Here is a 115343-nt window from a genome sequence, read left to right on the forward strand (position 1 = left end):
GTTAGCGACAGTCATCCACAGCTTGTCCACAACGCGCCGAAGAGACGGGAGGACAACTGGCTGTCAAGTGAATTATTTCAGAAAATTTCGCGCCGGCCCGGCTTTTTCATATTCGTCGGAAAAGGGTTTGAATCCCAATGGCTTTGTCAAAATATGCCGCTGCGGCATGGCGCTCCAACCTGCCCGAGGTAACCAGATTCCTTAAAAATCCGTTAGACGTGGCCTTGCCCTATCCACAGCGATTTCGGTAATGTCGATCTATCGAACGGGACGGGCCTCTGGCCCTAACCCAGCCTTACGCGGCCAGCTTAAATTGGCGGGATTTGCGACGTGGATCAAGTCCGCGAACGGGTATGGTTTGCTCTTTTTCGATACGGTAGGGGACTGGCGTAACTAGACATGGCAGGTAGGACGGCGCGCCGGCGCTCTTTCGCCGGACGGTGTTGTATTGCCCTGACATACCCAACGCGGACTGGCTTCCATGGGCCGGCACCGGTTCCCGTCGGATAGTGGGCGACGTTCATTGCCGGCGGCGGCAATGGGCATCGTAGCGAAGACACGGTCGCCGGAAAAGGATGCAGGAGGCGCATCCCCAGCGAAAAACAGGTACAGAAAGGCAAGGAACTCGATCATGCAGAGCGGCATCGAAAGGGAGCTTACGGGCGACCTCCCATTTCCTGGAACTTTGATCGGAGCAAACGAGATGGCGGTCTCCAGCGACGCGGAACAGAAGTTCGACCGGGTCAAGGCCCAGTTGAAGGCGCGCCTGGGAACCGAAGTCTATTCCAGCTGGTTTGGGCGCATGAAGGTCGCGGAAGCGTCCAAGGGCATTGTCCGCATCTCCGTGCCCACCGCATTCCTGCGCTCGTGGATCAACGGCCACTATCATGATCTCATTTCAGAGCTGTGGAAGCACGAGGATCCCGAGCTTCTCAAGATCGAAATCGTCGTGCGCACCGCAACCCGTCAGGGGCGCGGCCAGCCCGAACCGGAATTGGCGCCGGCCCGCAAGATGACGCGGCAGACGCAGACGGCGCTGGCCGCCGGCACCGTCAGTCCAAGTAGGGTGGAGCGGTCTCCGATGCCGCGTCCGGGCGTGCCGGTCGAGAGCGAGTTCCGCCACAATGTCCTGGGATCACCGCTTGATCCGCGTTACACGTTCGGCTCCTTCATCGAGGGACCGTCGAACCGCGTTGCCTTCGCCGCCGCCAAGGCCGTGGCGGAATCGCAGTCGAGCGCGGTACGCTTCAACCCGCTTTTCCTGCATGCCACCGTCGGGCTCGGCAAGACGCACCTGCTGCAGGCCATCGCGGCGGAATCGCTGAAGCAGAACCCGAAGTCACGCGTCGTCTACCTCACCGCGGAGTATTTCATGTGGCGCTTCGCCACGGCGATCCGCGACAACAACGCACTGACGCTCAAGGAGCAGTTGCGCGACATCGATCTCTTAATCATCGATGACATGCAATTCCTGCAGGGCAAATCGATCCAGCATGAATTCTGTCATCTGATCAACATGCTGCTCGACAGCGCCAAGCAGGTCGTCGTTGCCGCCGACCGGCCACCGTCGGAGCTGGAATCGCTCGAACCGCGGGTCCGTTCGCGTCTCAATGGCGGCGTCGCGCTCGAAATGTCGGCGCCCGATTTCGCCATGCGGCTCGGCATGCTCAAACTGCGTCTGGCCACGGCCAGGATCGACGATGCATCGCTGGGCATTTCCGAAGAGATCCTCAACCACGTTGCCCGCACCGTGACCGGCAGCGGACGTGAACTGGAGGGCGCCTTCAACCAGCTCCTGTTTCGCCAGTCGTTCGAGCCGCAGATCACCATCGACCGCATCGACGAGATCCTCGGCCACATCTATCGCACGGGCGAGCCGAAGCGGGTCCGCATCGAGGACATTCAGCGCATCGTGGCGCGTCACTACAACGTCTCGAAGACGGAATTGCTGTCCAATCGGCGCACGCGCACCATCGTCAAGCCGCGACAGGTCGCCATGTATCTGTCGAAGGTGATGACGCCGCGCTCGCTGCCGGAAATCGGACGGCGCTTCGGTGGTCGCGATCACACGACGGTGCTGCACGCCGTGCGCAAGATCGAGGACCTTTCCGGCAATGACAACACGCTGGCGCAGGAACTGGAATTGCTGAGAAGGCTGATCAACGACCAGGCCTGACCGGCCAGAAGCGCCCGCTTGCGGGGTTGGCCAGCTTTATCCCCAGAAAGCCCGCGCAACCGGCCCGAACCGGTGGCGCGGGCTTGCGTTCACTGGTTTTTTCCTGTCAGTTTGCGTAGATTCTGAAGCCTGTTCAGAGCTTTCGCGGGGCGCCGGCAGCCGGAGACCCGTTCATTCATTCAAGCGAGCCTGTTTCGTCATGCGTGTTATCCTGGAACGGTCAAATCTCCTGAAGTCGCTCAACCACGTGCACCGCGTGGTCGAACGGCGCAACACCATACCGATCCTGTCGAACGTGCTTCTCAGCGCGGACGGCGCCAGCCTCGAAATGAAGGCCACCGACCTCGACCTAGAGGTGACGGAAGCGACGCCCGCCAAGGTCGAGCGCGGCGGCGCGACGACGGTCCCCGCGCACCTGCTCTATGACATCGTGCGCAAGCTCTCCGACGGCGCCGAGGTAATGCTGAAGACGGATGAGGACGGCAACGCCATGACGGTGACGTCGGGCCGCTCGAGCTTCCGCCTGCAGTGCCTGCCGCAATCCGATTTTCCCGAGCTTTCGGCCGGATCCTTCTCGCACATCTTCCGCCTCGATGCGGTGGCGCTGAAGGGCCTGATCGAGAAGACGCAGTTCGCCATCTCCACCGAGGAGACACGCTACTATCTCAACGGCATCTACCTGCACACGCATGAAGTCGGCGGCAAGCTGAAGCTGCGCTCGGTGGCAACCGACGGCCATCGGCTGGCGCGCGCCGAGATTGACGCGCCGGCCGGCTCCGAGGGCATGCCGGGCATCATCATTCCGCGCAAAACAGTGAGCGAGTTGCAGAAACTGGTCGACGATCCGGATGTCGCCGTGACCACCGAACTGTCCGACACCAAAATCCGCTTCACCATCGGCAGCGTCGTCCTCACCTCGAAGCTGATCGACGGCACCTTCCCGGACTATCAGCGGGTCATTCCGACCGGCAACGACAAGAAGCTGATCCTCGACCGCCAAAGCTTCGCCGCAGCGGTCGACCGGGTCTCGACCATCTCTTCCGAACGCGGCCGCGCGGTGAAGCTCTCGATCAGCGAAGGCCAGGTGACGCTTGCGGTCAACAATCCGGATTCAGGCAGCGCCACGGAAGAACTGGCGGCCGACTATTCGGCCGACCCGATCGAGATCGGCTTCAACGCCAAATACCTGCTCGATGTCGCCGCGCAATTGACCGGCACGGAGGCCAAATTCATGTTGGCCGATGCCGGTTCGCCGACGCTGATCCACGACATGGCCGATGAGACCGCGCTTTACGTGCTGATGCCGATGCGGGTATAGCCGGCGCGGCGTCGCTGGCGATACGACTAGGCCTTGGTTGCGGCGACTTCTACAGGCGGATAGCGGTTGCCGGCACAAACCCACATAAGTAAGCTCACGCTTACCAATTTTCGCAACTATGCGACCCTTGCGATAGATGTCGCGCCGGGCGCCGTGGTCTTTTCCGGCGACAATGGTGCCGGTAAGACCAATCTCCTCGAAGCGATCTCCTTTTTGACACCGGGACGCGGCTTGCGCCGCGCAGCCTACGGGGATGTGGCCCGTGAGGGTGGCGATGGCGGTTTTGCCCTGCATGCACGGCTCGACGGACCTGAAGGCGAGGTCGAGATCGGTACAGGCATTTCCGGGGGCGACACCGCGGAAAGCGGCAGGCGGGTGCGTATAAATGGAGCCGCGGCGCGGGCCGAGGACATGCTGGAATGGCTGCGGGTCGTGTGGCTGACGCCGGCGATGGATTCTCTGTTCACCGGGCCGGCCGCGGATCGCCGGCGCTTTCTCGACCGGCTGGTGCTAGCGATCGATCCCGGCCATGGCCAGCGCGCACTCGATTACGAGAAGGCGATGCGAGGCCGTAACCGCTTGCTGACGGAAGGCTCGCGGGATGCCAGCTGGTTCGAGGCGATAGAGACGCAGATGGCCGAGACCGGCGTGGCGATAGCGGCCGCGCGCGCCGAGTTGGTGCGCCTGCTGGTGGCCATGATCGACAGGCTGCCCGACACCGGACCGTTTCCGCGGGCCGATATCGGCCTTTCGGGTGAATTGGAGGCCGAGATTGCCGGTGCGCCGGCGGTCGATGTCGAGGAGCGGTTCCGACGGGCGCTTGCCGATGGCCGCGACCGCGACCGCGCCGCCGGACGTACCCTCGAGGGCCCGCACCGCTCGGACCTCATGGTCCGGCACCGGCCCAAGGCAATGCCGGCCGAACTCTGCTCGACCGGCGAACAGAAGGCGTTGCTGGTCGGCATCGTGCTGTCGCATGCCCGGCTGACCGGCGAAATGTCCGGCCTGACGCCGATCCTGCTGCTCGACGAGATCGCGGCGCACCTCGATGGCGGCCGGCGCGCGGCACTGTTCTCGATCCTGGAAGACCTGAACTGCCAGGCTTTCATGACGGGTACCGATGCGGCGCTGTTTTCCAGCCTGCATGGCCGCGCTCAGTTCCTGACGGTCGACCATGGCACGGTTGGGCCAACCGAAGACCCCTGACAATATTTTTCGGCCGCTATATGGTCCTGACATGACTACCGCCCTCACCGCCGACGAGATCGAACGCTATGCCCGCCACATCGTGCTGCCCGAGGTCGGCGGCGCTGGCCAGCAGAAGCTCAAGCAGGCGCGGGTGCTGGTGATCGGCGCTGGCGGGCTCGGGGCGCCGGTGCTTGAATATCTCGCCGCGGCCGGTGTCGGCACGCTCGGCATTGTCGACGACGACACTGTTTCGCTCTCCAACCTACAACGGCAGGTCATTCACGGCACCGATACGGTCGGCATGCTGAAAACCCAGAGCGCCGGCGCTGCGATCGCCCGCATCAATCCCAACATATCGGTCGAAACGCACACATTCCGGCTCACCGCGGAAAACGCCCCTGCCCTCGTCGCCAAGTACGATATCGTCGTCGACGGGTCCGACAATTTCGAGACGCGTTATGTGGTTGCCGATGCCTGCGCCAGCGAAGGGAAGCCGCTGGTGCATGCGGCCGTCGGACGTTTCGATGGCTCGGTCACCGTGTTGAAGCCTTTCGAGGACGGCAGGGACGGCAAGCCGAACCCGAGCTATCGGGATCTGTTTCCCGAAGCCCCGCCGCCGGGCCTGGTGCCGTCCTGTGCGGAGGCCGGAGTGCTCGGCGCGCTGACCGGCGTCGTCGGCACCCTGCAGGCAATGGAGGCGATCAAACTGGTCACCGGCATAGGCGAGCCGCTGATCGGCCGGCTGCTGCTTTACGATGCGCTCGCCGCCCGCTTCGAGACCATCCGCTACAAAAGACGCTGATCTTGGAACAACCCCCTGTTTCGATCACGCAAATCCCCGCCGATTTCGGCCGCTGGGGTGATGTGCTTGCCCTGATCATGCATGCCTTCGCCTTCATGGACGGCATCATCGACCCGCCGTCGTCGGCTCACCTGCTCACAGTCGAAGCACTGCGCGCCAAAGCCTTGCGGGAGACAGGCTTTCTGGCGCTCGACGGCGACAGGATCGTGGGCTGCGTTTTTGCTCTCGAAAAGGCCGAGGGTCTTTATGTCGGCAAGCTCGCCGTCGCCCCGGACCGGCAGGGGCAAGGCATTGGCCGGCGGCTGATGCAAGCGGCCGAAGATCTGGCCCGCAGCCGCGGCAAGGCCGACATCGAACTGGAGACGAGGATCGAACTGGCCGCAAATCATGCCGCCTTTGCCCGGCTCGGCTTTCGCGAAACCGAACGGACGGTGCATGAGGGCTATGACAGGCCGACGTCCATCACCATGCGCAAGACCATTTCGTAAGCTTCGGTTTATGAGAGCCGGCGCCTGGAAGGTTTTCAGGTCCTGAGCGGCAGCACGCGGTCCGGCGGGCGATGGCCATCGACGAAGGCGCGGATATTGATGATGACCTTCTCGCCCATGTCGATGCGGCCCTCGAGCGTGGCCGAGCCCATATGCGGCAGAAGCACGACCTTGTTCCTGGCGGCCAGCTTCAAGAGCTTGCTGTTCAGGGCCGGTTCGTGCTCGTAAACGTCCAGGCCGGCGCCGGCGATCTTGCCGTCCTGGATCAGCTTGACCAGCGCTTCTTCGTCGATGATGTCGCCGCGGGCAGTGTTGACGATATAGGCGGTGGGCTGCAGCAACGCGAGCCGCCGCGCCGACAGAAGATGAAAGGTAGCGGGTGTCGAGGGACAATTCACCGAGATGATGTCCATGCGGGCCAGCATCTGGTCGAGACTTTCCCAATAGGTCGCCTCCAGCCCATCCTCGACCGCCGGCAGCACACGATGCCGGTTGTGATAGTGAATGGACAGGCCGAAAGCCTTGGCTCGCCTGGCAACGGCGGTGCCGATGCGGCCCATGCCGACAATGCCGAGCCGCTTGCCCCAGATGCGCCGGCCAAGCATCCAGGTCGGCGACCAGCCGGCCCATTTCTTGTCGCCCGTGAGCACACTGGCGCCTTCCGCTAGCCGGCGCGGCACCGCCAGCATCAACGCCATGGTCATATCGGCGGTATCTTCGGTGAGCACGTTGGGCGTGTTGGTGACGGTGATGCCCCTCTTGGCCGCCGCCGCCACGTCGATCTTGTCGACGCCGTTGCCGAAATTGGCGATCAGCTTGAGATTGTCGCCGGCCTGGGCAATCAGTGCGGCGTCGATCTGGTCGGTCACGGTCGGCACCAGCACGTCGGCTTCCTTGACCGCGGCGACCAGTTCCGGCTGCGTCATCGGCCTGTCCTCGACGTTCAGCCTTGCGTCGAACAGCTCGCGCATGCGGGTCTCGACCGGGTCGGGCAGCTTTCGCGTGATGACCACGAGAGGCTTCTTTTTGCCTACCATTGTTTCCCTCGTTGAGACCTCTTTAACCAAGACAGGCGAAACTGAAAGCCGGTCGCGGTAGCCGATTTACCCATGTAACAAGCGGTGCCGCCGAAGACAAAGAAAAAGGGGTGCCGCAGCCATCGGGCCGGTGCCGAAAGGAACGAAAGTGTCTGGTTTCGCGTCGCTTCGCCTGGCCCTCAGCGCAGCATTTCTCGGCGCTCTTCTCTATTCTCCGCTTGCCGGCGCGCAAAGCGCGGCCGCTCCCGCCCAGAGCGCCATCACGCTCGGACCGAGCGGCCTGCCGCTGCCGCGATTCGTCAGCCTGAAATCCGGCCGCGTCAACTCGCGTGTCGGCCCCGGCGCCAACTATTCGGTCGACTGGATGTACATGAAGGCTGGCCTGCCCATGGAAATCATCCAGGAATTCGATACGTGGCGGCGCGTGCGCGACGCCGACGGCTCGGAAGGATGGATCAACCAGTCGCTGCTTTCGGGCCGACGTACCGCAATCGTCGCTCCCTGGCAGCGCGGCAAGGGCGGCCAGATCAACCTTCTCAAGAGCCCCGAAAAGGATGCCAGAGTGGTGGCGATCGTAGAACCCGGCGTCATGGGCACGATCAAAGCCTGCGACGGCCAGTGGTGCGAGATGACGTTCGACGGCCACACCGGCTGGCTTGCCCAGTCGGTCGTCTGGGGCGCTTATCCGGGCGAGCGGGTCAAGGACTGAACGTCTCGCTCGCTTTTGCGCCCGATACGGCCGAGATGGGTATCCTGAAATCCTGTTGACAGCTTGAAGCCGTAGCCCAGCGCGCGGTCGATCGCGATATGCGCGATCCAGATCAGTGCGACGGCGTTGCCGACCGCACTGCCGGCGAGGTGCCCGGCAAGCAACACAAGCACCGGTACGATCAGAATGTGCAAGGCGTTGTAGGCAATGGCGCCGACGCGTGGGCCGCCGAGATAACCCAGCATCGACAGGTCCGGCGCCAGGATGAGCAACGCGAAGAGCCACCAGGAAACGCCTGTCGCGCCATAGAAGACGATCGCGGCAGCCGCCGCGACGGCCCATTCGAGCCGGACTATCCAATCGAGGAATTTCATCCCAGACCGCTTATTCCGGCCTTGCCGATCATTCCGGACGCTTGGGACGCAGCCTCACCACGATATCGACATTGGCGATCTCCATGCCTTCGGGCGGCTCCGGCAGATTGGTGACGGTTACCGGGCCGTTGGCGATGTCGAAAATCCTGTTTTCGCCTTCGATGTAGAAATGGTGGTGGTCGGAGGTGTTGGTGTCGAAGTAGGTCTTGGAACCTTCGACGGCGAGAATGCGCAGCAGCCCCGCCTGGGTAAACTGGTGAAGCGCGTTGTAGACGGTGGCCAGCGATACCGGCACGCCGGCGGCCTGCGCCTCCTCATGCAGTTCCTCAGCCGACAAATGGCGGTCGCCCTTGGCGAAAAGCAGGTCGGCCAGCGCAATGCGCTGACGGGTCGGCCTCAGGCCGGCTTCACGTACCCGCTTGTCCACAGCGACATTTTCCTTCCGGCAGCCCCGGTCCATCTGGTCTTCCAAGCTCGCAGTCCCGCTTCAAGACACGCCCAGAATGGCAAAAAAATGAATGTCTGCCGGAACCGGACCCCTGTTGACATATATTCTGTCGCCCGAATGCGATCAATAGCGCGCATTGACCCGGGCAGACTGGCGGGTTAAGCGCAAACGCCGGTTTCCGGCCTGAAACAGATTGTGTTAGGACACCAACGACAAGGGCGCGCTACCGCCCGGACGATATGGGGACGAAATTGATGGCGGGTTCGAAATCCAGCTACGACTACGAAGAATTGCTGGCCTGCGCTCGTGGCGAGCTGTTCGGAGAGGGCAATGCCCAGTTGCCCTACCCGCCGATGCTGATGTTCGACCGTATCACCGAGGTCAGCGAGACCGGCGGCGCCTTCGACAAGGGTTTCATTCGCGCGGAATTCGATATCAATCCCGACCTGTGGTTCTTTGCCTGCCATTTCATCGGCAATCCGATCATGCCGGGCTGTCTGGGCCTTGACGCCCTGTGGCAATTGACCGGCTTCTATCTCGGCTGGCTTGGCGAACCCGGCAAGGGAATGGCGCTGTCGACCGGAGAGGTCAAGTTCAAGGGCATGGTCACGCCATCGGTCAAGAAGGTCGAGTACGGCGTTGATTTCAAGCGTGTGATGCGCGGCCGGCTGGTGCTCGGCATCGCCGATGGCTGGATGAAGGCGGATGGCGAGCCCATATATGCGGCGACGGACCTGAAGGTCGGTCTGTCCAAGCAGTCGGCGGTCGCTTGACCGCAGCCCTGGCCCGCGCATTGGCCAGCATCCCTGGAAGGAGTTGCGAATGAGACGTGTCGTAGTCACAGGCCTCGGCATCGTGTCGTCGATCGGCAACAATGCCAACGAGGTGCAGACCTCGCTGCATGACGCCAGATCCGGCATCAGCTTTTCCGATTCCTTTGCCGAACATGGCTTCCGGTGCCAGGTCTGGGGCGCGCCGACGCTCGATCCTTCGGCGATGATCGACCGCCGCGCGATGCGATTCCTAAGCCAGGGCGCGGCGTGGAATCACGTCGCCATGGACCAGGCGATCGCGGATGCCGGCCTCGACGAGAGCGACATCACCAACGAGCGCACCGGCATCGTCATGGGTTCGGGCGGCCCCTCCACGCGCACCATCGTCGAGGCGGCCGAAACCACGCTCAAGAACGGCAGCCCCAAGCGCATCGGTCCCTTCGCGGTGCCGAAGGCGATGTCGTCGACGGCCTCGGCAACCTTGGCAACATGGTTCAAGATCCATGGCGTCAACTATTCGATCTCCTCGGCCTGCTCGACCTCGGCGCATTGCATCGGCAATGGCTACGAGCTGATCCAGTGGGGCAAGCAGGACATGGTCTTTGCCGGCGGCCACGAGGATCTTGACTGGACGATGTCGGACTTGTTCGACGCCATGGGCGCCATGTCGTCGAAGTTCAACGACAGGGCCTCGACCGCATCGCGCGCCTACGACGCCAATCGCGACGGCTTCGTCATAGCCGGCGGCGCCGGCGTGCTGGTGCTGGAAGAGCTGGAGCACGCCAAGGCGCGCGGCGCCAAGATCTACGCGGAGATCGTCGGCTACGGCGCCACTTCGGACGGTTTCGACATGGTTGCGCCCTCGGGCGAAGGCGCGGTCCGCTGCATGCGCCAGGCGCTGGCGACGGTTTCCACGCCGGTCGACTACATCAACACGCACGGCACCTCGACGCCGGTCGGCGATTCCAAGGAAATGGGCGCCATCCGTGAAGTGTTCGGCGAGAAGATGCCGTTCATCACGTCGACGAAGTCGCTGACCGGCCATTCTCTGGGCGCGGCGGGCGTGCAGGAATCCATCTATTCGATCCTGATGATGCAAGGCGGCTTCATCGGCGAAAGCGCCCATATCGAGACGCTAGATCCGGAATTCGAGGGCATGCCGATCGTACGCAAGCGCATCGACAACGCAGGGATCGACACCGTTCTGTCGAACTCCTTCGGTTTCGGCGGCACCAACGCGACGCTCGTTTTCCAGCGCTACTCCGCATAAGGCCAAGTTTTTCATATAAGGATTGCCGGCCATGGACGGATTGATGAAGGGCAAGCGCGGGCTTGTCATGGGTGTTGCCAACGATCATTCGATCGCCTGGGGCATTGCCCGGAAATTGTCCGAACAGGGGGCGGAACTGGCCTTCACCTACCAGGGCGAGGCTTTTGGCCGCCGGGTCAAGCCGCTCGCCGACAAGCTCGGCGCTTCGCTGGTCGTTCCCTGCGACGTCGAGGACAGCGCTTCGGTCGCCGCCACGTTCGAGACGCTTGGCAAGGCGTGGGGCGGACTGGACTTCGTCGTCCATGCCATCGGCTTTTCCAACAAGAACGAGTTGAAGGGCCTCTATGCCGATACCAGCCGGGACAATTTCGTCCGCACCATGGTGATCTCCTGCTATTCCTTCACCGAGGTGGCGCGCAATGCCGCGCCCCTGATGACCGCCGGCGGCTCGATGATCACGCTGACCTATGCCGGCTCGGTCCGCGTCATGCCGAACTATAATGTCATGGGCGTCGCCAAGGCTGGCCTGGAGGCCAGCGTGCGCTACCTCGCCAACGACTACGGTCCGCGCGGCATCCGGGTCAACGGCATCTCGGCCGGTCCGGTGCGTACACTGGCCGGCGCCGGCATTTCGGACGCCCGCCACATGTTCTCCTACCAGCAGCGGAACTCGCCGCTGCGCCGGACGGTGACGATCGACGAGGTCGGCGGCTCCGCGCTGTATCTCCTGTCCGACCTTGCTTCCGGCGTCACAGGCGAAATCCACTATGTCGATTCCGGCTACCATATCGTGTCGATGCCGACCCTCGACGAGTTGAAGCAGACGGATGGCGGCCGCGACTGACGGCGGCCCCGGTCACGCGGGTCTTTTGCCAGTAAAGAAAATAATCCTCTCCAGTAAAATTGGATTCATTCGCGGAAACTCATTTTAAGAAGGTTTCCGCTATAAAGCTTCCCATCTGGGGACCTTTTCATGCCTGCCGCCATCAACCCGAAGCGAACACCCGTGTTCCGACTGCTCACGATAGCAAGTTCGGGCATAGGCAGTTTCGTCATCGGAATCTGGGGGCTGAAGCACGGTCTCGGCGACGGATTTGCCGGCATTTCGGCTGATATGATGGTGTCGATCATGGCCGCGCTTTGTGCGCTGGCCGCATCGGTGGCGGCAATGTCCTTCTTTGCTGGTGTCGATGAATCAGCGGATTTCGTCTTCAACGAAACCCATTTCGACAAGCTGACCGGACTGCTGGCCCGCCCGGCGATGGTCGGCAAGATCGCCGAGGCGGCATGCGCGACAAGCCGCACCGGGGAACCGATGTTCCTGATCGACATCGACATCGACCGGTTCAAGCAGATCAACGATGCAATCGGCTACACTCACGGTGACGAACTGATCCGCGCCTTCACCAAGCGGCTGCGCGACTGCGTGCCGGCGCGCGCACTGATCGGGCGGATCGGGGCCGGCGAGTTCGCGGTGCTGCTTCCCGATCACCAGATCCAGGGGACCCTGGAAAGCATGGTCGAGAGGCTCATCGACGAGATGATGGAGCCGTATGAACTCAGCACCCACCAGCAATCGGTGAGCCTGTCGGTGGGCATCGTGGCGATGCCCAAGGATGGGATCGATCCGGTCCTCATCCTGCGCCGTTCCAACCTGGCGCTGCAGAATGCGCGTGCCAGCGGGGTTGGCAACTGGTCGGTCTTCAACAGCGATATGGGGCGGGTGGCCGACCATCGCCAATGGGTCGAGTCCGAACTGCACAATGCGTTCGAGCGCGGCGATTTCGACCTGCATTATCAGCCGCAGCTCGACCTTCCGACCGGCCGCATCGTCGGCTACGAGGCGTTGATCCGGTGGCAGCATCCCGAACGCGGCATGATCCCTCCGATGGAGTTTATCCAGATCGCCGAGGAGACCGGCATGATCAATCCGATCGGCGAATGGGTGCTGCGCAAGGCCTGCAGCGATGCCCGCCATCTGCCGGACGACTGTTTCGTCGCCGTCAACATCTCGCCGGTCCAGTTCATGACCAAGGATTTCGTCGGCCTTGTGCGCGACACGATGCGGAGCACCGGCATCAAGCCGTCACGGCTGGAACTGGAAGTCACCGAGACGGCGATGATGCAGGACCGCGACCGCGCGGCCGCCATCCTGAAAGAACTCGCCGAGATGGGGATCTCGGTCGCTGTCGATGATTTCGGCACCGGCTATTCCAACCTCAGCTATCTGATCGACTTCTCATTCGGCAAGCTGAAGATCGACCGCTCCTTCGTCAGCCGCATCGATACCGATGCGAGCTCCGGCGCGGTCGTATCGACCATTGTCGGGCTTTCACGGGCGCTTGGCGTCAGCATCATTGCCGAGGGCGTCGAGACCGAGAACCAAGCGACACTGCTGCGGGCAGCTGGTTGCGAAGTGGTGCAGGGCTATCTGTTCGGCCGGCCGGCGCCGCTCAAATTCAGCGCTGGTGACAGGCACGCCACCGACGAAGTCCGGCGCGTCGCCAATCTACACTGACCTACAACATGTCGCGGCAATAGGATTCGCCCGACCTGCTGTAAGCTTCCGATTTATGGATGGCGTTGTCCCCGAACCGATGACACTTCCGGGCGACACGCATTAAATGCATCGCGTCAGCGCCGTGCGACAAACACCTTGAACATGCCGTCGCGGGCAAGCTCGGCGTGGCTGGCAAAGGCGGCCGACAGCACCGGCTCGTAGGGAAGCTGGCGGTTGGCGACCACGAACAGGCGCCCACCGGGCTTCAAGGCCTTGGCCGCGGCGCGGATCATGCCGACGCCGATCTCGGGCTCGGCCGCACGGCTGCGGTGGAAGGGTGGGTTCATTGCGATGACGTCGTAGCGGCGCTCGACAGGCTCGGCCAGCAGATCCGTCCAGAAGAAGCCCTGCGCCACGGTGTTGGCAAGGTTGCCCCTGGCGGCCTCCAGCGCATCGAAATCGGCCTCGTGAAGATCGAGCGCCGACAAGCCCGGACAGCGGGCAGCCATCTCGGCCGCCACATAGCCCCAGCCGGCGCAGAAATCGGCCGCGGTGCCACGCAAATCAGCGGGCAGATTGTCGACCAGCAGTTTCGAACCGGCATCGACGCGGTCGAAGGAGAACATGCCGGGTGCGGTGCGGAACCGGTCCTCAACAAGCAAGGCGGGATTGGCGGCGCGAAGCGCGGCGGCGGCTTGCACATCAACCGGACGACGCAGCCAGAAGGCAGTGCCGTGATATTTTGGCATGTGGCCATCAAGCAGCACAAGATCGCCGACGCGCTTGCGCAGGCTTGCGATGCCATCCTCCTTACCACCTGCAATGACGATCAATCCGCCCTCCGCCACCCGCTCGAGAGCCTCGGCGATGCGCAGTTCGTTCTCGCCGCGATGGCGGCCGGCGAGCACAAGCACTGCATCGAAATCCTCACCAGCCGATCGCGGCGTGACCGTGAAGCCAGCTGCCTGCAACGCGCGAAAATACGGCCGAAAGCCCTGTACGAGATGCAGCGTAGCCTCGAAGCCCTGTGGCAAGCGCAGGCCGGGTTCGGCGCCAAGGAAGAGAATGCGCTCGTCCCTGCCCGGCGGGGAAAGAGCCCCGGCCTCGAATGGATGAAAAAGCGTCTTCAACGCTTCAGCGGACATGGCCGTGCTCCATAAACAAAAGCGGGCGCGACATAAGCCGCGCCCGCTTCGATTTTTCCGTCAGAGGCCTCAGGCGGCGTTTTCTTCGCCTTCGGTCTTCTTGTCGCGGGCGATTTCCTTGCCGGTGGCCTGGTCGACGACCTTCATCGACAGGCGGACCTTGCCGCGCTCGTCGAAGCCCATCAGCTTGACCCAGACCTTGTCGCCTTCCTTGACGACGTCCGAGGTCTTGGCGACCCGGTCGTTGGCAAGCTGCGAGATGTGGACGAGGCCGTCACGCGGACCGAAGAAGTTGACGAAGGCGCCGAAGTCGGCGGTCTTGACGACCGTGCCTTCGTAGATCTCGCCGACTTCCGGCTCGGCGACGATGGTGTGGATCCACTTCTTCGCCGCCTCGATCTCCTTGGCGTTCGACGAAGCGATCTTGACCGTGCCGTCGTCCTCGATGTTGATCTTGGCGCCGGTCTTCTCGACGATCTCGCGGATGACCTTGCCGCCCGAACCGATGACGTCGCGGATCTTGTCGGTCGGGATGTGCATGACCTCGATGCGCGGCGCGAACTCGCCGAGTTCGGGGCGGGCGCCGGTCAGAGCATGGGACATCTCGCCGAGGATATGCAGGCGACCGTCCTTGGCCTGGCCAAGGGCGATCTTCATGATCTCCTCGGTGATGCCGTCGATCTTGATGTCCATCTGCAGCGAGGTGATGCCGCCTTCGGTGCCGGCAACCTTGAAGTCCATGTCGCCGAGGTGATCCTCGTCGCCCAAGATGTCGGAGAGCACGGCGAAGCGCTCGCCTTCCTTGATCAGGCCCATGGCGATACCGGCCACCGGCTTGGCCAGCGGCACGCCGGCATCCATCAGCGCCAGCGAGGTGCCGCAGACGGTAGCCATCGAGGACGAGCCGTTGGACTCGGTGATCTCCGAGACCACGCGCAGCGTGTAGGGGAACTGGTCGGCGGAGGGCAGCATCGGACGGATGGCGCGCCAGGCGAGCTTGCCATGGCCGATTTCGCGGCGGCCCGGCGAACCCATGCGGCCGGTCTCACCGACGGAGTAGGGAGGGAAGTTGTAGTGAAGGAGGAATTTCTCCTTGTACATGCCGGTCAGGGAATCGACGTACTGCTCATCCTCGCCGGTGCCGAGCGTGGCAACCACGAGCGCCTGGGTCTCGCCGCGGGTGAACAGCGCCGAACCATGGGTGCGCGGCAGGACGCCGACTTCGGAGACGATCTTGCGAACCGTGCTCAAGTCGCGGCCATCGATGCGCGCGCCGGTGTCGAGGATGTTCCAGCGAACGACCTTCGCCTGCAATTCCTTGAATACCGAGCCGATCTGTTCGGAGGTGTACTTTGCGTCCTCGCCTTCAGCCGGGGCAAACGCGGCCTTGACCTTCGCCTTGACAGCGTCGACGGCGGCGTAGCGCTTCTGCTTGTCGACGTTCTTGTAGGCATTGCTGAGCTCGTCGCCGACGATCTTCAGCATCTCGGCCTCAAGCGCCGAATAATCCGGCGCGGTGAAGTCGCGCGGCTCCTTGGCGGCAACTTCCGCCAGCTTGATGATGGCGTCGATGACCGGCTGGAAACCCTTGTGGCCGAACATGACAGCGCCGAGCATCAGCTCTTCGCCGAGTTCCTTGGCTTCCGACTCGACCATCAGCACGGCATCGGTGGTGCCGGCAACGATGAGGTCGAGCTTAGATTCCTGCATCTCGTCGACATGCGGGTTCAGCACATATTCGCCATTGATGTAGCCGACGCGCGCGCCGCCGATCGGGCCCATGAAGGGAACGCCCGACAGGGTCAGGGCCGCCGAGGTGGCGACGATCGACAGGATGTCCGGGTCATTTTCGAGATCGTGCTGGACGACGGTGACGACGATCTGCGTGTCGTTCTTGTAGCCGGCGGCGAAGAGCGGGCGGATCGGGCGGTCGATGAGACGGGAAACCAGCGTTTCCTTCTCGCTCGGACGGCCTTCGCGCTTGAAATAGCCGCCCGGGATCTTGCCGGCGGCATAGGTCTTTTCCTGGTAATTGACGGTCAGCGGAAAGAAGTCGAGACCGGGCTTGGGCTCCTTCATCGAAACGACGGTGGCGAGAACCTTGGTCTCGCCGTAGGTGGCGAGCACCGCGCCGTCGGCCTGGCGCGCGATCTTGCCGGTCTCCAGGATGAGCGGACGACCGCCCCATTCGATTTCCACTTTGTGGTGATTGAACATGTCTTGTCCTTAATAAGCGGAAAGGGCCGCGCCGTTTCACGGTGCGCGGATGCCCTTTGCCTGGCTTCCTTTCTCGGGCAGCCACGGGCAAGACAACGGGAAGCTCGGGTGATTTAGGCGCGACAAGCGCGCGCGAGCGTCCTGCAATCCTGCCCCATGACCGTCCATGGGCGGTTTCGAACGGCCCTTTGCACGCTCGAAACCGGGTCTGGCCAGCCTGTGCGACTGGCAGAATGCGCGACCGGCGGGCTCTCCGAAGAAAGCCCGCCGGTCAATTCGTCAACGGCGCAGACCGAGCTTCTCGATCAGTGTCTGATAGCGCGAGTCGTCCTTGCGCTTGAGATAATCAAGCAGGCTGCGGCGCTGGGACACGAGAGCGAGCAGACCACGGCGGGAATGGTTATCCTTCTTGTGGTCCTTGAAATGGTCGGTCAGGTTCTTGATGCGCTCGGAAAGGATGGCCACCTGGACTTCCGGAGACCCGGTATCGCCCTTGGCGGTTGCGAATTCACCCATCAATTCCTGTTTGCGCTCGGCAGTAATCGACATCGTGTTTTTCCTTATCTGTTTGAGGAAACGGGTCGCCCACAGCCGGGATGTCGTCCAGCAGGGGCCGTGCATGCAAAGCGTCAAGGCGCTATGCTGCGGCGCATATAGTGCAATTCCCAGAAAAACACCAGCCCAATTCACAAGCCGGCTTTTGAGGCTCAAATGACAGGTTTAAACCCGGTCAAAGCCATTTCTTCCATTTGAAGAATGCAATCAGCCCGACAGCGACGGCAGCCATGAACAGCAGAGACAAGGGATAGCCGTAGTACGCCTTCAGCTCCGGCATATTCCATGGCGAGCTGGCGGGGTCGAAGTTCATGCCCCAGATGCCGACCAGGAAGGTGAGCGGCATGAAGATGACCGAAACGATGGTGAGATAGGAGATGACGTCGTTGGTGCGGGCCTGGCTCAGCGACAGATGCATTTCGATCAGGCCGGTCAGCATGTCGCGCTGGGTCTCGACCAGCTCGATCAGCCTGAGCGAATGGTCGAGCGTATCGTTGAGGAAGACCTTGGTCTCGGCTGTGACATAGGCCACGTCGTTGCGGATCAGCGTTGCCAGCGCATCGCGCATGGGCCACAGCACGCCTTTCAAAATATTGGCATCGCGCCGCAATTCGTGCAGCTGCCGCATCTGGTGCTTGTGCGTCGAATGCAGCATCTGGTCCTCAATGCTGTCGACCAGGTCGCCGGCAGCCTCGATCGGCGGAAAATAGCTGTCGACGATGGCGTCGATCAGCGCATAGGCGAGATAGTCGGCGCCGCGCGTGCGCAACCGGTTCGGGGCCGAACTCTCAATGCGCTTGCGCACCGGATCGAACGGATCGCCCTCGCGCTCCTGGAAGGTGACGACGAAGTTCTCGCCGAGGAAGAGAGCGATCTGCTCGTAGCGATGCGACGTGACATCGTCGATCATGCGCATGACGACGAAGGCGTGGTCCTCGAAGAAGTCGACTTTCGGCCGCTGGCCGGTGTTGACGACGTCCTCCAGCGCCAGCGGATGCAGGCTGAAGATGCGGCCGATCTCCTCGATCAATTGGATGTTGGCAAGGCCGGTGCAGTCGAGCCAGATGACGGACCATTTCCGGCAACTGACCTCGACATCGTCGATGCTGGCGTTCTCGATGGTCTTGAACTTCTGCGGCGAGATCAAGGTCAGCCGCAGTTCGGAGCGCCGCGCCGCCGGATCGGCGATCAGCGTGCCGGGCGAGGCGCCAACCGGAGGCCGCCTCGTCTTCACCGGCGCCCGTTTTTTCACCACCTCGGCCTTTGCCATGCCCCCACCCGTCGAACCTGCTTGTCCTATACCGCCATGGCGATCAGACCGATCACCCGGCAAAGACCCGCTTGGGCTTGAACATGCCTTGCTCGATAGCCCCGATGGCGACGAGCTTGCCGCGCGCCGTCGCACAGGCTTCTTCCGCCTCCACCGGCGCGTCACGGCCACGAATGATGACCGGATTGCCGAGGCGGATCTTGGTCGCGGCATCGTCGCTGATCGCGATCTGCGGCAGGCAGTCGAGCGCCGCCGAGGTGTCGACGAGAAGCCCGTCGATGGCGCCGAAATCGATAGGCATCTCCACTGCGTCCGCAGCATCTGCCTCCGGATCCGGTTTATCGTCACCTTGCGCGCCGAAGCGCGCGGCCTCGAGTTCGGCGATGGTGACGAAGTCCTCTGGCGTAAACGGCTCGACCTCGACCCGGCGCAGTTCGCTGATATGGCCGAAGCAGCCGAGGTCGCGGCCCATGTCGCGGGCCAGCGAACGCACATAAGTGCCCTTGCCGCATTCGACCTCGAAAATCGTCTGGTCCGGCTTGTGCTCGACAATGTCGAGCCGGCCGATCTCGATCTCGCGCGGCGGTATGTCGACCGTCTCGCCTTCGCGGGCGAGGTCGTAGGCGCGTTCACCCGCAATCTTGATCGCGGAAAATTGCGGTGGCGTCTGCATAATGACGCCGGTGTATTTCGGCAGCAACACCCGGATATCGGCTTCCGATGGACGCTGATCGGCCTCTTTCGTCACCGGACCTTCGAGGTCATCGGTCGACCGCTCCTGTCCCCAGGCAACGGTGAAACGATAGATCTTGGCGCCGTCCTGCACGTAGGGCACGGTCTTGGTGGCCTCGCCGAGCGCGATCGGCAGCATGCCGGAGGCAAGAGGGTCGAGCGTGCCGGCATGGCCGGCCTTTTCGGCCTGGAACAGCCATTTGATCTTGGAGACGGCCTCGGTCGAGCCCATACCGACCGGCTTGTCCAGCACCACCCAGCCGGAGACCGGCCGGCCCTTCTTCTTGCCGCGACGCCCCATTATTCTTCTTCCTTGTTGTCGTCGCTATCCAGGTCGCGTGCCACTTCGGGTGACTTCAGCAGGTCGTTGATCCTAGCGAAATTGTCGAAGGACGTATCCAGCCGGAAACGGAACTCCGGCATGTACTTCATCTGCCGGAGCGCGCCGGAGACGCGGCCGCGCACGAACTTGGCATGCTTGTTCAGCGCTTCGATCACCGCGTCGGTATCCTTTGCGCCGAGCGGAGAAACGAAGGCTGTGGCGATCTTGAGATCCGGCGACATCCGCACTTCCGACACCGAAACGACGGTATTTTCAATCAACGGGTCGATGATGTCCCCGCGCTGCAGGGTTTCCGAGAGCGCATGGCGCACCTGTTCACCGACGCGCAACATGCGCTGGGATGGGCTTGATGTGGTGGAACGGGGCATTTTTCTCGATCCTGAAAGCGTGAGGCGCGGGATGGGACCGTGCCGCATGTCTCAAATGATTATTCTCAACAGGCTTGTGGTCAACAGGCTTGGGGCGGCGGTCTTTCGACCACCGCCCGATATCGACAAGTCACTCGACCTCAGAGTGTGCGGGTCACCATCTCGACGCGGAAGCACTCGATGACGTCGCCGACGCGCATGTCCTCGTAGTTCTGGAAGGCCATGCCGCACTCCTGGCCGCCCGGGACTTCCGAAACTTCGTCCTTGAAGCGCTTCAGGGTCTTCAGCGTGCCTTCGTGGATGACGACGTTGTCGCGGATCAAGCGTACGCCCGCACCACGCTCGACCTTGCCTTCGGTGACACGGCAGCCGGCGATCTTGCCGACCTTGGTGATGTCGAAGATCTCGAGGATCTCGGCATTGCCGATGAAGGTCTCGCGACGCTCCGGCGAGAGCAGGCCCGACAGAGCCGCCTTCACGTCATCCACGAGGTTGTAGATGATCGAATAATAGCGGATCTCGATGCCCGCGGCCGCGGCCGCGGCACGTGCCTGCACATTGGCGCGAACGTTGAAGCCGATGATCGCCGCGCCAGACGTTTCCGCCAGCGAGACGTCGCTTTCGGTGATGGCGCCGGCGCCGGAATGAACGATGCGCGCACGAACCTCGTCGGTCCCAAGCTTGTCGAGCGCGGCATTGATCGCCTCGATCGAACCCTGCACGTCGCCCTTGATGACCAGCGGGAATTCCTTCAGCCCGCTCGTCTGCAACTGCGACATCATCTGTTCGAGCGAGCCGCGCTGGCCGGCATGCCTGGCCACCGCCTTCTCGCGCGCCAGACGCTGGCGATATTCGGTGATCTCGCGGGCACGGGCCTCGTTGTTGACCACGGCGAAGCGGTCGCCGGCCTGCGGCGTTCCCTGAAGGCCGAGCACCTCGACCGGCATCGCCGGCGGTGCTTCCTTGATCTGCTCGCCGCGATCGTTGACCAGAGCGCGCACGCGGCCCCATTCATTGCCGGCGACGAGGATGTCGCCCGGCATCAGGGTGCCGGTCTGCACCAGAACGGTGGCGACGGGACCACGGCCCTTGTCGAGCTGCGCCTCGATGACGACGCCCTCGGCGGTACGGTCGGGGTTGGCCTTGAGGTCGAGGATTTCGGCCTGCAGCAGGATCGCCTCGAGCAACTTGTCGAGATTGGTGCCCTTGGTCGCCGAAACTTCGACGTCCAGCACTTCACCGCCCATGGATTCGACGAAGACCTCATGGCGCAACAGCTCGGAACGCACCTTCTGCGGATCGGCGTCGTGCTTGTCGATCTTGTTGATCGCCACGATGATCGGGACGCCGGCCGCCTTGGCATGGCTGATCGATTCGATGGTCTGCGGCATGACGCTGTCGTCGGCCGCGACCACCAGGATGGCGATGTCGGTCGCCTGGGCGCCACGGGCGCGCATCGCCGTGAAGGCGGCGTGGCCGGGCGTGTCGATGAAGGTGATCTTCTGACCGTTCTTCTCGACCTGATAGGCGCCGATATGCTGGGTGATGCCGCCGGCCTCGCCGGAAACGACATTGGCATTGCGGATCGCATCGAGCAGCGAGGTCTTGCCGTGGTCGACGTGGCCCATGATGGTCACGACCGGCGGACGCGACACCAGGTCCTCGGCATTGTCGGCGATGTTGAACAGGCCTTCCTCGATGTCGGACTCGGCAACGCGGCGGACCGTATGACCGAATTCGGTGGCGACCAGTTCGGCCGTGTCGGCGTCGATGACGTCGCCTGGCTTCAGGATCTGGCCCTGCTTCATGAAATACTTGACCAGGTCGACAGCACGCTCCGACATGCGCTGCGCCAGTTCCTGGATGGTGATGGTCTCGGGCAGGATCACTTCGCGCATGACCTTCTCGCGCGGCTCGTTGTGCATCGCGCGCTTGAATTTTTCCTGGCGGCGACGCATCGACGACAGCGAACGAGCCCGGGCATCCTCGTCGGACAGCGCGGAGTTCAGTGTCAGCTTGCCACGGCGGCGGTCTTCCTCGCTCTTGGTGGGCTTTGCCGGGCGCGCCACTTCGGGCGTGACCAGGCGGCGCACCGGCGCGCCGGCGGTCGCCCGCTTCGGCTTGACCTCTTCCTCCTCGTCGGCGGTCGCCAACTCGGCGGCTTGCGGTGCGCGGCGGCGCGCCTCTTCCTCGGCGCGGCGGCGCGATTCGGCCTCGGTCTGCAACCGTGCCTCTTCCTCGGCCTGGCGGCGCGCGGAGTCCTCGCGTTCGCGCTTGCGGCGCTCTTCGTCCTCGGCGCGGCGCTTGGCGTCCTCGGCGGCCCGCTGACGGTCTTCGACCTCGCGGACCTTCGAGCCCTCGAGCGCCCTGCGGCGCGCTTCCATCTCGCTGCGCGACAATTCGTTCAGCACCATGCCGCTGCGCTCGACCGGAGCCGGCGGCGGAGGTGGCGCCTTGGGCGCTTCCTGGACGACAGGCGCCGCCACGACCGCCGGCTTCGGCGTGAAGACGGGCGCAGGCGGAGCCGCGGCCGGCTCCGGCTTGTCGCCGGGCAGCGAGAACTTGCGCTTCTTAGTCTCGACCACGACCGACTTGGTACGGCCGTGCGAGAAGTTCTGGCGCACGGTGCCCTGTTCCATGCCGGGGCGCTTCAGCGTCAAGGTCTTCTTCGGTGTAACACTCAACGTCTTGTCGTCGCCCGATTTCGTATCGCTCATTCCATATCCTCTGCGGCATCATCTTCGTCAGCAACGGCCGCAAGCATTGCAAGATCGTCCGGGGTACCGCCCCGATATCGGTCGAGCGCAACCATGCGCTTCTGGACCGCCTTACCCGCGTCTCCCGCGAGGACGGCAGCATGTATCACATTTGTACCCCCCAATGCCAAGCTCAACTCGGCCTCGGAGAAAAGTTTGTAGGCAAGGATGGAGGGGCCGCCGATATGGACGGTCGCCCGCCGCGCCTGGCTGATCTTGCGCACGCCATCCTCGGACGCTTCGGTCGCGTGGAGCACGAAAAGCGCCAGTCCGCCGCGCACCGCGCTCTCGACCTTGGTAGCGCCTAGCGAAATCGCGCCTGCCTTGCGGGCAAGACCCAGCATACCGAGGGCGGATCTGGAAAGCAGCCCGTCGACCATGCCGCCGAGATCGGGCGGCACGACCACCTGTGCCTTGAAGGCGCGGGCAAAAAGGTTCTTGGCCGCCGCCTTCTCGATATGTAGGCGGTCCGCACTCACCCAGCAACCACGGCCGGGCAGATTTCTCTTGAGATCGGGAACGACGGCCGAATCCGGGCCGACGACGAACCGGATCAGTTTATCCGGTTCGGCCTGTTTGCGGGTGACGATGCAGGTGCGATCGTTCATCTCGTCCAAGGGCGGGTTGTGTGCGATGCGGTTTCACCTCACGCACCAACGGCTTCGTCGGCCGTTTCTTCTTCGGCCGCAAGCTCGTCTTCGGTGATCCAGCCGGCCTTGAGGCGAGCGGCCAGAACCATCTGCTCGGCATCGGCGCGCGAAACGCCGTGATTGGCCAGCACGCCGGGATAGACCTTGGTCTCGCCGTCCTTGCGTTCCTTCCAGCCGGTGAGGTCGTCGGCGGCATAGCCGGCGAAATCCTCGATCGTCTTCACGCCATCCTCGCCGAGCGTCACCATCATGGCGGTGGTGACGCCGGGGAGTTCGCGCAGATCATCCGAAACGCCCAGCGCCTTGCGCTTCTCGTCGTGCTCGGCCTCGATCTTCTCCAGATATTCGCGGGCGCGGGTCTGGATTTCCGAGGCTGTATCCTCATCGAAGCCGTCGATCGAGGCGATCTCGCCGGCATCGACATAGGCGACTTCCTCGACGCTGGTGAAGCCTTCCGAGGCCAGCACCTGGCCGACCATCTCGTCGACATCGAGGGCTTCCATGAACAGCGCCGAGCGCTCGACGAATTCCTTCTGGCGGCGCTCGGATTCCTCGGCCTCGGTCAGGATGTCGATGTCCCAGCCGGTGAGCTGCGAGGCAAGGCGCACATTCTGGCCGCGGCGGCCGATGGCCAGCGACAGCTGATCGTCGGGAACCACCACTTCGATACGCTCCGCATCCTCGTCGAGCACGACCTTGGCGACTTCCGCCGGCTGCAGCGCATTGACGATGAAGGAGGCCGCCGAAGGCGACCACGGAATGATGTCGATCTTCTCGCCCTGCAATTCGCCGACGACGGCCTGGACGCGGCTGCCGCGCATACCGACGCAGGCGCCGACCGGATCGATCGAGCTGTCACGCGAAATGACGGCGATCTTGGCGCGCGAGCCCGGGTCGCGGGCGACCGACTTGATCTCGATGATGCCGTCATAGATCTCCGGCACTTCCATGGTGAAGAGTTTGGCCATGAACTGCGGATGGGTGCGCGACAGGAATATCTGCGGGCCGCGCTGCTCGCGCCGCACGTCGTAGACATAGGCACGCACGCGATCGCCATATTTGTAGTTTTCGCGCGGGATCAGCTCGTCGCGGCGGATGATCGCCTCGCCACGGCCGAGATCGACGATGACGTTCCCATATTCGACGCGCTTGACCGTGCCGTTGACGATCTCGCCGATGCGGTCTTTGTATTCGTCATACTGGCGGTCACGCTCGGCCTCGCGCACCTTCTGCACGATGACCTGCTTGGCAGACTGGGCGGCGATGCGGCCGAAATCCATCGGCGGCAGCAGTTCGGCGATGAAATCGCCAAGCTGGGCGTCAGGATTGCGCTCACGCGCCGAGGAAATGGCGATCTGGGTCGCGTAATCGTCGACCTTCTCGACCACTTCCATCAGCCGCTGCAGCTTCATCTCGCCGGTGTTCGGGTTGATGTCGGCGCGAATGTTGGTCTCCTGGCCATAACGCGAACGCGCCGCCTTCTGGATCGCATCGGCCATGGCGGCGATGACGATCGACTTGTCGATCGACTTCTCACGCGCGACCGCATCGGCGATCTGCAGCAGTTCAAGTCTGTTGGCGCTTACAACCATGTTCTTTCTCCCGAGCCTGTTCGCCGGACCTTTGCGCCCGGCAGCTCAATCAAATTTCCTGTTCGTGTTCTTCCGTGGCGTCCGGTTCCGTACCCTCGGACACATCGTCGTCCGGTTCACCGCGGCGTCTCTTGGCTTCCTTGCGCTCCCTGTTGTCCCTGGACAACGCTTCGCGAATGAGGTCGTCGGTCAGGATCAGCCTGACATCGGCAATGGCATCGTAGGGCACGCGCACCGTCGGCTCCTCGCCATACGCCGCCTTGTCGCGCTCGATCAGCACGTCGTTCTCACCGGCTTCGGCGATCTTGCCCTTGAAGCGCTTGCGGTCGGCGACGACGACCGATGTTTCCATCTTCACCAGATGACCGGTCCAGGTCACGAAATCCGATTTACGCACCAGAGGCCGATCGATGCCGGGCGAAGAGACTTCGAGGTGATAGGCCTTTTCGATCGGATCATCGACGTCGAGCGCCGGCGACACCGCGCGGCTGACCTCTTCGCAATCCTCGACGGTCATGGTGCCGTCCTCACGCTCGGCCATGATCTGCAGCGTCAGCCCGTTCTGGCCGGACAGATGCACGCGCACGAGGCGAAAGCCGATGCCGCGCAGCACCGGCTGGACGATCAGCGCAATGCGCGCATCGATGCCGCTTTCGCGGATGATGCGATCGTCACCTTCGTTTGCCGTTCCAGTCATCGTTGCCTATCGTTGGTCTCGAACCTATCGGCAGGTAATAAAAAAGAGCGGGACCGGGTGGACCCACTCTTCGTCATACCGACCAAGAATTTGAGGCTGATATAAACGAACACGGTTCGTGTTTCAAGTCCGCAGTCCCGGCCGGACGAAAGCCTGTGGGTTCAGGGTTGTTCCAGGCGCATGGCCGCCATGCGGCAATCCGCCTGTGAGAGCCGGCGGCGCGCTCTTATTTATTAGCCATCAAACGAATTGAATTGGCGCGCTGGCGCGCGAAAGGACAAGACCATGAGCAACCGCAGGATATTCTCCGCCTTGGGCGATCTGTTCACCACATTCGGCAGCGCCGTTGCCGCGTCTCGCGCCGTGGAAGCCGGGCGCAAGCCCAGAGCCGACGACCTGCGCAATCTCGGCATGGATCCGGCCGTATTCAACAGGATCGGTCGTTTCTGACTCCAACAGGCATTCGACCCCGTCCTCCCGGCAGGTTGCCGGTTGGGCGGACCTAGGTCCTGACGAAAGTCAGATAGGCCGGCCGGCGCCCCTCGCGAATGGCCTTTGCCTCATAGCGCGTGCCGGGCCAGCCCTCATAGGAGCGATGCCAGTCCGCCGCTTCCGCAGCCTGCCATGCGAAAGCGCCATGCGCCCGGCAATGCAGCAAGGTCCAGTTCACATAAGTGTCGATGTCGGACGCAAAGCGGAATTTCGAGCCGGGTTTCAGGACGCGTGCGAAACGATCGAGATTGACCGGACTGACGAAACGCCGCTTCCAGTGTTTTTTCTTTGGCCAGGGATCGGGATAGAGAAGATCGATGCCGTCGAGCGAGGCCGGCGGCAACCAGTCAAGCAACTGGGTGGCGTCGTCGTCGTAGACCCTGAGATTGGCCAGCGGCGCTGCCCGCACCGCCATCATCATCTTGGCCATGCCGTTGACGAAGGGCTCGACGCCTATGAAGCCTGTCGCGGGCGCCTCGATGGCGCGATGCAGGAGATGTTCACCGCCGCCAAAGCCGATCTCGAGCCGAACCGCCGAAACCTCTGCTGCAAACAGGACGCGCAGGTCTGGCGGTGCCTCGGCCGTCAGATCGAGCCGGTATTTGCCAAGCCCGCTTTCCAGCGCCGCGGCCTGCTGCGGGCGCACGGGCTTGCCGCGCCGGCGACCGAAGAAGGCTTCGGTCATGCGGCTTGGCCTGTCCGCGTCACTCATCGACTGGCGCCAGTCCTGCCGCCGCCCTCAGGCCGCGACAGCATCCTTGAGCGCCTTGGCCAGATCGGTCCTTTCCCAGGAGAAAGACCCGTCACGGCCAGCCTTGCGGCCGAAATGGCCGTAAGACGACGTCTTGGCGTAGATCGGCTTGTTGAGGTCGAGATGACGGCGGATGCCTGACGGCGACAGGTCCATCACGCTGCGCAGCGCGTCCTCGAGCTTTGCCTCGTCGACCTTGCCGGTGCCGTGCAGGTCGACATAGACCGATAGCGGCTGGGCGACACCGATGGCGTAGGAAAGCTGGATGGTGCAGCGATCGGCGAGCTTCGCCGCCACGACATTCTTGGCCAGGTAGCGCGCCGCATAGGCAGCCGACCGGTCGACCTTGGTGGTATCCTTGCCGGAAAAGGCGCCGCCGCCATGGGGGGCTGCGCCACCATAGGTGTCGACGATGATCTTGCGGCCGGTCAGGCCGGCATCACCATCCGGACCGCCGATGACGAACTTGCCGGTCGGGTTGATGTACCACATGCAATCGTCAGCGATCTTGAGGTCGCCCAATGCCTCGCGGATATAAGGTTCCACCACCTTGCGGACCTTCTTGGAATCCCAGCTTGAATCCAGATGCTGGGTCGACAGGACGATCTGCGTCGCCTCGGCGGCCTTGCCGTCGACATAGCGGACTGTGACCTGGCTTTTCGCGTCCGGCCCGAGCTTGCCGGCCTCGCCGTTGTTTTCGTGGCGGGCCGCTGCCAGAAGTTCGAGAATCTTGTGGCTGTAGTAGATCGGCGCTGGCATCAGGTCCGGCGTCTCGCGGCAGGCATAGCCGAACATGATGCCCTGGTCGCCGGCACCTTCCTCGCCCTGACGGTCGGCGGCATTGTCGACGCCCTGGCCGATATCAGGCGACTGGCCATGCAGCAGGACCTCGATCTTGGCCGTCTTCCAGTGAAAGCCAGCCTGCTCGTAGCCGATCTCACGGATCGCCTTGCGGGCGACGGATTTGAACTTCGCCGGGTTGACGACGGGGTGGCCCGCGGCATCCTTGAGGATGTTGCCGGCCTTGTCCTTCTTCAACAACGTCTCGGGAACGCGCACTTCACCGGCGATGACGACCCGGTTGGTGGTCGCGAGCGTCTCGCAGGCGACACGGACTTTCCATGGGTCCATGCCGGTCTTCTTGGCTTCACGATAGACCAGATCGACGATTTCGTCGGAGATGCGGTCACAGACTTTGTCGGGATGGCCCTCGGCTACGGATTCCGAGGTAAAGAAGTAGTTCTGCCGCGTCACGGGTGTCCCCTCTTGAAAAACGATCGGCAGGCTGCCGATTTTGGCGCGCCACGTGTTAGCGGGGCAAAGCGCTGCTCGTCAAGCGCTGCCGCGGCTCTGGCCTGAATGTCGGAGGCGATATCTTGTGCCACCGGCGGCGCATGCCGCCGGCGCAAAGCGCATTGCGGATCAGTCGGGATCGTCCTCGGCGAGCGATTTCACCAGGTCAATGATCCTGCGGCGTACCTTGACGTCGGCGATCTTGACAAAGGCCCGGTTGAGCTGAAGTCCTTCGGGACTGCCGCAGAACTCGACAGCGAAAGCCATCGAACTATCCTCGGCAAAGCCGCGGTTGGCGGTCAATTCCTGGCCTGGCGCATCCTCGAAAAAGAAGGCGACGGGGACGCCGAGTATGGAGGCAATCGCCTGCAGGCGGCTGGCACCGACGCGATTGGTGCCCTTTTCATATTTCTGGATTTGTTGGAACGTGATGCCGAGATTCTCGCCCAGCTTTTCCTGGCTCATTCCGAGCATATTGCGGCGAAGCCGGACCCGGCTTCCCACGTGAATATCGATGGGATTGGGTTTCTTCTTGTTTTCTTCTGTCATTTTTTCCTCGCCGAATTTTTTCGGCTTTGTGATTTTTTCCTGCCCAAAGAAAGCCGGAGGCGACTGCCCCAACAGAACGATCCACCAGCTTCGAGAAATTTTCAGGCGGTACAGTATGAGTTTCTAATGTGCCAGCTGTCAATTCACCCGTAGCTTTTGCCTTACGTTCAACAGCCCCCCTACAAGCGCAAACAGCAACATGATCAGCATTCCGTTAATGCGCCGCTGGCTGGACGAAATGACCGTCTGTGCGGAAACAGGCACCTTCACATCGATGGCTCCGCGCGCGTCGATCGCAAGGGCGTCGACGACGCGGCCACGGGCGTCGACCACGGCCGAGATGCCGTTGTTGGCAGCACGCAACAAGGGCAATCCATTCTCCACCGCGCGAATCTGGGCCTGCCTGAAATGCTGATACGGTCCCGGCGTGTCGCCGAACCATGCATCGTTGGTAACGTTCACAATAAGCTGCGCTGACGTAGCGTCAACTGCCACCAGATCGGGAAAGATCACCTCATAACAGATAAATGGCAGGGCACGAATGCCGCCCGGAAGCGTGATGGCATGACGCTCGTTGCCGGCCGTGAACGTCAGCGGCCCGGCGACGAGCTGTTCGATGCCGAAACGAGCGAGCAGGTCGGCGAAAGGCAGGTACTCGCCGAACGGCACCAGATGAACCTTGTCCACGGCGTCGGCGATCTCGCCCTTGTCGTTGATCGCCACCACGGAGTTGTAGTAGCGGCTGTCGGCGCTGGCCGCCGAGCCGCCCTCCTCACGCACGACGCCGGCGATCAGCATCTGGCCGTCGCCCAGCATGTCGCCCAGCGCCGTCAAGGCGTCAGGGCGCTCCGTGAAAAGGAACGGTACCGAGGTTTCCGGCCAGAGAATCAATTGCGGTTTTTCGTGACCTGGGTCCGGTGCCTTTGCGGAGAGGCCCAGCAAGGTGGCGAAGATGCGGTCGCGCACCGAGGCATCCCATTTTTCCGACAGATCCACGGCCGGCTGGACGATGCGGACATCGAGACTGCGCGTCGCCGGCTTTTCGGGGGCGTTGAGCCTGACATAGCCAAAGCCGACATGGGCGGCGGCGAGCACGACAAACAGCGCGGCGCCCAGCCGAAGATGCCGACGCGCCGCCAGCAGCGCCGGCAGCGCGAAAAGGAAAACCGCGAGCGCGTTCATGCCGATCATGCCGGTCACCGAGACGCTCTGCATCAAAAGCGGCACTGGCATCGCCGCGTAGCCGATGGCGTTCCAGGGGAAACCGGTGAACAGGAAGCCGCGCAGCCACTCCGCCAGCGCAAAACCGAAGGCAAGGGCAGCGATACGGCCGATATCGCTGCTCCACAGGAGCCGCGCGACCACCGTTGCGAAGCCGTAGAAAAATGCGAGCGCGAAGGGAATGCCGACCACCGCGAACGGCAGCGCCCAGGCAAAGTCGTCGGCCTCGACCAGCAGCGCCGAGCCGATCCACCAAAGGCCGGCGAGGAAATAACCGAAGCCGAACCACCAGCCGACGGCGAAAGCCGGCCGCAGGCGCCGCAACAGGCTGCCCGAGGCTTCGCCGGTCGCGCCATCGAGCAGCCAGACCAGCAGCGGAAACGAAATGAAACAGGCGGCAAAGAAATCGTAAGGCGCCTGGCCCAGAACCGTCAGCGCCCCAGCGAAAAACGCCACAAGCGAACGCCGCCAACCCCAAAGCAGAATTATCCGGCCGGCAAGGCGCTCCATGCGTATTTCCGTCGCGCGAATCAGGAGCTAAGATTTATCAGGCCGCGCCGCGCGCTCCAAACGCCGGCGTGATTACCCGGCCGCTCTCTACCGGTGCCAGCCTTCGATGCGCAGGCCCCCCAACCGCTCGGCCTCTTCACGAGAAACAGAACCCATCGGTTGCGTGAACGTCCAGACATGGCCCTCGGGATCGCGCGCCCGATACTGGCGTTCGCCGTAGAACTGGTCGGCCGGCTCCTGGATTATTGCAGCACCGGCCGCGCGGGCCTGCTCGCAATGCGCATCCAGGCCGTCTTTCAACCTGACATAGACCGATTGCGTGTTCTTGCCCTGGACCGACGCGGGGCTCGCGACATGATCGGCCCATTCAGAATCGACAATGAGGTAGCAATCGCCGAACCGCATTTCGGCGTGGACCAGCTTTCCCTCGGCATTGCTGACCACCATGCTGCGCTCGAAGCCAAAGGCTGCTTCAAGCCAATCCAGGGCAGAGCGTGGATCTTTGTAAAACACGCGGGAGCCGAGGACCGAGTGCTTGAACGGATCCTCGATCGTCATGCAACAGCAGGCTTTCAGGCCTGTTCGGTGCGCGCCGTGACCCGCCGGCGGCGTTCGCCCTTCTGGCTCTGCACGATGCGCACGCGCTTGACGCGGCGCGGATCGGCGTCCAGCACATGGAATTCGAAGCCGGGAATGGCCTGCACCACCTCGCCGCGCGCCGGCACGCGGCCGAGCGTGTTGAAGATCATGCCGCCAATGGTGTCGACATACTCGCCGTGTTCACCGGCGGCGAAATCCTCGCCGATCATCTTGGCGACCTCGTCGATCTCGGCCTTGCCATCGACGATAAACACGCCGTCGCCGGTCTGGGTGATCATCGGCTCGTCGTCGTCGTGCTCGTCCTCGATGTCGCCAACCACCATCTCGACGATGTCCTCGAGCGAGACGAGGCCGTCCGTGCCGCCATATTCATCGATGACCAGGGCCATCTGCGTGCGCGTCGTCTGCATGCGGCCCATCAAGTCGGACGCAAGCATCGACGGTGGCACGAACAGGACCTGCCGGATCAGGTTGAGCTCTCCGATGGTGCGCGCGAGGTCGACCTGGGCAAGATCGAGAACCGTGGCGACAGGCGTTTTGCGGGTTGCACGGCCCTTCCTGACGCGCGCCAGCTTGGTGATATGGGCCAGCACGTCGCGGATATGGACCATGCCGCGCGGGTCGTCGAGCGTCTCGGAATAGACCGGCATGCGGGAATGGCCGGATTGTTCGAACATGCCAAGCAAGTCACCGAGCGACGTGGCGATCTCGACCGCCTCGATATCGGCGCGCGGCACCATGACGTCCTCGACGCGCACCTCGCGCAGGCGCAGGATGTTGTTGAGCATGGCGCGCTCGCCAGGCGAGAAGGATTCGACATCGCTCGTCGTCTCGGCGAGCGCGCCGGCGATCTCTTCGCGCAGGCTGGTGCCGTTGCGTTGCCGGAACAGGCCCAGCACGCGGTTGAACAGGGAGGGGCCGGCAGGCGACGGCTCGATGGCCGCGCTGCCAGTGTTGGCAACACCAGGGGTGACGGTACTCGGACCTGATCCCTCTTCCGACGTATCGGAAGCCTTGATCGCACTGCCGACATCGGGGCGGGCGGCAGTCTCTGGTTTGTCGTTCATCGTCGTCCGGTCAATTGGTCGTTTTTAGTTACGCGTAGGGATCGGGAATGGCAAGCCTTGCCAGCGCGGCGCGCTCGATGGCTTCCATCTCCTCGGCCTCCGCGTCGGTCTCGTGATCATGGCCCATGAGATGCAGCAGGCCATGGATGACGAGATGGCAGATATGGTTCTCCAGCGGCTTGTCTTCCAGTGCCGCCTCGCGCGCCACCGTCTCGGCGGCAAGCACGATGTCGCCGAGCATCGGCGGCAGCGGGCCGCCTTTTGCCGGCGGAAAAGCCGGGAAAGACAAGACGTTGGTGGGCTTGTCCTTGCCGCGCCAGCCGGCATTCAACGTACGGACATGGGCGTCGTCGGAAAAAACAATGCTGAGTTCGGAATGACCCGCCGCACCGGTCTCGGCAAAGGCGGCGTCAACCGCGCGATCGACCAGCCGCGTCAGGCTTGCTTCATCGGGCCAGTCGCCCGCTTCAACCGATATATCGATCTCGACGGGAACCGGGAGGCTCCCGCCGCCGGATGTGTTGTCATCAGGCATGAGGCCGCATCGTCAAGATCAATTCTCGGCACCGAGGCCACGAGCCAGCTTGGCGTCCCGGTCATAGGCCCTGACGATTTCCGCCACCAGCGGATGGCGAACGACGTCGACATCGTTGAAGCGTACGGTTACCGCGCCTGCCACACCGTCGAGGACACGCAAGGCTTCGACCAGGCCCGACTTGGTGCTCGGAGGAAGGTCGATCTGTGTCGGATCGCCAGTGACGATCATGCGCGAGTTCTCGCCGAGACGGGTGAGAAACATCTTCATCTGCATCGGCGTGGTGTTCTGAGCCTCGTCGAGAATGACGGCGGCGTGCGCCAGCGTGCGGCCGCGCATGAAGGCGAGCGGCGCGATTTCGATTACTTCGGCGGCAATGGCGCGCTCGACCTTGTCGGCCGGCATCATGTCGTAGAGCGCGTCATAGAGCGGCCGCAGATAGGGATCGACCTTCTCCTTCATGTCGCCCGGCAGGAAGCCCAGCCGTTCGCCCGCCTCGACAGCCGGTCGCGATAAAATGATGCGCTCGACCATGCCGCGTTCCAGCAGCATCGCCGCATGCGCCACCGCCAGATAGGTCTTGCCGGTGCCGGCCGGACCGATGCCAAACACCAGTTCCGACCGCTCCAGCGCCCGCATGTAAGCGTCCTGGTTCAGGGAGCGGGCATAGATGGTCTTCTTGCGGGTGGCGATCTGGGCGGCGGAGACCTTGCCCTTGCGCTCCAATGTCGGCAGCGTGAGCTGGTCGTCGGCGGCGATAGCCATGCGCACGGCCCCGTCGACATCGGACTGGCTGATATCGACGCCCTTCTGCAGGATGCCGTAGAGATTGTCCAAGGCGCGGCGCGCCTGTTCGGCGGCCGAAGCGGATCCCTTGATGGTCAGCTGGTTGCCGCGCGAGCGTATGTCGACGCCGAGCTTCTGCTCAAGCCGGGCCAGGTTTTCGTCGAACTGGCCGTAAAGGGCGCTGGCAAGCTTGTTGTTGTCGAAAGTCAAAACGATGTGCGCCATGTCAGAAGCCCCGGATGCCGGTACCGGGGGCAGATTCTTCAGCTCCGCTGCGCTCAACCGTCTCTCCTCATCTGCCGAGACCATCAGGCCAATTCGGCGAACAGGCTGTTGTAGCCCGTCTTCGTGATTCGCACCTTGATAATGTCACCGATTTCGCCGGCGTTTTCATCAACAATAACTGGCTGCAGCCAAGGCGAGCGGCCGACCTTCTGGCCAGCCTGACGACCGGGCTTCTCGATCAGCGTATCTATGGTGCTGCCGATCAAACTCAAGCCGAAATCCTGCTGTTGCTTCAACAGCAATGCCTGCAGGCGCTGCAAGCGGTCGTCCTTGACCGCTTCCGGCACGTGGTCGGACATCTCGGCGCCGGGCGTACCGGGACGCGGCGAATATTTGAACGAGAAGGCCGAGGCATAATTCACCTGGCGCACCAGATCCATGGTCGCCTCGAAATCGGCCTCCGTCTCGCCGGGGAAACCAACGATGAAATCGCCCGACAGCGCGATATCGGGGCGGGCGGCGCGGATGCGGTCGAGCAGCGCCAGATAGTCCTTGGCCGTATGCCTGCGGTTCATCGCCTTCAAAATGCGATCCGACCCGGATTGCACCGGCAGGTGCAGATAGGGCATCAGTGCGGCCAAGTCGCGGTGCGCGGCGATCAATTCGTCGTCCATGTCGCGCGGATGGCTGGTGGTGTAGCGCAGCCGCGCCAGGCCGGGGATTTCGGCCAGCCGGAACAGCAGACGGCCAAGACCCCATTCCGCGGTCTTGCCCCCTTTGGTCTCGCCCTGGCCATGCCACGCGTTGACGTTCTGGCCGAGCAGCGTCACCTCGCGCACCCCGGCCTCGGCCAAGCGCTCGGCCTCGGCGACGATCTGCGCCACCGGCCGCGACACTTCCGAGCCTCTCGTATAGGGCACGACGCAGAAGGTGCAGAACTTGTCGCAGCCTTCCTGGACGGTGAGGAAGGCGGTGACGCCGCGCTTGATCACCTCGGCACGCTTGGGCTGCGGCAGATGCTCGAACTTGTCCTCGATGGCGTACTCGGTTTCGACGATCTTTTCGCCGCCGCGAACCCGTGCCAGCACGTCGGGGAGACGGTGATAGGTCTGCGGACCGATGACCAGGTCGACGGCCGGCGAACGCCGGATGATCTCGGCGCCCTCGGCCTGCGCCACGCAGCCGGCGACGCCGATCAGCATCTCGCGGCCGGCACTTGCGCGTTCCGCCTTCATGTCGCGGATGCGGCCAAGTTCGGAATAGACCTTTTCGGCGGCTTTTTCCCTGATATGGCAGGTGTTGAGCAGCACCAGATCGGCCTCGCCGATGGCATCGGTCGCCGTATAACCGTCAGCGACCAGCGCATCGGTCATGCGCTGTGAATCATAGACGTTCATCTGGCAGCCATAGGTCTTGACGAAGACCTTCTTGGCTGCCGTGGCGTTCGCCGCCGGCTGTCCGGCCGCAGTGCCGATGTCGTCGCTTTCAATCGTGTTCAAGTCCATCCGGCGGCTTCTAACGCCTTTCCGTGACAAAAAACAGACGATTCTGCCTTGGGGCCGCTGGGTTCAGCGGCTCGGGAGCGGATCGGTAAGGGCCGCCTGCATCATCTCGCGCACCCGGCCTTCCATCAGCTTGGCCGTTTCCTTGCGGTTGGAACCCTTGGCAAAGGCGATCGGTTCGCCGAAATGCACCTCGACGTCGAGCGCGCCCTCGGCCATCAGCACCTTGAGATGCGGCATCAGGTCCTCATCGCCGATCCAGGCTGCGATCGGGCGGTGGCGGCGGCCGAGCGGTACGCCGTGCAGGCGCGTATAGGCGATCGCAACGGGCTGGATGAAGACCTGCTCGGCCGCGCCTTCGGAAATGGCCATCGAGGCGGCGCCGAACAGGGTGCTTTTGAAGGGCAGGACGACATTGCCGTCACCGGTCGAGCCCTCGGCGAACAGCACCATGGCATCGCCCTTGGCCATGCGTCTGGCGATCTCGCTGGCCTGATCGCCAGACGAACGCTTGCGTTCGCGCTCGATGAAAACAGTGCGCTGCAGTTTCGACAGCATGCCGATCAGCGGCCAGCCTTCCATGTCGGCTCGGGCGATGAATTTCACATCGGCAAAGGAGCCCAGCACCATGATGTCGGTCCAGGAGATGTGGTTCGAGGCAACCAGCAAGGGGCGTTTGTCGGACAGTGCCCCCCTGACATGGATACGCATGCCGAGCGCCCGGATGATCAGCCGGTGCCAGATTTTGAGGATGAAAGTTTCCGGCCACCAACCGGTCTTCATCGACAGGATCTGCAGCGGCACGAAAACCAGCGACCCAGCGACGACGAGGCCCAGCGCCAGGAAAATCCTGATTTTCTTGATCATCGCCCTACCATTACAGCGCCGCGCGTCCTCTTGGACGCGCAAAGGACGCTGTAACACCTTAATTCTGGCGCATGATCCTCTCCGAAATCGGATTCGATTTTCGGGATCATGCGGTCCCTGGCTAGCGAAGATCGCGGCGCATGACAAGCGCCCCAGTCGGCCCGCGATCGGGCGACTTGTAGTAATCCGGACGCTTGCCGACTTCCCGAAAACCCAACCGACGATAGAGAGCGATCGCCGCGGCATTGGTCTCATCGACCTCGAGGAACAAGGCTTCGGCGCGCTGCGAATGCAATTCGCGCAGCACTGCGTCCATCAACTGCCAGCCCAGGCCCTGGCGACGATGCGACCGTGCCACCGCGACGGTCAGGATTTCACCCTCGCCCGCGGCCAGCCGGGCGAGGACGAAGCCGACAGGCGGCTTGGCGCCCTGCCCGGTTTCGCGCGCGGCATAACCGAACACGGTGTCCTGTTCGAGCAAGGCGGCGAACTCACCATCGGTCCAGGGGCGGACAAAATCCTCGCGGTGCAGCAGCGAGACCGCGGCGCTGTCGGTGATCCTGAGCGGCTCGAGCGCGTAGTCGCGGCGACGTGGTTGAAGAAAAGGTATGCGCATCAATTCTCGTTTTCTCGTCTGACCATGGTCTCTGGGCGAACGGGACCGTTTGTCCGCGAAAGCCGGCTTCCACTTTTCGGGATCATGGTCTTTGCCTCGATAGTATAAACCCGGCCTGCGGCTTGGCATCGGCACCGCGCAGATAAAGCGGCTTCGGCCTTTCGCCCTGCCCCTTTGCGGCAGCCAGCCGGGCGTAGGTGAGAATGTCGGCGGTGGCCGCCCGAGGCCCGATGTCGAAGGTACGGCCGGCCGCGTCAGCGATCAGCGTCGCTGCCGTGCCGGCGAGCACCGCGGAACGTTCCGACGCCATCGTCACCGCATCCGCAAGCGTGGCCACGGCCGGACCGTAAGTCAACACTGACATTTCATCGTACAGTGCGGCATGGATTTCCTCGCGGCCGGCATCAAGCGCCGCCAGCACGGCGCGGCCAGGAAAGGCACTGGCCGCCTCGGCGGCCAGTGCCTCGAGGGTCGTCACCCCGATTGCCGGCAGCTTGAGCGCCAGCGCCAGGCCACGCGCCGTCGACACGCCGACGCGCAGGCCGGTGAAGGAACCCGGACCGACAGAGACGGCAATGGCGCCAAGTCCGGCGTAGTCGGTCGCGGCGGTCTTCAACGCGTCAGCGATGACGGCCATCAGGTGCTCGGCATGACCCTTGCCCAGATCAAGCACCGAGCGGCCAAGCTCCAGCCCAGCCGCCGCGTCGTAGACGCAGGCGGCGCAGAGGCTGGCGGCACAGTCGATGGCGAGAACTTTCATGAAACGACCGGTTCGAGAAACAATTCCCTGTGCCCGCCATGGCGCGCAACCGCAAGTGTGTAGTGCATAATTTGTTAAGCGGCTTCGGTTTGGCCCGGCAGAAGAGGTTATGCCGCCGGCCCTATGCGCAGCATGTGATTGTCCCAGACATAGTCCGGTTCCGTCCGCGTGGCACCACCGCCCTCGATGATCTCGCCGGCGCCCGTGGTGGCCATGAAACCTGCCCCGTCGGGCGCCACGCCGCAGACCTCGACCAGCGCGCTGGAGGAGACGATCCGGCCGCTGCCCGCATCGATCACGACAAGCGAATTGCCTTCCGGCGAGGAGACGGCGACGGTGCCGGCACCAGGATTGGCGGCGACCGAGCCGATATAGTTGCGGAAACCGGACAGCACATCCCGCGGCATGTCGAGCAATGCCAACTCCTTACCCCGCGCGGCGCGACCGACCAGAAGCGGACGATCGGTGCCGGAGCCCCTGTATTGGCAGCCGAACCAGACGGTGCCGGTCTGGTCGATATCCATGTGGCGAATCGACAATTGGTGGAGAGCGGCCGGCAGTTCATGCTTTTCGATCAGGTCGCCGGTGACGCGGTCGACCAGCACATAGGAAGGTTTCATGGTGGCAATGTTGAGCTCGGCGCGTCCATAGTCTGGGTGGGTCTCGATGCCGCCATTGGCGACCGCGATCGTCTTGCCATCGCCCAGCAGAAGAAGTTCGTGCGGGCCCATGCCGTAGGTCGGGAATTCGCCGACGCGATTGAATTTCGCCCGCGCGTCATAGACCCCGACCACGCCAGCGGCGTTGTCGAAGTCGTTCTCGGTGGCGTAGAGCAGAGCGCCGTCGGGCGAGAAGACACCATGGCCGAAGAAGTGCCGGCCCGCGATGCTGGCGATGGTCTGCGAGGCGTCGCGCCCGGCGTGATCGAAAACGACGGCGAAGGTGCCGGGCTGGCGGGCGAAAACCACCGAACGCTTCGATATCGGATCGAAGGTGACGTCATGACCGCGATCGGGCAGGTCGATCGCATGCAGCACCTTGCCGGCCTCGGACAGGACGGCGGCACCAAAACTGCCGTCGCGCTTGACGAAGGCGGTGGCGAACACGGCATCCGCCGCGAGCGTATTTGCCCAGGCCGAGGGCGTCACGGCGGCGGCAAAGCCAATGCCGGCGGCCCTCAAGAAATCGCGGCGGTCGATGAGACGCGTTTTCAAGACATGGCCCTCCCCTGCACTGGCCGGCTCCAAGACATGGTAGTTTTTAGGGATCGGAGCTGACGCTTGGCACCTGCCGATTCTTCGAATGACTCATCGCAGACGTTGGAAGTTGGCCGAAGCCTCCGGAACTTCGTCATCCTTGGGCGGAGCAGGAGCGTAGCTCCGTCGCGGAGACCCAAGGATCCATGCCGTGACTTTCGCCGAGGAATGCAGCAGAGCAGAATTCTGAACCGTTGCAAGGCCTTGCGGTCACGGCATGGATCCTGGGGTCTACGCCGCGTCGCTTCGCTCCTTGCTTCGCCCCAGGATGACGAAGCTATGGGCGTTTCGGCCAATCTCAAGGTCACGCTCAGTCTCCATCCAGCGACGAGAAGCCGGCGGTCAGGCCGAATTCGGCGGTCAGCCTGGCGCCGATCAGGGTCGACAGGCTGGAGGTGATCAGGGCGAGATGCTCGAGTTTTTCGCGCAGCGCCGGATCGGCGAGCGCCTTGTCGATCGGACCCTGGACGGCCTTGGCGGTCGCAACGCCGTTGAGCAGCTGGATGTGGATCGACTCTGCCATCCAGCGCGCATCCGGCGGCAGCGCGTTGCCGAGCTTCGACACCTGGAACAGCGCATCGATGCCGGCCAGATTTCCGGCCAGCGCGTTGGCGGTGTTCTGCGAACGCCAGTAGATCGCCTGTTTTGGCTTGTCGGCCTCGGGCTTGGCGCCCAGAAAACCCTTCAGGCGCACATCGCGGACCATTTCCAGTTCGTTGATCAAGACGCCGACCAGTTCGGTCACCGCCTCGTTACCATCGCGATAGAGCGTGTTTTGCGGCCCCGGATTGGCCCACAGTGCCGCGAATCCATCTGGTTTGTCCCAGGCCGCGCTGACGTCCGCGGCGATGGTTTCGATGTTGCCGGCGACAGCCGCCCCGTAAGCGCAGCGATAGGATTCAGCCTTGCCCGTCAAGGCGTCGGCGCCGTCGCCGTAGAGCACGAATTCCAGCGCCCCGAGCCCCTGCATGGCAACGCTCTTGCCGGCAAGCTGGACAGGATCGGTGGCAGCGGGATCCTTGTCCGACAACGCCGCCTGCACCTGTTTCAGGCCGATGCTCTTGCGATCCGGCCAGAACAGCATGCGCTCCAGCCTGTTGTTCTCCTTGATCGGCCCGAAACCGATGATCTCGGCCGATGACCAGGCGTAGACGGTAGCCGAGAACGCGGCTCGCGCCGCTTCAAGGTCCGCTTGCGAGGGCGCCTCGCAAAGCTTGTGCATGGCTTTGGTCAGGGCTTCCGCATGCTGGTGCAGGTCCTCATATGCCGGGCGGACAAAGCCGTCGATCGCGCGCTGGATGACATCAGAGGCTTTCACCGCGGCCGATGCGGGCAAGGCGCCCAGCAGAACCAGCGGAAGAACGAGAACCAGCGCGAAACGCTTCGCCATCAAAGTGACCCCAGGAATTTGACCAATGCATCGCGCTCGGTGGCGCTGGTGGCGGCAAAGCGGTCGCGCGCCTTCTGCGCCTCGCCGCCATGCCACAGGATGGCCTCGACCAAAGTGCGCGCACGACCATCGTGCAGATAGAAGGAATTGCCGTTGACCATTTCGGTGAGGCCGATGCCCCATAGCGGCGGCGTGCGCCACTCATTGCCGGTCGCATCGCCCACAGCCTGGCCGTCGGCAAGATCCGGCCCCATGTCGTGCAGCAGGAAATCGGAATAAGGCCAGATCAACTGGAACGCCTGCGGCTTGTCAGGTGCATCGCGACGGGTAACGAATTTCGGCGTGTGACAGGCAACGCAGCCGATTTCATAAAAGACCTTCTTGCCGGCGAGCACCTCAGGCGAGGCGAGGTCGCGTCGCGCCGGCACCGCCAGGTTGCGCGAATAGAAGGTGACGAGATCCATCACCGGCGCCGGCGCCTCGACCGGGCCGAGGCGCGCCTGCACGCCGTTGGGCATGGCGAGGCACTTTTCCTGCGCGGCGGTGCAATCGCCCCAGTGTTTCGGCGCCTCGGGCGTCGAGATGCCGATATCGCCGGCAAAGGCATCGGCGGCCTGCTGGCGGATCGACGCGGTCTGCGCCTTCCAGCCGAAACGGCCAAGCGTCAGCTCGCCGCTCAGGCCATCACGCACGATGTTGGGCTTGCCGGAAATACCATCGCCATCCCTGTCGTCAGGGTCGGCACGGGCCAGAATGTCGGCCGGCGCGATCTGTTCGATGAGGCCGAGGCCGATCATCGGCGGCGTCAGGCGCGGCGACAGCGTGGTGTGCGGATCGAGCGGCCCGTAGCCGAGATCATCGATCGTATAGGCGGGTTTGCGCAGTAAAACCGCGGTGCCGTCCGGCAGTTCCACCTTCCGTTCCCGATAGTCGACACGCATCCTGCCCTCACCCCTGAGACCAGGCACGGCCAGTTGCTGCAATTGCGTGCCATAGACCGGGTCTGGAAGGTTGAGCAGCCTATAGTCGGCGAGCGCCGCCTTTTCTTCCGCGCTGCTGGCATCGCGCGCCAGCCGCAGGAACATCGAGGTGGTGCCAACATCGGCTTGCGGCGGCCGTCCGCGTCCATCCTTCAGATGGCAGTTCTGGCAGGCCCGTTCGTTGAACAAGGGTCCGAGCCCATCCGATGCCTGCGTCGAGGACGGCGATGAGACCCAGTTCTTGCGGAAAAGCGCATTGCCGAGCTTGAAGGTGCCTTCTTCCTCGAAGCTGATGTTGGCCGAAGATTGCGAGAAGGAATCACGGCTGATGTCTTTCCGCGAGGTGCCGGCGCCACCTTGCATCAGTTCGAAAGGCTCGGGCTTGGAAAAATCCGTGGTCGGCCTGGTAATGGCTGTGACGCGCACCTGATCCTTGGCATTAAGGTCGGTGCGCGTGGTGGCGAGACCGGCGGGTAGAAGGTCGCCGGCGATGGCAGAAGTGGTCAGCGCCAGCATCAGAATAATGCCGTGCCGACCAGCCGATATGGCTGGCATTTTCCGGAGGCGCGGCGGGCCCTTGGCCCGCCGCAAGCGGCGCAGGACGTCTAAGAGGCGCCGCATTCCCGCATATCCTTAGTCCGCCTCGTCCGCCGGTGCGGCGTTGAGCTGGCCGTACTTTTCCTCACCGATCGAGGCCAGCAGGTCGAGCTGCGTCTCGAGGAAGTCGATATGGCTTTCCTCGTCGGCGAGCAGTTCCTCGAACAGTTTCATCGTCACGTAGTCGCCCGCTTCCTCGCAGATTTCGCGCGAGCGCTTATAGGCAGTGCGCGCGTCATATTCACCGGCCAAGTCGGATTCGAGCACTTCCTTGACGTTCTGGCCGATGCGCAGCGGCGCCACGGACTGCAGGTTGGGATGGCCTTCAAGGAAGATGATGCGGGCGACGAGCTTGTCGGCGTGGTGCATCTCCTCGATCGATTCCGCCCGCTCCTTCTTGGCCAGCTTGGCGTATCCCCAATCCTCGAGCAGGCGGAAATGCACCCAATACTGGTTGACGGCGCCGAGCTCCAGAAAGAGAGCCTCGTTAAGCCGCTCGATGATCTGTGGTTCGCCTTTCATGGGTCCTGCTCCCGTATTGGATGCGCAGGCCTCTGACGCGATCCAGATGTGAAACGATGTCCACGCCGCTTGCCTGCGAGCGGGCGTGGTAGTTCTCGGTGACCCGAATGATCGTTTCGACCACATTTGGGAAGCAGCCGCAACAGCGACCCCGTTTGTGCATGGCGTGATAGACCTTTGCCGGCACGATGAGCTGCCAGGGATCCTGATCCAGCAGGCCGATGATCGTCTGCTCGATCTCCTTCTCGGTGATGATGTTGCAATGGCAGATCAGCATTTCGTCGCTCTGGCTGACGGCGCTCCGATGCGCCGTTTGGCTGGGGGCTTACTTGAACACCTTGTCGGGCGCGTCGAGACTGTCGGAGCCTTCGAAGGCGATGTTGTTCAGCTTCAAGGCGCCGACGGCGCGTTCGATCGACTTGGTCTGGTCGATCAATGCGTCGATTGCCGCCTGCACGGTGGCATTGCCCGCCGTATTGCCCTCGGCGATCTGCTGGTCGTAGGCCTCGCCGGCCAATGCCCGTGCCTTGATGGCTTCCATCTTGGCGACCGAAACATCGAGCTTGTCGGACAGTTCCTTGTCGATTGCCGGATCCGCTGCCTTGACCATGTCGTGCACCGAGGGACCCGAAACGACGGTACCATCCAGCCTTGTGTAGCTGGCGTGATAGGCGGCGCGAATGCCGACTGCATCATAGAGATGAGAATTGTAGGTGTTGTCGGAGAAGCAGTCATGCTCCTCTTCGGGATCGTGGAGCAGCAGGCCGAGCTTCATGCGCTCGCCGGCCAGTTCGCCGTAGGAGAGCGAGCCCATCCCGGTGAAGATGATCGAGATCGCGGTGTTCGGCTCGCCATCGACGAGGTTCTTGCGCGCGGCGCCGTCTTCCTTCCAGTCGTTGACCATCTTCTGCAGGTCGGAGACCAGAAGGTCAGTTGCCGATTTCAGGTACTGTGCGCGGCGGTCGCAATTGCCGCCGGTGCAGTTCTTGAGGTCGTAGTCCGTATAGGGACGCTCGCCGGCGCCTGGACCGGTGCCATGCAGATCCTGGCCCCAGAGCAGGAACTCGATGGCGTGATAGCCGGTAGCGACGTTGGCCTCGATACCGCCGGCTTGCTGCAAGGTGCCGGAGAGGAATTCCGGCGAAAGCGTCGCGGCGTCGATCTTCTTGCCGTTGATCTCGATCTCCTTGTTGGCGATCACATTGGCGGTGTAGAGCGAATTCGCGTCCGATTCCGTGCCGTAGCTCTTGGCGACATAGTCGATCAGGCCTTCGTCCAGCGGCCAGGAATTCACCTCGCCCTCCCAGTCGTCGACGACCTTGTTGCCGAAGCGATAGACCTCGGTCTGCTGGTAGGGGACGCGGGCCGCCTTCCAGGCGTCGCGGGCGGCATTGAGCGTCTCCGCCGACGGGTTGGCCAGCAGCGCGTCGACCGCCTTGTCCAGCGTCCGCGCCGTGGTTAGCGAATCCTCGTACTTGGCAAGCGCGATGTCGGAATAGGTCTTGATCACCGCCTTCGCATCGGTTTGCGCCTTTGCAGGCAGCACGAACACCGCCGCCGTCAGCAGCGCCGTGGCGCCGATCGCCACAAGCCTGCTGCCATATCGTGCCGTCATTATCGCTCTCCAGTTTCTCGGGAATTCCGCAAACGGCGCGCGCGGCAACCGGCACCAGGCCGTGTGCATGCCACCGGCCGCAAGATATGCCGCGCTGCCGCGCGGCTCAGGGAAGAAAGACACCAAAATGCCTCCAATCGAACGGGTTCAAGGCCCAGACATCAAAGGGATGCGCCAATGCGCAAGCTTCCTTAAAACTTCGAGTTCGATGGAGTCAACGGAAATTGCTGAAAAACCTAATCGAAACAACAGTTTAGAATTATTCTAAACTACAACTGTCAACTTTACGCGTTCCCCTGCACCGGCTTTGCGGCCGAACTGTACGATTGACAGTCGCCATCCCGGGTGCGACCCGCAGACATTCTCTTGCGGCGGTGCCAGGCAATTGCCACTTGGCGAGGCGTCCTAGGATCGAATCGGGATCGGAATGCGATGAAGAACGGCGTGGTCATTGTCGGTGCGGGTCATGCGGGCGTGCAGGCGGCCGCCAGTCTGCGCGAGGATGGCTATGATGGGCCGGTGATCCTGGTGGGCGACGAGAACGAACTGCCCTATCACAAGCCGCCGCTGTCGAAGACTTTCATCAAGGATGCCACGGCCAAGCCGCAGCCCTTGCGCGGCGAAGCCTTCTACACCGGCAGCGCCATCGACTACCGGCCGGGCATCCGGATCGAGCGCATCGATACCGGCCGCGGCAGTCTCGACATCGCTGGCGGTGGCGCACTTGCCTTCGACCATCTGATCCTGGCGACCGGATCGCGCCCGCGTGCCTTGCCATTACCCGGCGCGGAGCTGTTCGGCGTGGTGTCGCTGCGCTCGCTGGCGGATGCCCGGCTGATCCGGGACTTGAGCGCGCACAGCGAAGATGTCGTTATTCTCGGCGGCGGCTTCATCGGACTGGAAATCGCCGCGACGCTTCGGGCGGCGGGCCGCACCGTCACCGTTGTCGAGGCGGTCGACCGGCTGCTTGGCCGCGCCGTGGCGCCGGTGGTGGCTAGCCATGTCCGGCAAAGGCTGGAAGCGACAGGCGTGCGCATCCTCACCGGCACCTCGATTGCAAGGCTCGAAGGCGAAGACGGCCATGTCACCGCCGCGATCACCACCTCAGGCGAAAGGCTGCCGGCGCGCATGGTCGTGGTGGGCATCGGTGCCGTGCCGAATGTCGAACTGGCGCAGGAAGCCGGCCTCACCATCGCCAACGGCATCCGCGTCGATCACCAGATGCGCAGCTCGGTACCGGATATCCTCGCCATCGGCGACGCCGCCTCGTACCGGCACTGGTTCACCGGCGGCGACGTGCGGCTGGAATCGGTGCAAAACGCCACTGACCAGGCGCGGCTCGCCGCGCGCACCATATCAGGCCACGCCGACGCCTATTCGGCGGTGCCATGGTTCTGGTCCGACATTGGCGACATGAAATTGCAGATGGTCGGGCTGACATCAGGCGGCGACAGCCATGTCGTGCTCGGTGACCTGCCCGACAACAAGTTCTCGATCTACCACTACGCGGGAGACCGGCTGCTCGGCATCGAATCCGTCAACCGCCCCGGCGACCACATGCTTGGCCGCAAGATGCTCGGTGCCGGCTTCTCGCCGACACCGCAGACGGTGGCCACGGGTCCCGAAGGGCTGAAGGCGGCATTGGCACAATTTCACCAGGACGAGCCTGCCCGGGTTACGGGCTAAAGCAGGCCGGGATCTTGCCAAAAAAATCAATGAGCTTATCATAAATTGATAATCTCGGATAAAAGGGAAGGCCGTCCCCATGCCCGCGAGCTACAGCATCGGACCTCGCTACGAAACGTTCGTGCGCGAACTGGTTGAAAGCGGCCGCTATGCCAGCGCCAGCGAAGTTGTGCGTGATAGCCTGCGCCTCTTGGAGGAACGCGAGGAGCAGCGACAAACGAAACTTGCGGCACGGCGTGAGGACATCCGCAAGGGTGTAGAAAGCGGACCGGGCATTCAGGCCAACAGCGTTTTTGACCGGCTGGAGAAAAAATACAGCGGTGGAACCCACAAGTAATGGCCCTCAGTTTTGCGCCTGCCGCGGTGCAGGACATCGAGGAGATCGGCGATTACATCCATGCTGAAAATCCGCCCGCCGCTCACCGTTTTATAGCGGCGCTTCGCGGACGATGTGGCCGCATAGAGAATGCGCCACGCGGAGGCGCACCTCGTTCCTAGCTTTGGCCTGGTCTGCGGTCCGTCGCGTTCCAAAAATGTATAATTTTCTACACCGCCCAGGGCAGCGACGTGCGCGTCGAGCGCATTTTGCATGGCGCGCGCGATATTGAGGGCATCTTCGAGGAAGAAAAGATGCCCAAAGACATGTGAATCGGAACGCTCGTCCTTGTCGTTCAGGCGGCGCAGACTTCGCGGATCGAGCTTTCCAGAATGTCGAGCGCTTCGTTCATGACCTCGTCCTGGATGGTGATCGGCGCCAGGAAGCGGATGACGTTGCCGTAGACGCCGCAGGTCAACAGGATCAGGCCCTTGTCGAGCGCCTTCAGGCGGATCGCGTTGGCGATCTCGGCCGACGGCAGGCCCTTCTTGACGTCGTTGAACTCAACCGCGTTCATGAAGCCCAGACCCCTGATGTCGACGATCTCGGGCACGTCGTCACGGATCGACTGCAGACGCTGCTTCAGCCGCGCACCCAGCGTGTTGGCGCGGTCGCAGAGCTTTTCGTCCTCGATGACATCCAGGACGGCGTGTGCCGCGGCGACGCCGATCGGGCTGCCGCCATAGGTGCCGCCGAGCCCGCCGGGGCTGGGCGCATCCATGATCTCGGCGCGGCCGGTGACCGCCGCAAGCGGGAAGCCGCCGGCCAGGCTCTTGGCCATCGTGGTGATGTCGGCCGCCACCTCGTGATGGTCCATGGCGAACATCCTGCCGGTGCGGGCAAAGCCGGTCTGCACTTCGTCCGCGATGAGCAGCATGCCGTGCTGGTCGCACAGCTTGCGCAGCGCCGTCAGGAGTTCACGCGGCGCGTCGTAGAAGCCGCCCTCGCCCTGAACCGGCTCGATGATGATCGCGGCGACGCGGGCCGGATCGACATCCGCCTTGAACAACTTGTCGAGTGCCGCCAGCGAATCGGCGACCGAGACGCCATGCAGTTGCACGGGGAACGGCACGTGGTAGACGTCGCCCGGCATGGCGCCGAAGCCAACCTTGTAGGGCACGACCTTGCCGGTCAGCGCCATGCCCATGAAGGTGCGGCCGTGGAAGCCGCCGCCGAAGGCGATGACGGCCTGGCGGCCGGTGGCGTTGCGAGCGATCTTGATGGCATTCTCCACCGCCTCGGCGCCGGTGGTGACGAAGATCGTCTTCTTCTCGAACTTGCCGGGCAGCATGGCGTTCAGCCGTTCGGCCAGCCGCACATAGCTCTCGTAAGGCACGACCTGGTGGCAGGTGTGGGTGAAGCGGTCGAGTTGCGCCTTGACCGCCTCGATCACCCTGGGATGGCGATGGCCGGTGTTGACGACGGCGATGCCCGAGGAGAAGTCGATATAGCGGCGGCCCTCGACATCCCAGATCTCCGAATTCTCGGCCCGATCGGCATAGATTTGCGTGGTCATGCCGACGCCGCGCGAGATCGACTGGTTCTTGCGTTCGGAAATGGCGGAGTTCTTCATCATATCCCTCACCGGGCCGGCGCCCGTTCTGTTTGATGCCGTTGAGTTCCCTTCTGGCCTTATTTCAGGTTTTCCTCAAGCCGGCACCATCGCAGGGTCGATTGGGCCTGACTTAACCAGTCCGGCGATACGTCTACGAGACCGGTTTCCTTTTTTCCGGGATCGACTATCCTCCTGACTATCCGCGAGGGACCGCGATCAGCGACCGGCGCGGCCGAGGGGAGCCATGAGCAGGAACGTGACATCGTCCGTCTCGCCGCCATCCGCCAAAACTCCCAGCCTTTTGTCTTTTCCAGCCGCTTCAATTCTCGCCTGCACGGCCCTGGCGCTGCTCGCCGGTTGCCAAAAGCAGGCGGCGGCGGACAAGAAGCTGCCGGTCATGGTGCGCACCGAAACGGTGGCGATGGCCGACTATGCGCCGAGAACCTCGCTGACCGGGGTGATCGCGGCGCGCACGCTGAACAATCTTTCGTTCCGGGTTGGCGGACGCGTCGCCGAGCGGCTTGTCGATGTCGGCCAGCATGTCGATCAGGGGACAGTGCTTGCCCGCATCGATCCGCAGGAGCAGGAATCCGATCTGCGATCGGCGCAGGCCGATCTCGATGCCGCGCAGGCGCAACTGACCCAGGCCGCGGCCACTTTCGAGCGGCAAAAGACGCTGCTTGCCCAGGGCTTCACCACCAGGCGCGATTATGACGCGGCCGACCAGGCACTGAAGGTGGCGCAAGGCAGCGTCGATGCCGCGCAGAGCGCACTCGCCAATGCCCGGCAGAACCTGTCTTTCACCGAACTCAAGGCCGGTGCCGCCGGCGTGATCACCGCCCGCCAGGTCGAAGCCGGCCAGGTGGTGCAGGCGGCGCAGACCGTCTTCACCGTTGCCGAGGACGGCGACCGCGACGCCGTGTTCAACGTGCAGGAGACGCTGGTCGCCAGGACGCCGGCCTCGCCGGCGGTGACGATCACGCTGTTATCCGATCCGCAGGTCAGAGCAACGGGCAAGGTGCGCGAGATCTCACCGGCGGTCGACCCGGCTTCGGGCTCGATAAGGGTCAAGGTAGCCATTCCCGAGACGCCCGCCGGCATGCCGCTTGGGGCGGCCGTCATCGGCTCGGTCGGCGCCAAGCCGGCGAAGGCGATCCTGTTGCCCTGGCAGGCCCTGACATCCAGCTCCGGCAAGCCGGCGGTCTGGATCGTCGATCCCGGGACCAAGGCAGTCGCGACGACGCCGGTCGAGGTGCTGGCGTTCGATTCGGGTACCGTCGTCATTGCCAAGGGACTGAGCGAGGGCCAGAGCGTCGTTACGTCAGGCGGGCAATTGCTCAACCCCGGCCAGACAGTCGAAATATCGGGAGCGGCGCAATGAAGCGGCTCCTGCTTGGCCTTGCCGCGCTTGGCACGCTCGCAGCCTGTTCGAAATCGGAGGAAAAACCGCCGGAGATCGTCCGGCCGGTGCTGTCGGTCGTGGTCGAGCCGCGCACCACCCAGATCTTCGGTTTCGCCGGCTCGGTCGAACCGCAGGTCAGTGCCGATCTTGCCTTCCGACTGCTCGGTCGCGTCGTCTCGCGCGACGTCAAGGTCGGCGACATCGTCAGCAAGGGCACGACGATCGCGGCACTCGACCCGACCGCGCTGGAGCTGGCCGTCCAGGCGGCCAGGGCCGAACTCTCCAATGCGCAGGCGCAGTTCGCCAATGCCGCCGCCAGCGAGGAGCGCCAGCGCCAGTTGCTCACCTCGGCCAATACGTCGCAGTCCGTCTTCGATGCCGCGCAGCAGGCACGCAAGGCCGCGGAAGCCAGCGTCGAGCGGGCCAAGGCTTCGCTGGCCAAGTCCCAGGAGCAGCTCGGCTACGCCAGGCTGTTCTCGGATTTTGACGGCGTCGTCACCGCCGTCGGAGCGGAGGTCGGCCAAACCGTCTCGCCGGGCCAGACGGTCGTCACCGTGGCACGCTCGGACCCGCGTGAAGCGGTCGTCGATATTCCTGACCAGTTGACCGGCGATCTCTCGGCCGGCACGCCCTTCCAGGTCATCTTGCAGTCGCTGCCGACAATCCAGACAGAGGCCAAGCTGCGCGAGATCGCGCCCCAGTCCGAGGGCTCGACCCGCACCCGGCGCGTCAAGCTGACGCTCAACAATCCGCCGCAAGCCTTCAGGCTCGGTTCGACGGTAACCGCGACCCGGATGACCAAGGTCGTACCAACGATCGAACTGCCCATCTCGGCGCTGCTCGAAAAAAACGGTTCTGAAAAAGTGTGGATCGTCGATCCAAAGACATCGAGCGTGAGCGCGCGCGATATCAAGGTCGCGTGGAAGTCTGGAGGCACCTTCACCGTGGCGGACGGGCTCGAGGCCGGCATGCGCGTCGTCACCGCCGGCGTTCACAGCCTCGTCGACGGCCAGAAGGTCAAAGTGCCCGAGGGAGGAGCCTCATGAAGGGCTTCAACCTCTCCGACTGGGCGCTCAACCACCGCTCGCTGGTCTGGTATTTCATGCTGGTCTTCGTGGTGGCCGGCGTATTTTCCTATCTCAATCTCGGCCGCGAGGAAGACCCCAACTTCACCATCAAGACCATGATTATCCAGGCCAACTGGCCGGGTGCCTCGGTCAAGGAGACGGTGCAGCAGGTGACCGATCGCATTGAGAAAAAGCTCGAGGAGCTCGACAGCCTCGACTTCACCAGATCCGTCACCACCGCCGGCCAGACCGTCATCTTCGTCAACCTGAAGGACACCACCAAGGCGCGCGACGTCGTGCCGAACTGGCTCCAGGTGCGCAACATGGTCAACGACATCAAGGCGCAGTTTCCGCAAGGCGTGCAGGGACCGTTCTTCAACGACCGCTTCGGCGATGTCTACGGCAACATCTATGCCTTCACGTCAGACGGGCTGACGCCACGCCAGTTGCGCGACTATGTGGAGGATGTCAGGACCAAGATCCTGACCGTGCCCAATGCCGGCAAGGTCGATCTGGTCGGCGCGCAGGACGAGGCCATCTATCTCGAATTCTCGACGCGCCAGATAGCGGCGCTTGGCCTCAACCAGCAGCAAATCGTCGCCAGCCTGCAGGCCCAGAATGCGATCACCCCGTCCGGCGTCATTCAGTCCGGGCCGGAGCGCATCAGCGTGCGCGTCGGCGGCCAGTTCACCTCCGAGGAGAGCCTGCGCGCGATCAACCTGCGCGTCAACGATCGGTTCTTCCGGCTTAGCGACGTGGCGACTATCACGCGCGGTTATGCCGACCCGCCGACGGCCTTGTTCCGCTTCAACGGCCAGAACGCGATCGGGCTTGCCATCGGCATGAAGCCCAACGCCAATCTGCTCAAATTCGGCGAGGCGCTGCATGAGGAGATGAACAAGGTGCTGGCCGACCTGCCGGTCGGCGTCGGCGTGCATCTGGTAGCCGACCAGCCCGTCATCGTCGAGGAGGCGGTCTCAGGGTTCACGCGTGCGCTGTTCGAGGCGGTGGCGATCGTGCTTGCCGTCTCGTTCATCAGCCTTGGCATGCGCGCCGGCTTCGTGGTGGCGCTGTCGATCCCGCTGGTGCTGGCCATCACCTTCACGGTCATGGAGTATCTGGGGATATCGCTGCAGCGCATTTCGCTCGGCGCTCTGATCATCGCGCTCGGGCTGCTGGTCGACGACGCGATGATCGCGGTCGAAATGATGGTGGCGCGGCTGGAGGTCGGCGACAGCCTGCGCAAGGCGGCGACCCATGTCTACACCTCGACCGCCTTCCCGATGCTGACCGGCACGCTGGTGACGGTCGCGGGCTTCATCCCGATCGGGCTCAACTCGAGTGCTGCCGGCGAATACACCTTCACCTTGTTCGTCGTCATTGCGGTGTCGCTGCTGGTGTCATGGATCGTGGCGGTGCTGTTCGCGCCGCTGCTCGGCGTGACCATCCTGCCGGCGACGATGAAGACCAAGCATCATGACCAGCCAGGGCGCTTCACGTCGCTGTTCCGGCGCGTCCTTGTCGGCTCGGTGCGCCATCACTGGCTGACGATCATCGTGACCGTGCTTCTGTTCGCCGCCTCGATCGCCGGCTTCGGCCTGGTGCAGCAGCAGTTCTTCCCACCTTCCGACCGGCCGGAGCTGATCGTCGATTGGAACCTGCCACAGAACTCGTCGATTGCCGAGACGCGCGACCAGATGGAGCACTTCGAACAGCGGGCGCTGGTTGGCAATCCCGACATCGATCATTTTTCGTCCTATATCGGTCAGGGCGCCGTGCGCTTCGTGCTGGCCTATGACGTGCAGCCGGCCAATCCCTATTTCGGCCAGACGGTGATCGTCACCAAGAGCATCGAGGCGCGCAACCGGGTGAAGCCGGCGCTGGAGAAGCTGCTGCGCGCGGAGTTTGTCGGCACCGACGCTTTCGTCAAGCCGCTTGAACTCGGACCGCCGGTCGGGCGGCCTGTGCAGTACCGCGTCGGCGGCCCCGACATCCAGACGGTGCGAGAACTGGCGCAGCAATTCGCCGGCGTGATCTCGGTCAATCCGAAACTCGCGGCGCCGACTTTCGACTGGAACGAACCGCAGCGTGTGCTGAGGGTCGACGTGCTGCAGGACAAGGCGCGCCAACTCGGCATCACCTCGTCCGACATCGCCAGCACACTGAACAGCACGGTGGGCGGCGCGACGATCACGCAGGTGCGTGACGCGACGTACCTGATCAACGTCGTGGCTCGCTCGCGCGAGGCCGAACGCGGCTCGATCGAGACGCTGCAAAACATCCAGTTGCCGACCGGAAATGGCGAGGCGATCCCACTCGCCGCGGTGGCCAATTTTCGCTACGATCTGGAGCAGCCCACCGTGTGGCGACGCGACCGCATCCCGACCATCACCGTGCGCGCCGGCTTGGTCGGCGACGTGCTGCCGGCGACCGTCGTCAACGAGTTGAAACCGTCGGTCGACGCCTTTATCGCCAAGCTGCCGGCCGGCTATTCGGTCGAGACCGCCGGCTCCGTCGAGGAAAGCGCCAAGAGCCAGGGGCCGATCGCGGCCGTGGTGCCGCTGATGCTGTTCGTCATGGCGACCATCCTGATGGTGCAGTTGCAGAGCTTCCAGCGCCTGTTCCTGGTGGTGGCGGTGGCGCCACTCGGGCTGATCGGCGTGGTCGCGGCCCTGGTGCCGAGCGGAGCGCCGCTCGGCTTCGTCGCCATTCTCGGCGTCTTGGCGCTGATCGGCATCCTGATCCGCAACTCGGTCATCCTGATCGTGCAGATCGAGGACCTTGTCGCCGAGGGCAGGGATCGCTGGGCCGCGGTCATCGAGGCAACGGAGCACCGCATGCGGCCGATCGCGCTGACGGCGGCCGCGGCCAGCCTGGCGCTGATCCCGATCGCGCGCGAAGTGTTCTGGGGGCCAATGGCGTATGCGATGATGGGCGGCATCATAGCGGGTACCGCGATCACGCTCTTGTTCCTGCCGGCGCTTTATGTGACGTGGTTCAGGATCAAGGAGCCGAAGCGGGAACAGGGCGGCGAAGTAGACCTCGCCGCTGTTGCGGAAACTTAAGGCGAGGTCGAGCTCCCTGGCGTGACGCGGAGAACTATCGTCAGATCTGCTTCGGAGCCGTCCTCACAAACCCGTCACTGGCCCGCAACAGGTTGCGCGTATAATCCTTCGTCACACGGCGCTCGACGAGATCGTTGGCCACCAGATTCTCTACCGCCTCGCCGCCCTGCATCACCATCAGCCGCTCGCACATATGGGTGATGATGGCGAGGTCGTGGCTGACCATCAGGAAGGTCAGCTTGCGCCGCCGGCGGACTTCCTCCAGCAGGTTGAGGACTTCCGCCTGCACCGAGGCGTCGAGGGCCGAGGTCGGCTCGTCGAGCAGCAGGATCGAGGGCTCGAGGATAAGCGCGCGCGCGATCGCCACGCGCTGGCGCTGACCGCCGGAAAGCTGGTGCGCGTAACGGAAACGAAAGCCGTTGCCGAGGCCGACCTCGTCGAGCGCGCGTTCGATCCGCTTTTCGCCATCGGCAAAACCATGGATGGCGAGCGGCTCCTGCAGCAGGCGGTCGACGGTCTGGCGCGGGTGCAGCGAGCCGTAAGGATCCTGAAAGACCATCTGCACTTCGCGGTAAAAGGCCTTGTCGCGGCGCGCGCCGAGCGTCTTGCCATTGACTGTGATGCTGCCCGAGGCGACCGGCGCGAGGCCGGTTATGGCCCGCAGCAATGTCGATTTGCCCGAGCCGGATTCGCCGACCAGGCCGAAGGATTCGCCCTGCTGCACGTCGAGGCTGACGCCCTTCAGCGCGCGGAAGCGGTCGAAGATCACCTCCAGCCTGTCGACGGCAATCGCAGAAGTCATGCCGCCCACTCCGGCTTGCGGTCGAGCACCGGCAGCGGGTGACGGTCGGCGCCGATTTTTGGCATGCAGTTGAGCAGCCCCCGCGTGTAGGGATGCTGGGCCTGATTCAATTCCGACGCCTTGAGCTGCTCGACGACCTTGCCGGCATACATGACGATGACGCGGTCGCAGAAGGACGAGACCAAGCGCAGATCGTGCGAGATGAAGATCAGGCCCATGCCGCGCTCCGCGACCAGCCTGTCGAGGATGCCGAGCACGTCGAGTTGCACCGTGACGTCGAGCGCCGAGGTCGGCTCGTCGGCGATCATCATTTCCGGTCCGGCGATCAGCATCATGGCGATCATGGCGCGCTGGCCCATGCCGCCCGACACTTCGTGCGGATGCAGGTCGAAGACGCGTTTGGGATCGCGGATCTGCACCGCCTCGAGCATGGCCAGCGCGCGCTCGCGCGCCTCGGCCTTGCCGACCTTTTCGTGGGTGCGCAGCGTCTCGACGATCTGGCGGCCGATGCTCATCACCGGATCGAGCGAATATTTCGGGTCCTGCAGGATCATGGCGATGCGGTTGCCCCGCAGCGCCCGGCGTTGACGCGGCGAGATGCCGAGCAGGTCGATGCCGTCGAAAGTCAATTTATTGGCCGATATCCGGGCCTGCGGCGGTGTCAGGCCCATGATGGCGCGGCCCGTCTGCGACTTGCCGGAACCGGACTCGCCGACGATGCCTAGGCGTTCGCGGCCAAGCGAAAAGGAAACGCCGCGCACCGCCTCGATCATGCCGGTGCGGGTCGGAAAGGTGACGCGCAGATCCTCGACGTCGAGAAGCGTGCTCTTGGATGGCTGCTGATCAGGGGGGCCACTCATTGGTCACCGCTGCGGGGATCGAGTGCGTCGCGCAGGCCGTCGCCAAGCAGGTTGAAGCCAAGGCTGACGATGAGGATGGCGAAGCCCGGCGCACCAGCCACCCACCATTGGTCGAGGATGAAGCGGCGACCCGAAGCGATCATGGTGCCCCATTCCGGCAGCGGCGGCTGCGCGCCAAGGCCGAGGAAGCCGAGGCCCGCGGCCGTCAGGATGATGCCCGCCATGTCGAGCGTCACGCGGACGATCAGCGAGGAGATGCACAGCGGCATGATGTGGCGCAGCACGATACGGAAAGGCGAGGCGCCCATCAATTGCACGGCCTTGATGTAGTCCGAGTTGCGCACGGTGAGCGTCTCGGCGCGGGCGATGCGCGCATAGGGCGGCCAGGAGGTGATGGCGATCGCCAGCACGGCGTTCTCGATGCCGGGGCCAAGGGCGGCGACGAAGGCCAGCGCCAGCACCAGCTTGGGGAAGGCAAGGAAGATGTCGGTGATGCGCATCAGTATGGCATCGGTCCAGCCGCCGGCATAGCCGGCGACGGTGCCGACCAGGAGACCGATGGGGGCGGCGATGATGGCGACCAGGACGACGACATAAAGCGTCCAGCGGGAGCCGTAGAGGATGCGCGAATAGATGTCGCGGCCAAGGTCGTCGGTGCCGAACCAGTGCTGCGCACTCGGCGCCAGCAGCCGCGCGTTCTTCAGGTCACCGAACGTCGGCGAATACGGCGCCAGCATACCGGCAAGGACGGCGACGAGCAGCAGCGCGATGATGATCAGCAGGCCGACAAAGGCCAGCCGGTTGGCGGAAAAGCGCCGCCACGCGACATAGGCGCGGCCGAGCCTTGCCTGCAAGCGCGATGCCGGCCGCTCCGACAGCAACCATTCGCGACGGGAGAAGGTGCGGGCGTCGGAGGCGGTCATGACGATGCCTCTTTAAGCTGTCGACCCCCACTCCGGTCTGCTTCGCAGACCACCTCTCCCCCGTTCGACCGGGGAGAGGAAAGGCGCCAAGCGTGCGACCGCGTTTTCCTCTCCCCCGGGCAGGGGGAGAGGTGGCCCGAAGGGCCGGAGTGGGGGTGATTAGCGGCAGCCAAGCCCGAAAGTGCAGTACCTCTACTCATCCTGTCTTCGTCCTCGGGTCGAGCACACGGTAGAGCAGGTCGGACAGAAGATTGATGGCGATGAACACCGAGCCGATGACGATGGTACCGCCGAGAACGGCGTTCATGTCGGCGTTCTGCAGCGAGTTGGTGATGTAGAGGCCGATGCCCGGCCAGGAGAAGACGGTCTCGGTCAGCACCGAGCCCTCGAGCAGCCCGGCATAGGACAACGCGATCACGGTCACCATCGGCACGGCGGCATTGCGCAGGGCGTGGCCCCAGATGATGCGGGTTTCCGACAGGCCCTTGGCGCGCGCGGCGACGACATATTCCTGGGCGAGTTCGTTGAGCATGAACGAGCGCGTCATGCGGCTGATATAGGCCAGCGAGAAATAGCCGAGCAGCGAGGCCGGCAGGATGATGTGACGAAAGGCGTCGTAAAAGACGTCCCACTGTCCCTGCATCGCGGAGTCGAGCAGGTAGAAACCGGTGATCGGCGTGAAAGTGTATTCGTAGACGACGTCGAGCCGTGCAGGGAAGGCCACCCATTGCAGCTTCGCGTAGAACAGCACCAGGGCCAGCAGACCCAGCCAGAAGATAGGTACGGAATAGCCGATCAGGCCGATGATGCGCACGACCTGATCGACGAAGCTGCCGCGTTTGACCGCGGCCAGCACCCCGAGCGGCACACCGAACAGCGCGCCGATCAGTGTCCCGAATGTCGCCAGTTCCGTGGTTGCCGGAAGGGCGCGGCGGATATCGGTCATGACAGGGTTGGTGGTCAGCACCGAGGTGCCGAAATCGCCGCTCAGCGCATGTTTCACATAGATGTAGAACTGCTCGATCAACGGCAGGTCGAGACCCATCTCGCGGCGCGTGCGCTCCACGACATTGGCGGGTGCCCGGTCGCCGAGAACGGCCAGCACCGGGTCGATCGGGATGACACGGCCAATGAAGAAGGTGACCGCGAGAAGACCAAGATAGGTCGTCACCGCAATGACCAGGAATCGGCCAAGCGAAGATGCAAGGGCTACGGCGCGGGCGCTGCCGCGCCCGCCCTCGTTTTCAATCGCGCTCATGCGGGCGTGTCCGCGAACGCTATTCCTTGGAGACCGGCCCGACGAAGTTGGTGTCGAAGCTCGGACCAAGCGCGAAGCCCTTGAGGTTCTTGCGCAGACCGGCGACTTCCAACTGCTGGTGGATGACGACGAAGGGGCTGGTGTCGAGGATCTTCTTTTCGAGATCCTTGTACATGTCGGCGCGCTTGCCAGAATCCTTCTCGAGCAGGGCTGCTTCCGTCTGCTTGGTCAGGTCCGGAATGTCCCAGGCATTGCGCCATGCCAGCGTCTTCGACTTGCCAGCATCCGAATTGTCCGGGTTCGAGGCAAAGGTCTGGGCATTGGAGTTCGGATCGAAATAGTCCTGGCCCCACTGGCCGATATAGATGTCGTGGTTGCGGGCACGGTATTTGGTCAGCGTCTGCTTGCCGTCGCCGGGGATGATCTCCAGCTTGATGCCGGCTTGGCCGAGCGTCTGCTGGATGGATTCCGCCATGCCGGTGGTCGGCTGGCCGGTGCGCACGTCCATGGTTACGCTGAAGCCGTCGGGCAGGCCGGCCTTGGCCAGCAGCTCCTTGGCCTTGGCGACATCGAGCTTGAACGGGTTCTCGTCCAGTTCGCCCAGAACGCCCTTGGGCAGGAACGTCTGGTGGATCTCGCCGATGCCCTTGAGGATGGTCGTGCTCAAGGCATCATAGTCGACCAGGTATTTGAAGGCCTGGCGGACCTCGGGCTTGGAGAGGTTCGGGTTCTTCTGGTTGAGGCTGATGTAGTAGACGGTGCCTTTCGGCGCGCTGGTGGTGGTGAGGTCGGCATTCTTGGCGATGGCGTCGAGGTCGTTCGGCTCGAGGTTGCGGGCAACGTCGATGTCGCCGGCTTCGAGCGCCAGGCGCTGCGCCGAGCTTTCCTTCATGTTGCGGTAGATGACGCGGGCGAGCTTGGCCTTTTCGCCGTAATAATTGTCGTTGCGCTCCATGACGACCGCCTCGTTGGCACGCCATTCACGCAGCTTGTAGACGCCCGAGCCGGCATAGCCTGTCTTCAGCCAAGCGTTGCCGAAGTCGTTGTCCCATTTGTAGTCGGCGCTCGGCGTCACCGCCGCGACATGTTCCTTGACCAGCTTGGCGTCGACAATGGAAGCGACGGTGGCCGACAGGCAGTTCAGCACGAAACTTGGCGCATAGGCCTTGTCGACGGTGAACTGGAAGGTTGTGTCGTCGACCGCCTTGGCCTTCTCGGTGACGTTGTCGCCGCTGATGCCGAACTGGTCGATGATGAAGGCTGGGCTCTTGTCCAGCTTGACGGCGCGCTCGAACGACCAGGCGACATCGGCGGCGGTGATCGGGTTGCCGGAGGCAAATTTCAGGCCCGGCTTGAGCTTGAACGTATAGGTCAGGCCATCGTCGGAGACGGTCCAGCTTTCGGCGAGATCGGGCTTGACCTTGGAAGTGTCGCTGAGGTCGAGGCGGACAAGAAGATCATAGGTGTTGCCGGTGACTTCGGCGGTCGACAGCTCGAACGCCTCGCCCGGATCCATCGAGATGATGTCGTCGATGGCAAAACCTTCGACAAGCGTATCGGCGGGGGTGACCGCGCCAGCCGGCGCTCCGGCCAGAAGCAGCGCCGACATGGCGGCGCCCGCAAGCAGGATACGGGATCGTAGAGCAAGCTTTTCCATCATCATGATGATTGTTCCCTGTTTTGTTGTTGGTTGACCTGAGTTCCCGGCTCAGGGTTACGGTGTTCTTTCAAGGCTCGACGAGAGCCTCTGCCCCACTAACGTCGTGGTTTTTGTCCAGTTGGTCAACAGCATATCCGGCGGCCCAGCGGTGGGCAACGAGCATTTATGCGACGGTTCATTGGACCAGAATGGCGGGCGGGCGTGTCGACGCATACATCAGCCAATCGAGGCACCGATCGAGAAAAAATCTGCTAAATTCGGAGCTATTTCAGCGCCGCGACGAGGCCGGCATCGGGAAAACAGGTGGCGGCCTGGCCATTCTTTTCCTGCCATCTACCGATCGAGCGGCGGGTCTTGAAGCCAGGCAGGCCGTCGGCGCTGCCGACATCGTAGCCCTTGGCTTCCAAGGCACGCTGCAGGGCGGCGATATCGGACCGGTGGAGATCGCCGACCGGACCCCAGCCACCGGTAAAATTCTGATCGCCATGGGCGATGCGGTCGGCGCCATGGCCGATGAACAGCGCATAGAGGTCGCTGGTGTTGTATTCCTTCAGCACGTAGAAATTGGGGGTCGCGATGAAGGCCGGACCGCTGCGCCCGGCCGGCATCAGCAGGAAACCTTCCGCCTTCAGCTCGCTTGCCGGGAACGCCTTGCCGCCGACGCGCTCGACGCCCATGGCAGCCCATTGTGCAATCTTTTTGCCTTGGTCCGGGCCCTCCAGCGAACAGGAGACGCTCTGGGGCACCATCACCTCGAAACCCCAGCTGCGTCCCCTCACCCAGCCGTAGTGGACAAGATAATTGGCGATCGAGGCCAGCACATCGGGCGTCGAATTCCAGATGTCGACGCGGCCGTCGCCGTCGAAATCGACGGCATGCTTGAGCAACGAGGTCGGCATGAATTGCGGCTGGCCGAGCGCGCCGGCCCAGGACGATTTCATCGCGCCGACCGGCGCCAGCCCACGCTCGACGATTTCCAGCGCCGCCAGCAGTTCTGTGCGGAAGAAATCCTTTTTCGTCGACATGAATGCCTTGGTGCCCAGCACCTCGAAGGCGTCGTAGGGCATCTTCGCCGCGCCGAAGCCGGTTTCGCGGCCCCAGATCGCCAGAAGGATTTCGCCCGGCACGCCATAGCGCTTCTCGATCGAGGCAAGCGTGCGGGCGTTGGCGGCTTCGCGGGCGCGTCCACCCGATGTCACCGCACGAACCGTCTTCTCGGCGAAATAGGCGCCGGGCGATCCGAACTCGGCCTGATGCTGCTTCTGCGGCGTCTTCGGCTTCTCGCCCGGCATGACAAGGTCGGGGAGTTTGAGGTTCGGCTTCACGCCGCTGAAGGCGGCGTCGAAGGTGTTTTTGGAAATGCCTTTGGTTTTGGCTTCCGGCCAGAGGTCGTTTTGCAGCCAGGCGCGGAACTGGTCGTCAATGGGGGCGGCGTGGGTGGGGACGGTGAGGACCATCCCCACTAGAGCAGCCAGAAAAAATGCAAGGCTGAATTTGCGAAAGTCGCGTTCCGTCGCACCCCCCTCTGTCCTGCCGGACATCTCCCCCGCAAGGGGGGAGATCGGCTGTCGGCTCGGCTTTCGCCAATCACCAACGTTGAAAGGAGTTCGCCGACGCCGAAGCTGCCAATCTCCCCCCTTGCGGGGGAGATGTCCGGCAGGACAGAGGGGGGTGCCTGGCACAGACAGGTGAATGACGGCCATAGAATGCACCTTCCCCACCAATAACGTCAAAACGCCGTCCTGGACCGCAGCGCCGCGGCAAGCGTTCCCTCGTCGAGATAGTCGAGTTCGCCACCGACCGGCACGCCATGAGCCAGCCGTGTTATCTTCACCTCGAAACCGGACAATTGATCGGTCAGGTAATGCGCCGTGGTCTGGCCCTCGACCGTCGCGTTGACGGCGAGGATGATTTCCTTGATTTCGCCGCCGGCGACGCGATCGATCAGCGAGCGGATGTTGAGCTGGTCCGGGCCGATGCCGTCGAGCGGCGACAGCGTGCCGCCGAGCACATGGTAGCGCACGTTCATCGCCGCCGCCCGCTCCAGCGCCCAGAGATCAGAGACGTCCTCGACGATGATCAGGGTGGCGGCATCGCGGCGTGGGTCCGTGCAGATCATGCAGGGGTCCGAGGTGTCGACATTGCCGCAGGTCGAGCAGATGCGCACCTTGTCGGCGGCCTCGCCCATGGCGGCGGCCAGCGGCGAGAGCAGCTGTTCCTTCTTCTTAATCAGGTGCAGCGCGGCGCGCCTGGCCGAACGGGGGCCAAGCCCCGGCACCTTGGCCAGGAGCTGGATCAGGCGTTCGATCTCGGGACCGGCGATTCGCTTGGACATCGCTCTGATCTAGGATTTTTCAGAGCGCTTTGAAACATCCCCCGTCGACGCACGGTTCGCCATGCTGCCATGCGAGAATTAGTTTGTTTCGAGCGGGCGGCCCTGGCTGACAATCATCGCGCCTATGGCATCGGTGTTTTCAGGCGTCGACTGGAATCCCATCGAGGCTTCCTGTGGAGCGTCCTGGATCGAGGAGATGACCCGTTTGTTCGAGGTTCCGCTGTTCAGGGTTCCGCCAAAACGGGCGGCATCCGGCTCTTCCATCGGCTCCTGCATGGCAACTTCCACCGGCTTCGCCGAGACCCGCGCGGATTTTGCCGTCGGCGCCGCGGCTGCGGTCAGATAGGTCTGCTGCGCGGGGGCGGTACGGACGGGCTCCGGCTTGGCCGCCGGTTCCGCCGCGGCGGTCATGTAGACTTGCTGGGCTGGAGCGTTGCGAACTGATGCCTTGGCCGGGCGCACTGTCTCGATGGATGCGACCCGTGTCGCGGGTACCCCCGGCAACGCCGCCGGCTGCTCGGCCGAGGCAATCATCGGCTCATCCGGCAGCGGCTGCCAGTTGCGGCCGCGCTTCTCGTAGAAGGCGTTGCCGCCGGCTACCATGGTGTAGTGCATGTTCTTGTAGGGGAAGCGCAGGCCGGCGGTGTGGAAATACATCGTGTTCTTGAGCTTGGTCTTGCGCTCGCCCTTGAGCACGGCGTCGGCGGCCTCTTCGACATCGGGCATTGCGCGCGAATTCATCGATCTGGTCATGACGCCCGGCGCGAATTGCCCGGGCTCACCGACCACTTGGCAGATGGTGCTGCCATGGTTGCCCGAGCGCAGCCGGTTCATCACCACCGTGCCGACCGCGATCATGCCGTCGCGGCTCGACCGGTTGGATTCGAAGAACATCGCCCGTTCCAGGCATTCCCTGTCCTTCGGCGTGTGACTGTAGGCGCGCGAACTCAGAAAGCTCGGCGTGATGGCGTCGGTCAGGCTGGCGACGGACATGCCGTGCGAGGTTGTCTGGCTGCAAGCGGCCAAGAAAAGGGGAGACGTAATGACGCCGAGCAACAGCGGCGTCTTCCATCGCATCGCGATCAACAGGTAACCCTCTCACTTCAACGCCCGCCCCCAGGCTGCGGCAAGAATGAGACACTTTCGGGCAAAATGATGGCCAAAACGTTATTAACGGCATACTGTTGCCGAATTGACACAAAATCGAGGCTTTCCAGATAGATCGAGCCATCGTTTCACATGGATGATGACCGTTCTCTCTTCGTTTTGCCGCAATTCCCTTGGGGAAACGCCAAGTGCTTTTCCCGGCAAGACCGCGCCATGCGTTCCAAAACGGCCTATTGCCCGGCGGCGATTGCTGTCGGCCGGCCGGGCTCGATCTCTTCGATCTTCTCTGAAAACAGGCCGCGCCTGAGAAACAGCGCCCGCGCCTCCCTGGCCGTCGGCGCGATCTTGCCCGGCCAGTCGCTGTCGATGAACTCGGCCTTGGTGAAATCAGGATTTGTTTCGGAGGCCGCCTCCAGGAATTCGGCGATTTCCAGCACGATCGCGCGTTCGTCCCTTGAAAGCGCCGACGTGCCGGCCTCGATCGACGGCCGATGCACGAAATCCTCGAACAGGTTGAAGTAGCCCTTGATGCCGACGAGATCGACACCGGCGTCGCAATCGGCGAGGATTTCCAGAATCTCGTAGATCCTGTTGCGGATACGCTGCTCGATTAGTCTTTCGGACGGCTCGTCGATCATGGGCGCCGGTCTCTGCTTTCATGCATATCGTTGCCTGCCCACCCTCAGGGTCGAGCCCGTGGGCATGCTTTGGGCGACGTGCATCAGAAAGGCAGTTTCATTCCCGGGGGAATGGGCAGGCCGGCGGTCAGCGCCTTGGTCTTTTCCTGCATGATCTGCTCGACCTTGGCCTTGGCGTCATTGTGCGCGGCAAGAATCAAATCCTCGAGGATTTCGACGTCGTCCTCCTTGAACAAGGACGGGTCGATCTTCAGCGACTTGATATCGAATTTTCCGCTCAGCGTGACGCTGACCAGGCCGCCGCCAGCCTGGCCGAGGGCTTCGACCGTCGCAATCTCATCCTGCATGGCCTGGAACTTGGCCTGCATTTCCTTCGCCTTGCCCATCAGGCCGAGAAGATCTTTCATGGTCCGATCCTTTGCGGATTAGTGCTGGATATCAGGGTTCGTCGTCATCGGCCGGCGGCTCGACCGGCATTTCGGCCTCGCTCGCGTCGGCGTCGGGCGTGTCGGGAATGCGCACATCGATGATCTTGGCGCCGGGAAAGCGGGCCAGGATGGAGGCCACGGTCGGGTCGTTCCTGGCATCGAGGAAAGCGTTTTCACGCTTCGTCGATTCCATCTCGGCCAGCGTCTGGCCGCCCTCCTCCTTCGACAGCGACACCAGCCAGTGGCGGCCGGTCCAGGCGCGCAGCTTGGTCGTCAGGTCGTTGAGCAGCATCTTGGGCGCATCGTCGGTCAGGCTTACGTCGATGCGGCCCGGTTCGATGCGCACAAGACGAATGCAGCTCTTGATCAGCACCTTGAAGGCGATGTCGCGTTTCGCGTCGGCAAGGGCAACGATGTCGGCCAGCGATTTCAGCGGTACGGTTTGCACCTCCGGCGCCGGTTGCGGAGGCGCGACGAAGGCAGTCGGAGTAGGCGTGGCCTCGACCAGCCGCATGGTCTGCGCGCCGCCCGAGCCGCCAGGCATGCGCGCCTGCGCCACGGCGCTGGCGCCATTGCCGGGATTCACGGGGCCGGGGCTCATCGGCGCGCCGTTCGGGCGCGGCGCGGCGCCAGTTGCCGAGGCGCCGCTCTCCAGCGATCTCAGCGCCTCGTCCAATGTCGGGAGGTCGGCGGCATGCGCCAGCCGGATCAACACCATTTCGGCGGCACTGACCGGCCTGTTGGAGGACTGCACCTCGGGAATGCCCTTGAGCAGCATCTGCCAGGTCCGCGACAGCACCCTGACCGACAACGCCCGGGCGAAATCGGCACCGCGCTGACGCTCGTCCTGCGACAGCGAGGCATCGTCCATCGCGGTCGGCACGAAGCGCAGTCTGGTGACGAGATGGTTGAACTCGGCAAGATCGGTGAGCACGGCGGCCGGATCGGCGCCGGTATCGTATTGCGCGCGAAACTCCCCAAGCGCTGCCGCCACATCGCCCTTCATCACATGTTCGAACAGATCGACGATACGGGCGCGGTCGGCCAGCCCCAGCATGGCGCGCACGGCCTCGGCGCTGACCGAGCCGGCGCCATGGGCGATCGCCTGGTCGAGAATGGAGAGCGAATCGCGGGCGGAACCTTCCGCCGCGCGCGCGATCATCGCCAGCGCGTCGTCGTCGACCGAAATGCCTTCCTTGCCGGCGATCGAGGAGAGATGCGAGACGAGCGCGCCGGCGTCGATGCGCCTCAGGTCGAATCGCTGGCAGCGCGACAGGACGGTGATCGGAACCTTGCGGATCTCGGTGGTAGCGAAGATGAACTTGACGTGCGGCGGCGGCTCCTCCAGCGTCTTCAGCAGGCCATTGAAGGCCTGCGTCGACAGCATGTGCACTTCGTCGATGATGTAGACCTTGTAGCGGGCCGAGACCGGCGCGTAGCGCACGCGCTCGATGATGTCCCTGATGTCGTCGATGCCGGTGTGCGAAGCGGCGTCCATCTCGATGACGTCGACATGGCGGCCTTCCATGATCGCCTGACAGTGCTCGCCAAGCACGGCGAGGTCGACCGAGGGCTGATCCGTGGTGGCGGTTTTATAGTTCAGGGCACGCGCCAAAATGCGCGCGGTGGTGGTCTTGCCGACGCCGCGCACACCGGTCAGCATCCAGGCCTGGGCAATGCGGCCGGTGGCAAAGGCATTGGTGAGGGTGCGCACCATCGGCTCCTGGCCGACGAGTTCGGAAAAATTCGACGGACGGTATTTGCGCGCCAGCACGCGATACGCGGCGGCCTTGCCCGTCGCCAGACTATCGGGGCCCGAATTTCCGGCTTCGCTCATTCGCCCGTTAAGCTCCAAAAGGCCGCGCCCACAGGCGCCGATTCCTGCGCATAGTCTCGCCCGCGCTGCAATGCGTCGTCAATGTCGCGAGGAGGGCCGATGAGGTGGGAGGCTGGAACAATGACCCGTTCCGGGCTCGTTAGGGCTGCTTCCTTCCGGACCTGACCCGGTTGGCGAGTGGATCGTCCACCACCAACCTCCCGCTGTCCATATCGGCAATTGCGCGACGAAATGCAAGTGCGCAGGCAAATCGGCACCGCGGACCACCAGATTCGCTTGCAGCACCGGTGCAGCCGCTCTAGCGTTCATGGTTTGAGGAAACCAAGAAAAGCAAGGGAAACGCCGATGCTGCCGGGCCTGAAGGCCGGATTCACGCTGGATGCCCGGCTGGAGGCCGACAGCGAGCAATTGATGTGGCTGGGGCTGTGCGAATTGCGGGTGATGAACGACCGCCGTTGGCCATGGCTGCTCCTGGTCCCGCAGCGGCCGGGCGCGGAGGAGATCCACGACATGACGCCGCTCGACCAGGCGATGCTGACCTTCGAGACCAATATGGTGGCGCAGGCGCTGAAGAAGGTGAGCGGCTGCACCAAGATCAACACCGGTGCGCTCGGCAACATCGTGCGCCAACTGCATGTCCACATCATCGCACGGTCCGAGGGCGATCCCGGCTGGCCCGGCCCAGTCTGGGGGCATGGCCTGCGCGAGCCCTATCAGCGTTCCGACCTGCGCCGGTTTGCCGAAACGATAAGGGCAGCGCTATAAGCCTTGCCGTGTCCATCCCAAGCATGTCCATCCCCAACACCAGAGTCCACATGACCTTCCGCCTGTTTGACGCGCCCGTGCGCGAGCCGAGCCAGTTCGTCGGCTTTGCCGGCAACACGATCGACCGGCAATCCGAGAACCGCGCCGACGATTCGGTCGACAAGGCGCTGGCCGACCCGACGACGCGGCTGCTGTTGATGAATGGCGGCAGGCTCCTGCTGAAGCCCGGCGAGGGCGGCCGCCTCGACCCATGGTTCGGCATCGCCGAAAGCGAGCCCTTCAGCCCTTCGGTCGACCAGGGCGTGCTGCTCGGCTTTTCCGAACAGGGGCCGGTGCTGGCGGTGCTGGCGGGCATCGATGCTGAACAGCTGCCCGAAACCGTCAAGGCGATCGATTACCGCTCCGTCTATATGCAAGGGCTGATCGACGAGGCCGCCGCCGGCGCGGTGGCGCAGGGCGCCGCCCTGCTTGCCTGGCACGCCAGTCACCGCTTCTGCAGCAAATGCGGCACCCAATCGCAGATGCGGGCAGGCGGCTACAAGCGGCATTGCCCCAATTGCGGCACCGAGCATTTTCCGCGCACCGACCCGGTGGCGATCATGCTGACGACGACGCGGGAGAAATGCCTGCTCGGGCGCGGCCGGCATTTCGCGCCGGGCATGTATTCGGCGCTTGCCGGCTTCATCGAGCCGGGCGAGACGATCGAGGCGGCGGTGCGCCGCGAAACGCTGGAGGAGGCGGGCATCCGGCTCGGCCGCGTCGTCTACCACGCCAGCCAGCCCTGGCCGTTCCCCTATTCGCTGATGATCGGATGCTTCGGCGAGCCGCTCAACGAGGACATCCAGGCCGATCTCGACGAACTGGAGGACTGCCGCTGGTTTTTGCGCGACGAGGTGCGCCTGATGCTGGACCGAACGCACCCCGACAATCTGGTCACGCCGCCGAAAGGCGCCATCGCGCACCACCTCATCCGCGCCTGGGTCGACAGCGAATAACGAATATCGAAGTCATTGCAGGAGAGACAAATGATCCGTCACACCGTCGTCTTCACGCTGAAGCACCCACCGCATTCGCTGGAGGAAAAGCGGTTCCTCGTCGACGCCAGGAAAATCCTCTCGGCGATCCGGGGCGTCACGCATTTCGAGCAATTGCGGCAGGTCAGCCCGAAGAACGACTATCAGTTCGGCTTCTCGATGGAGTTCGCCGACCAGGCCGCCTACACCAGGTACAACGACCATCCCGACCATGTCGCCTTCGTGCGCGACCGCTGGGTGCCGGAAGTCGAGACCTTCATGGAGATCGACTACGTGCCGTTGGGCTGGTAGCTCAATCCGCCACCTTCCACTGCTCGCGTGACTCGCTCGCTGGATAGACACCGAGGATCCGCACTTCGCGCGAGAAGAACCGCAGCTCGTCGAGCGCCAGCTTGACCAGCGGATCGTCGGGGTGGCCCTCGATGTCGGCGTAGAACAGCGTCGCCGTGAAGGCGCCGAGCTGGTAGCTTTCCAGCTTTGTCATGTTGATGCCGTTGGTGGCGAAGCCGCCCATGGCCTTGTAGAGCGCGGCCGGCACGTTACGGACGCGAAAGATGAAGGTCGTCATCATCTTGACGTCGGGTGACGGGCGCTCGGCCCATTGCTTGCTTTTGGTCAGGACGACGAAGCGGGTGACGTTGCTGTCGGTGTCCTCGACATTCTCCTCGATGATGTCGAGCCCGTAGAGCGTCGCTGCCAGCGCCGGCGACAGCGCGGCCATGGTGCGGTCCTTGACCTCGGAGACCATCTTGGCGGCGCCCGCCGTGTCGCCGGCGACCACTCCCTTCCACCCGTTCTTGCGGATGTATTTGCGGCATTGGCCGAGGGCGTGGATGTGGGTGTGCACGGTCTTGATCTCGTCGCGCCTGACGCCCGGCAGCACCATCAGCTGGAAATGGATCGGCAGGAAATATTCGCCGACGATGTGCAGCTTCGATTCCGGCAGAAGGTGGTGGATGTCGGCGACGCGCCCGGCGATGGTGTTCTCGATCGGGATCATGGCAAGATCGGCCTTGCCGGTCTCCACGGCATTGAACGCGTCCTCGAAGGTCGGGCACGGCAACGGCTCCATAGAGGGATAGACGTTGCGGCTGGCGGTGTCGGAATTGGCGCCGGGCTCGCCCTGGAAGGATATTCTATTGGTCTTTTCAGGCATGCTGATATCTCAGTTGGAAAGGATTTGCCTGGCACGGTCCAGGTCTTCAGGGGTGTCGACGCCAAGCGGCAGCGACTGCACGATCTCGGCGTCGATGCGCATGCCGGCTTCCAGGGCCCGCAGCTGCTCCAGCCGCTCGCGGCGCTCAAGCGGCGACGGCTTCAGCGCGACGAAACGCTCGAGTGCCGCGCGTCGATAGGCGTAGAGGCCGACATGGTGATAGAGCGGCCCCTCGCCCCAGGGTGCCGTGGCGCGGGTGAAGTAAAGCGCCCGCAACCGCGTGCCGGTGAGCGGCGACCCGACGATCTTGACGACGTTAGGATTGGTCTTTTCCCCCTCGCGGACGATCTCGACGCCGAGCGTGGCGATATCCACCGAAGGGTCGTCGAACGGCTTGAGCGAGGCTGCGATGATGCCGGGATCGATGGTCGGCAGGTCGCCCTGCACATTGACGATCGTTTCGACCTTGCCCAAGGGATCAAGAGCGATCAACGCCTCGTGGATGCGATCCGAACCCGACTCATGATCCATGCGCGTCATCACGGCCTCGAAACCATGCGCCCGCACCGCTTCGGCCACGCTTTGCGTGTCGGTCGCCACCACCACCCGGCCAAGCCCGGCCTCGGCCGCGCGGCGCGCCACATGAACGATCATCGGCGCGCCCGATATGTCGGCCAGCGGCTTGCCCGGCAGGCGTGTCGAGGCCATGCGGGCCGGGATCAGGATCAAGGTGGACATCGGTCTGGCAAGGCGTTCGAAAAGAGGAGGGGAAAAGTGGCAAAAGGTCTCACTGGAAGCGCCCTTATAGGTGTTGCAACGCCCGAGCAAAAGACCTAGTTTCCGCCCGATTTGACCGGCTCTGGAGGGCTGGTCTCGATACCGACGGACGGAGTGGACGGATCAGTCCGCCGGAAAAGGGAGCAAGGGGCGTATGGATTCCAACGAAGTCAACAAGCTGCTCGCCGGATTGCTCGGAACCGTTTTCGTCGTTTTCTCCGTCGGCCTGGTGTCTGACGCGCTGTTTGCCTCGCCCGCTCCGGAAAAACCAGGCTTCGCCATCGAGGCCGCCGAGCCGGCAGAGGGCGGCCCTGCAACGCCGGCCGCCGCGGCCAAGCCGATCGCCGATCTGCTGGCCACCGCCAATGTCGAGGCGGGTGCCGCCGTGTTCAAGAAGTGCCAGGCCTGCCATTCCGGCGAAAAGGGCGGCCCAAACAAGGTCGGCCCCGATCTGTGGGACCTCGTCGACCGCCCGGTCGCCGAACATGAAGGCTTCGCCTATTCGGCCGGCATGAAGGAATTCTCCAAGGGCGGCACGGAGAAGTGGACCTATGACAACATCAACCACTTCATCACCTCGCCAAAGAAATTCGTGAAGGGAACGGCCATGGGCTTTGCCGGCCTGCCCAAGGACGAGGACCGTGCCAACGTTATCGCCTATTTGCGCACGCTGTCGGACAATCCCAAGCCGCTGCCAGCACCGGGCGCCGCCGCAGACGCCTCCGCGCCCGCCAAGCCGGCCGATGGAGCCGCCCCGGCGAAGCCGGCCGACGGCGCCGCACCGGCCAAGCCTGCGGCACCTGCCGCTCCGGCAGCACCAGCTCCTGCTGCACCGGCGCCCGCTAAATAACCTGATTATTATCGCGACGATCTTGAAAAAGCCGGGTTCAGCCCGGCTTTTTGTTGGGAAAATGCCTGATGCGGCGACAAAGCCGCGCATGGCGGTTTTCATGAGCGTCAAATCATCTAGGATCGCCCTTCTGGATGAGCTGGCACGCATAGCGAGAGGATAATGCATGACGGTTGGCCGAACGCTTCTGAGGTCGATGCTGGTCGTGGCCCTGCTGGCGGCGGGGTTGCAGGCGACCCGGGCTGACGAGTGGCGGACCACCTCATCGCTGATCGGCGACTCCAAATATGGCGCCAACTTCCAGCACTATGACTACGTCAATCCAAACGCGCCGAAAGGCGGAACGCTGAATTCGGTGGAACTCGGCACCTTCGATAGTTTCAACCCGTTCATCGCACGCGGCACCCCCGCCGCGGGATTGAACTATCAGGGTGGGCTGCTCTACCAGTCGCTGATGGCCAAATCCCTAGACGAGGGTAGCGTCAATCACCCCGAGATCGCCGAAGCCTATAAGTATCCGGCTGATTTTTCATCCGCGACTTACCGACTCGACCCGCGTGCCAGATGGCATGATGGCCAACCGATCACCGCGGATGACGTGGTTTGGTCATTCAACTTCCTCAAAAAGGAAAGCCCGCAGTTCAACCATTATTTCGCCAACGTCACCGACGCTGTCGCGGTGTCTGATCGGGAAGTGGAATTTCGGTTCAATCAAAAGGGAAATCGGGAGCTGCCGCTGATTATGGCGGACGTCGTAGTGCTGCCGAAACACTGGTGGGAAGGCACCGACGCCAGCGGAAAAAAGCGTGATATCACCAAGCCAAGTCTCGAGATCCCGCTCGGCTCTGGCCCCTACCAGATCGAGAGCTTCAAACCCGGCTCGGAAGTCGTCTGGCGGCGGGTTCCCGACTTTTGGGCGGCCGATCTCGGCATCAATGTTGGACGCAACAATATCGATGTTCGACGCTATACTTACATTCTCGACGACAATGCCGCGTGGCAAGCTTTCACCAAGGGCGGGTACGAAGACATCCACTCTGAAAACAGCGCGCGCCTATGGATGACGCGCTACAATTTTCCGGCTCTCGGAGCCGGCGACGTGATCAAGCGGGAATTCAAGGCAACGTCCCTCGCTTCGATGCAAGGCTTCATCATGAACACGCGTCGCGCGAAGTTCCAGGATCGACGCGTGCGCGAGGCGCTCGGCTATGCCTTCGATTTTGAAACCTTGAACCGCACCCAGTCCTTCGGTCTCAACACCCGTGCCAACAGCTATTTCATGGGCAGTGACCTTGCCTCAAGCGGCCTTCCGCAAGGCAAGGAACTGGAGATACTCAATCCATATAAGGACAAACTGCCGCCGGAACTGTTTACCCAGGAATTCAAACCTCCGGTCTTCGATAGCCCGCAGGCGGAGCGGCAGAATTTACGCAAAGCGATCGACCTGTTTGCGGCAGCCGGCTGGAGAATCCAGAATGGCCAGATGACCAATGAGAAAAGCGGGGAGCCTTTCACCATCGAGATTCTGGGGTTCGATCAAGGCGCCGAAACAACCGTCAATCCGTTCGTGACCATGTTGCGAAAGATCGGGGTCGCTGCGTCGTTCAGGATCGTCGATACCAGCCAATACATCGCTCGACTCAATGATTTCGACTACGACATGATAACGTCTCGGCTGTCGCAATCGGATTCGCCGGGCAACGAGCAACGTGAATTCTGGAGTTCAAAGGCTGCCGATACGCCGGGCTCGCGAAATTACTCGGGGATCAAGAATCCGGTGGTGGATGCACTGGTTGAGCGCGTTATCTTCGCGACTGATCGTGACGACCTGCTCGCCGCTACCCATGCACTCGACCGCGTTTTGTTGTGGAATTTTTATCTCGTCCCGCAATTCACCCGGTCCGTGGTCTGGCTGGCCTATTGGGACAAGTTCGGCATTCCGGAAAACCAGCCGACTTACCTGGGCCCGGATCTCGATTCCTGGTGGATTGATCCTAAGAAAGAAGCTGCGCTGGCGGCCAAGTACAAGGGTCTGAATTGATGGCGGCCCTGCCCCGCCGCGATTTCCTGGCTTTGGGTGGCGCTGCCGCTGCAGCAGCGCTGATGCCGGGCAAAGCCTTTGCAAACGTTGCGACCGGCACCAAGCTGCACGGCCTTTCCGCCTTCGGCGACCTCAAATACAAGCCTGATTTCCCGCATTTCGACTATGTCAAAGTCGATGCGCCCAAGGGCGGCATCTTCAATTTCTCGCCGCCGAATTGGGGTTACAACCAGGATACGCAGACTTTCAACACGCTGAACTCCTTCGCCAACAAGGGCGATGCGCCGCCACGCATGGAGATGTGTTTCGACGCGCTGATGGTGCGGGCGCTCGATGAACCTGACGCGGTCTATGGCCAGATCGCGGATGGCGTGACGCTCTCCGACGACCGCAATGGCTTCACCTTCTCGCTTCGACCCGAGGCGCGTTTCCATGACGGCACGCCGCTGACGGCGCAGGATGCTGCCTTCACCTTCAAGCTCTATAAGGAGAAGGGCCATCCCGAGCTATCGCTGTCGCTGACGCACATGGTCGATGCCGTTGCCGTCGATGACCGCACACTGCGGCTTACTTTTTCCGGCAAGCAATCCGCCCGGACCGTGCTCAACGTGGTGGAATTCCCGATCCTGTCCAAGGCCTTCTACACGGCAAATCCCTTCGATTCCTCGCAATTGAACCCGCCCCTCGGCTCCGGCGCCTACAAGGTCGGGCGTTTCTCGGCCGGCGCATGGATCGAGTACGATCGGGTGGCGGACTATTGGGGTCGTGACCTCGCGTTCAATCGCGGCCAGAACAATTTCGATCGTATCCGCATCGAGTTCTACCAGAACCGCAACGCCGGATTCGAAGCCTTCAAGAAGGGTGAGATCACTTATCGCGAGGAATTCGTGTCACGCGTTTGGGCCACCGCCTATGACTTCCCTGCAATGACCGCGGGCAAAGTGGCCAAGCATGAATTCCCGGCCGAAAAGCGACCCTCGATGCAGGCCACCGCGGTCAATCAGCGGCGAGAGCAGTTTCGCGACCCTAGGGTGAGGCGGGCGCTCGCGCTATGTTTCGATTTCGAGTGGACGCGCCGCAACTTTTTCTACGGCTCGTACGAGCGTTCGCAATCCTGCTTCGAGAAATCGGACTTTCGCGCCGAAGGGACACCGTCGCCGCAAGAACTGGCTCTGCTGGAGCCGCTGCGAAGCCAGTTGCCGGCAGAGGTCTTCGGCGAGGCAGTGACCCAGCCCGCGTCCGACGGCTCCGGTCGCGACCGCAAGCTGCTTGGCCAAGCGGCAAAACTTCTGTCCGCCGCTGGGTGGAAGCGATCAGGCGACTTTGTCGTTAACGACAAGGGGGGCCGGCTTTCAGCCGAGTTCATGGTCGATGACGACACCTTCGTCCAGGTCTATTCGCCCTGGGTCGCCAACATGAAGGCGATCGGCATCGACGCCACGATACGGTTGGTGGATTCGGCGCAATACCAGTCCAGGCAGGCGAGTTTCGACTTCGACCTCTTGTCTGCTGCCTTTTCGTTCAGCGCGACGCCGACTCGGGATGATCTCGAAGTCTTCTTCCATTCGAGCACCGCCGGCGTCTCCGGCTCCCGCAACTTGCCGGGTATCTCCGATCCCGCTGTCGACACGCTGATCAATGCCGTGGGCGCGGCAAAGGACCGTGAAAACCTGACCGTGGCGATGCGGGCGCTCGACCGGGTCTTGCGTGCGCGATGCGATTGGATTCCTAGTTGGTTCCTGGCGAATCATCGCGTTGCCTATTGGGACATGTTCGGCTTTCCCGAACAAAAGCCCGATTTCGGCTTTCCGGTCGAGACGCTGTGGTGGTTCGATAAAGGCAAGGCGGCAAAAATTGGCAAAGGCTGAGATGTCAGTCCCACGAGGGCAGAAGGCCTGATGGGCGCCTATATACTGCGCCGCATCCTTTTGATGATCCCGACCCTGTTCGGCATCATGGCGATATCGTTCGCCGTCATCCAGTTCGCGCCTGGCGGGCCGGTCGAGCAGGTCATCGCCAAGCTGACCAACCAGGGCGGCAGCGACCGCCTCGGCGGTGGCGGCGGCGATGCAGGCGGCTCCAATTTCGACGTCGCCGGCGATGTCAGCTCGAAATATCGCGGCGCCCAGGGCCTCGATCCGGAATTCATCAAGAAGCTGGAGAAGCAGTTCGGTTTCGACAAGCCGCCGCTCGAGCGCTTCGGCATGATGCTGTGGAATTATGCCAGGTTCGATTTCGGCAACAGCTATTTCCGCGATATCTCGGTGCTCGACCTGATCCTGGAAAAGATGCCCGTATCGATTTCGATCGGGCTCTGGATCACCTTGTTGTCCTATCTGATCTCGATCCCGCTCGGCATTCGCAAGGCGGTGAAGGACGGCACGCCCTTCGACGTCTGGACCAGTGGGGTCGTCATCGTCGGCTATGCCATTCCAGGCTTCCTGTTCGGCATCCTTTTGATGGTGCTGTTCGCCGGCGGCTCGTTCTGGGACTGGTTCCCGTTGCGCGGCATCGTCTCGGACAATTGGGACCAATTGTCGTGGCCGGCCAAGATCGTCGATTATTTCTGGCACATGACGCTGCCGCTGACGGCGCTGGTGTTGTCGGCCTTCGCAACGACCACGCTTTTGACCAAGAACTCCTTCCTGGAGGAAATCCGCAAGCAGTATGTGGTGACGGCGCGCGCCAAGGGCCTGTCGGAACGGCAGGTGCTTTATGGGCACGTTTTCCGCAACGCCATGCTGATCGTCATCGCCGGCTTCCCGGGTGCCTTCATCTCGGCCTTCTTCACGGGATCGCTGCTGATCGAGAACATCTTTTCGCTCGACGGGCTCGGCCTGCTCGGCTTCCGGTCCGTGGTCGAGCGCGACTATCCGGTGGTGTTCGCCAACCTTTATATCTTCTCGCTGCTTGGCCTGTTCGTCGGGCTCCTGTCCGACCTGATGTACACCTGGGTCGATCCGCGCATCGATTTCGAGCGGAGAGACATCTGATGTCGGAGGCAAGCGTAACCGCCGGTGTCTTGCCGGAGCGGCTCCCACGGCCGTTCCTGTCGCCGCTCAACAAGCGCCGCCTGCAGAATTTCAAAGCCAACCGGCGCGGCTACTGGTCGCTGTGGATTTTCCTCGTCCTGTTCGTGCTGTCGCTGTTTGCCGAATTCATCGCCAACGACAAGCCGATCATCGCTTCCTACAAGGGCGAGATCCTTTTCCCGGTGATGGTTGCGTATCCCGAGGAAAAATTCGGCGGTTTCTATGCCGTCACGGATTATCGCGACCCGGTCATCCAGGACGAGATCAACGCCCATGGCTGGATGATCTGGCCGCCGATCCGCTATTCCTACCAGACCGTCAACAACGCCATTCCGGAAGCAGCACCGGCCAAGCCATCATGGGAATATGACGCCAAGACGCGCTGCAACCAATATCCACGAGGAGCCGATGACCCGGCCTGCAATGTCGGCAACTGGAACTGGTTCGGCACCGACGACCAGGCGCGCGACGTGCTGGCGCGCGTCATTTACGGCTTCCGCATTTCGGTGCTGTTCGGCCTGATCCTGACCGCGGGTTCGGCGCTGATCGGCGTCGGCGCCGGTGCCTTGCAGGGCTATTTCGGCGGCTGGACCGATCTCCTGTTCCAGCGCTTCATCGAGATCTGGTCGGCCATTCCCGTGCTCTATCTGCTGCTCATCGTCGCCGCCATCCTGCCGCCGGGCTTCTTCATCCTGCTCGGCCTGATGCTGCTGTTTTCCTGGGTGGCGCTGGTCGGGGTGGTGCGGGCGGAGTTCCTGCGCGCCCGCAACTTCGAATATGTCAACGCGGCGCGCGCGCTCGGCGTGCCCAACCGCACCATCATGTTCCGGCATCTGCTGCCCAACGCCATGGTGGCGACATTGACCTTCCTGCCCTTTTTGCTGAGCGGCTCGATCTCGACGCTGACCTCGCTAGACTATCTCGGCTTCGGCCTGCCGCCCGGCTCCGCCTCGCTCGGTGAACTGCTCAAGCAGGCGCAGCGCAATCTCAACGCGCCTTGGCTCGGCATTTCCGGCTTCGTCGTCATCTCGCTGATGCTGTCGCTGCTGGTATTTGTCGGCGAGGCGACGCGCGACGCCTTCGATCCGCGCAAGACGTTCAAATGAGCGATGCTCCCTTGCTCAGCGTGCAGGACCTCAGCGTCGCCTTCAGCCAGGGCGGCGGCCAGTCAGTCGCCGTCGACCACATTTCGTTCGACATCGCCAGGGGCGAGACGGTGGCGCTGGTCGGCGAATCCGGCTCCGGCAAATCGGTCTCGGCGCTGTCGGTGCTGAAGCTGCTGCCCTATCCCAGCGCCAGCCACCCCTCGGGCAAGATCCTGTTTCAGGGTGCCGACCTGCTCGCCATGAGCGAGAAGCAATTGCGCCAGGTGCGCGGCAACAAGATCACCATGATCTTCCAGGAGCCGATGACCTCGCTCAATCCGTTGCACACGATCGAGCACCAGATCGTCGAAATCCTGAAGCTGCATCAAGGCATGGGCGACCGTCCGGCCAAGGCGCGCACGTTGGCCCTGCTCAATGAGGTCGGCATCCGCGATCCGCAGAAGCGTCTGGACGCCTATCCGCATCAGCTGTCCGGCGGCCAGCGCCAGCGCGTCATGATCGCCATGGCGCTCGCCAACGAGCCGGAACTGTTAATCGCGGACGAGCCGACGACCGCGCTCGACGTCACGGTGCAGGCACAGATCCTCGAACTGCTCGCGGGCCTCAAAAGCCGCAAGGGCATGTCGATGCTGTTCATCACCCATGACCTCGGCATCGTGCGCAAGATCGCCGACCGGGTCTGCGTGATGACCAAGGGCAAGATCGTCGAGACCGGACCGACCAAGGACATCTTCGCCAACCCTCAGCACCCCTATACGCGCCATCTTCTGGCCGCCGAGCCGAAAGGCAAGCCGCCGGCCGCCAATGCCGACGCCAAGCCTGTCATGACCGGCAAGGACATCAAGGTCTGGTTTCCGATCAAGCAGGGGTTCTTCCGGCGCACGATCGATCATGTGAAGGCGGTCGACGGCATCGACGTCACCGTGCGCGCCGGCCAGACGCTGGGCGTGGTCGGCGAATCCGGTTCGGGCAAGACGACGCTCGGCCTGGCACTGGCGCGCATGATCTCGTCGACCGGGACGATCCAGTTCAACGGCCGAGACATCAACCAGCTCACCTTCAACGCCATGCGACCGCTCAGGCGCGAATTGCAGATCGTCTTCCAGGATCCGTTCGGCTCGCTCAGCCCGCGCATGTCGATCGCCGAGATCATCGAGGAAGGGCTTAAGATCCACGAGCCAAAGCTGTCGCCCGACGAGCGCGACGACAAGGTGGCCGCCGTGCTGAAGGAAGTCGGGCTCGATCCGGCGACCCGCAACCGCTATCCGCACGAGTTTTCCGGCGGCCAGCGCCAACGTGTCGCCATCGCCCGCGCCATGGTGCTCAACCCGCGCTTCGTCATGCTGGACGAGCCGACATCGGCGCTCGACATGAGCGTGCAGGCACAGGTCGTCGATCTCCTGCGCAATTTGCAGGCCAAGCACGACCTCGCCTATCTTTTCATCAGCCACGACCTCAAGGTCATCCGGGCGCTGGCCAATGACGTCATCGTCATGCGCAACGGCCAGATCGTCGAAGCCGGCCCTTCCGAACAGATTTTTGGAAATCCGCAAACCGACTATACTCGGGCTCTGATCTCGGCCGCTTTCAAGATCGAGACAGCGCCGACAGGCGTGGTCAGCGAGTGATCCGCACAAGGAAGGACTGAACGAACCGCGATGGAAAAAGGCCGCATCCTGCTTGCCGTCACCGGCTTTCATCCGCAGCGCTGGCGCGACCTGCTGTCGGCCGAGCGCGAGGTGGTGCTGGAACCGGACGGCCCCAAGGATCCCTCGATCACCTATGCGGTGGTGTGGAAGCAGAAGCCCAATTTGATGTCGTCGCTGCCCAATCTGCGCGCCATCTTCTCGATCGGCGCCGGCGTCGACCATATCTTCGCCGATCCCGGCCTGCCCGACGTGCCGATCGTCAAGGTCGTCGCCGACAACCTCACCCAGTACATGACCGAGTACGTCGTCTGGCGGGTGCTCGATCACCATCGCCAGGGCCTGCTCTACCGGTCGCAGCAGCCAAAGAAGATCTGGCACGAGCCACAGCAGAGGCCGGCCGGTGACATTTCCGTCGGCATCATGGGACTTGGCAGTCTCGGCCGCGCGGCAGCCTCGGCGCTGCTGTCGCTGGGCTTTGCGGTCAATGGCTGGTCGCGCACGGACCGGCCAATGGAAGCGGTGGCGACGTATGGCGGCGAAGCCGGGCTGATCCCATTCCTCAACGCCACCGACATTCTGGTCGTGCTTCTGCCGCTGACGCCGGACACGCAAGGCATCGTCAACTACGGCGTGCTGAAGGAATTGAGGAAACGCAACGGCCTCGGCGGCTCGGTGCTGATCAATGCCGGACGCGGCCGCCTGCAGAAGGACGCCGACATCGTGCGCGCGCTGGATGACGGCACGCTGAAGGAGGCGAGCCTCGACGTGTTCGAGGTGGAACCACTGCCGAAGACCAGCCCGTTGTGGAACCACCCGAAGGTGTTCGTGACGCCGCATGCCGCGGCGACTTCCGATCCAGCCCATCTGGCGCCGCTCATGCTGCGCCAGATGGACGCTTTCGAACGCGGCGAAAGGCTCGACAATCTGGTGGACCGCAAAGCAGGATACTAGAGCGGTTCAGCGTTTTATGGAATCGCCGACCCGCTCTAATTCTTTGTTTTTACGCAATTCCGGACGGAAAACCGCTACGCACTTTTCCTGGAATTGCTCTAGCCAGACGTCCTCGTCACCTGGCCAAATCCCAGTCCTGAAAACATTTCTTGATCGCCCGGACCGACGACAGTTGCAGCTTCGGCAGGTTGACTTGGTCGAACGTCGCCCGGTATCTTGAGCGGTTTTTCGGCGTGGTCACGGCAATGTGGTGGATCATGTCCCATTTGGTGCTGTCGCGCCCACCCTCCAAGGCTCCGCGTCTCTCCTTCTCGAACAAGGTACGCCTGAAATAGCGCAGCAGACTTGCCGGGGTGGAAATGTCCAGCAGGATCAATCCGGTCGCGCGCTGGAAGCGTTGCGGCATGCAAACCGAGTAATTTCCGTCCATCACCCACCGTTCGCTGGCGATCGCTGCGTCATGCAAGGCAATGAATTCGTCCCTCGGACGCTGCAGCCAATCCGTGTTGGGCAGGTGAAAGAGCAGATCAAGATGAATGGGTGTCAGGCCACGCTTGCGCGCGATCGCGTCGGCAAGCGTCGACTTGCCGCTGTTCGACGGGCCCAGGATACAGATGCGGTCGCCGAAGTCCGAGAGCTTCATTTGGGCAACACGCATCAGCCAGGCAGCGCGAACTTCTTCTGCTTGTCCGGTTTGCCGCAGTCGCGGCGATCGATCGACCGGTTCATGGCATCGATTTCGCCTGACGCCTTGTCGCTGTCGCGTTGAGCCTTGGAACGCATGTCGGGCGTGAACGGGCCAAAACCCATGGCAGGATTGGAAAAAGTCGGCTTGGCGGTCGTGGGGAGACTATATTGCTGCGCCAATCCGTTGCGCCGCGACAGCAACTGATCGCATGGCACGCTGTCATATTGCAGCGAGGACTCGACGTTGGCGTCCTGCCGCTCGGACGCTGAATTGCCCACGCAGCCGGTGGTTACGAGGCAAGACGCCAAAATCATCACGTTCCAGCGCATAGAAGTGCTCCTCCTGATATCCCGCCCTGATGCGACCAGATCGCAAATATCGGTCGCGCACGCAAATCGGACTTTTTCGCAGCAGCGCAAAGAGTTGCCCTCACAGGGGACCGGCTTTCCATGCCACGACGGCCAGGCCTTTGACAGGCTCGCGGCGATCCCAGCGGATGGTTGTCGGCTCCAGCGCGAGGACCGAGAGGCCGTTGGCCTCGAGGGTCCGTACGACATAGCCATCCGAATGGGCGTAGCGCCGGGAGGGCTGCAGCGCGAACTCGCCACCGCCTTCCGCCAGGCTCTCGACTGAAAAGGCAAACAGGCCACCGTCGGCGAGCAGGCCGGCGACCACTCCCACCAGACCTTCGAGGCCGCCGATGTAGATCAGCACGTCGGCTGACGTCACCAGATCGGCCCTGTCGCCCGAATAGGAAAAATCCTGCAAATCCGCTTTCGTCAGCGCGTCGTAGATGCCTTTTGCCCGCGCCTTCTTCAGCATCCTTGCCGAGATGTCGAACCCCTCCAGCCGGTCGACGATCGGCCTCAGCTTCTCGCCCATCAGCCCAGTGCCGCAACCCAGGTCGAGCGCCAGGCGGAGGCGGCCCGGCCTTGCCTTGCGGATGGCCGCGTCGAGCACCTCGGGCAGCCGGTAGTCGAGCTTGCCTACCAGCATGTCCTCGAATGTCTCGGCATAGTGGTCGAACAGCGTTTCGACAAAGGCGCTGGGCGGCGTCATGGAGACCGGACCTTTGCCGATCAGCTGCAATTTGAGAGCCGCGCCCTGGCGATCGGCCGGATCCAGTTTCAACGCCGTCGTCCAGGCCTGCGCCGCCAGGTCGAGCCTGCCCGATGCCTCCTGCATCTCGCCCAGGCGAAACCAGCCCATTGCCCATTGCGGCGCCAGTTCCAGGCCGCCGAGCAGCAACTCGGCGGCAGCGGCATGATCGCCGGAGGCAACGAGCATTTCGGCATAGTCCGCACGGCGATCGGCGTTCGGGTCGCCCGACGAGGTCTGAAGCGGTTTCATGATGATGGTTTCCACCTGCAGGGAGCCGGCCGCCCATATCTGTAGAGCAAAGAATGCCGAAGCTGAACTGAATTGGACAGGCTTTGCCCGGGAGTCAGCAGTCTCGGCCAACAGGCTTCCCGCGGCGGAATTATATCCTATCTTGGCACCATGCGCGCCAGCGACCTGCTTCATCCCCGGCCCGAAGGCCTCTACTGCCCGCCGGGCGATTTCTTCATCGACCCGGTGCGGCCGGTGAACCGGGCGCTGATCACGCACGGCCATTCCGACCATGCGCGTTCCGGCCACGGCTCGGTGCTTGCGACACAGCAGACGCTCGACATCATGGGACTTCGCTACGGCGAGGATTTCGCGGGGACGACGCAGACAGCCAGGCTCGGCGAGACGATTGCCCTCAACGGCGTCGATGTCAGCTTTCATCCGGCCGGCCATGTGCTGGGTTCGGCGCAGATATCGGTCGAGCACCAGGGCAGGCGCATCGTCGCCTCCGGCGACTACAAGCGGCAGAAGGATGCGACCTGCGCGCCCTTCGAGCCGATCCGCTGCGACATCTTCATCACCGAGGCGACTTTCGGCCTGCCGGTGTTTCGCCATCCGCCAGACACGGAAGAGATCGCCCGGCTGCTGAAATCGGCGGCGCAATTCCCGGAGCGCTCGCACCTGGTCGGAGCTTACGCGCTGGGCAAGGCGCAACGCGTGATGCGGCTGTTGCGCGACGCCGGTTACGACAAGCCGCTCTACATCCATGGCGCGCTGGCCAAGCTCAGCGCGTATTACCAGAGCCAGGGCATCGATCTCGGCGATCTCGAGCCGGCGACCGTGGAGAGCGGGGCCAAGCAAGATTTCGCCGGCGCCATCGTGGTCGGCCCGCCATCGGCCTTCGCCGACCGCTGGGCGCGGCGCTTTCCCGATCCGATCTCGTGCTTCGCGTCGGGCTGGATGCGCATCCGCCAGCGCGCCAAGCAAGGCGGCGTCGAACTGCCGCTGATCATCTCGGATCATGCCGACTGGGACGAACTCACCGCCACCATCAAGGAGACCGGAGCCGCCGAAATCTGGGTCACGCACGGCCGCGAGGAAGCGCTGGTGCGCTGGTGCGAACTGGAAGGCATCGCCGCCCGCCCGCTGCATCTGGTGGGCTATGAGGATGAGGGCGATTGACGGCATGAACCGCTTCGCCGAGCTTCTCGACCGCCTGGTGCTGACGCCGTCGCGCAACGGCAAGCTGACCCTTTTGATCGACTATTTCCGCTGCGTCGAGGATCCCGATCGCGGCCTGGCGCTGGCGGCCATCACCGGCGATCTCAGGATTGCCGCGGTCAAGCCGGCCATGCTGCGCACGCTGGTCACCGAACGCATGGACCCGGTGCTGTTCGGCTATTCCTACGATTATGTCGGCGACCTCGCCGAGACGGTGTCGCTGGTCTGGCCGCAAACGCCTGGCAGGATCGCCAACCGCGAGCCGACGCTTGGCGAGGTGGTGGCCAAGCTGCAGGCGGCAAGCCGCTCCGATGGACCGAAATTGCTGACGGGGCTGCTCGACAGCGCCGGCATCTCGGCACGCTTTGCCATCATCAAGATGGTCACCGGCGGCCTGCGCATCGGCGTCTCGGCGCGGCTGGCCAAACAGGCGCTGGCCGATTTCGGCAAGGTCGACGTCGCCGAGATCGAGGAACTCTGGCATGGGCTATCGCCGCCCTACACGGCGCTTTTCGCCTGGCTGGAAGGCAAGGCCGAAAAACCGCGCAACACGGCGATGGCGCTGTTTCGCCCAGTCATGCTGTCGAACCCGGTCGGTGACGGCGACCTCGAAAAGCTCGATCCCGCCGACTACGCGGCGGAATGGAAATGGGACGGGATCCGGGTCCAGGCGGTAGCCGAAGGCGGCATCCGCCGGCTCTATTCGCGCACCGGCGACGACGTCTCAGGGGCCTTTCCAGACCTCGCCGACGCCATGCGTTTTTCCGCTGCGCTCGATGGCGAATTGCTTGTCGGCGATCCGCGAGAAGCGACGGGAACCTTCTCGGACCTGCAGCAGCGGCTGAACCGCAAGATGGTGACGCCGAAGATGCAGCAGCAATATCCAGCCTTCATGCGCTGTTACGACGTGCTTCAAATCGGTGCCGAGGATCTGCGCGGACTGTCCTTCCGCGAGCGACGCGGCCGGCTCGAAGCCTTCATCGGGACGCTCGACCCGAGCCGCTTCGATCTCTCCCCCTTCGTCGCGTTCACGGATTGGCAGTCGCTCGAGGACCTGCGCCGCGCGCCGCCGCATCCGATCATCGAAGGCGTGATGCTGAAGCGCTGGGATTCGCCCTATGTCGCCGGCCGGCCGAAGGGTCCATGGTTCAAATGGAAGCGCGATCCGCACACGGTGGACGCGGTGCTGATGTATGCCCAGCGGGGCCACGGCAAGCGCTCGAGCTTCTATTCCGACTACACGTTCGGCGTCTGGTCCGGAGCCGAGGGCGAGGAGGAACTCGTGCCGGTCGGCAAGGCCTATTTCGGATTCACCGATGAAGAGCTGAAGCAGATCGACAAATATGTCCGTGACAACACCGTCGAGCGTTTTGGACCGGTGCGCTCGGTGCGCGCCGACCGCGACAATGGCCTGGTGCTGGAAGTCGCCTTCGAGGGACTCAATCGTTCGACCCGGCACAAATCGGGTGTGGCCATGCGTTTCCCCAGGATTTCACGATTGCGCTGGGACAAGCCGGCCAACGAGGCCGATCGCATAGAAACCCTGCAGGCGCTGCTCGACCGCTAGGGACCGTCAATGTGTCAGTCGCAACGAATTCAGTTCAGGGTTCGACCGAGACACGGATCTCGTAGACGTCGACCGCCTTGCCCTGCTTGTCGAAATCGGAATTGATGGCGATGGTTCCGGCCGAGCCCGGATGCTTGTCGGGAAACTTCACGTCGAACAGATATTCGTTCTTCTGCTGGCCGACCGCGTAACGCTTGCGGCCGCAATCGCCGAGTTCGCCAAAATTGCAGTCGACGGATATCTGCGTGTCCTTGCCGTCCTCGGCCCGGGCGATGATGTCGAACACGGCGTGCTTGCCGGCGAGTTTTTCCAGCACGCCCTGTCCGACATCGAAGGCGATCGCCGAGCCGGAGGCGCCGGACTGGATGCGCAGGAACGGCCCGCTGTCGTCCTTCATCACCTCGGCCTTGGCGTCGGACGGAGCGGCGACATGCGTCGGGTCGGACGGTAAAAACACATTGATCCAGTCGCGCGACAGGTCCGCGGCACCGGGCTTTGCCGGCGCGTTGGCGCCATCGGCCGGGGTGAAATCGTCGTCCTCGACGGTCGGCGGCGCTTCCGGCGGCGCGGTATTGAGCTGCGCGGCGGTCTTGAACACACCGGTTTGCATGGCAAAGTACAGTCCGATGCCAATCGCCGCGAGCAGCGTCACCGTGAAGAAAATGGCGGTCAGCGGCAGCCGCCGGCCTCGAATGCGCCGCTCATCGCGATCGGGCGCGACTTCCGTGGCGGCACCGGAAGAGGCTGGAACCGACATGTCGATGGCTGGCGCACCGGGCAGGGTCGCATCCGGCATGATGTCGGGAACCACCGGCAGCACGCGCGAACGCGGTGCGTCGGAAGCGGGCTGCCCGGGACCGTCGACGGTCACAGCGGGCGATGACGCCCTTGGGCCCGCCTCGACCGCGGGCGCCGCGCCGGCCGCGGCCTCGACCGCCGGCGCGTCGATCTGCGGGGCAACACCGGGCACCGCCGGCAGGTACTCGGATTCGATTTCGGTGATTTTTGCCTGGATTGCCTTGCGGCGCTTGATGGCGACTTCCACGGTCACGCCGGGATTGGCCTGGAGCGCGCGGTCGAGCGCGGCGAAGGCCGAACGATAGACCCTCTCGCGGAACGCACGGTCCTCGGCATTGCCCTTTTCCAGGGCGTTCCGGATCGCTTTTTCGATCGCGTCCAAGCGAGATCCCTCTGCAAATTGTCCCAAGCTTTCATGATGGTTAGCCGCAGGCGACCAATCAATCAACGGGCGGGCAGCCGCATTCTGCCTCGACAGACCGTCCAAAGTCTATTTTCACGATGTTCCGGCAAACAAAATCGGAACATGTCGGCGATTCCGGGCATGCAGGGACGCCAGAACGCCGGTTTCGATCGGGGCGCGGCTCTTGCATGATTTGCCAAGTCGCATCTTGAATTCGCGGCCGGTTGAGTCTATCACCCTGCCCATCTTGGAGGCCTTGGCCTCCCGGGCCGCTTTAGCTCAGTTGGTAGAGCACATCATTCGTAATGATGGGGTCAGGTGTTCGAGTCACCTAAGCGGCACCAGTTTTTCAAACCGATGGTCGAAGCTGCCTGGACGCGCGGAAGAGGCCCGAATCCCCGGCCGTTTGCGTTTGCCATGGATGCAAGGATCTGCCCGTCGATCGACAACAACTCGGGAGCGGTGCAGATCTGGCCGAAGACCCGCGAGGCAAGTCGCGACTTGCTCCGGGCTTGGAAAACTCGCGAAAGCGAGCAATCCGGGATTTTCAAATCTCAATAACAAATGATGGACCGCGCATTTCTATTTTTTTGGAACAGACACTTGGGTTGCACATTTCCTGCCGACAGTTCCATGACAGGAGGTTTTGAATTGCCAAGGCGTGTCGACAAGGAAAAGCTGGCAAGAGCGGACCGCGAGGCGAGGCTGGTGCTGGATGCCGAGCGTCACGCAAGGGACGCCAAGACAACCCGCCTGAGGGAGCAGAGACTGCAGCAGGAGGCATTGGCGGACAAGGCCCCGCCTGCGCGCCGACGGGAGCCGACTGGGAAGCCGGCCAGGCGTGTGATCGAGGTGGACTGACCTGTTGGGGGGTTGCCCGGTTCGCCCCGATGGCGCGTCAGCGATGTCTCCGCGTTGCCGCATAAGACAGTAGCCCAGAAGACCCATATGCCATTGTCGGGACCCCCGTTTTGGTATGAAATGTCGGGTGTCAGCATGGGAGGTCCAAATGCCCAACACTTTCAAGACCGGAGACGTCGTCAAGCTGAGGTCGGGAGGCCCGAAGATGACGGTCAGCGACGGCGCCGCTTCCGGCATGTATCTGTGCCACTGGTTCAACAAAGACGGCGACGTGTGGACCCCCCAGCATGCCGGCTTCAAATCGGATCAGTTGATAGCCGCCGACCAATCGACGTAATTCCCGCCTTCGCCAACGAGCCGGCCCGGCGCAATTCAGATGCGCCGGACGAGGTGTTCTGCCGTACCCTGGGCCGCCAAGGTCCATCATCGCCGGCAAGCGGCGTGATAGGCATGGCGACCGACGGATTTCTGCGATCACGACGTTTAACGGTTGAAGCATGACCATGGCATCGGGCCATGGCAATGCGCCAACCGGAGACGTGAAGCATGATACGCCGTCCGATCCTTGCCGCTGCCCTGAGCCTGCTGACCACCGCGGCTCTGGCCCAGACAGGGACACAGCCACCGGCCGCCACACCGCCCGCCGCGACTTCGTCGGCCGCCAAGTCCGACATCACGCTGGCCAAGTTCCAGAAACGGCGAGAGAAGGCGATCATGGCCGCCGACACGGACGGCGACGGCAAGATCAGCCTGCTGGAATGGGAGGCCTTTCAGGCCAAGCGCAACGTCAAGGGCGATCCCGCCAAATCCTTCGCGCGCATTGATTCCAACCATGACGGCTTCATCGACCGGGCCGAGCTCGATGCGTTCTTCGCCAAGCGCTTTGCCAGGCTGGACAAGAATGGCGACGGCATTCTGACGGGCGACGAGATGCCGGGCCACAAATCCGCTCCCAAGCCGGAGCAATGACCAAGAGGCTATGACGCATGATGGACATTGGGTGTGCGCCAACCCATGAGCCCCGACCCGGACGAGGAGCTGGTTCGCCGGGTCGGCACCGGCGACCCCGCGGCGGTGCGGACGCTCGTCGCGCGCAAGCTGCCGCGCATCCTTTCGCTGGCCGCGCGCATGCTCGGCGATGCGGCGGAGGCCGAGGACGTCGCGCAGGAAACCTTTATGCGCATCTGGCGTCACGCATCGGGCTGGCGGCGCGGCAACGCACGCTTCGACAGCTGGATCCACCGGGTGACGCTAAACCTTTGTTACGACCGGCTGCGCCGGCGCCGCGAGCTGGTGACCGACGAGCTGCCGGACATTGTCGATCCCGCCCCGCTTCCCGATGCCCATCCCGGCAAGGAGGCGCATCGGGTCGAGCAGGCCTTGCAGGCAATCGCGCCGCGCCAGCGCGAGGCGATCCTCCTGGTCTACTATCAGGAGATGTCCAACATAGAGGCGGCCGCGATCCTGGAGATCAGCGTCGATGCCCTGGAAAGCCTGCTTTCGCGCGGCCGGCGGGCGCTGCAGGTGATCCTGGCCAAGGATAGTGTCGATGAATGAGAAAGCCGCGATCAAAGGACAGACCGATGTCTGATGGGTCCAGGAACGAACCGGCAATGGATGCCGAGCGCTTTGCGGCTCTGGCGGCGGCCTATGGCGGCGACTTGCGGCGGTGGCCGCAGGCCAACCGCACGACCGGCGCGACGTTCGCAAGGACCGAGATGGGCGCGGCCATATTGGGGCAGGCAGGCAAACTCGACGCCTTGCTCGACAGCTATGACGTCATGGCGCCTGGCGCGGCACTGCACGGCGGCATCCTGCGAATGGCCGACCGGCTGCTCGTCCAGCGCCGGCGCCGACGGGCCTGGTGGCTGGGTCTTGGACTCGCCGGCATCGGCATGGCCGGCGCCATCGCCGGATTGGCCCTGGTGAGCGTCGTCACGCCAGAGTTTCAGCCCGACCGCTATGTGCTCGATGCCAATGCGACGGCGTTCGGCGATGCCGGGTCCGATGGCGAGACGATCGAGGAGGACCTATGAGCACGCGCCGCAACCTCGTGATCGCATCCGTGGCGCTGAATGTCTTCCTGGCCGGCGCGCTTGCGGGCGGAGCCGTCTGGATAAGAAGCGGCAAGCCCGGCCAGGGTTATTCGCTGGAAGCCGCCGGGAGCCGGCTTCCCCACCAGGAACGCGTGCTGTTTCGAAAGGCGCTGCGCGACGTGCGGCGCGAATCCCGCCAGGTCATCCTCGATGGCCAGCAGGCCAGGCGCGAGGCAGCCGACCTGCTGCGCCAGCCGGTCCTCGACACGACGGCCCTGTCGGCCGCGCTGGAAAGGGCGCGCAATGCCGATATCACCGTGCGCACACGGCTTGAGCAGCGCATCGTCGAGTTCGCGACGGCGGGTTCGGCCGCGGATCGCGCCGTGCTCGCGGACGGGCTGGCCAGGCGGGCCGGGCCGCCACCGACGGCAGAGCCAAAAAAATCGCCGTGACCGCCGACGGAAAACGACCGCAAGGCCGTTTAACCAGAGGAAGGGCAGCCTGCCGGACCAATCGGTACGCACAGGTTTTCATTCTCGGAGAACATTCGGAGTAACGTCATGAACCGTCTGACACAGTATGCGGCGGCAGCCGTCCTCGCCTTCACCGGAACCGTCGCGACCTCCGCCGCCATGCCGATGGTGGCGCAGCCGGCCGCCCCGGCGCTGATCGAGCACGTGGCCTGGGGTTGCGGGCCTGGATGGCATCCCAATCACTGGGGGCGCTGCGTTCCCAACCGTGTCGTGGTGTATCCGCGCTACCGCTATTGGCACCGCCCGGCCTACTACGGCTGGCATCCGCACCGCCACTGGCACCGCTGGCACCGCTGGTAAGCGCGCGGGAGGGCCGGGCGGCATCCGCCTGCCCGGCCGCCTATCCCCGGTTTGCGCTGGGGAAACAGCCGATCGGGCGTCGCGCGCCTCGCGTGAGATCCAACGATGGAGCGTTGACATGGCTGTCGCGACCAAAGTGCCCATGACGCCAGATCCCGCCCTGCCAGATCCCGCCCTGCCAGATTCCGCCTTGATAGTCTTCAATCGCTTCGGCCTTGGAGCCCGGCCGGGTGATCGCGAAAGACTGGCCGGCGACCCTCGCGGTTATCTCAAGGCGGAGCTGCGGCGGCCCGACGTCGCCATGATATCGCTCGACGATCCCGCCTATGCCGACCTCAAGGGGAGCACGCCGGCCATCCAGGCCAGCATGGCGGCAAATCTCCAGCGCAAGCGGGACCGGCAGCGGATGGCGACGGAGCAGCCGCCAGCGGCCACGTCGGCCGCGGCTTCGGTCATGCCTCCACCCGCCGCACCGGTCATGTCGCCGCCCGTCGCCCCGGCCGCGGCCGCGGCCAAACCCGCCGCTGTGCCGCCTGTCGAGGTTATGTTGTTCCGGGCCGAGGCACAGGCGCGCTTCGACAAGGCAATGCAGGCAGAGGCCGGCTTCGTCGAGCGCCTGGTCTATTTCTGGTCGAACCATTTCTGCGTCTCCGTCGCCAAGGACAACATCGTGCGCGCCAGCGCCGGGGCGTTCGAACGGGAGGCCATCCGGCCTTTCGTGCTCGGGCGCTTCGCCGACATGCTCATGGCGGTGGAGCGGCATCCGGCCATGCTGTTCTATCTCGACAACCAGCAGTCGATCGGCCCGGACTCCCGCGCCGGCAAGAACCGCCAGCGCGGCCTCAACGAGAACCTCGCCCGCGAAATCCTGGAACTGCACACGCTCGGTGTCGGCAGCGGCTACAGCCAAGCCGACGTGACCAGCTTCGCGCGCATCCTGACCGGCTGGATGATGGCCGGACGGGAAGGACGGCTGGGCGAACCCGGCAGTTCCGTTTTCAACGCCAATGCGCATGAGCCGGGTGACGCGGTGCTGCTCGGCAAGACCTATCCGGCTGGCGGCATGGGCCAGGCCCAGGCCGCGCTCAATGACATCGCCCGTCATCCGGCGACCGCGCAACACATCGCCACGCAACTTGCCCGCCATTTCATAGCCGACGACCCGCCGTCGGCGGCGGTCGCCCGCCTCGCCAAGGTGTTCACCAGGAGCGACGGCAATCTCAGGGCACTGGCGGCGGCGCTCGTCGACATGCCGGAAGCGTGGTCGACGCCATTGGCCAAGATGCGCTCGCCGTTCGACTATATCGCGGCCATCCGCCGAGCGGCCGGCCCTGGTCCGACGAACGACCCTGGCCAGTCGCTCAACTGGCTCAACGCGCTGGGCGAGCCGCTCTGGCGGCCGCCGGGACCGAACGGCTTTTCCGACCAGGCGGACAGCTGGGCATCGGCGGAAGGCATGAAGACCCGCCTCGACATCGCATGGCAGGCCGCCTGGCAAGTGAAGGACATCGGCAACCCCAACGGCATGCTCGACGCGGTCATCGGTCCCTCCGCCTCGCCCGAAACACGCCAAGCGATCGCCCGCGCCGAGTCCAAACAGCAAGGCCTGGCGCTTCTGCTGATGGCGCCCGAATTCCAGCGACGATAGATCGAACGATAGGTCCGGCGTCGACAACTCCCATGGAGACGAAGTCATGAGCCTGCTGTGCGAAACCCCTCACCCTTCCCGCCGCGCCGTGCTGACGACCGGCGGCGCGCTGTTTGCCTGGTCCTATCTGCCGCGCTTCGCCCGTGCCGCCGACAACCGCGACCCGCGCCTGATCGTCATCGTGCTGCGCGGTGCGCTGGACGGCCTGTCGACCGTCGGTCCGGTCGGCGATCCCGACTATGCCGGCCTGCATGGCGACATCGCCCTGTCGCTCACCGGCCCGCACGCGGCACTGCCGCTCGATGCTTTCTTCGCGGTCAATCCGGCGATGCCGGTGTTTGCGCGGCTGTTCAAGAACAAGCAGGCGGCTGTCGTGCACGCCGCCGCGACCGGCTATCGCGAGCGCTCGCATTTCGATGGCCAGGATGTGCTGGAAAGCGGCTTTGCCGGTCCCGGCCATGTCGCCACCGGCTGGCTCAATCGGGCGCTGGAGAACCTGCCGGCGGGCGACCGCGTGGCGACGCTCGGCGGCCTGGCCGTCGGACCGTCGACGCCGCTGGTGATCCGTGGCGCGGCTCCCGTGCTCGGCTGGGCGCCGCAATCGCTGCCGGCGCCGGCCGGCGACCTCGCGGCGCGCGTTCTCGATCTCTACCAGCATCGCGATCCGGTTCTGGCCGTCGCGCTGCAAAAAGGTCTCGACGCCGATCGCATGGCGCTTGACGACCAGATGGGCGCCAAGACGATGAAGCCGAAAGGCGGCCTCGACAGCGCCGCCGGCATGCGGCAGGCCGCGCAAGGCGCCGCCAGGCTGATCGCCGCCGATGACGGGCCGCGTGTCGCGGCACTCGCCTTCGATGGCTGGGACACGCATGTCAACGAAGGCGGCGCGACCGGCCGCCTCGCCAGCCTGCTCGGCGGCCTCGACGGTGCCTTCGAGGAATTCAAAAAAGGTCTCGGCGAGCGCTGGAAGGATACGGCAATCGTCACCATCACCGAATTCGGCCGCACCGCGCGGGTCAACGGCACGGTCGGCACCGACCACGGCACCGGCACCGTGGTGCTGCTCGCCGGAGGCGCCATCAAGGGCGGCCGCGTCATCGCCGACTGGCCGGGGCTGAAGCCCGCGCAACTTTACCAGCAGCGCGACCTTGCGCCGACCAGCGACGTGAGGGCGGTGCTGAAAGGCCTGCTCGCCGACCAGTTCGGACTTTCGGCCTCGGTGCTCGGCGAGAAAGTGTTTCCGGACTCAGGTGCGGTGAAGCCGATGACGAACCTGATCGCCTGAAGGCTGGCGGCGCCGCGTCTCCTACCGTGGCGCCGTCTCGCTGTCGCCGGCGATCAGGCGGCCTCGACCTTGGCTGCCTGCAAGGCTTCGCCGCGTACCAGCCTGGTTACGCCGACGAAGTCGATCTTGCCCGAGCCAAGCACCGGCACATGCGCCACGACGCGCACTTCAGCCGGCACCATCAGGTCCATGGCGCCGTTTGCCTTGGCGAACGCCAGAAACTCGGCGCGCGTCGCTTTCTCGGCCTCGGTGATGAGAACGAGTTTTTCACCCTTGCGCGGGTCCGGTACGGTCGCGACCGCCGAGAGCGAACCTTTCCACAGCTCGCCCGCCAGAGCTTCCACCGCAGCCAGCGAAATCATCTCGCCGCCGATCTTGGCGAAACGCTTGGCACGGCCGCGAATGCTGACGAAACCGGCATCGTCGATGCTGACGATGTCGCCGGTGTCGTGCCATCCATCTTGCAGCGGTTCGAGCACACCCGGCTTTTCGGCCCTGAGATAGCCCGCCATGACGTTGGGGCCGCGCACAAACAGCCGTCCACCGCCCTCGACGCCGATCACCGGTTCCAGACGATATTCCATGCCGGGCATGATTTTTCCGACCGTGCCCGATTTGTTGTACATCGGCGTGTTGATGGAGATCACCGGCGCCGTCTCGGTAACGCCGTAGCCTTCGAGAATGCGCAGGCCGAACTTCTCCATGTAGGTTTCGCGGGTCGAGGCCTTGACCGGCTCCGCACCGGAAAAGCAATAGCGCACCGAGCGGAAATCATAGGGATGCGCTGTACGCGCATAGCCGCTGAGGAAGGTATCTGTGCCGAAGATGATCGTCGCATTCGAGGCATAGACCAGTTCCGGCACGATGCGGTAGTGCAGCGGCGACGGGTAGAAATAGACCGGAACGCCGGACACCAAGGGCAGCACCGTGCCCGCCGTCAGGCCGAAGGAATGGAAGATCGGCAGAACGTTGAACACCTTGTCGCCCGAATGGAAATCGATGCGCGAGGCGGCTTGCGCGGCGTTGGCCAGGATGTTGCGGTGGGTGAGCACGACGCCCTTCGGCGTCCCTTCGGAGCCCGAGGTGAACAGGATCACGGCCGGGTCGGTGGCCTTGCGGGCAACCCTGGGCGTACTCTTGCGCAGCAGGCCGAGCAGCTTGTCCTTGAGGCCGATGGTCGCGCGCAAATCATCGAGCCAGACGATGTCGAGCGAGCGGCCGATCTCCTCGACGATCGCGCCAAGCTTGGCCTGCTCGACAAAGGCCCGCGAGGTCAGAATGGTGGTTACCTGCGCCGCCTTGCAAGCGGACAGGATGTTGGCGGCACCGGCGGTGAAGTTGATCATCGCGGGGACCTTGCCGGCGGAGATGACGCCGAGCAGCGCTGCACAGGCGCCATTGGCGTTGGGCAGCATGATGCCGAGCGTGTCCTGTCCGGCATAGAGCATTTCGAACTTCTCGCCGAGCACGGCGACAGCCGTGAGCAGCTTGCCGTAGCTCAGCGAACCGGCGACCGGATCCTGCACGGCAAGTTGCTTCATGCCGCGCTCGGTCGCCGTCTCGATGATCCTTCCGAGCACGGTCTTGTCGATATGCTGGGTGCGGAAGACGAGGTCGGACATCACCTGGTAGAGCGCGGCGCCGGCGGCGGCGCGCCGCTTGCGTCCCTTCAGCTCGTCGTCGACCTTGAGCCTGACCGGCGGCAGTATGGTCACCTTGACCTTCGGGAACAGGCGGCGGCGCACGTGCTGTGCCGTCAGCCGTGAGAAGGGGCTTTTCTCCAGCCCCTCGATGCGGATCGGCACCACCATCGAGCCGGTCTTGTCGGCCACCATGGCGGCACCGTCATAGACCTTCATCAGCCCGCCCGTGACGGTGATGCGGCCCTCGGGGAAGATGACCAGCGGGTCGCCGTTCTGCACGATCTTGATCAGCGTGCGTGTCGACATCGGCTTGGACGGATTGAGCGGCAGCGCGCGGGTCAGCTTTAAAAACGGCTTCATCCACCAGGCCTGCGCAATGGTGTAGTCGATGGCGAAGACCGGCTCCTCATTGGTCAGCGTCAGAGCCAGCGGTCCATCGAGGAAGCTGACATGGTTCAGTGCTAGGATGGGTGCCGGGCCCGCGGCCTTGAGATTGTCCAGGCCTTCGACTTCCAGCCGATGGAAGGCGCGGAAAAGAATGGAGACAAAATCGCGGAAGGCATTGGTCGGCAGGTATTTCAGCATCAGCCAGGCGGCGACGGCATTGGCCAGGGCGAGGCCGAACAGGATGCCTCCCGTCGAGACGCCGGCTGCCTGGATGATGGCGACGAGCAAGCCGCCGACGGTCATGAAGCCGGCGTTGACGATACTGACCGCGGCGACGACCCGGGCGCGGCGCGCCTCCGGCGACCAGGCCTGCACGGCGGCAAAGGTCGGCACTACAAGGAAGGCGCTGGAAATGGCCATGCCGGCGAGGTCGATCGCAACACGGATCGTGTTTGGCCCGGCGAAGAAGAGGCCAAGGGTTTCGGATCTGGGCGAAGGCTGCATGCTCCAGATGGTCCATGCGAGCTCGAGGCCGAACAGCGCCAGCAGCGCCGTGCCGACCGGTGCGGGCAAGAGCACGATGCGTCCCTGCGACATCCACGCGGCGATTGCCGAGCCAATGGCGATCGAGATAGCGAACACCGCGAGATAGGCGGTGACCGCGATCTCGCCACCGCCGAGCTGATCCTTGACCAGCGTCGGCAGGATCGAAAGCACAATGGCGCCGATCAGCCAGAACCAGGACGTCATCAGGCCGGCGCGCCAGATCCGTGAGTCCGTGCGCAATTCGCTGACCTGGCGCCAGGTCGAGCGAAAGACATTCCTGTCGATGACGAGGTCGGGCGCCGCGGACCCGGTTGAAGGGATGTAGCAGCTGACGAACCAGCAGCCGACGGCGAGGATCATCATGATCGGCCCGAAGACCGAGACGCCGATGCCATCGGCCGAGACCACGCCCCCGGCGATGGTGCCGCCGAGGATGGCGGCGAAAGTCGCCGACTCGATCCAGGCGTTGGCGCCCGGCAATTCCTTGCGTTCGAGGTGATCGGGCAGGATGCCGTATTTGATCGGCCCGAACAGCGCCGAGATGATGCCGAACATCAACAGCGCGGTCATCAGCACGGGGATGGAGGACAGCGCGATGCCGACGACCGCCACGGCAGCGGCGCCGATCTCGGCAAATTTCAGCCGGCGTGCGATGAGCGCCTTGTCGAAGCGATCGGCGATCTCGCCGCCCAGCGCCGACAGGAGCAGGAATGGAGCCATGAACACGGCGCCGGCCAAAGTGACCAGCGAGGCCGCCTGATCGGCGGCAAGTGTGAAGAGGATCAGGAACACCAGCGTGTTCTTGAGGAAATTGTCGTTGAAGGCGGACAGGAACTGCGTCCAGAAAAGTGGCGCGAAGCGCCGCGAAAGCATGAGATGCGTGTTCATGGCGATTTCCATTTGACGGAACCCTTCGACAGTGTGCCGATAGGCCCTGCGGGTTGCAGGCGCTGTTCAGTTTCAGTGATAGTCCTGAGCTGGTTAAACTTCCTTGCTGCGCTGTTGCCCATCCGCGGCTTTCGACCGCTGCGAAATGAACGTCGTTCACAATCGCACTCTATCACGCCTTGAACGTCGTTCAAGGGGAAAAATGAACAGCGTTCACCAACCGGTTGGTGGTCCGAATGTCGAAACCAGCCCTCGCAGGATCGAGGGCGCCACGGGGTGACCCTCCGAGGCTTCGAGCATACCAACGGGGCCGGTGCCCCGGTGAAGTCTGTCGGGACGTGCCGGCTCAGTTGCCCGTTGCCGGACCCAAGGTCGCCACGGTCTTCAGCGCGCCGTCGAGCATGTCGCCCTTCTCGTCCTTCAGCGCCGCCTCGCGCAGGCGGCGGATCCAGTCGGCGGCGTCGTCCCTGCCCTCGAGCAGATCAAGCGCCGACAGCACGCGGTCGAATTTCGAGTGGGCGCGCACATGCGTGTCGCTGTAGCCCTTGATCAGCCGGCGGCAATTGAGGATTTCGACGGCAAGCGCGTAATCCGCCGGCACGTAACCAAGCGCGAGCGTGTACCATTGGTCAAGATGCGCGGTCTCGACCTTGTGGCGCAGCAGGCGGCGGCGCCAGCGGCGCAGGCCGCCGATGAACCACAAAGCGGCGAAGCCGGCAAAGCTGTCGGTGCGGATGCGGCGGCCCCGGTTGATGCGGCGGTCGAGGAAGGCTGCCAATTTCGGCCGGTCCTCGATGTAGCTGCCCAGCCTCGCCGGCAGCGTGCCGCAGAACTCCTCGATGCGCGGATGGAAGTACTCGGTCACTTGCAGGACCGAACCGTCCTTGACGCCAACCTCCTTGCGCACCCGCCTGGCGCGGGTCGAGCGCGTCTTCAAATCGGCGACGCGGATCATGTCGTCATAACACATGGCGTTGGCCAGATGCTTGGCGGCCGCGATTGACAGCGCATGGGTTGGATCCACGCTGTCAATCACGACGGCCTTGTCCAGCCGGTCGAGATATTCGCGCCCATAGGCGATGTCCTGATAGTCGACGACCTTTCTCAGGCCCCTGAGCGCCATGTCGCGCACCGCCACCGGCAGCAGGTCGATGCGAGCGGCAAGCGCCTGCCATCCCTGCAGCAGGTTTCGCGGCCCACTCACATGTCCCGCACCCAAGGCAGATTCGACAATCGCCGGCTCCGCCAGGTTCGCCGTCGGCGCCGCCGTGCCGCGCGCACGATCATACGCGGCCGCGAAAGCGGCGAGGCTGGCCTTGACGCCACGGCCGCCGGTGCCAATCGCCTGCTCGTAGCTTTCACGGGTAAACGGCAGCGCGTCGGAGCCGGCCAGCGCGCCAAGCAGGCTGGCCGAGATCATCGAGCCGTTGTCGGCGGCGATCTTTTCCATGTCGAAAGCGATGAAGCGCTTCGATGCGGCCTCGGCCGTGGCGTGGACTTTGGACGACGAAGCGCGGCCATCACCCGGTTCGATCTTTTCCGACACGGCGGCGATGCGGTGCGAGGAAGCGATCAGCGTCGTGCGGTTGGGGGTGACGAAGCCCCTGATGATGGCTCGGCCGGCTTCCATCAATTCGGCAGCGATCAGGATATCGACATCGCCCTGCGAGGGCGACAGCGCGAAGACCGGCAGGCGGCCGGTGTCGCGGGCCATTTCGATATAGTAGATGGTGGCGCCGGTGCGCTGCGCGACGCCGGCGACCGAGGTCGATTGCGCGACAAAGCCATTGCGCTCGGCGACGTCGGTGATCCAGTCGGCGAGCACGCCGCCGCCCTGGCCGCCGACGGCCAGAACGGCGAGCTTGATCACCGGCTCATCGGCAGCACCGGACCGGGGGCGCGAGGAAGGAACAGGATCAAGCATCGGCGAATATCAGGCGCCGGCCTTCGCGCCGCCTCTGCAGAAAGCCGATCGTCGCGCGGCGCGCCGTCTCCAGGAAGCGGTCCCAGCGGCTTGGATTGTGCACGACGTCGGCGCGGTAGAAGGACGGGCACAGCACCGCGGCATCGGCGACCTCGCCGCAATTGCCGCAGCCGACGCAGTTCTGGTCGATCGACGCGACCGGATCGTCGCGCAACGGATCGTCGAGCGACTTGACCGACAGCGATGGGCAGCCGGAGAGCCGCATGCAAGCATGGTCGCCGGTGCAGATGTCCTCGTCGACGCCAAATTTCGGCTTGACGACACGCTCGCCGCCTTTGATCGCCTTGTCGACCAGCGGCTTTTCGCGGCGCTGGCGATTGAGCATGCATTCCGACGAAGCAACGATGACTTTTGGCCCCTTCTCGTCCGTCGTCAGCGCCTCGCGCAGCGTGTCCTGCATCTTGCCGACATCGTAGGTGCGGTCGACATGGCGCAGCCATTTTACGCCCATGCCTTTCACCGCCTCGGTGATCGGATGCTTGGTCGACTTGGTCTTGTTGCCCGCGCGCGACGACAGGATGTCCTGCCCGCCAGTGGCGGCCGAGTAAAAATTATCGACGATGACGATGACGCCATCATTCTTGTTGAACACCGCATTGCCTATCGATGAGGTCAGGCCGTTGTGCCAGAAGCCGCCGTCGCCGACGAAGGAGATCGAGCGGCGCTTGGCATCGGGCGAGTTGAACGCCGAGGCCGAGGCTGGTCCGAGTCCGTAGCCCATGGTGGTGGCGCCGAGTTCGAAGGGCGGCATGATCGAGAACAGATGGCAGCCGATGTCAGAAGCGATGTGGTGCTTGCCGAGTTCCTGCTCGACCAGCTTGGTCGCGGCGAAGATCGGCCGCTCCGGGCAGCCAATGCAGAAACCGGGCGGTCGTCCTGGAACGACATTGATCAGGTCCGCCGTGTCGACGCCGTCGCCGACCTTGTTGGGTGCGCGCACTTCGCCCGGCAGCAGATGCGGGGCCTCGGCGCGCAGGAAGGCGCCGATACCGTCGAGCATGACCTGGCCGGTATATTCCCCAGCCATCGGCAGGTGCTCCTTGCCGACCAGCCTGGTGCCGCGCCCGGCCTTGTGCAGCATCGCGGCAAAGGCCTGTTCGATGTAGTTGGGCTGGCCCTCCTCGACGACGAGCACCGCCTGCTTGCCTTCGCAGAAGACGAGGAATTCGTCGTCGATCAGGGGATAGACGGCGTTGAGCACATAGAGCGGCACGTCGGTCTCGCCATAGGTGTCGGCAAGGCCGAGCCGCTGCAGCGCACGAATGACTGAATTGTACATGCCGCCCTGCATGACGATGCCGACGGAGCCATGGTCCGAGCCGAAGAACTCGTTGATCTTGTTCCTGGCGATGAAATCCACCGCCGCCGGCCAGCGCTTTTGCACTTTCTCCTTTTCGTGCAGGAAGGAGGCGGGCGGCAGCACGATACGGCCGGTGTCGCGGCGCGGTGCTTCGAGCGCATCGGCGACCGTCATCGGCGGACGCTTGTTGTCCTTGGCGATGAAATGGCCATGCACGTGGCAGCAGCGGATGCGCACCTGCAGCATGACCGGTGTGTTGGAGATTTCCGACAGTTCGAAGCCATCCTCCACCGCCTTGACGATGGACGGCAGGTTGGGACGCGGATCGAGCAGCCAGACCTGGCTCTTCATGGCGAAGGCATGGCTGCGCTCCTGCATGATCGAGGAGCCCTCGCCATAATCCTCGCCGACGATGATCAGCGCTCCGCCGGTGACGCCGCCGGACGCGAGGTTGGCCAGCGCGTCTGAAGCCACATTGGTGCCGACGGTCGACTTGAACGTCGCCGCGCCCCGGATCGGGTAATGCACCGAAGCGGCGAGCATGGCGGTGGCGGTGGCTTCCGAGGCGCTGGCCTCGAAATGCACGCCGAGTTCGCCCAGAATGTCCTGCGCGTCGGCCAGCACGTCCATCAGATGGCTGATCGGCGCGCCCTGGTAGCCGCCGACATAGCCGACGCCGCACTGCAGCAGCGCCTTGGTGATGGCGAGGATGCCCTCGCCGGCGAATTCCTCGCCGGCGCCAAGCCTCAGTTTTTCGACTTCCTTGGCAAAAGACCGTTCGGCCATGTCTGCCTCCTTCCGTTGCCGCCGACAGCTGGCGGCGCCTAGATGTCGTGCTTGCGAATGTTTTTGAGCATCTTCAAAAGCGTTGCGATGAGTGCTGCATATTCGGCGTCGTCGATATCGTCGAACATCGCCTCGAAGGCGTCATGCATGGCCGGCCAGGCGCGGGTGAACTCGGCGCGGCCGTCGTCGGTCAGGAACACGTGGCGGATGCGGCTGTCGGTGACGCCTTGCTCGCGCCGCACGAAGCCCTGGCCCTCCAGCGTGTCGAGCGTGCGGCTCAGGGTAGACTGCTCGATGACCGTATAGACCGAGAGGTCATTGACGGTGACGCCATCGGTGACCGACAGCACCGCCAGCGTGCGCACCTGCGAAATGGTCAGGCCCTGCTTGCGGAAGTCGTCACGCAAGGTGGCGTTGTAGCGGCCCATGATGCGGTTCATCAGATAGGGCGCGAATTGCTGCAGGCCGATCTGGCCGAGGGTGGAAATGCGCTGGCGTTTTTCGACGACCTTCTGTTCCATCACAGCCTCCCTGCCAGCAGGAAGCCGGAGCCACCGCCGAGGCCCGCACCGGGATGGGTCGAGGCGCCGATATGGTAGAGGCCCTTGACGCCGGTCTGATGGTTGCGGCTGGTCTTGAACGGCCGCCACAGGAACGACTGGTCGACAACAGAGGAGCCGCCGTAAGGGTCGCCGCCGACCAGGTTGATGTTCATCGCCTCGAGATCGGCCGGCGAATAGGCGCGGCGCGCGATCACGCTGTCCTTGAAGCCGTCGATATGGCCGGCGAGTATCGCTTCAGCGCGATCGGCATAGGCCTCGCGCAGCGCCTCGGTCCATAGTCCGTCGGCAGGCGCATCGAGCTTGCCGGCGGCGTCGCCCTTGATGTAGCGGGGCGCCTCGGGGAGTTGCAGCCACAGGATCGCCTGGCCTTCCGGACAGCGTGATGGGTCGAGCGCGTGCGGCTGGCCGACGCAGATGGTCGGCACCTCCGGCAGCATGCCGCGCGCCGCCTCGTTGCAGGCTTTCGAAACGCCATCCAGTCCGGGCGTCAGATGCAGCAGCGCCACCTTGTCGAGGCCCTCGCCGCGCCAGGACGGCGGCTTGGTCAGCGCGTAATGGATCTGGAAATTGCCCTTGCCATAGCGGTATTTCCGCGTCGCTTCGAAGTCGTCCTTCGAAGCGTCCTTGCCGAGCAGACGGCCGTAAAGCTGCGTCGGCGTGACCGAGCAGATGACGCTCTTGTTCGCCGTGATCGTTTCGCCCGACGCCAGCCGCACACCGGCTGCGCGGCCACCCGCCTGGACGACCGAAGCGACGTCGGCGCCGGTGCGGATGTCGCCGCCGCGTTCCCTGATCAGCGCTTCGAAGGCGGCAAGCAGGTTCTTCGCCCCGCCCTTGACGATCGGCGCACCGGCAGCCTCCAGCGCGAAGGCGATCACCTTGGCGATCTGGCCGGAAAACGCATCTTCCGGGCCAAGCCCGGCATGCAGCACCCAGGGCGCCCAGAGCGCCCTGACGGTCTCGGACCGATAGCTGCTCTCCAGCCAGCCGCGCGCCGGCACCAGCGCTTCGCCAAGAAAGGCGGCTAGGCCACGCGGACCACGCCGCCAGGTATTGCCGGCCAGCAGCTTCGCCGTCGGGTATGACCAAAGCGCGCCGCCGAGCAGACCGAACAGCAGGCCGGCATTGCGCTCGATGCCGCCGACATCTTCCGCATGCCGGTCACCGTCGCCGGCCGCGATCGCGTTGAGGGCAGCGACATTGGCGGCGCGGTCAGTGGTGAGCACGGCATGGCTGCCGTCGGGCATGAGCACGCCGGTCGGCGTGCTGGTGTGGCAGAATTCCAGCCCGTGCCGGGCGAGGTCGCCGCCCAATGCTGCAAAGGCCGGCGAGGTGATGAACAGCACGAAGGTCGTCGCCATCACGTCGTGGACAAAGCCCGGCGCGGTGATCTCCTCGGTGCGCATGCAACCGCCGATACGGTCGTTGCGCTCCAACACGAGCACCTTGGCGCCCTTGTCGCCGAGCATTGCGGCGCAGACCAGCGCGTTGATGCCGCTGCCGACGATGATGTGATCGGGGGCGGTCATCGAGGGGTGCTCCCCCGCTTTGGTGGATGATGTTCAATTGCGCGCGGTAGCGTGCCTTGACGTAGAGCGGCAACCTCACAAGGTTGCCGCGCCCACTTCGTCATCGCGGTACCATTCGCAGCCATGATCTTCTCCCGAAGACCGCCTCGCTCTATCTCCCCGCCACCAGCGCCAGCGCGCGGATCGGGCTGCCGGTGCCGTGCTCGATCTTGAGCGGCGCCGCGATCAGGATGGCGCCTTTCGGCGGCAGCTGGTCGAGATTGCAGAGGCTGGCCAGGCCGTAGCGGTTGGCCTTGTGCATTAGCGTGTGGGCCGGGAATGGCGGCTCCATGCCGCCGGCCTTGCCGGCATCGGTGCCGATCGTCTCCGAGCCCCAGCCCTTGATGTCCTTGCCGATCAGGAACTGGATTGCTTCCGCCGTCGGGCCGGGCGTGTGCGGGCCGGTCTCGTTGGCGTTGAGGAACTCGGCTTCCGAGCCGTTGCGCTTGTACCAGTCGGTGCGCATCACCACCCACTCGCCGGCATTGATCGCGCCATGCTTGGCCTCCCAGGCCTTGATGTGGTCGACGGTGAGCAGGAAATCGTGATCGGCGGCGGCCTCTTTCGAACAGTCGATGACATTGACCGGCCCGATGAAATTCTGCGCCGGAATGGTATCGGTGGCGCCGTCCGGATAATCCTTGCCGCTGATCCAATGCTGTGGCGCGTCGAAATGCGTGCCAGAATGCTCGCCGAGCTTCAGCCAGTTCCACGCCCACCATGGACCGTTCTTGTCATAGCGAGAGATCGAGTGGATCTCGACCTTCGGCGTGTCGACGGCAAGCTCCGGCGGCAGCTTGATCAGCGGTGTGTCGGGCCCGAGCGGCGCCGTCAGGTCGACCACCTTAATGGCGCCGGAAAGAAGCTGGCCGGCAACTTCGCCGAGGAGTTTCTGGGTATCCATGGTCTCTGTTCCCTCTTGTCTGACATGATCAAGGCTCGTCTCGGCCCTTAATATCCTACTAGACGAAAACATATGCATCTGCAATTATCTTTAAGCATAAAGGAAATGGGAACGGGGCGTGAGCGAGTTCGACGCCATCTTTGTCGGGGCGGGCCACAACACTCTGGCATGCGCCGCGCATCTGGCGCTCAAGGGTTGGAAAACCGGGGTTTTCGAGCGCAATACAACAATCGGTGGAGCCGTCCAGACCCGCGAATTCACGCTTCCGGGCTTCCGCCACGATCTCGGTGCGATGAATCTGAGCCTGTTCGCCGGCTCCGCCTTCCACCGGAAATATGCAAATGAATTGAAAGCGCAGGGGCTGGAATTCGCGCCTGTCGCCGACTGTTTCGCCAGCGCCTTTCCGGACGGTCGCTGGTTCGGCGTCAGCAACGACCTGGAAAAGACCGCCGGCCGCATGGCGGCCTTTTCAGCCGCCGATGCCGCGACGTGGCGCAGGCTGATTGCCGCTTTCCCAGCCGAGGCCGAGCATTTGTTCAAGCTGCTGGGCTCGCCGATGAGCGCCCGGGCGCTTGCAAGCACCGCCTGGAACCTGTGGCGCAAAAAAGGTGTTTCCGGCGCGCTCGACACCGGCCGGCTGTTGCTGTCGTCGCCGCGTGCCTGGCTGGAGGAAAATTTCGAGTCTCCACACATCAGGGCGACGCTCGCCACCTGGGGCATGCATCTCGACTTCGCGCCCGACATCGCCGGCGGCGCGGTGTTCCCCTATCTGGAATCGATGGCCAACCAGAGTTTTGGCATGGTGCTGGGCAAGGGTGGCGCCGACACGATCATCCGGGCGCTGGCCGGCATTGTCACATCGGCCGGCGGCAGGATCGTCACCGGCGCCGATGTCGCCGAGATAACCGTCTCCGGTGGCAAGGCGACCGGTGTGCGGCTTGCTTCCGGCGAGACGCATACGGCCACCAAGGCGGTGATTGCCGGCGTCACGCCCAAGGCGCTGGCCGGCAAGTTGCTGCCGGTCGGTTCGGGCGACGCCGGCTTCGACATGGCGATGCAAAAATTCCGCCATGCGCCGGGCACGATGATGATCCACCTGGCGCTGGACGACCTGCCGGACTGGCGCGCCGGGGCAGAGCTTCGACAGTTCGCCTATGTGCATCTGGCGCCATCGCTCGAGCAGATGTCGCGCACCTATCAGCAGGCGATGGCGGGCGTGCTGCCGGACGAGCCGGTGCTGGTCGTCGGCCAACCGACGGCGGTCGATCCGTCGCGCGCGCCTCAAGGCAAACATGTTCTGTGGGTGCAGGTGCGCATGCTGCCCGCCGAAATCGCGGGCGACGCCTCGGCCAGGATCGCACTAGCGCATTGGGACCAGGTCAAGGAGGCCTATGCCGACCGCGTGCTCGACATCATCGAGACCTACGCACCTAGGCTGCGTGCGAAGATCCTCGGCCGCGCCGTGTTTTCGCCGATCGACCTCGAGCGCGAGAACCCGAACCTCGTCGGCGGCGACCAGGTCTGCGGCAGCCATCATCTGGCGCAGAACTTCTTGTTCCGTCCGGCGCGCGGCTATGCCGGCTGGGACACGCCGATCAGCAATCTGCATCTCACCGGCGCCGCGACATGGCCCGGTGCCGGCACGGGTGCCGCCTCGGGCTTCATGCTCGCGCAACAGCTTGGCGGGAGGTAGGCCAGACGATTTCATGAAGGCGACGAGAGGCAAGCGCTGCTGCCGACGAAGCCCGAACCAATGACCGGACGAAGCCGCGCAAAAGACAAATAAACCAACAAGGGGAACGACCATGACAATCAACAGACGCGAATTACTGGGATACAGTGCCGCGGCACTTGGTGTGGCCGCTGTCGGCCTGCCCAAGATGGCCAATGCCGCCGCCGGCGAGTTGACCATCGCCTATAATGTCAACCTGCCGTCCTGGGACCCGACCACCGGACCGTCGGCCGTCAACCCGACCATCCAGGGCCTCTACCAGTCGGTGTTCGACCAGTTCATCCCGCAGAAGCCGGACCTGTCCTTCGCGCCGGGCCTGCTCACCGAATGGGGCTGGAACGAGGACCGCACCAAGATCATGATGACGGTGCGCGAGGGTGTAACCTGGCATGACGGCTCGCCGTTCACGCCCGAGGACGTGGTCTGGTCGTTGCAGCGGGCGGGCGATGAAAAGACCGGCAACCCGATCCAGTTCGTGTGGAAGAACGTCAACAATTTCAAGATCGACGGCAACAAGATCACGGGCGATGTCGTGCAGTTCGACCCGGTCTATTTCAAATGGATGTCGTTCCTCACCGGCTACATCATGCCGAAGGCCTATTACGAGAAGGTCGGTGCCGAAGGTTTCGAGAAGGCTCCGATAGGAACCGGCCCCTACATGGTCGAGAAGTTCGAACGCAACGCCTTCCTGCGGCTCAAGGCCAATCCGAAATACTGGGGCGGCAAGCCGGCATTCGAGAACGTGACGATCAAATTCGTCACCGACGCGGCGAGCCGTGTCGCCGAGATCGAATCCGGTTCCTCGCAGGTGACGCTCGAAATCCCCTATGAAGAGTACGACCGGCTGATCGCCAAGGACGGGCTTGCCGGGTCGATCAAGAATGTTTCCGACATCGGCATGATCTTCTTCAACGACATCGAAGCGATGCTGGACAAGAACGTGCGCCAGGCAGCCGTCATGGCGGTCGACAAGGAGCTTCTGGTCAAGCGGCTGCTGCGCGGCTACGGCCAGCCGCTCGCCACGCTGGAAACGCCGGAATACGCGGCCTACGATGCCTCGATCAAGGTCGAGCACAATCCGGAAAAGGCCAAGGAGCTGCTGGCGGCTTCAGGCTATTCGCCGGAAAAGCCGGTCAAGTTCACCATCCAGACGACCAAGGGCTTCAAGCCCAAGGACTATGAAATGATCCAGGCGATCGTCGGCATGTGGCGCAAGGTCGGCATCGAGGCCACGATCGAGGTCTACGAGATCGCCAAGCACTACGAACTGCGCGCCGCCGACAAGCTGGCGCCGGCGGCCTTCTACAATTGGGGCAACGCCATTGGCGACCCGACCACGTCGACCGGCTTTGCCATGTATGGGCCGAGCCCGCATTCGGTCTGGGACAGCCAGGACCTGATCGACATGATCAACCCGCTGTGGGGAGAGAAGGACGAGACCAAGCGCATCGCCGGGTGGAAGGCGGTCGATAAATACATCGCCGAGCAGGCCTACGTGCTGCCGCTTATGCAGTATGCGCAACCGATCGTGCATGCGAAGGGCGTCAAGGTGGTGCAGCATATTTCCGGCGCGCTGCTGCCGGCCCTGATGACCCCGGCCTGATATCAGCCTGGGCTTACCGCGCGCCGTCCATAGCGACGGCGCGCATTTCTACACGCATATGAGCCTGCGGGCTCCTGCAAAGATTTACATGCTCCTGCAACGATTCCTGATCCGTCTGCTGACGATGCTGATCACGCTGTTCGGCGTGGCCGTCGTCGTATTCGTGGTCATCCGCGTCGCGCCCGGCGATCCGATCGCCATGATGTTGCCGCCCGGCGCCACCAATGACGACATCGCCCGTCTGCGTGCGCTCTATGGGCTCGACAAGACGATCGTGCAGCAGTTCTTCATCTGGCTGTCCGGCGTCGTCAAAGGCGATTTCGGCACCTCGATCTCGCTGCGGCAAGACGTGCTTGGCCTCGTCTTCAACCGGCTGCCGGTAACGCTGGAGCTTGCCATCGTCGCGCTCATCATGGCGGTGGCGATCGGCGGCACGACGGCGATCCTGGGCGCGCGCGAGCGCGGCACGGCGGTCGAGGCCGGCATCGACATCGCCAGCGGTGCCGCGCTTTCCATCCCCGATTTTCTCTGGGGCCTGGTGCTGATCCTGTTGTTCGGCGTGCTGGTGCCGATCTTCGACATTTCCGGCCGCGTGTCGCCGCAGCTCGACCTGCCCTTCGTCACCCAGTTCTACTTCTTCGAGAGCCTGCTTCGGCTGCGCTTCGACCTCACCTGGGACCTCTTGAAGCACATGCTGATGCCAGCCATGGCGCTGGCGCTGCCGCTCGCGGCCATCATCGCACAGCTACTGAAGCAGTCGCTGAAGGAGGTGCTCGACCTCGACTATGTCGTGCTGGCGCGGGTCAAGGGGTTTTCGGAAACGCAGGTCATCTTGCGCGAGGCGCTGAAGAACGCCGCGCTGCCGACGCTGACGCTCATCGGCGTGCAGTTCACCTTCCTCATCGGCGGCACCGTCATCGTCGAGCGGCTGTTCTCCTATGAGGGCCTCGGCAACATGGCGATCGACGCCGTCATCAACCGCGACCTGCCGCTGATCCAGGGCATCGTGCTGGTCTTCGCGCTGCTGTTCGTGCTGATCAACCTCGCCGTCGACATGATGTATGCGCTGCTCAATCCGAGGCTGCGCCATGGATGAGGCACGCATCATCAGGCGCGGATCGAGCCCGAGGCTGTGGCTCGCCGGCGGCTGGCTGCTGCTGGCGCTGCTGGCCGCGATCTTCGCGCCGCTGGTCGCGCCGCAGGATCCGCTGGCGCAGGATTTGATGCTGGAACGTCTGCCGCCGTTCTGGCTCGATGGCGCCGAGCCGGGCTATTGGCTCGGCACCGACAGCCTCGGCCGCGACCTGCTCTCGCGCCTGATCTTCGGCGGCCGCATCGCCTTCAACGTTGCTTTCGCGGCGGCCATCGCCGCCTGCGTGGTGGGCTCCACATTAGGGCTGGTCGCGGGCTATTTCGGCGGCTGGGCGGACCGCATCATCTCGCGCATCGTCGACATCTGGATGGCCTTCCCGCCGGTGCTGTTCGCCATCCTCCTGGTCGCCGTGCTCGGCACGGGCTTGAGCTCCGTCATCCTCGCCATCGCCATCATCGACTGGACGCGTTTCTGCCGGGTGATCCGCGCCGAGGCGATGGGGCAGTCGCGCATGGACTATGTCGAGAATGCCCGTATCGCCGGCTATGGCCGCTTCGGCATCATGCTGCGCGAAGTGCTGCCCAATGTGGTACCGTCGATCGTGGCGCTGCTGTCGCTGGAGATGGGCATCGCCGTCATCGTCGAGGCGATCCTGTCCTTCGTCAATCTGTCGATCTCGACCGACGATCCGACCTGGGGCGGCATCATCGCCGAGGGCCGGCTGTCGATCCATCAGGCCTGGTGGGTGCTGGTGTTTCCGCTAATCACGCTGATCCTCACCGTGCTGTCATTCAGCCAGTTCGGCGAGGCGCTGAAGACGCGTTTCGATCCGGTGCTGCGATGAGCGCCTGTCTCGAGATAAATAATCTAAGCGCGGTGCTGGCCAACGGCCAGCGCGTGCTGCGCTCGGTATCGCTCTCGGTACAACCCGGCGAGGTCCGCGCGCTTGTCGGCGAAAGCGGCGCCGGCAAGACGATGATCGGCAAGGCGGTGCTTGGTGTGTTGCCGTCGAGCGTGCGCATCGTCGAAGGCTACATGAGACTCGAGGGCGAAGACCTCGGCAAACTCCCGCCAAAAGCGCGGCGCACGCTGATCGGCGCGCGCACGGCGCTGATCCCGCAGGATCCGCTGACCGCACTCAACCCCTCGCGCCGCATCGGCCCCCAGATGACCGACCGTCTGGTGCGCATTCTCGGCTGGAGCGGAGACAAGGCCGATCGGCGTATCCGGCAGTTGCTTGATGAGGTGCAGATCCGCGACCCCGACCGCGTGCTGAAGAGCTATCCGCACGAATTGTCCGGCGGCATGCGCCAGCGCGTGCTGATTGCCGCCGCCTTCGCAGCCGAGCCACGGCTGATCGTCGCCGACGAGCCGACCACGGCCCTCGACGTCACCGTGCAGAAGCAGATCCTGCGGCTCATCGCTGCGTTGCAGCGCGAACATGGCACCGCGATCCTGTTCGTCACCCACGATCTCGGCGTCGTCGCCAAGATCAGCCAGAAAGTCTCGGTGCTCTATGCCGGCAAGGTGGTGGAAGAGGCCGAAACGGCTGCTCTCTTCGCCGCCCCGCAGCACCCTTATACGCGGGCGCTGATGGCCGCCACGCCGCGCTACACCGATCCCCTCGCCTCGCTTAAGCCGGTGGACGAGACGGTGTTGGCAGGGCTTGCCGCCGAGATCGCCGCGGCCGACCAGGGTTGGAGGCAACCTCATGGCTGAGCCGCTGTTTTCCGTGCGCGGGCTGAAGGTGGCGCTGCCCGACATGACGCGCAAGCCGCTGATCGGCCGCGCGCCTTTGGCCGAGATCCTGAAGGGTCTCGATTTCGACCTGCCGAGGGGCTCGGTGACCGGCATCGTCGGCGAATCCGGATCCGGCAAGTCGATGCTCGGCCGTGCCCTGGTGCGACTGCTGGAGCCGAGCGCCGGCAGCATCAGCTTCGACGGCCGCGACATCACGCATCTGCGGGAGACGGAGTTGCGGCCCCTGCGCCGCGATCTGCAGATGATCTTCCAGGATCCGATGTCGTCGCTCAATCCGCGCCGCACCATCGCCAGCATCATCGCCGCGCCGCTCAAGCAAAATGGACTTGGCGACAATCTCAGGGATCGTGTCGCCGAAGCGCTGCAGCGGGTCGGCCTGCCGCAGAGCTTTGCCAGCCGCTACCGGCACGAACTGTCGGGCGGCCAACGCCAGCGCGTCGGCATTGCCCGCGCGCTGGCGCTGTCGCCGAAATTCGTGCTGGCCGACGAGATCGTCTCCGGCCTCGACGTCTCGACGCAGGCGCAGATCCTGACCCTGCTGGAGAAGCTTGCCGCGGAGATGGGCCTGACGGTCGCCTTCATCAGCCACGATCTGTCGGTCATCCGGCGGCTGTGCCGGCAGGTGATCGTCATGCGCGAAGGCAGCATCGTGGAAGCGAGCGCCACGGACGCGCTGTTCGACATGCCGCGGCAGAGCTACACGCGCGACCTGCTCGCCGCCATTCCGCTGCCGGAAATCGATCCGGACTGGCTGAACATCCCAACGGCAAGGGTCCCGACATGAAAACAACCGCACGCCGAAAAACGGGCTTCGGACGTGCGATCGAAGGCTAACCAAGTCCCGCCAAACGGAGGAGAACAAACATGAAGACAACAATACGATTTGCGGTGCTCGCCGCCACTGTTCTGGGCAGCGCCGGCATGGCCTCGGCGAGCTCGATCCCCGGCATGCGCGGGCACGACCATACCGGCATCACGGTTCCCGACATGAAGCAGGCGGTCGACTTCTTCACCGAGGTCGTCGGCTGCAAGAAGGCGATGTCGTTCGGCCCGTTCGCCGACGACAAGGGCACCTTCATGCAGGACCTGCTCGGCGTCGATCCGAAGGCTGTCATCGAGCAGGTCACCATGGTCCGCTGCGGCACGGGATCGAACATCGAGCTGTTCAAATATACCGCGCCCGACCAGAAGGATCTGACAGCGAAAAACAGCGACATTGGCGGTTTTCACATCGCCTTCTATGTCGACGACGTCGCGGCGGCGAAAGCCTATCTCGACGCCAAAGGCGTCAAGACCAGATTGGGGCCGCTGCCGGTCAAGGAAGGACCCGCCGCCGGCCAGACCATCCTCTATTTCCAGGCGCCCTGGGGATTGCAGCTGGAGGCGATCAGCTATCCCGACGGCATGGCGTACGAGAAGGGTGCCGAAACGGTGCTGTGGAGCCCAAAGAACCCGGAAAAGTGACCCCCGGGCCGCGCGCTTGCGCCGATGCGCGAGCGCGCGGCCCGCTATTTTGCATAATCATTTCGGCATAAAACTTTAAGCTTGAAATATCTTGGCCCCGGCGCGATACTGAACTCCAGCAAGCGAAGAGGAGATCGCACAGATGAAGGTTGCGGTTCTCGGCGGCGGACCAGCCGGCCTTTACTTCGCCATTTCGATGAAGCTTAGGGACGCCGCGCATGATGTGACGGTGTTCGAGCGCAACCGCGCCGACGACACGTTCGGCTGGGGCGTGGTCCTGTCGGCCGAGACGCTCGACAATCTTGCTGAGAATGATCCGGTCAGCGCCGTCTGGATCAAGAAGCATTTCGCGTATTGGGACGACATCGCCGTGGTCCATGACGGCGTTCGCACTGTATCCTCAGGCCACGGCTTCTGCGGCATCGGCCGCAAGCGGCTCTTGATCCTGTTGCAGCGGCGCGCGCGCGAGCTCGGCGTCAAGCTGATGTTCGAGACCGACATCGCCGATCCCCGGCCCTACATGGAAAGCCATGACCTGGTCGTCGCCGCCGACGGGCTGAACTCGAAGGCACGCAACACATTCGTCGACATCTTCAAGCCAGACATCGACACCCGCAAATGCAAGTTCGTGTGGCTCGGCACTCACCAGAAATTCGACGACGCGTTTACTTTCATTTTCGAAAAGACCGAGCACGGTTGGGTGTGGGCGCACGCCTACCAGTTCGACAGCGACACCGCGACCTTCATCGTCGAATGCAGCGAACAGACCTGGGCCGCCTTCGGCTTCGGCGCGATGTCGCAGCAGGAGTCCATCGCGGTGTGCGAGCGCATCTTTGCCAAGCATCTTGGCGGCCACGCGCTGATGACCAACGCCAACCATATCCGTGGCTCGGCCTGGATCAACTTCCCGCGCGTGCTGTGCGAGCGCTGGTCCTACAAGAATCTGGCGCTGATGGGCGACGCGGCGGCTTCGGCCCATTTCTCGATCGGCTCCGGCACCAAGCTGGCGCTGGAAAGCGCGGTGGCGCTGGCCGAGTATGTCGAAACCGAACCGGACCTCGACGCCGCCTTCAGCAAGTATGAGGACGCGCGCCGCACCGAGGTGCTGAAGCTGCAGTCGGCGGCGCGCAATTCGCTGGAATGGTTCGAGGAGGTCGAGCGCTATCTCGGCCTCGATCCGGTGCAGTTCAACTATTCGCTTTTGACCCGCTCGCAACGCATCAGCCACGAGAATCTGCGGCTGCGCGATGCCGAATGGCTGGGCGGCGCCGAAGAATGGTTCCAGCGCCAGGCGGGTGCCGGTGGCAACAGGCTGCGCCGGGCGCCGATGTTCGCGCCGTTCAAGCTGCGCGACATGCGGCTGCTAAACCGCGTCGTTGTCTCGCCGATGGCGCAGTACAAGGCCGTCGACGGGTGCCCGACGGACTGGCATTTCACCCACTATGCCGAGCGTGCCAAGGGCGGCGCCGGGCTCATCTATATCGAGATGACTTGCGTCAGTCCGGAAGGGCGCATCACGCCCGGCTGCCCGGGCTTCTACGCGCCTGAACATGAGGCGGCTTGGAAACGGCTGGTCGGCTTCGTCCATACCGAGACCGAAGCGAAGATCTGCGCGCAGATCGGCCATTCCGGCGCCAAGGGTTCGACCCGGCTCGGCTGGGAAGGAACAGACGTACCGCTGGCATCAGGCAACTGGCCAGTCATGGCGGCATCCGCCGTGGCGTGGTCGCCGCAGAATCAGGTGCCGAAGGCGATGGACCGCGCCGACATGGACAGAGTGCGCGACGAGTTCGTGGCTTCGGCGCAGATGGCCGATCGCTGCGGCTTCGACATGTTGGAGATCCACGCCGCCCATGGCTATCTCCTGTCGTCCTTCATCACGCCGGTCACCAACCGCCGCACGGACGCCTATGGCGGTTCGCTGGAAAACCGCATGCGCTATCCCCTCGAGGTTTTCCACGCGGTGCGCGCCGCCTGGCCGGCGCACAAGCCGATCTCGATGCGTATTTCTGCCAATGACTGGGTCGGCATCGAAGGCGTGACACCCGCCGACGCGGTCGAGATCGCGCGGCTGTTGCATGAGGCCGGCGTCGACATTTGCGACGTCTCGGCAGGACAAACTTCGGTGCTGGCAAAGCCGGTCTATGGCCGCATGTTCCAGACGCCGTTTTCCGACCGCATCCGCAACGAGGTCGGCATGGCGACGATGGCGGTCGGCAACATCTACGAGCCGGACCATGTCAATTCGATCCTGATGGCCGGCCGCGCCGACCTTGTGGCACTGGCGAGGCCGCATCTCGCCGATCCGTACTGGACATTGCACGCGGCCGTCACGCTCGGCGACCGCGGAGTCAAATGGCCGGATCCCTATCTGCCCGGCCGCGACCAGCTCTACCGGCTGGCCGAGCGCGATGCGGCGGCGGGGCTGAAAGTATGAGTGTTTTTCGTTCGCCACGCTGCCCCTCATCCGCCTGCCGGCACCTTCCCGCAGCATGCAGGGGGGCGTCGCGCATGCATGGTCTTGCACTGCGCTGGTCGACCCCCACTCCGTCTCGGCTTCGCCGATCCACCTCTCCCCCGATCGACGGGGTAGAGGAACGGCGCGACCCCTCTGCCGCCGATGCTCGTCTCATGAGGCTCCCTTCCTTTCCCTCCGGAGGGGGGAAAGGTGGCGTTGCGAAGCAACGCCGGATTGGGGGAACCACCTGGCAACCAAGCATCGGGCCAATCGCCAGTCCCAGAATGTCTGTGCATGTCATGGCTTCGATCTGGCGCAAGAGGCAGCGCCGACCTTCGAGGATTGCCACATGATCGCGGGCAAGCACGCACTGGTCACCGGCGGCGGCTCCGGCGTCGGCCGGGCAATCGCCCTGGAACTGGCCGGCGCCGGCGTTGATGTGACCATCTGCGGCCGGCGGGAAACGGAGCTCGCAAAGGTCGCGGGTCAAAGCGGCCGCATCTTCGGCATTGCCGCCGATGTCACGAGCGAGACCGAAACGGCGGCGCTCTACGCGCAGGCTGAAGCCGCGCGCGGGCCGTTCGATATCGTCATTGCCAATGCCGGCATGGCCGGCAGCACGCCGGCGCACAAGATCCCGCTGGCCGACTGGCAGCGGACGCTCGACGTCAATCTGACCGGCGCCTTCCTGACGGTGAAACCGGCGCTGGCCGGCATGGCCGCGCGCAAGGCAGGCCGCATCGTGTTCATCGCCTCCACGGCAGGTCTGAAGGGCTACGCCTATGTCGCGCCCTACGTCGCGGCCAAGCATGGCGTCGTCGGCCTGATGCGGGCGCTGGCCGCCGAGACGGCGAAATCCGGTGTCACCGTCAACGCCGTGTGCCCAGGCTTCGTCGAGACCGACATGCTGGAGGAGTCCATCCAGCGCATCGTCGAAAAGACCGGCCGCTCGGCAGAACAGGCGCGGGCCAGTCTTGCCTCGACCAATCCGCAAGGCCGTTTCATCCAGCCGCGGGAAATTGCCGAAGCCGTGCTTTGGCTTTGTGGCGACGCGGCGCAATCGATCACCGGACAGGCGATTTCGATCTCGGGAGGTGAAACATGGTAGCCGGCCCCCTGCCCCTGCCATCGGGACCCGGCAAGGACCGCTTGCGTCTGTGGATCAGGCTGCTGCGCGCCTCGCGCACGATCGAGGCCGAACTGCGCGAGCGCCTGAAGAAGGAATTCGACACGACGTTGCCGCGTTTCGACGTCATGGCAGCACTTTACCGCGCGCCGGAGGGCATGCTGATGAGCGACCTGTCGCGCTTCCTGCTGGTGTCCAACGGCAATGTCACCGGTATTGTCGACCGGCTGGTTTCGGAAGGGCTGGTGGCGCGCGCGCGCCGCAATGGCGACCGCCGCACCTCGATGGTTCGGCTGACCGAGGAAGGTACGAAGTCCTTTGCCATCATCGCCGCCGCGCATGAGGGCTGGATCGGCGAATTGCTGGGCAAGGTCAGCGAGGAGGATGCGCGCCGGCTGACCGGCATGCTGACCTCGTTCCGCAGCAACTGGGAGGGACGCGAATGACCGCAATGGCCGGCCTCAAGCCGACGCATTTCCTGTGGGAGGTCGAGGGCAGGATCGCCAAGGTCCGGCTTGACCGGCCGGAGCGCAAGAACCCGCTGACCTTCGACAGCTATGCCGAGCTGCGCGACACGTTCCGCGATCTCGTCTATGCTAACGACGTCGACGCCGTGGTGTTCCTCTCCAATGGCGGCAATTTCTGCTCCGGCGGCGATGTCCACGACATTATCGGTCCGCTGGTCAAGATGGACATGAAGCAGCTCTTGGCCTTCACCCGCATGACCGGCGATTTCGTCAAGGCGATGCTGAATTGCGGCAAGCCGATCATCGCCGCGGTCGACGGCGTGGCGGTCGGCGCCGGCGCCATCATCGCCATGAGTTCGGATATCCGCATCGCCACGCCGGAAGCCAAGACGGCGTTTCTGTTCACCCGGGTCGGCCTTGCCGGCTGCGACATGGGCGCCTGCGCGATCCTGCCGCGCATCATCGGCCAGGGCCGCGCCGCCGAACTGCTCTACACCGGCCGAACCATGACAGCGACGGAAGGCGAGCGCTGGGGGTTCTATAACAGGCTGGTAGCGGCAGACGTACTTGAGGCCGACGCGCTCGACATGGCCGCCCGCATCGTCTCCGGCCCGACCTTCGCCCACGGCATCACCAAGACGCAGCTCAACCAGGAATGGTCGATGGGCCTCGATCAGGCGATCGAGGCGGAAGCACAGGCGCAGGCGATCTGCATGCAGACGCGCGATTTCGAACGGGCGTATCGGGCTTTCGTGGCCAAGGAAAAGCCGGTGTTCGAGGGGAATTGAGGATGGCTTGTTGCCTAGGCACCCCCCTCTGGCCTGCCGGCCATCTCCCCCGCAAGGGGGGAGATCAGATGTCACTCTGGCTTTCGCCAATTACCAGCTCTGAGGAAGGGGCGGCATCGGTGAAACCGCTAATCTCCCCCCTTGCGGGGGAGATGGCCGGCAGGCCAGAGGGGGGTGTGACGGAACGAGGCGTAACGGGAGATATCCATGCCTGACCGCTCCTTCCTCAACTGGCCCTTCTTCGAAAGCCGCCATCGCGAACTCGCCGGGCATCTGGACGCCTGGTGCGCGAAAAACCTGCCGGTTGACCACCACGACGTCGACGCCGCCTGCCGCGAGCTGGTCGCGAAACTGGGCAGGGACGGCTGGCTGAAGCCGACGGCGCTCGATACGGACAACCCCGCACCACTCGACGTGCGCGCCCTGTGCATCACGCGCGAGACGCTGGCCCGCCACGATGGCCTCGCCGATTTCGCTTTCGCCATGCAAGGTCTCGGCACCGGCGCGCTCAGCCTGTTCGGCACGTCGGAGCAGCAGCAATGGCTTGCGAGGACACGCGCCGGCAAGGCGATATCAGCCTTCGCCCTATCGGAACCGCGTTCGGGATCTGATGTCGCCAACATGGAGATGGCGGCGACCCGTGACGGCGACAGCTATGTTCTCACGGGCGAAAAAACCTGGATATCGAATGGCGGCATTGCGGACATCTATGTCGTCTTCGCCCGCACCGGCGAGGCGCCCGGAGCCAAGGGGCTCTCTGCCTTCCTGGTGCCGGGCGATGCAAAGGGGCTCGGTATCGCCGAACGCCTGGAAGTGATCGCGCCGCATCCACTGGCGCGCTTGTCTTTCGACGGGGTGCGGTTGCCCGCCTCGGCCCTGATCGGCAAGCCTGGCGACGGTTTCCGCATCGCCATGTCGGTGCTCGACGTGTTCCGCTCGACCGTCGGCGCTGCGGCACTCGGCTTTGCCCGCCGCGCGCTCGATGAAAGCATCAAGCGGGTGGCCGAGCGCAAACTGTTCGGCGCGCCGATGGCCGAACTGCAGATGGTGCAGGGACACATTGCCGACATGGCGCTCGACGTCGATGCGGCGGCGCTTTTGGTCTATCGCGCCGCATGGACCAAGGACATGGGTGCGGCGCGGGTGACGCGCGAGGCGGCGATGGCCAAACTGTTCGCCACCGACAAGGCGCAGGAGGTGATCGACAAAGCGGTGCAGCTGCATGGCGGCGATGGTGTCCGCAAGGGCCATGTCGTCGAGAGCCTGTATCGCGAGATCCGCGCGCTGCGAATCTACGAGGGCGCATCGGACGTGCAGAAGGTTGTGATCGCACGGCAAGTAATGGGCGCGGCCTGAACAGGTCGTGACCACGGACTGAAATGTTTTCGAGACGGATATTGCGGACCCGATATTGGACAGGCGGAGAGACGACATGCACGAGATCCTGCAGCCGGAAGGCTGGGCAAAACCGGTCGGCTACGCCAATGGCGTGGCCGCGCGCGGCAGGCTCGTCTTCGTCGGCGGACAGGTCGGCTGGAACGGGCAATGCCAGTTCGAGACCGACGATTTCGCCGGCCAGGTGCGGCAGACGCTTCAGAACATCGTCGCGGTGCTGGCCGAGGCCGGCGCGGAGCCACGGCACATCACCTCGATGATCTGGTATTTTACCGACAAGGCCGAATATCTCGGCAACCTCAAGGGGATCGGCGAG

106 protein-coding genes, 1 tRNA gene and 1 other RNA gene (1 of these 108 running past the window's edge) are annotated in these 115343 nt (G+C 63.7%); 52 read left to right on the forward strand and 56 right to left on the reverse strand.

Going from position 1 to position 115343, the window contains the following annotated elements:
• Positions 1-631 precede the first annotated feature (631 nt).
• The 5 genes from dnaA (at position 632) to MESAU_RS00030 (ending at position 5972) form a co-directional block, all read left to right on the forward strand.
• Positions 632-2176 carry a chromosomal replication initiator protein DnaA gene (gene dnaA / locus MESAU_RS00010; RefSeq protein ID WP_015313987.1) on the forward strand — a complete coding sequence of 515 codons (1545 nt, stop codon included), beginning with the start codon at positions 632-634 and terminating at the stop codon, positions 2174-2176.
• A gap of 199 nt (positions 2177-2375) precedes the next feature.
• Positions 2376-3494, forward strand: coding sequence for a DNA polymerase III subunit beta (gene dnaN / locus MESAU_RS00015; RefSeq protein WP_015313988.1), 1119 nt, complete (start codon positions 2376-2378; stop codon positions 3492-3494).
• 66 nt (positions 3495-3560) lie between these two features.
• Complete coding sequence (gene recF, locus MESAU_RS00020; RefSeq protein ID WP_015313989.1) at positions 3561-4700, forward strand: DNA replication/repair protein RecF; 1140 nt, start codon at positions 3561-3563, stop codon at positions 4698-4700.
• A 31-nt stretch (positions 4701-4731) separates the two neighbouring features.
• A complete protein-coding gene (locus tag MESAU_RS00025; protein WP_015313990.1) occupies positions 4732-5484 on the forward strand; it encodes a molybdopterin-synthase adenylyltransferase MoeB in 753 nt (250 codons plus the stop codon).
• A 2-nt stretch (positions 5485-5486) separates the two neighbouring features.
• Complete coding sequence (locus MESAU_RS00030; protein WP_015313991.1) at positions 5487-5972, forward strand: GNAT family N-acetyltransferase; 486 nt, start codon at positions 5487-5489, stop codon at positions 5970-5972.
• A 35-nt stretch (positions 5973-6007) separates the two neighbouring features.
• Here MESAU_RS00030 and MESAU_RS00035 read toward each other — a convergent pair whose 3' ends face one another.
• Positions 6008-7009, reverse strand: coding sequence for a 2-hydroxyacid dehydrogenase (locus MESAU_RS00035; RefSeq protein WP_015313992.1), 1002 nt, complete (start codon positions 7007-7009; stop codon positions 6008-6010).
• Between the two features lie 148 nt (positions 7010-7157).
• On the opposite strand from MESAU_RS00035, the gene MESAU_RS00040 reads away from it, so the two are divergent.
• Complete coding sequence (locus MESAU_RS00040; protein WP_015313993.1) at positions 7158-7718, forward strand: SH3 domain-containing protein; 561 nt, start codon at positions 7158-7160, stop codon at positions 7716-7718.
• On the opposite strand, the gene MESAU_RS00045 is transcribed toward MESAU_RS00040, so the two are convergent.
• Entirely contained in the window at positions 7691-8092 is a 402-nt protein-coding gene (locus tag MESAU_RS00045) for a DUF4260 domain-containing protein (RefSeq protein ID WP_015313994.1), read from the reverse strand. The two genes, MESAU_RS00040 and MESAU_RS00045, sit on opposite strands and share 28 nt — an antisense overlap.
• A gap of 28 nt (positions 8093-8120) precedes the next feature.
• Positions 8121-8552, reverse strand: coding sequence for an iron response transcriptional regulator IrrA (irrA, locus tag MESAU_RS00050; protein ID WP_015313995.1), 432 nt, complete (start codon positions 8550-8552; stop codon positions 8121-8123).
• Positions 8553-8794: 242 nt separating this feature from the next.
• On the opposite strand from irrA, the gene fabA reads away from it, so the two are divergent.
• The 4 genes from fabA (at position 8795) to MESAU_RS00070 (ending at position 13101) form a co-directional block, all read left to right on the forward strand.
• Entirely contained in the window at positions 8795-9313 is a 519-nt protein-coding gene (gene fabA / locus MESAU_RS00055) for a 3-hydroxyacyl-[acyl-carrier-protein] dehydratase FabA (protein ID WP_015313996.1), read from the forward strand.
• A gap of 49 nt (positions 9314-9362) precedes the next feature.
• Positions 9363-10583, forward strand: a complete 1221-nt coding sequence (gene fabB / locus MESAU_RS00060) for a beta-ketoacyl-ACP synthase I (protein WP_015313997.1) — start codon at positions 9363-9365, stop codon at positions 10581-10583.
• A gap of 31 nt (positions 10584-10614) precedes the next feature.
• The gene (gene fabI / locus MESAU_RS00065; RefSeq protein WP_015313998.1) at positions 10615-11427 is read left to right on the forward strand and encodes an enoyl-ACP reductase FabI; all 813 of its coding nucleotides are present in this window, start codon (positions 10615-10617) and stop codon (positions 11425-11427) included.
• 129 nt (positions 11428-11556) lie between these two features.
• The gene (locus tag MESAU_RS00070) at positions 11557-13101 is read left to right on the forward strand and encodes a putative bifunctional diguanylate cyclase/phosphodiesterase (RefSeq protein ID WP_015313999.1); all 1545 of its coding nucleotides are present in this window, start codon (positions 11557-11559) and stop codon (positions 13099-13101) included.
• Positions 13102-13217: 116 nt separating this feature from the next.
• Here MESAU_RS00070 and MESAU_RS00075 read toward each other — a convergent pair whose 3' ends face one another.
• The 10 genes from MESAU_RS00075 to rimP form a co-directional block, all read right to left on the reverse strand.
• Entirely contained in the window at positions 13218-14228 is a 1011-nt protein-coding gene (locus MESAU_RS00075) for a class I SAM-dependent methyltransferase (RefSeq protein WP_015314000.1), read from the reverse strand.
• Positions 14229-14297: 69 nt separating this feature from the next.
• Entirely contained in the window at positions 14298-16445 is a 2148-nt protein-coding gene (gene pnp, locus MESAU_RS00080; RefSeq protein ID WP_015314001.1) for a polyribonucleotide nucleotidyltransferase, read from the reverse strand.
• A 279-nt stretch (positions 16446-16724) separates the two neighbouring features.
• Positions 16725-16994, reverse strand: coding sequence for a 30S ribosomal protein S15 (gene rpsO / locus MESAU_RS00085; protein WP_015314002.1), 270 nt, complete (start codon positions 16992-16994; stop codon positions 16725-16727).
• A 181-nt stretch (positions 16995-17175) separates the two neighbouring features.
• On the reverse strand, positions 17176-18270 hold the full coding sequence (gene corA, locus MESAU_RS00090) for a magnesium/cobalt transporter CorA (protein WP_015314003.1): 1095 nt from the start codon (positions 18268-18270) through the stop codon (positions 17176-17178).
• 52 nt (positions 18271-18322) lie between these two features.
• Entirely contained in the window at positions 18323-19303 is a 981-nt protein-coding gene (gene truB, locus MESAU_RS00095; protein ID WP_015314004.1) for a tRNA pseudouridine(55) synthase TruB, read from the reverse strand.
• A complete protein-coding gene (gene rbfA / locus MESAU_RS00100; protein ID WP_015314005.1) occupies positions 19303-19713 on the reverse strand; it encodes a 30S ribosome-binding factor RbfA in 411 nt (136 codons plus the stop codon). Before rbfA ends, truB begins: the two co-directional genes overlap by 1 nt.
• A 140-nt stretch (positions 19714-19853) precedes the next feature.
• Positions 19854-22430 (reverse strand): translation initiation factor IF-2, encoded by a 2577-nt coding sequence (infB, locus tag MESAU_RS00105; protein ID WP_015314006.1) that lies wholly within the window; start codon positions 22428-22430, stop codon positions 19854-19856.
• On the reverse strand, positions 22427-23077 hold the full coding sequence (locus MESAU_RS00110; protein ID WP_015314007.1) for an RNA-binding protein: 651 nt from the start codon (positions 23075-23077) through the stop codon (positions 22427-22429). The genes infB and MESAU_RS00110 overlap by 4 nt, the downstream gene beginning before the upstream one ends.
• A gap of 38 nt (positions 23078-23115) precedes the next feature.
• Positions 23116-24711, reverse strand: a complete 1596-nt coding sequence (gene nusA / locus MESAU_RS00115) for a transcription termination factor NusA (protein ID WP_015314008.1) — start codon at positions 24709-24711, stop codon at positions 23116-23118.
• A gap of 49 nt (positions 24712-24760) precedes the next feature.
• Positions 24761-25408, reverse strand: a complete 648-nt coding sequence (gene rimP / locus MESAU_RS00120; RefSeq protein WP_015314009.1) for a ribosome maturation factor RimP — start codon at positions 25406-25408, stop codon at positions 24761-24763.
• A 285-nt stretch (positions 25409-25693) separates the two neighbouring features.
• On the opposite strand from rimP, the gene MESAU_RS00125 reads away from it, so the two are divergent.
• Complete coding sequence (locus tag MESAU_RS00125; RefSeq protein WP_015314010.1) at positions 25694-25858, forward strand: hypothetical protein; 165 nt, start codon at positions 25694-25696, stop codon at positions 25856-25858.
• 52 nt (positions 25859-25910) lie between these two features.
• On the opposite strand, the gene trmB is transcribed toward MESAU_RS00125, so the two are convergent.
• From trmB to MESAU_RS00215, 18 genes are all read right to left on the reverse strand, one after another.
• Positions 25911-26612: a tRNA (guanine(46)-N(7))-methyltransferase TrmB gene (trmB, locus tag MESAU_RS00130; RefSeq protein WP_041163235.1), complete on the reverse strand. Its 702-nt coding sequence runs from the start codon at positions 26610-26612 to the stop codon at positions 25911-25913.
• Between the two features lie 27 nt (positions 26613-26639).
• Positions 26640-27905, reverse strand: coding sequence for a methionine adenosyltransferase (metK, locus tag MESAU_RS00135; RefSeq protein ID WP_015314012.1), 1266 nt, complete (start codon positions 27903-27905; stop codon positions 26640-26642).
• Positions 27906-28073: 168 nt separating this feature from the next.
• Complete coding sequence (locus MESAU_RS00140; protein WP_015314013.1) at positions 28074-28493, reverse strand: helix-turn-helix domain-containing protein; 420 nt, start codon at positions 28491-28493, stop codon at positions 28074-28076.
• Positions 28494-28631: 138 nt separating this feature from the next.
• The gene (gene lnt, locus MESAU_RS00145) at positions 28632-30224 is read right to left on the reverse strand and encodes an apolipoprotein N-acyltransferase (RefSeq protein ID WP_015314014.1); all 1593 of its coding nucleotides are present in this window, start codon (positions 30222-30224) and stop codon (positions 28632-28634) included.
• 87 nt (positions 30225-30311) lie between these two features.
• Positions 30312-30782 (reverse strand): VOC family protein, encoded by a 471-nt coding sequence (locus tag MESAU_RS00150; protein ID WP_015314015.1) that lies wholly within the window; start codon positions 30780-30782, stop codon positions 30312-30314.
• A gap of 14 nt (positions 30783-30796) precedes the next feature.
• Positions 30797-31891, reverse strand: a complete 1095-nt coding sequence (locus MESAU_RS00155; RefSeq protein WP_015314016.1) for a hemolysin family protein — start codon at positions 31889-31891, stop codon at positions 30797-30799.
• Between the two features lie 28 nt (positions 31892-31919).
• A complete protein-coding gene (gene ybeY, locus MESAU_RS00160) occupies positions 31920-32426 on the reverse strand; it encodes an rRNA maturation RNase YbeY (protein WP_015314017.1) in 507 nt (168 codons plus the stop codon).
• A gap of 18 nt (positions 32427-32444) precedes the next feature.
• Positions 32445-33437, reverse strand: a complete 993-nt coding sequence (locus MESAU_RS00165) for a PhoH family protein (protein ID WP_031241013.1) — start codon at positions 33435-33437, stop codon at positions 32445-32447.
• 83 nt (positions 33438-33520) lie between these two features.
• Entirely contained in the window at positions 33521-34942 is a 1422-nt protein-coding gene (gene miaB / locus MESAU_RS00170; RefSeq protein WP_015314019.1) for a tRNA (N6-isopentenyl adenosine(37)-C2)-methylthiotransferase MiaB, read from the reverse strand.
• Between the two features lie 63 nt (positions 34943-35005).
• Positions 35006-35806, reverse strand: a complete 801-nt coding sequence (gene olsA, locus MESAU_RS00175; RefSeq protein ID WP_015314020.1) for a lyso-ornithine lipid O-acyltransferase — start codon at positions 35804-35806, stop codon at positions 35006-35008.
• Between the two features lie 121 nt (positions 35807-35927).
• Positions 35928-36422, reverse strand: coding sequence for a ribosomal protein S18-alanine N-acetyltransferase (rimI, locus tag MESAU_RS00180; RefSeq protein WP_015314021.1), 495 nt, complete (start codon positions 36420-36422; stop codon positions 35928-35930).
• Positions 36423-36504: 82 nt separating this feature from the next.
• Entirely contained in the window at positions 36505-37182 is a 678-nt protein-coding gene (gene tsaB, locus MESAU_RS00185) for a tRNA (adenosine(37)-N6)-threonylcarbamoyltransferase complex dimerization subunit type 1 TsaB (RefSeq protein ID WP_015314022.1), read from the reverse strand.
• A gap of 107 nt (positions 37183-37289) precedes the next feature.
• Entirely contained in the window at positions 37290-38396 is a 1107-nt protein-coding gene (locus MESAU_RS00190; protein ID WP_015314023.1) for a DUF1513 domain-containing protein, read from the reverse strand.
• A gap of 352 nt (positions 38397-38748) precedes the next feature.
• Entirely contained in the window at positions 38749-39828 is a 1080-nt protein-coding gene (locus MESAU_RS00195; protein WP_015314024.1) for an imelysin family protein, read from the reverse strand.
• On the reverse strand, positions 39828-41429 hold the full coding sequence (locus MESAU_RS00200) for a di-heme oxidoreductase family protein (protein WP_015314025.1): 1602 nt from the start codon (positions 41427-41429) through the stop codon (positions 39828-39830). The genes MESAU_RS00195 and MESAU_RS00200 overlap by 1 nt, the downstream gene beginning before the upstream one ends.
• Positions 41430-41441: 12 nt before the next feature.
• Positions 41442-41927, reverse strand: coding sequence for a bacterioferritin (gene bfr / locus MESAU_RS00205; protein WP_015314026.1), 486 nt, complete (start codon positions 41925-41927; stop codon positions 41442-41444).
• Positions 41893-42204, reverse strand: coding sequence for a (2Fe-2S)-binding protein (locus tag MESAU_RS00210; RefSeq protein WP_015314027.1), 312 nt, complete (start codon positions 42202-42204; stop codon positions 41893-41895). The genes bfr and MESAU_RS00210 overlap by 35 nt, the downstream gene beginning before the upstream one ends.
• Before the next feature lie 48 nt (positions 42205-42252).
• Entirely contained in the window at positions 42253-43542 is a 1290-nt protein-coding gene (locus tag MESAU_RS00215) for an imelysin family protein (RefSeq protein ID WP_015314028.1), read from the reverse strand.
• A gap of 432 nt (positions 43543-43974) precedes the next feature.
• Here MESAU_RS00215 and MESAU_RS00220 point away from each other — a divergent pair, with 432 nt between their 5' ends.
• From MESAU_RS00220 to MESAU_RS31755, 3 genes are all read left to right on the forward strand, one after another.
• Complete coding sequence (locus MESAU_RS00220; protein ID WP_015314029.1) at positions 43975-45228, forward strand: NAD(P)/FAD-dependent oxidoreductase; 1254 nt, start codon at positions 43975-43977, stop codon at positions 45226-45228.
• Positions 45229-45307: 79 nt separating this feature from the next.
• A complete protein-coding gene (locus MESAU_RS00225; protein WP_015314030.1) occupies positions 45308-45565 on the forward strand; it encodes a type II toxin-antitoxin system ParD family antitoxin in 258 nt (85 codons plus the stop codon).
• A complete protein-coding gene (locus tag MESAU_RS31755; protein WP_245262929.1) occupies positions 45565-45726 on the forward strand; it encodes a type II toxin-antitoxin system RelE/ParE family toxin in 162 nt (53 codons plus the stop codon). The genes MESAU_RS00225 and MESAU_RS31755 overlap by 1 nt, the downstream gene beginning before the upstream one ends.
• Before the next feature lie 173 nt (positions 45727-45899).
• Here the strand turns inward: MESAU_RS31755 and MESAU_RS00230 are convergent, their stop codons facing one another.
• Positions 45900-47177 carry a 4-aminobutyrate--2-oxoglutarate transaminase gene (locus MESAU_RS00230; RefSeq protein ID WP_015314032.1) on the reverse strand — a complete coding sequence of 426 codons (1278 nt, stop codon included), beginning with the start codon at positions 47175-47177 and terminating at the stop codon, positions 45900-45902.
• A 226-nt stretch (positions 47178-47403) separates the two neighbouring features.
• Between MESAU_RS00230 and MESAU_RS00235 the strand changes: the two genes are divergently transcribed.
• The 3 genes from MESAU_RS00235 to MESAU_RS00245 are packed head-to-tail and all read left to right on the forward strand — an operon-like array spanning position 47404 to position 52693.
• Positions 47404-48540, forward strand: a complete 1137-nt coding sequence (locus tag MESAU_RS00235; RefSeq protein WP_015314033.1) for an efflux RND transporter periplasmic adaptor subunit — start codon at positions 47404-47406, stop codon at positions 48538-48540.
• The gene (locus MESAU_RS00240) at positions 48537-49607 is read left to right on the forward strand and encodes an efflux RND transporter periplasmic adaptor subunit (RefSeq protein WP_015314034.1); all 1071 of its coding nucleotides are present in this window, start codon (positions 48537-48539) and stop codon (positions 49605-49607) included. The genes MESAU_RS00235 and MESAU_RS00240 overlap by 4 nt, the downstream gene beginning before the upstream one ends.
• Positions 49604-52693: an efflux RND transporter permease subunit gene (locus MESAU_RS00245; protein ID WP_015314035.1), complete on the forward strand. Its 3090-nt coding sequence runs from the start codon at positions 49604-49606 to the stop codon at positions 52691-52693. The genes MESAU_RS00240 and MESAU_RS00245 overlap by 4 nt, the downstream gene beginning before the upstream one ends.
• A 40-nt stretch (positions 52694-52733) precedes the next feature.
• Here the strand turns inward: MESAU_RS00245 and MESAU_RS00250 are convergent, their stop codons facing one another.
• From MESAU_RS00250 to ffs, 12 genes are all read right to left on the reverse strand, one after another.
• Positions 52734-53495 (reverse strand): ABC transporter ATP-binding protein, encoded by a 762-nt coding sequence (locus MESAU_RS00250; protein WP_015314036.1) that lies wholly within the window; start codon positions 53493-53495, stop codon positions 52734-52736.
• The gene (locus tag MESAU_RS00255) at positions 53492-54355 is read right to left on the reverse strand and encodes an ABC transporter ATP-binding protein (protein WP_015314037.1); all 864 of its coding nucleotides are present in this window, start codon (positions 54353-54355) and stop codon (positions 53492-53494) included. The genes MESAU_RS00250 and MESAU_RS00255 overlap by 4 nt, the downstream gene beginning before the upstream one ends.
• Positions 54352-55278 (reverse strand): nickel transporter permease, encoded by a 927-nt coding sequence (gene nikC / locus MESAU_RS00260; protein ID WP_015314038.1) that lies wholly within the window; start codon positions 55276-55278, stop codon positions 54352-54354. The genes MESAU_RS00255 and nikC overlap by 4 nt, the downstream gene beginning before the upstream one ends.
• Before the next feature lie 196 nt (positions 55279-55474).
• Positions 55475-56536, reverse strand: coding sequence for an ABC transporter permease (locus tag MESAU_RS00265; RefSeq protein WP_015314039.1), 1062 nt, complete (start codon positions 56534-56536; stop codon positions 55475-55477).
• Between the two features lie 19 nt (positions 56537-56555).
• Entirely contained in the window at positions 56556-58199 is a 1644-nt protein-coding gene (locus MESAU_RS00270) for an ABC transporter substrate-binding protein (RefSeq protein WP_015314040.1), read from the reverse strand.
• A 260-nt stretch (positions 58200-58459) separates the two neighbouring features.
• Positions 58460-59737: a lytic murein transglycosylase gene (locus MESAU_RS00275; protein WP_015314041.1), complete on the reverse strand. Its 1278-nt coding sequence runs from the start codon at positions 59735-59737 to the stop codon at positions 58460-58462.
• 188 nt (positions 59738-59925) lie between these two features.
• Complete coding sequence (gene recR, locus MESAU_RS00280; RefSeq protein WP_015314042.1) at positions 59926-60531, reverse strand: recombination mediator RecR; 606 nt, start codon at positions 60529-60531, stop codon at positions 59926-59928.
• A 78-nt stretch (positions 60532-60609) separates the two neighbouring features.
• Complete coding sequence (locus MESAU_RS00285) at positions 60610-61617, reverse strand: cell wall hydrolase (protein WP_015314043.1); 1008 nt, start codon at positions 61615-61617, stop codon at positions 60610-60612.
• Positions 61618-61868: 251 nt separating this feature from the next.
• On the reverse strand, positions 61869-62276 hold the full coding sequence (locus MESAU_RS00290; RefSeq protein ID WP_015314044.1) for a hypothetical protein: 408 nt from the start codon (positions 62274-62276) through the stop codon (positions 61869-61871).
• An 83-nt stretch (positions 62277-62359) separates the two neighbouring features.
• Positions 62360-62683 (reverse strand): YbaB/EbfC family nucleoid-associated protein, encoded by a 324-nt coding sequence (locus tag MESAU_RS00295; protein WP_015314045.1) that lies wholly within the window; start codon positions 62681-62683, stop codon positions 62360-62362.
• 31 nt (positions 62684-62714) lie between these two features.
• Positions 62715-64541 (reverse strand): DNA polymerase III subunit gamma/tau, encoded by a 1827-nt coding sequence (locus MESAU_RS00300; RefSeq protein ID WP_015314046.1) that lies wholly within the window; start codon positions 64539-64541, stop codon positions 62715-62717.
• A 104-nt stretch (positions 64542-64645) separates the two neighbouring features.
• An RNA gene (ffs, locus tag MESAU_RS29730) (signal recognition particle sRNA small type) lies at positions 64646-64742 on the reverse strand.
• Between the two features lie 144 nt (positions 64743-64886).
• On the opposite strand from ffs, the gene MESAU_RS00305 reads away from it, so the two are divergent.
• From MESAU_RS00305 to MESAU_RS00315, 3 genes are read left to right on the forward strand one after another with little or no spacing between them, the layout of a single operon-like run.
• Positions 64887-65306 (forward strand): HIT domain-containing protein, encoded by a 420-nt coding sequence (locus MESAU_RS00305; protein WP_015314047.1) that lies wholly within the window; start codon positions 64887-64889, stop codon positions 65304-65306.
• Positions 65307-65356: 50 nt separating this feature from the next.
• Entirely contained in the window at positions 65357-66301 is a 945-nt protein-coding gene (gene nudC / locus MESAU_RS00310; protein WP_015314048.1) for an NAD(+) diphosphatase, read from the forward strand.
• Between the two features lie 30 nt (positions 66302-66331).
• Positions 66332-66631, forward strand: coding sequence for a Dabb family protein (locus MESAU_RS00315; RefSeq protein ID WP_015314049.1), 300 nt, complete (start codon positions 66332-66334; stop codon positions 66629-66631).
• Between the two features lies 1 nt (position 66632).
• Here the strand turns inward: MESAU_RS00315 and MESAU_RS00320 are convergent, their stop codons facing one another.
• Positions 66633-67496, reverse strand: coding sequence for a prephenate dehydratase (locus MESAU_RS00320; protein WP_015314050.1), 864 nt, complete (start codon positions 67494-67496; stop codon positions 66633-66635).
• Positions 67497-67505: 9 nt separating this feature from the next.
• Positions 67506-68234, reverse strand: coding sequence for a 3-deoxy-manno-octulosonate cytidylyltransferase (locus MESAU_RS00325; RefSeq protein ID WP_015314051.1), 729 nt, complete (start codon positions 68232-68234; stop codon positions 67506-67508).
• Between the two features lie 193 nt (positions 68235-68427).
• Between MESAU_RS00325 and MESAU_RS00330 the strand changes: the two genes are divergently transcribed.
• The 7 genes from MESAU_RS00330 to MESAU_RS00360 all read left to right on the forward strand — a co-directional run bounded on the left by MESAU_RS00330 (position 68428) and on the right by MESAU_RS00360 (position 77902).
• Entirely contained in the window at positions 68428-69123 is a 696-nt protein-coding gene (locus tag MESAU_RS00330; RefSeq protein WP_015314052.1) for a c-type cytochrome, read from the forward strand.
• A 166-nt stretch (positions 69124-69289) separates the two neighbouring features.
• The gene (locus MESAU_RS00335; protein ID WP_015314053.1) at positions 69290-71164 is read left to right on the forward strand and encodes an extracellular solute-binding protein; all 1875 of its coding nucleotides are present in this window, start codon (positions 69290-69292) and stop codon (positions 71162-71164) included.
• The gene (locus MESAU_RS00340; protein WP_015314054.1) at positions 71164-73032 is read left to right on the forward strand and encodes an extracellular solute-binding protein; all 1869 of its coding nucleotides are present in this window, start codon (positions 71164-71166) and stop codon (positions 73030-73032) included. Before MESAU_RS00335 ends, MESAU_RS00340 begins: the two co-directional genes overlap by 1 nt.
• 30 nt (positions 73033-73062) lie before the next feature.
• Positions 73063-74157, forward strand: coding sequence for a microcin C ABC transporter permease YejB (locus MESAU_RS00345; RefSeq protein ID WP_015314055.1), 1095 nt, complete (start codon positions 73063-73065; stop codon positions 74155-74157).
• A complete protein-coding gene (locus MESAU_RS00350) occupies positions 74157-75302 on the forward strand; it encodes an ABC transporter permease (protein ID WP_015314056.1) in 1146 nt (381 codons plus the stop codon). Before MESAU_RS00345 ends, MESAU_RS00350 begins: the two co-directional genes overlap by 1 nt.
• Positions 75299-76930, forward strand: coding sequence for an ABC transporter ATP-binding protein (locus MESAU_RS00355; RefSeq protein WP_015314057.1), 1632 nt, complete (start codon positions 75299-75301; stop codon positions 76928-76930). Before MESAU_RS00350 ends, MESAU_RS00355 begins: the two co-directional genes overlap by 4 nt.
• A 30-nt stretch (positions 76931-76960) precedes the next feature.
• Positions 76961-77902, forward strand: a complete 942-nt coding sequence (locus MESAU_RS00360; protein ID WP_015314058.1) for a 2-hydroxyacid dehydrogenase — start codon at positions 76961-76963, stop codon at positions 77900-77902.
• Between the two features lie 115 nt (positions 77903-78017).
• Here the strand turns inward: MESAU_RS00360 and MESAU_RS00365 are convergent, their stop codons facing one another.
• From MESAU_RS00365 to MESAU_RS00375, 3 genes are all read right to left on the reverse strand, one after another.
• Positions 78018-78545: a P-loop NTPase family protein gene (locus MESAU_RS00365; RefSeq protein WP_041163236.1), complete on the reverse strand. Its 528-nt coding sequence runs from the start codon at positions 78543-78545 to the stop codon at positions 78018-78020.
• Positions 78546-78559: 14 nt separating this feature from the next.
• A complete protein-coding gene (locus tag MESAU_RS00370; protein WP_015314060.1) occupies positions 78560-78919 on the reverse strand; it encodes a hypothetical protein in 360 nt (119 codons plus the stop codon).
• 100 nt (positions 78920-79019) lie between these two features.
• Positions 79020-79940, reverse strand: a complete 921-nt coding sequence (locus tag MESAU_RS00375; protein WP_015314061.1) for a class I SAM-dependent methyltransferase — start codon at positions 79938-79940, stop codon at positions 79020-79022.
• A gap of 150 nt (positions 79941-80090) precedes the next feature.
• Here MESAU_RS00375 and MESAU_RS00380 point away from each other — a divergent pair, with 150 nt between their 5' ends.
• Positions 80091-81101, forward strand: coding sequence for a ligase-associated DNA damage response exonuclease (locus tag MESAU_RS00380; protein WP_015314062.1), 1011 nt, complete (start codon positions 80091-80093; stop codon positions 81099-81101).
• A 4-nt stretch (positions 81102-81105) separates the two neighbouring features.
• Positions 81106-82707, forward strand: a complete 1602-nt coding sequence (locus MESAU_RS00385) for a cisplatin damage response ATP-dependent DNA ligase (RefSeq protein WP_015314063.1) — start codon at positions 81106-81108, stop codon at positions 82705-82707.
• A 34-nt stretch (positions 82708-82741) separates the two neighbouring features.
• Here MESAU_RS00385 and MESAU_RS00390 read toward each other — a convergent pair whose 3' ends face one another.
• Positions 82742-83887, reverse strand: coding sequence for a hypothetical protein (locus tag MESAU_RS00390; protein ID WP_015314064.1), 1146 nt, complete (start codon positions 83885-83887; stop codon positions 82742-82744).
• A gap of 289 nt (positions 83888-84176) precedes the next feature.
• Here MESAU_RS00390 and MESAU_RS00400 point away from each other — a divergent pair.
• From MESAU_RS00400 to MESAU_RS00445, 10 genes are all read left to right on the forward strand, one after another.
• Positions 84177-84252 (forward strand) — tRNA-Thr (locus MESAU_RS00400).
• Positions 84253-84559: 307 nt separating this feature from the next.
• Positions 84560-84769, forward strand: coding sequence for a hypothetical protein (locus tag MESAU_RS29560; protein ID WP_015314065.1), 210 nt, complete (start codon positions 84560-84562; stop codon positions 84767-84769).
• 148 nt (positions 84770-84917) lie between these two features.
• The gene (locus MESAU_RS00410; protein WP_015314066.1) at positions 84918-85106 is read left to right on the forward strand and encodes a YodC family protein; all 189 of its coding nucleotides are present in this window, start codon (positions 84918-84920) and stop codon (positions 85104-85106) included.
• Positions 85107-85315: 209 nt separating this feature from the next.
• On the forward strand, positions 85316-85738 hold the full coding sequence (locus MESAU_RS00415; protein WP_015314067.1) for an EF-hand domain-containing protein: 423 nt from the start codon (positions 85316-85318) through the stop codon (positions 85736-85738).
• A 45-nt stretch (positions 85739-85783) separates the two neighbouring features.
• Complete coding sequence (locus MESAU_RS00420) at positions 85784-86326, forward strand: RNA polymerase sigma factor (RefSeq protein WP_015314068.1); 543 nt, start codon at positions 85784-85786, stop codon at positions 86324-86326.
• A gap of 26 nt (positions 86327-86352) precedes the next feature.
• The gene (locus tag MESAU_RS00425; protein ID WP_015314069.1) at positions 86353-86805 is read left to right on the forward strand and encodes a hypothetical protein; all 453 of its coding nucleotides are present in this window, start codon (positions 86353-86355) and stop codon (positions 86803-86805) included.
• Positions 86802-87257, forward strand: coding sequence for a periplasmic heavy metal sensor (locus MESAU_RS00430; RefSeq protein WP_015314070.1), 456 nt, complete (start codon positions 86802-86804; stop codon positions 87255-87257). Before MESAU_RS00425 ends, MESAU_RS00430 begins: the two co-directional genes overlap by 4 nt.
• 108 nt (positions 87258-87365) lie before the next feature.
• Entirely contained in the window at positions 87366-87638 is a 273-nt protein-coding gene (locus MESAU_RS00435; protein WP_015314071.1) for a GCG_CRPN prefix-to-repeats domain-containing protein, read from the forward strand.
• Positions 87639-87756: 118 nt separating this feature from the next.
• Positions 87757-89286 carry a DUF1800 domain-containing protein gene (locus MESAU_RS00440; protein WP_015314072.1) on the forward strand — a complete coding sequence of 510 codons (1530 nt, stop codon included), beginning with the start codon at positions 87757-87759 and terminating at the stop codon, positions 89284-89286.
• 46 nt (positions 89287-89332) lie between these two features.
• The gene (locus tag MESAU_RS00445; RefSeq protein ID WP_015314073.1) at positions 89333-90571 is read left to right on the forward strand and encodes a DUF1501 domain-containing protein; all 1239 of its coding nucleotides are present in this window, start codon (positions 89333-89335) and stop codon (positions 90569-90571) included.
• Between the two features lie 53 nt (positions 90572-90624).
• On the opposite strand, the gene MESAU_RS00450 is transcribed toward MESAU_RS00445, so the two are convergent.
• The 6 genes from MESAU_RS00450 to MESAU_RS00475 all read right to left on the reverse strand — a co-directional run bounded on the left by MESAU_RS00450 (position 90625) and on the right by MESAU_RS00475 (position 101140).
• Positions 90625-94035: an acyl-[ACP]--phospholipid O-acyltransferase gene (locus tag MESAU_RS00450; protein WP_041163574.1), complete on the reverse strand. Its 3411-nt coding sequence runs from the start codon at positions 94033-94035 to the stop codon at positions 90625-90627.
• A gap of 346 nt (positions 94036-94381) precedes the next feature.
• On the reverse strand, positions 94382-95959 hold the full coding sequence (locus tag MESAU_RS00455) for an indolepyruvate oxidoreductase subunit beta family protein (protein ID WP_015314075.1): 1578 nt from the start codon (positions 95957-95959) through the stop codon (positions 94382-94384).
• Positions 95952-98105 carry a thiamine pyrophosphate-dependent enzyme gene (locus tag MESAU_RS00460; RefSeq protein ID WP_015314076.1) on the reverse strand — a complete coding sequence of 718 codons (2154 nt, stop codon included), beginning with the start codon at positions 98103-98105 and terminating at the stop codon, positions 95952-95954. The genes MESAU_RS00455 and MESAU_RS00460 overlap by 8 nt, the downstream gene beginning before the upstream one ends.
• A 38-nt stretch (positions 98106-98143) precedes the next feature.
• Positions 98144-98626: a MarR family winged helix-turn-helix transcriptional regulator gene (locus MESAU_RS00465; protein ID WP_015314077.1), complete on the reverse strand. Its 483-nt coding sequence runs from the start codon at positions 98624-98626 to the stop codon at positions 98144-98146.
• Positions 98626-100197 (reverse strand): phytoene desaturase family protein, encoded by a 1572-nt coding sequence (locus MESAU_RS00470; protein WP_015314078.1) that lies wholly within the window; start codon positions 100195-100197, stop codon positions 98626-98628. Before MESAU_RS00470 ends, MESAU_RS00465 begins: the two co-directional genes overlap by 1 nt.
• A 151-nt stretch (positions 100198-100348) precedes the next feature.
• A complete protein-coding gene (locus tag MESAU_RS00475) occupies positions 100349-101140 on the reverse strand; it encodes a cyclase family protein (RefSeq protein ID WP_015314079.1) in 792 nt (263 codons plus the stop codon).
• Between the two features lie 118 nt (positions 101141-101258).
• Between MESAU_RS00475 and MESAU_RS00480 the strand changes: the two genes are divergently transcribed.
• The 13 genes from MESAU_RS00480 to MESAU_RS00540 form a co-directional block, all read left to right on the forward strand.
• Positions 101259-102833 carry a phytoene desaturase family protein gene (locus MESAU_RS00480; RefSeq protein ID WP_015314080.1) on the forward strand — a complete coding sequence of 525 codons (1575 nt, stop codon included), beginning with the start codon at positions 101259-101261 and terminating at the stop codon, positions 102831-102833.
• Between the two features lie 112 nt (positions 102834-102945).
• A complete protein-coding gene (locus MESAU_RS00485) occupies positions 102946-104475 on the forward strand; it encodes an ABC transporter substrate-binding protein (RefSeq protein ID WP_015314081.1) in 1530 nt (509 codons plus the stop codon).
• Positions 104476-104563: 88 nt separating this feature from the next.
• A complete protein-coding gene (locus MESAU_RS00490) occupies positions 104564-105571 on the forward strand; it encodes an ABC transporter permease (RefSeq protein ID WP_015314082.1) in 1008 nt (335 codons plus the stop codon).
• Positions 105564-106412, forward strand: a complete 849-nt coding sequence (locus MESAU_RS00495; protein WP_015314083.1) for an ABC transporter permease — start codon at positions 105564-105566, stop codon at positions 106410-106412. The genes MESAU_RS00490 and MESAU_RS00495 overlap by 8 nt, the downstream gene beginning before the upstream one ends.
• Positions 106409-107287, forward strand: a complete 879-nt coding sequence (locus tag MESAU_RS00500; RefSeq protein WP_015314084.1) for an ABC transporter ATP-binding protein — start codon at positions 106409-106411, stop codon at positions 107285-107287. The genes MESAU_RS00495 and MESAU_RS00500 overlap by 4 nt, the downstream gene beginning before the upstream one ends.
• Positions 107280-108113 carry an ATP-binding cassette domain-containing protein gene (locus MESAU_RS00505; protein WP_015314085.1) on the forward strand — a complete coding sequence of 278 codons (834 nt, stop codon included), beginning with the start codon at positions 107280-107282 and terminating at the stop codon, positions 108111-108113. Before MESAU_RS00500 ends, MESAU_RS00505 begins: the two co-directional genes overlap by 8 nt.
• Before the next feature lie 80 nt (positions 108114-108193).
• Positions 108194-108793, forward strand: coding sequence for a VOC family protein (locus tag MESAU_RS00510; protein ID WP_015314086.1), 600 nt, complete (start codon positions 108194-108196; stop codon positions 108791-108793).
• 142 nt (positions 108794-108935) lie between these two features.
• Complete coding sequence (locus MESAU_RS00515) at positions 108936-111230, forward strand: bifunctional salicylyl-CoA 5-hydroxylase/oxidoreductase (RefSeq protein WP_015314087.1); 2295 nt, start codon at positions 108936-108938, stop codon at positions 111228-111230.
• 370 nt (positions 111231-111600) lie between these two features.
• Entirely contained in the window at positions 111601-112359 is a 759-nt protein-coding gene (locus tag MESAU_RS00520; protein ID WP_015314088.1) for an SDR family NAD(P)-dependent oxidoreductase, read from the forward strand.
• Positions 112353-112823 (forward strand): MarR family winged helix-turn-helix transcriptional regulator, encoded by a 471-nt coding sequence (locus tag MESAU_RS00525; protein ID WP_015314089.1) that lies wholly within the window; start codon positions 112353-112355, stop codon positions 112821-112823. The genes MESAU_RS00520 and MESAU_RS00525 overlap by 7 nt, the downstream gene beginning before the upstream one ends.
• Complete coding sequence (locus MESAU_RS00530) at positions 112820-113632, forward strand: enoyl-CoA hydratase family protein (RefSeq protein ID WP_015314090.1); 813 nt, start codon at positions 112820-112822, stop codon at positions 113630-113632. The genes MESAU_RS00525 and MESAU_RS00530 overlap by 4 nt, the downstream gene beginning before the upstream one ends.
• Positions 113633-113839: 207 nt before the next feature.
• Positions 113840-114988 (forward strand): acyl-CoA dehydrogenase family protein, encoded by a 1149-nt coding sequence (locus MESAU_RS00535; RefSeq protein ID WP_015314091.1) that lies wholly within the window; start codon positions 113840-113842, stop codon positions 114986-114988.
• A gap of 76 nt (positions 114989-115064) precedes the next feature.
• Positions 115065-115343, forward strand: the 5' portion of a protein-coding gene (locus MESAU_RS00540; RefSeq protein ID WP_015314092.1) for a RidA family protein. It continues 117 nt past the right edge of the window; 279 of the gene's 396 nt are visible here — the first part of the coding sequence; its start codon is at positions 115065-115067; the stop codon falls past the right edge of the window.

The organism is Mesorhizobium australicum WSM2073 (genome assembly GCF_000230995.2).
In the GTDB taxonomy this organism is placed as follows: Bacteria; Pseudomonadota; Alphaproteobacteria; order Rhizobiales; family Rhizobiaceae; genus Mesorhizobium; species Mesorhizobium australicum.

Coding starts and splice junctions, on each gene's coding strand:
- MESAU_RS00410 (WP_015314066.1), top strand. CDS start 84,918: ATGCCCAACACTTTCAAGACCGGAGACGTCGTCAAGCTGAGGTCGGGA.
- MESAU_RS00335 (WP_015314053.1), top strand. CDS start 69,290: ATGACGGTTGGCCGAACGCTTCTGAGGTCGATGCTGGTCGTGGCCCTG.
- MESAU_RS00505 (WP_015314085.1), top strand. CDS start 107,280: ATGGCTGAGCCGCTGTTTTCCGTGCGCGGGCTGAAGGTGGCGCTGCCC.
- MESAU_RS00235 (WP_015314033.1), top strand. CDS start 47,404: ATGAGCAGGAACGTGACATCGTCCGTCTCGCCGCCATCCGCCAAAACT.
- MESAU_RS00325 (WP_015314051.1), bottom strand. CDS start 68,234: ATGTCCACCTTGATCCTGATCCCGGCCCGCATGGCCTCGACACGCCTG.
- MESAU_RS00195 (WP_015314024.1), bottom strand. CDS start 39,828: ATGGCGAAGCGTTTCGCGCTGGTTCTCGTTCTTCCGCTGGTTCTGCTG.
- miaB (WP_015314019.1), bottom strand. CDS start 34,942: ATGGACTTGAACACGATTGAAAGCGACGACATCGGCACTGCGGCCGGA.
- MESAU_RS00535 (WP_015314091.1), top strand. CDS start 113,840: ATGCCTGACCGCTCCTTCCTCAACTGGCCCTTCTTCGAAAGCCGCCAT.
- lnt (WP_015314014.1), bottom strand. CDS start 30,224: ATGGAGCGCCTTGCCGGCCGGATAATTCTGCTTTGGGGTTGGCGGCGT.
- MESAU_RS00435 (WP_015314071.1), top strand. CDS start 87,366: ATGAACCGTCTGACACAGTATGCGGCGGCAGCCGTCCTCGCCTTCACC.
- bfr (WP_015314026.1), bottom strand. CDS start 41,927: ATGAAAGGCGAACCACAGATCATCGAGCGGCTTAACGAGGCTCTCTTT.
- infB (WP_015314006.1), bottom strand. CDS start 22,430: ATGAGCGATACGAAATCGGGCGACGACAAGACGTTGAGTGTTACACCG.
- MESAU_RS00245 (WP_015314035.1), top strand. CDS start 49,604: ATGAAGGGCTTCAACCTCTCCGACTGGGCGCTCAACCACCGCTCGCTG.
- truB (WP_015314004.1), bottom strand. CDS start 19,303: ATGGGGCGTCGCGGCAAGAAGAAGGGCCGGCCGGTCTCCGGCTGGGTG.
- MESAU_RS00445 (WP_015314073.1), top strand. CDS start 89,333: ATGAGCCTGCTGTGCGAAACCCCTCACCCTTCCCGCCGCGCCGTGCTG.
- MESAU_RS00240 (WP_015314034.1), top strand. CDS start 48,537: ATGAAGCGGCTCCTGCTTGGCCTTGCCGCGCTTGGCACGCTCGCAGCC.
- MESAU_RS00295 (WP_015314045.1), bottom strand. CDS start 62,683: ATGAAAGATCTTCTCGGCCTGATGGGCAAGGCGAAGGAAATGCAGGCC.
- rpsO (WP_015314002.1), bottom strand. CDS start 16,994: ATGTCGATTACTGCCGAGCGCAAACAGGAATTGATGGGTGAATTCGCA.
- dnaN (WP_015313988.1), top strand. CDS start 2,376: ATGCGTGTTATCCTGGAACGGTCAAATCTCCTGAAGTCGCTCAACCAC.
- MESAU_RS00375 (WP_015314061.1), bottom strand. CDS start 79,940: ATGAAACCGCTTCAGACCTCGTCGGGCGACCCGAACGCCGATCGCCGT.
- recR (WP_015314042.1), bottom strand. CDS start 60,531: ATGTCCAAGCGAATCGCCGGTCCCGAGATCGAACGCCTGATCCAGCTC.
- MESAU_RS00460 (WP_015314076.1), bottom strand. CDS start 98,105: ATGGCCGAACGGTCTTTTGCCAAGGAAGTCGAAAAACTGAGGCTTGGC.
- MESAU_RS00360 (WP_015314058.1), top strand. CDS start 76,961: ATGGAAAAAGGCCGCATCCTGCTTGCCGTCACCGGCTTTCATCCGCAG.
- MESAU_RS00470 (WP_015314078.1), bottom strand. CDS start 100,197: ATGACCGCCCCCGATCACATCATCGTCGGCAGCGGCATCAACGCGCTG.
- MESAU_RS00265 (WP_015314039.1), bottom strand. CDS start 56,536: ATGAGCGCGATTGAAAACGAGGGCGGGCGCGGCAGCGCCCGCGCCGTA.
- nikC (WP_015314038.1), bottom strand. CDS start 55,278: ATGACCGCCTCCGACGCCCGCACCTTCTCCCGTCGCGAATGGTTGCTG.
- MESAU_RS00515 (WP_015314087.1), top strand. CDS start 108,936: ATGAAGGTTGCGGTTCTCGGCGGCGGACCAGCCGGCCTTTACTTCGCC.
- MESAU_RS00275 (WP_015314041.1), bottom strand. CDS start 59,737: ATGTCCGGCAGGACAGAGGGGGGTGCGACGGAACGCGACTTTCGCAAA.
- MESAU_RS00520 (WP_015314088.1), top strand. CDS start 111,601: ATGATCGCGGGCAAGCACGCACTGGTCACCGGCGGCGGCTCCGGCGTC.
- MESAU_RS31755 (WP_245262929.1), top strand. CDS start 45,565: ATGGCCCTCAGTTTTGCGCCTGCCGCGGTGCAGGACATCGAGGAGATC.
- corA (WP_015314003.1), bottom strand. CDS start 18,270: ATGGCAAAGGCCGAGGTGGTGAAAAAACGGGCGCCGGTGAAGACGAGG.
- MESAU_RS00430 (WP_015314070.1), top strand. CDS start 86,802: ATGAGCACGCGCCGCAACCTCGTGATCGCATCCGTGGCGCTGAATGTC.
- MESAU_RS00140 (WP_015314013.1), bottom strand. CDS start 28,493: ATGACAGAAGAAAACAAGAAGAAACCCAATCCCATCGATATTCACGTG.
- MESAU_RS00495 (WP_015314083.1), top strand. CDS start 105,564: ATGGATGAGGCACGCATCATCAGGCGCGGATCGAGCCCGAGGCTGTGG.
- MESAU_RS00300 (WP_015314046.1), bottom strand. CDS start 64,541: ATGAGCGAAGCCGGAAATTCGGGCCCCGATAGTCTGGCGACGGGCAAG.
- MESAU_RS00500 (WP_015314084.1), top strand. CDS start 106,409: ATGAGCGCCTGTCTCGAGATAAATAATCTAAGCGCGGTGCTGGCCAAC.
- MESAU_RS00110 (WP_015314007.1), bottom strand. CDS start 23,077: ATGAACGATCGCACCTGCATCGTCACCCGCAAACAGGCCGAACCGGAT.
- MESAU_RS00455 (WP_015314075.1), bottom strand. CDS start 95,959: ATGCTTGATCCTGTTCCTTCCTCGCGCCCCCGGTCCGGTGCTGCCGAT.
- ybeY (WP_015314017.1), bottom strand. CDS start 32,426: ATGCCTGATGACAACACATCCGGCGGCGGGAGCCTCCCGGTTCCCGTC.
- MESAU_RS00290 (WP_015314044.1), bottom strand. CDS start 62,276: ATGATCGACGAGCCGTCCGAAAGACTAATCGAGCAGCGTATCCGCAAC.
- MESAU_RS00045 (WP_015313994.1), bottom strand. CDS start 8,092: ATGAAATTCCTCGATTGGATAGTCCGGCTCGAATGGGCCGTCGCGGCG.
- dnaA (WP_015313987.1), top strand. CDS start 632: ATGCAGAGCGGCATCGAAAGGGAGCTTACGGGCGACCTCCCATTTCCT.
- MESAU_RS00355 (WP_015314057.1), top strand. CDS start 75,299: ATGAGCGATGCTCCCTTGCTCAGCGTGCAGGACCTCAGCGTCGCCTTC.
- MESAU_RS00420 (WP_015314068.1), top strand. CDS start 85,784: ATGAGCCCCGACCCGGACGAGGAGCTGGTTCGCCGGGTCGGCACCGGC.
- MESAU_RS00225 (WP_015314030.1), top strand. CDS start 45,308: ATGCCCGCGAGCTACAGCATCGGACCTCGCTACGAAACGTTCGTGCGC.
- MESAU_RS00485 (WP_015314081.1), top strand. CDS start 102,946: ATGACAATCAACAGACGCGAATTACTGGGATACAGTGCCGCGGCACTT.
- irrA (WP_015313995.1), bottom strand. CDS start 8,552: ATGGACCGGGGCTGCCGGAAGGAAAATGTCGCTGTGGACAAGCGGGTA.
- fabB (WP_015313997.1), top strand. CDS start 9,363: ATGAGACGTGTCGTAGTCACAGGCCTCGGCATCGTGTCGTCGATCGGC.
- MESAU_RS00475 (WP_015314079.1), bottom strand. CDS start 101,140: ATGGATACCCAGAAACTCCTCGGCGAAGTTGCCGGCCAGCTTCTTTCC.
- MESAU_RS00385 (WP_015314063.1), top strand. CDS start 81,106: ATGAACCGCTTCGCCGAGCTTCTCGACCGCCTGGTGCTGACGCCGTCG.
- rbfA (WP_015314005.1), bottom strand. CDS start 19,713: ATGCCCCGTTCCACCACATCAAGCCCATCCCAGCGCATGTTGCGCGTC.
- nusA (WP_015314008.1), bottom strand. CDS start 24,711: ATGGTTGTAAGCGCCAACAGACTTGAACTGCTGCAGATCGCCGATGCG.
- MESAU_RS00370 (WP_015314060.1), bottom strand. CDS start 78,919: ATGCGCTGGAACGTGATGATTTTGGCGTCTTGCCTCGTAACCACCGGC.
- MESAU_RS00125 (WP_015314010.1), top strand. CDS start 25,694: ATGAGCAACCGCAGGATATTCTCCGCCTTGGGCGATCTGTTCACCACA.
- MESAU_RS00305 (WP_015314047.1), top strand. CDS start 64,887: ATGCTGCCGGGCCTGAAGGCCGGATTCACGCTGGATGCCCGGCTGGAG.
- trmB (WP_041163235.1), bottom strand. CDS start 26,612: ATGAGTGACGCGGACAGGCCAAGCCGCATGACCGAAGCCTTCTTCGGT.
- MESAU_RS00070 (WP_015313999.1), top strand. CDS start 11,557: ATGCCTGCCGCCATCAACCCGAAGCGAACACCCGTGTTCCGACTGCTC.
- fabI (WP_015313998.1), top strand. CDS start 10,615: ATGGACGGATTGATGAAGGGCAAGCGCGGGCTTGTCATGGGTGTTGCC.
- MESAU_RS00315 (WP_015314049.1), top strand. CDS start 66,332: ATGATCCGTCACACCGTCGTCTTCACGCTGAAGCACCCACCGCATTCG.
- MESAU_RS00490 (WP_015314082.1), top strand. CDS start 104,564: ATGCTCCTGCAACGATTCCTGATCCGTCTGCTGACGATGCTGATCACG.
- MESAU_RS00250 (WP_015314036.1), bottom strand. CDS start 53,495: ATGACTTCTGCGATTGCCGTCGACAGGCTGGAGGTGATCTTCGACCGC.
- MESAU_RS00220 (WP_015314029.1), top strand. CDS start 43,975: ATGAAGAACGGCGTGGTCATTGTCGGTGCGGGTCATGCGGGCGTGCAG.
- MESAU_RS00425 (WP_015314069.1), top strand. CDS start 86,353: ATGTCTGATGGGTCCAGGAACGAACCGGCAATGGATGCCGAGCGCTTT.
- MESAU_RS00525 (WP_015314089.1), top strand. CDS start 112,353: ATGGTAGCCGGCCCCCTGCCCCTGCCATCGGGACCCGGCAAGGACCGC.
- MESAU_RS00025 (WP_015313990.1), top strand. CDS start 4,732: ATGACTACCGCCCTCACCGCCGACGAGATCGAACGCTATGCCCGCCAC.
- MESAU_RS00345 (WP_015314055.1), top strand. CDS start 73,063: ATGGGCGCCTATATACTGCGCCGCATCCTTTTGATGATCCCGACCCTG.
- MESAU_RS00440 (WP_015314072.1), top strand. CDS start 87,757: ATGGCTGTCGCGACCAAAGTGCCCATGACGCCAGATCCCGCCCTGCCA.
- MESAU_RS00210 (WP_015314027.1), bottom strand. CDS start 42,204: ATGCTGATCTGCCATTGCAACATCATCACCGAGAAGGAGATCGAGCAG.
- MESAU_RS00165 (WP_031241013.1), bottom strand. CDS start 33,437: ATGGCGCACATCGTTTTGACTTTCGACAACAACAAGCTTGCCAGCGCC.
- MESAU_RS00380 (WP_015314062.1), top strand. CDS start 80,091: ATGCGCGCCAGCGACCTGCTTCATCCCCGGCCCGAAGGCCTCTACTGC.
- MESAU_RS00230 (WP_015314032.1), bottom strand. CDS start 47,177: ATGAAGAACTCCGCCATTTCCGAACGCAAGAACCAGTCGATCTCGCGC.
- MESAU_RS00075 (WP_015314000.1), bottom strand. CDS start 14,228: ATGTCCGCTGAAGCGTTGAAGACGCTTTTTCATCCATTCGAGGCCGGG.
- MESAU_RS00365 (WP_041163236.1), bottom strand. CDS start 78,545: ATGAAGCTCTCGGACTTCGGCGACCGCATCTGTATCCTGGGCCCGTCG.
- MESAU_RS00255 (WP_015314037.1), bottom strand. CDS start 54,355: ATGAGTGGCCCCCCTGATCAGCAGCCATCCAAGAGCACGCTTCTCGAC.
- MESAU_RS00465 (WP_015314077.1), bottom strand. CDS start 98,626: ATGGAACAGAAGGTCGTCGAAAAACGCCAGCGCATTTCCACCCTCGGC.
- MESAU_RS00450 (WP_041163574.1), bottom strand. CDS start 94,035: ATGAACACGCATCTCATGCTTTCGCGGCGCTTCGCGCCACTTTTCTGG.
- pnp (WP_015314001.1), bottom strand. CDS start 16,445: ATGTTCAATCACCACAAAGTGGAAATCGAATGGGGCGGTCGTCCGCTC.
- MESAU_RS00510 (WP_015314086.1), top strand. CDS start 108,194: ATGAAGACAACAATACGATTTGCGGTGCTCGCCGCCACTGTTCTGGGC.
- MESAU_RS00150 (WP_015314015.1), bottom strand. CDS start 30,782: ATGACGATCGAGGATCCGTTCAAGCACTCGGTCCTCGGCTCCCGCGTG.
- nudC (WP_015314048.1), top strand. CDS start 65,357: ATGACCTTCCGCCTGTTTGACGCGCCCGTGCGCGAGCCGAGCCAGTTC.
- rimI (WP_015314021.1), bottom strand. CDS start 36,422: ATGCGCATACCTTTTCTTCAACCACGTCGCCGCGACTACGCGCTCGAG.
- MESAU_RS00330 (WP_015314052.1), top strand. CDS start 68,428: ATGGATTCCAACGAAGTCAACAAGCTGCTCGCCGGATTGCTCGGAACC.
- MESAU_RS00350 (WP_015314056.1), top strand. CDS start 74,157: ATGTCGGAGGCAAGCGTAACCGCCGGTGTCTTGCCGGAGCGGCTCCCA.
- MESAU_RS00035 (WP_015313992.1), bottom strand. CDS start 7,009: ATGGTAGGCAAAAAGAAGCCTCTCGTGGTCATCACGCGAAAGCTGCCC.
- MESAU_RS00320 (WP_015314050.1), bottom strand. CDS start 67,496: ATGCCTGAAAAGACCAATAGAATATCCTTCCAGGGCGAGCCCGGCGCC.
- MESAU_RS00200 (WP_015314025.1), bottom strand. CDS start 41,429: ATGCGGCGCCTCTTAGACGTCCTGCGCCGCTTGCGGCGGGCCAAGGGC.
- fabA (WP_015313996.1), top strand. CDS start 8,795: ATGGCGGGTTCGAAATCCAGCTACGACTACGAAGAATTGCTGGCCTGC.
- MESAU_RS00340 (WP_015314054.1), top strand. CDS start 71,164: ATGGCGGCCCTGCCCCGCCGCGATTTCCTGGCTTTGGGTGGCGCTGCC.
- tsaB (WP_015314022.1), bottom strand. CDS start 37,182: ATGAAAGTTCTCGCCATCGACTGTGCCGCCAGCCTCTGCGCCGCCTGC.
- olsA (WP_015314020.1), bottom strand. CDS start 35,806: ATGATCAAGAAAATCAGGATTTTCCTGGCGCTGGGCCTCGTCGTCGCT.
- MESAU_RS00215 (WP_015314028.1), bottom strand. CDS start 43,542: ATGACGGCACGATATGGCAGCAGGCTTGTGGCGATCGGCGCCACGGCG.
- rimP (WP_015314009.1), bottom strand. CDS start 25,408: ATGACTGGAACGGCAAACGAAGGTGACGATCGCATCATCCGCGAAAGC.
- MESAU_RS00530 (WP_015314090.1), top strand. CDS start 112,820: ATGACCGCAATGGCCGGCCTCAAGCCGACGCATTTCCTGTGGGAGGTC.
- MESAU_RS00415 (WP_015314067.1), top strand. CDS start 85,316: ATGATACGCCGTCCGATCCTTGCCGCTGCCCTGAGCCTGCTGACCACC.
- MESAU_RS00270 (WP_015314040.1), bottom strand. CDS start 58,199: ATGATGATGGAAAAGCTTGCTCTACGATCCCGTATCCTGCTTGCGGGC.
- MESAU_RS00155 (WP_015314016.1), bottom strand. CDS start 31,891: ATGAACGACAAACCAGAGACTGCCGCCCGCCCCGATGTCGGCAGTGCG.